Origin of the sequence: Kitasatospora phosalacinea, assembly GCF_000716545.1 — a bacterium.
GTDB lineage: Bacteria > Actinomycetota > Actinomycetes > Streptomycetales > Streptomycetaceae > Kitasatospora > Kitasatospora phosalacinea.
The window spans coordinates 113590-226641 of record NZ_JNWZ01000001.1; the positions used below are offsets into that span (position 1 = coordinate 113590).

Here is a 113052-nt window from a genome sequence, read left to right on the forward strand (position 1 = left end):
GGAGCTGGTGCGCCGGCTCACCGGCCGGGGCACCGAGCCGCAGGACGTGATCGACGAGCGGCTGGCGGTGGCGAAGGTCGAGCTGGCCGCCGAGGCGGAGTTCGACACGACCCTTGTCAACACCTCCGTCGAGCAGGTAGCGGCCGAACTGCTAGCCTTGCTCGGTGTAGCCTGACCGGATCGGCTGCATCCAGCCGGTCCTGACAAAACCACTTCGGAAGGTTCAGCGTGTCCTCTTCGATGACCGCGCCCGAGGGCATCATCAACCCGCCGATCGACGAGCTGCTCGAGGCCACCGACTCCAAGTACAGCCTGGTGATCTACGCGGCCAAGCGTGCCCGCCAGATCAACGCGTACTACTCGCAGCTGGGCGAGGGCCTGCTGGAGTACGTCGGCCCGCTGGTCGACACCCACGTGCACGAGAAGCCGCTGTCGATCGCGCTGCGCGAGATCAACGCCGGCCTGCTCACCGCCGAGGCGGTCGAGGGCGCCTGAGCCCCGAGAGCCCCGCAGGGCCCGTTCCGCCGCCGCGAGGCGGCGGGGCGGGCCCTGTCGTCGTGCGCCGCGGTGTGCGCCCCGACACGTCGCAGGGGCGCGCCGAGGGGTCGTAAGGTGGGCGCGGGCCCGTCGCAGCGGGTGTCGCAGCGTCGCAGCAAGGAGAGCCGACCGTCATGAACGCGTCCCGTGTGGTCCTCGGGGTGAGCGGCGGGATCGCCGCCTACAAGGCCTGTGAGCTGCTGCGGAGGTTCAGCGAGTCCGGGCACGAGGTGACGGTGGTGCCGACCGCGGCGGCGCTGCACTTCGTCGGCGAGGCGACCTGGGCGGCGCTGTCCGGGCGGCCGGCGGCCACCGCGACCTGGGAGCGGGTGCACGAGGTCCCGCACGTGCGGATCGGGCAGCAGGCGGACCTGGTGGTGGTCGCCCCGGCGACCGCGGACCTGCTGGCGAAGGCCGCCCACGGCCTGGCCGACGACCTGCTGACCAACACCCTGCTGACGGCGCGCTGCCCGGTGGTGTTCGCGCCCGCGATGCACACCGAGATGTGGGAGCACCCCGCCACCCAGGAGAACGTCGCCACGCTGCGGCGGCGCGGCGCGATCGTGATCGAGCCCGCGGTGGGCCGGCTCACCGGCGTCGACACCGGCAAGGGCCGGCTGCCCGACCCGGCCGAGATCTTCGCGGTCTGCCGCCGGGTGCTGGTGCGCGGCTCCCTGGAGCGGGACCTGACCGGCCGTCACGTGGTCGTCTCGGCCGGCGGCACCCGCGAGCCGCTCGACCCGGTGCGCTTCCTCGGCAACCGCTCCTCCGGCAAGCAGGGCTACGCGCTGGCCGCCACCGCGGTGGCCCGCGGCGCCCGGGTCACCCTGGTCGCCGCGAACACCGCGCTGCCCGACCCGGCCGGGGCGGACGTGGTCCGGGTCGGCACCGCGACGCAGCTGCGCGAGGCGGTGCTGCGGGCCGCCGAGGACGCCGACGCGGTGGTGATGGCCGCCGCGGTCGCCGACTTCCGGCCCGCCGAGTACGCCACCGGCAAGATCAAGAAGGTGGACGGGGTCGAGCCCGCGCCGGTCGCGCTGGTCCGCAACCCGGACGTGCTGGCCGAGGTCTCGGCCGACCGGGCCCGCGAGGGGCAGGTGGTGGTCGGCTTCGCCGCCGAGACCGACGACGTGCTGGCGCACGGCCGGGCCAAGCTCGCCCGCAAGGGCTGCGACCTGCTGGTGGTCAACGAGGTCGGCGACGGCAAGGCGTTCGGCCAGGACACCAACAGCGCCGTCCTGCTGGGCGCGGACGGCTCCGAGGTCCACATCGCGGACAGCCCGAAGGAGATCCTGGCCGACGCGATCTGGGACCAGGTCGCCGCCCGGCTGCCCCGCGCCGAGCCGGAGGCCGGACGCTAGCGGGGCAACGTCCCTGGTCGTCCCGGTAGTTGGATCCCCGGGGCCGGTCCGTTCGGCTGCGACCCGTCCTGACCGGCGGAGATCCTTCCGGTGTGATTCGCGCCCCGGACACGACGGACCTTCGCAGGGAGCCCCCACGATCGGTAGCCGACCGTTACACTCCACTCCAGGAATCAAGTCTTTCCGGATGCCTCGGGACTTCCGAACGCATTCAGTCAGCAGCCGCTGCAACCCCAGGGAGCGCTGTGTCTCGCCGCCTGTTCACCTCGGAGTCCGTCACCGAGGGACACCCCGACAAGATCGCTGACCAGATCAGCGACACCATCCTGGACGCCCTCCTCAAGGACGACCCGACCTCTCGCGTCGCCGTGGAGACCCTGATCACCACCGGCCTGGTGCACATCGCCGGCGAGGTCACCACCAAGGCGTACGCGCCGATCGCGCAGCTGGTCCGGGAGAAGATCCTGGAGATCGGCTACGACTCGTCCAAGAAGGGCTTCGACGGCGCCTCCTGCGGCGTCTCGGTGTCGATCGGCGCGCAGTCGCCCGACATCGCCCAGGGCGTGGACACCGCGCACGAGCACCGGGTCGAGGGCGACGTCGAGGACGAGCTGGACCGGCAGGGCGCCGGCGACCAGGGCCTGATGTTCGGTTACGCCTGCGACGACACCCCCGAGCTGATGCCGCTGCCGATCACGCTGGCGCACCGGCTCTCGCGCCGCCTGACCGAGGTCCGCAAGAACGGCACCATCCCCTACCTGCGGCCCGACGGCAAGACCCAGGTCACCATCGAGTACGACGGCGACCGCGCCGTGCGCCTGGACACCGTGGTGGTCTCCTCGCAGCACGCCAGCGACATCGACCTGGAGTCGCTGCTCACCCCGGACATCCGCGAGTTCGTGGTCGAGCCCGAGCTCAAGGCGCTCGCCGACCAGGGCATCAAGCTGGTCACCGAGGGCTACCGGCTGCTGGTCAACCCGACCGGGCGGTTCGAGATCGGCGGCCCGATGGGCGACGCCGGCCTGACCGGTCGCAAGATCATCATCGACACCTACGGCGGCATGGCCCGCCACGGTGGCGGCGCCTTCTCCGGCAAGGACCCGTCCAAGGTCGACCGCTCGGCCGCGTACGCGATGCGCTGGGTGGCCAAGAACATCGTCGCCGCGGGCCTGGCCCGCCGCGCCGAGGTGCAGGTCGCGTACGCGATCGGCAAGGCCGAGCCGGTCGGCCTGTTCGTCGAGACCTTCGGCACCGAGACCGTCCCGGTCACCAAGATCCAGGAAGCCGTCACCCAGGTCTTCGACCTGCGCCCGGCCGCCATCATCCGCGACCTGGACCTGCTGCGCCCGATCTACCAGCAGACCGCCGCGTACGGCCACTTCGGCCGTGAGCTGCCGGACTTCACCTGGGAGCGCACCGACCGCGTCGACGCGCTGAAGGCCGCCGCCACCGGCTGAACGCCGTAGCCGCTTCGGAGCCGCCCGCCGGGAACCTCCCCGGCGGGCGGCTCCGTCGTGCCGCCGGTGTTGTCGGAGGGTTCCGCTAGGTTGGGGGCGTGAGCAGCGCGGACGGCACCGGGGAGCAGTTGGCGTTCATCCGGGAGACGGTGCGCCGGGCGAAGCCGCGGGCCGCGCGCGGGGTGGTGCTCGCCGAGCGCAAGCCGGTGGCCCGGGTGCTGGTCGACAAGGGCGTGCTGAGCCTCGACCAGTACTTCGACTACGCGGTGCCCGAGGCGATGTCCGAGGACGCCCGGCCCGGCGTCCGGGTCCGGGTCCGCTTCGGCGGGCGGGTCGGCGCGCACGGGCGGCGCGAGGGCGGCGCGCTGCACGACGGCTTCGTCGTCGAACGGCGGGACGACTCCGACTACGCGGGCCCGCTGGCCCCGCTGGCCCGCGTGCTGTCGCCCGAGCGGGTGCTCTCCCCGGCGCTGCTGCGGCTGTGCCGCGCCGTCGCCGACCGCTACGCCGGCACCCTGGCGGACGTGCTGCGACTGGCCCTCCCGCCGCGGCACGCCGGGGCCGAGAGCGAGCCGTCGCCGCCCCCGCTGCCGCCGCCGTCCGCCCCTCCGGCGCCGGGGAGTTGGGAGCGGTACGTGCACGGGCCGGAGTTCCTCGCCTCGCTGGCCGGCGGGCACGCGCCGCGCGCGGTGTGGACGGCGCTGCCCGGCCCCGAGTGGCCCGCCGAGATCGCCCGGGCGGTCGCGGCGACGCTGGCCGCCGGGCGCGGCGCGCTGGTGGTGCTGCCGGACGGGCGCGCGGTCGCCCGGGTCGACGCCGAGCTGCGGGCCGTCCTGGGGGAGGGGCGGCACGTGGTGCTGGCCGCCGAGGCGGGCCCGCAGGAGCGCTACCGGCGCTGGCTGTCGGTCAGCCGGGGCTCGGTGCGCGCCGCGGTCGGCACCCGGGCGGCGGTCTTCGCGCCGGTGCGCGACCTCGGCCTGGTGGTGGTCTGGTCGGACGGCGACGGCAGCCACAGCGACCCGAACGCCCCGTACCCGCACGTGCGGGAGGTGGCGCTGCTGCGGGCCGCCGAGGAGGGCACGGCGGTGCTGCTCGGCGGCGTGTCGATGACGGTCGAGGCCGCGCAGCTGCTGCGCTCCGGCTGGGCACGCCCGCTGGCCGCGCCGCGGGAGACGGTCCGTCAGGTCGCTCCCAGGGTGCGCACCGTCACCGAGCAGGACCAGGCGCGGGACGGCGCGGCGCAGGCGGCCCGGCTGCCGTCGGTCGCCTGGGAGACCGCGCACGAGGCGCTGACCCGGGGCCCGGTGCTGATCCAGGTCCCCCGGCGGGGGTACGCGCCCCGGCTGGCCTGCGCCCGCTGCCGGGAGACGGCCCGCTGCCGGGCCTGCGGCGGGCCGCTGGAGTCGCCGGCGGCGGGTGCCGCGCTGGTGTGCGCCTGGTGCGGCACCGAGGAGCACGACTGGCACTGCGTCGAGTGCGGGTCGTTCCGGCTGCGGGCCGCGGTGGTGGGCGTGCGGCGGACGGCGGAGGAGCTCGGCAAGGCGTTCCCGCGGATCCCCGTGCGCACCTCCGGGCGGGACGCGGTGCTGGCGACGGTGCCGGACACGCCCGCGCTGGTGCTGGCCACCCCCGGCGCCGAGCCGGTCGCCGAGGGCCCGGGCTACGCGGCGGCGCTGCTCCTCGACGGCTGGGCGCTGCTCAACCGGCCCGACCTGCGGGCCGGCGAGGAGGCGGTGCGGCGCTGGCTGACCGCCGCCGCGCTGGTGCGCCCGGCGGGCGAGGGCGGCACCGTCGTGGTGGTCGCGGAGGCGGCGGCGCGGGCGGTGCAGGCCCTGGTGCGGTGGGACCCGGCGGGGCACGCGGGGACGGAACTCGACGAGCGGGAGGAGCTGCGCTTCCCGCCGGTCTCCCGGATGGCCTCGGTGACGGGCCCGCCGCAGGCGGTCGCGGACCTGCTGGGGCTGCTGCGGCTCCCGGAGGGGGCGGACGTGCTGGGGCCGGTGCCGGTCTTCGGCGGCGCCGGGAGCGGTGCCGGCGGTGCCGCAGGCGGGGGAGGCGCGCAGGGGGCGCGGGAGGACGGGGCGGAGCGCGCGCTGGTGCGGGTCGCGCCGGGGCGGGGGGCCGCGCTGGCGTCCGCGCTGAAGGCGGCGCAGATCGCGCGGCTGGCGCTGCGGGGGGCGGAGACGGTGCGGATCCGGGTGGACCCGACGGACATCGGGTGAGTCGGCGGGACGGCGCGAAAGCGGGGGCGCGGGGAACCGCGCGCCGCGCGAGGAGCACGCCGCCGGGGCGCGGGACAGTGCGGGTGGTCGCCCTGTGCCGCGATCCGGCTGGGTGTGCTCGGTCGGCCGTGCGGTTCCCCGCGCCCCCGGACGTGCTCGCGCCGAGGACTCAGCGGGTGCGCTGGGGCATCAGCGGGCTGGCCTGACGGGCCTGCGGGATCGGCGGGCGGGCGGGCGCCGCGGTGGCGGTGGCCGTGGCCGTGGCCGTGGCTGTGGTGGCTGTGGTGGCCGTCGGGACGGTGGCGGGGACGGTCGCGGTGGAAGCGGCGGGGACGGGCGGCGGGGCCGCGGGGGCGTCGGTCTCGCGGGGGGAGGGCAGCAGTTCGCCGGTCGGGCGGCGCATGCCGTAGCGGCGGTGCACGGCCTGCTTGGTGACGCCGAGCGCGGAGCCGACGGAGTCCCAGGAGAAGCCGAGGGCCCGGTCGAACTCGACGGCGGCGGCGACCAGGGTCTCGACGCTCTCGCGCAGTTCCTGGGCGAGGCGGACGGTCGGGGCGGGTGCGCGGCCGTAGACCACGAAGCCGGCGGAGGTGCTGGGGCGGCGGGGGCGGTAGACGTTGCCCAGTTGGGCGGTGAGCGTGCGCAGGGCGTCGACCTGGCGGCGGACCCGCTCGATGTCCCGCACCAGCAGGTGCAGGGACGCCCGGGCCCGGGCGTCGTGGTTGATCTGCTCGGCCATGGCCTCGTTGCCACCTCTCGGTCGGGTCGCGTGCTCGGGGCGCTCGCGCGTCCCGGTCAATTCGCATTGACCAACGCCCGTCGGGTCGTTGGGTAACGCGTGGAGTGCGACTCGGGATATGCCAGTGGCCGCTCCGAACGGGCGGCGGGGATTGCATAGACTTCCCGGAGGCCGTCGTTTCCCGGCGGCCGCGTCGGGTGCAGAGGGAGTCGCAGTCTTGGCAGTTCAGCCGATCCGGATCTTCGGCGACCCGGTGCTGCGGGCGACCGCGAAGCCGGTGACAGTCTTCGACAAGGAGCTGCGGAGACTGGTGAAGGACCTCACCGACACCATGCTGGAGGCCCCCGGGGCCGGGCTGGCGGCGCCGCAACTGGGCGTCTCGCTGCGGGTGTTCACGTACAACGTGGACGGTGTGGTGGGCCACCTGATCAACCCGGACCTGTCGCTCAGCGAGGAGGAGCAGGACGGCCCCGAGGGCTGCCTGTCGCTGCCGGGCCTGCGCTTCGACACCAAGCGGGCGTACGGCGTCGTCGCCAGGGGCGTCAACATGCACGGGGACCCGGTGACGGTGGAGGGCACCCGGCTGATGGCGCGGTGCATCCAGCACGAGACGGACCACCTGGACGGGATCATCTTCATCGACCGGCTGGACCGGGAGACCCGGAAGGCGGCGATGAAGGCGATCCGGGAGGCGGACTGGGGCGGCGGCCCCGCGCCGACGGTGCGGGTCTCGCCGCACTCCACCTTCGGGCCGATCCGCTGACGGCTCCGCCGCCCGCCCTCCGGTCGTACGAGGTTGCGACCGTCCGACGTTCCGACCGCTCGAACCCAGTGAAAGGCCCCAGCCCGTGCGTCTCGTCTTCGCCGGCACCCCCGAGGTCGCCGTTCCCGCCCTGGACGCCCTGCTGGCCTCCCGGCACGAGGTGGTCGCCGTGGTGACCCGCCCCGACGCGCCGGCCGGGCGCGGGCGCAAGCTGGTGGCCAGCCCGGTCGCGCAGCGCGCCGAGGAGGCGGGCATCGAGGTGCTCAAGCCCGCCCGGCCGAGCGAGCCGGAGTTCATGGCCCGGCTGGCCGAGATCGCCCCGGACTGCTGCCCCGTGGTGGCGTACGGCGCGCTGATCCGGCCCGGGGCGCTGGAGATCCCGGTGCACGGCTGGGTCAACCTGCACTTCTCGCTGCTGCCCGCGTGGCGCGGCGCCGCGCCCGTGCAGCACGCGGTGATGGCGGGCGACGAGGTGACCGGCGCGTCGACCTTCCGGATCGAGGAGGGCCTGGACTCCGGGCCGGTGTTCGGCGTCCTCACCGAGACCGTCAAGCCCACCGACACCAGCGGTGACCTGCTCGGCCGGCTCGCGCACGCGGGCGCCGAACTGCTGGTGCGCACCATGGACGCGATCGAGGACGGGCAGGCCCGCCCCGAGCCGCAGCCGCTCACCGGGGTCTCGCTGGCGCCCAAGCTGACCGTCGAGGACGCCCGGATCGAGTGGACCCACCCCGCGCTGCGGGTCGACCGGGTGGTGCGCGGCTGCGCGCCCGCGCCCGGCGCCTGGACCACCTTCCGCGGCGAGCGGCTCAAGGTCACCGGCCCCGTCCGCCTGCTGCCGGGCGAAACCGCCCTGGCGCCGGGCGAGTTGGCGGTCGCCAAGAACAGCGTCCGGGTCGGCACCGGCAGCCACGAGGTGGAGCTCGGCGAAGTCCGCCCGCAGGGCAAGAAGGCGATGCCGGCCGCGGACTGGGCGCGCGGCGCCCGGATCGAGTCCGGGGAGCGCTTCGAGGGCTGAGGGCCGCCGCGGGCGGGCGCGCGGGGGGTTCGGCCTAGACTTGGGGGAGACCCCTCGTCGGGTCGGACCTGATCCGCAGCACCTTTGGTTTCGAGGCACCCGTTTTGAGCACCCCCGCCGGCGCGAAGCGCGCCCCCCGCCCGCACCGCCGCCCCAAGAAGGACCCGGCCCGGATCGTCGCGTTCCGCGCGCTGCGCGCCGTCGACGAGCGCGACGCGTACGCCAACCTGATCCTGCCGTCGCTGCTGCGCGAGGCCGAGCGCAAGGGGATGGAGCGCCGCGACGCCGCGCTCGCCACCGAGCTGGTGTACGGCACGCTGCGCGGCCAGGGCACCTACGACGCGGTCATCGCCGCCTGCGTGGACCGCCCGCTGCGCGAGGTCGACCCGCCGGTGCTGGACGTCCTCTCGCTGGGCGCGCACCAGCTGCTCGGCACCCGCATCCCCAGCCACGCCGCGGTCTCCGCGACCGTCGAACTGGCCCGGGCGGTGCTCGGCGACGGCCGCGCCAAGTTCGTCAACGCGGTGCTGCGCAAGATCAGCGCCCAGGACCTGGAGGGCTGGCTCGCCCAGGTCGCCCCGCCGTACGAGGACGACGCCGAGGACCACCTGGCCGTCGTCCACTCGCACCCGCGCTGGGTGGTCTCCTCGCTCTGGGACGCGCTGGGCCGCTGGCAGCCGGAGGCGAGCGGGCGGCAGGCGATGGAGCGGCTGCTGGAGGCCGACAACGCCCGCCCCGAGGTGACGCTGGTGGCCCGGCCGGGGCGCTCCTCGGTCGCCGAGCTGCGCGAGGCGCTGCCCGAGGTCGAGGACGGCCGCTGGTCGCCGTACGCGCTGCGGCTCACCGACGGCGGCGACCCGGCCGGGGTGGACGCGGTGCGGGAGAACCGGGCCGGCGTGCAGGACGAGGGCAGCCAGCTGGTCGCGCTGGCCCTCGCCAACGCGCCGCTGGACGGCCCCGACCGGCTCTGGCTGGACGGCTGCGCCGGCCCCGGCGGCAAGGCCGCGCTGCTGGGCGCGGTCGCCGCGGAGCGCGGCGCGGCGCTGGTCGCCTCCGAGAAGCAGCAGCACCGGGCCCGGCTGGTGGCCCGCGCGCTGGACGGCAACCCCGGCCCGTACGCCGTCATCACCGCCGACGGGACGCGCGGCGCCTGGGAGAACGGGGCGTTCGACCGCGTGCTGGTCGACGTGCCGTGCTCGGGCCTGGGCGCGCTGCGCCGCCGCCCGGAGGCGCGGTGGCGCCGGCGCCCCGAGGACATCGCCGGATTCGGGCCGCTGCAGCGGGAGTTGCTCCGTTCGGCGCTGGACGCGGCGCGGATCGGCGGCGTGGTCGGCTACGCGACCTGCTCGCCGCACCTGGCGGAGACCCGGGCCGTGGTCGACGACGTGCTGCGCGGCCGGGAGGACGTGGAGTGGGTCGACGCCCGCCCGCTGCTGCCCGGCGTCCCCGACCTCGGCGAGGGGCCGGACGTCCAGCTGTGGCCGCACCTGCACGGGACGGACGCGATGTACCTGGCGCTGCTGCGGCGGACCGCCTGACGGTACGGGGACCGGGGGACCGGGGGGACCGGGGGCGGGCAGGTGTCGGAGGAGCCGGAGTCCACGGTGGTGGTCACCGCGGTCGGCGAGCGCCGGATCGAGGTGTACCGGGTGGTGCGGAGCGCCGTTCCGTGGAGCCTGTGGGAGTCGAGTCGGCGGCTCGCGGAGCTGCCGGCCGACCTGCCGGGGCGGTGGCCGTTCCACGAGGCCGGGCGGACGGTGTCGCGGCTGCGGGCTGCGGGCTGCGGGGGCGCGGGCCGCGCTGCGGTGCGGCTGGTGCGCGCGGGCGGTGGACCCGCGGGTGCCGGTGGATCCCGCCGTCTGCGAGCGGCAGCGGTGGTTGAGCGCGCCCTGTCCCGCGTCCGGCCGACGCTCCGTCGGTTCGCTTCGGCGGGTGCGGTGGTCAGGCGCTGCGGGCCGCGTTCGAAGGCGGCGCCCGGGACGGCGGCTGTTCGGCAACCGGTCGGCGCCCGGCGGCGCCCGGCCCGCGCAGCACCCGGTGGCCGCCGTCCCGGGCCGGCGCGCCCTGCCGGTCGCGCTCGCCGAGCCGCGTGCCGTACGGAAGTTCGCCCGCTCGGGGCGGTGGGGCGGCGGGAGCCCGACGGGCGGACCGGTACTGGACAAGCGGGCCGGTGCGGCAGAAGGTGGGATCCATGGAGTACACCCACCTCGGCCGCACCGGCCTGTCCGTCTCCCCGCTCTGCCTGGGCACCATGAACTTCGGCCCGCACACCGTGGAGGCCGACGCGCACCGGATCATGGACGCCGCGCACGAGCACGGCATCAACTTCTTCGACACCGCCAACGTCTACGGCTGGGGCGAGAACAGGGGCCTCACCGAGAGCATCATCGGCAACTGGTTCGCCAAGGGCGGCGGTCGGCGCGAGAAGACCGTGATCGCCACCAAGCTGTACGGGGACATGGGCGACTGGCCCAACGAGGGCAAGCTCTCCGCGCTCAACATCCGCCGCGCCGTGGACGCCAGCCTGCACCGCCTGCAGACCGACCACATCGACCTGTACCAGATGCACCACGTCGACCGGGACACCCCCTGGGACGAGATCTGGCAGGCCATGGAGGTGCTCACCCTCCAGGGCAAGATCATCTACGTCGGCTCCTCCAACTTCGCCGGCTGGCACCTCGCCCAGGCCCAGGAGACCGCCAAGGCGCGCAACTTCCTCGGCCTGACCAGCGAGCAGTCGCTGTACAACCTGATCGAGCGCAGCGTCGAGCTGGAGGTGGTCCCCGCCGCCCAGCACTACGGCCTCGGCCTGATCCCGTGGTCCCCGCTGCACGGCGGCCTGCTCGGCGGCGTCCTGCGCAAGGAGCGCGAGGGCGTCCGCCGCGCGTCGGGCCGCGCGCTGGAGACCCTGAACGAGCGCCGCGAGCAGATCCAGGCGTACGAGGACCTGTGCGAGGAGCTCGGCCACGAGCCCGGCGACGTCGCGCTCGCCTGGCTGCGCACCCGCCCGGCCGTCACCGCCCCGATCATCGGCCCCCGCACCGAGGAGCAACTCACCGCCGCCGTCCGGTCGTTGGACGTGCAGTTGGACGCCAAGGCGCTGGAGCGGCTGGACGAGATCTTCCCCGGCTACCGCACCGCGCCGGAGCACTACGCCTGGTGAGACCGCCTTCGGGCGGGCCGTCCCCCGGGTCTTCCCGGCCGGACGGCCCGCCCGCGGGTCGGGGCGACGGGATACTGCTGCCATGTCAGATCATCGGACCGCCGCTCCGGTCGGGCCCGCCCCGTTCGAGTCCCCCGCCCCGCCGGAGTCCCCCGCCCCGCCGGAGTCCCCGGCCCAGCCGCCGGGCCGGCCCTCGCTGCGCAGGGACGCCTCGCTGCCCGCCCTGCTGGCCGGCCTGGTGTGCATCGCCGTCTCCTTCTCCGGTCCGCTGGTCGTCGTGCTCGCCGCGGCCGCCGCCGGGCACCTGGACGAGGCGCACACCGCCTCCTGGATCTGGGCGGTGTCGATCGGCAGCGGACTGACCTGCCTGCTGCTGAGCTGGTGGACCCGCACCCCCGTGATCACCGCCTGGTCGACCCCGGGCGCGGCGCTGCTGATCGGCAGCCTCGGCGCCCACCCCTACCCGGAGGCGGTCGGGGCGTTCCTGCTCAGCTCGGCCGCCGTCGCGCTGTTCGGCGTGACCGGCCTGTTCGGACGGCTGATCAGGGCGGTCCCGACCGGCATCGTCAACGCCATGCTGGCCGGCATCCTGTTCGCCTTCGGCGCGGGCATCTTCGCCGAACTGCGCGCCGCCCCCGCCCTGGTGCTGGGCAGCTTCACCGTCTTCCTGCTGGCCAAGCGCCTGCTGCCGCGCTACGCCGTCCCGCTGGCACTGCTCGCGGGCGCGCTGCTGGCCGCCGCCACCGTCGGACTCCCGCTGCACCTCGGCTCCGGCGGCCCCACCCACCCCGTCTGGACCACCCCCGCGTTCTCCTGGCCCGCCGCCGTCGGCCTGGCGCTGCCGCTCACCATCGTCGCGCTGGCCTCGCAGAACGCCCCCGGCCTCGGCATCATGCGGGCCTCCGGCTACGAGCCCGACGACCGGCTGCTGGTCGGCGCCACCGGCGGCCTGTCGGTGCTGCTCGCCCCGTTCGGCTCGCCGGGCGTCAACCTGGCGGCGATCACCGCCGCGATCTGCACCAGCCCCGAGAGCCACCCCGACCCCCGCCGGCGGTACGTGGCCGGCATGTCCGCGGGCGTGCTCTACCTGCTGGTCGGCAGCTTCGGCGGCGTCCTGGTCAGCCTGTTCACCGGCCTGCCGCACGCCCTGATCGCGGTGATCGCCGGCGTCGCCCTGCTGGCCTCCTTCCAGGGCAGCCTGGCCGCCGCGGTCGCGGAGGAGCGGGGCCGCGACGGGGCGGTGGTCACCTTCCTGGCCACCGCCTCCGGCATGACCCTGTTCGGCATCGGCGCCCCGTTCTGGGGCCTCCTGCTGGGCCTGGCCACCCATGCCGTCCTGACGCACCGCCACCGCCGCTGACCCGTCCGGCCGTTGGCGCCCGCCCGCCCGCCCGCCCGCCCGCCCGGTCCCGTCCGGCCGGCACCGGGCTCCGGGCGCCTCCGTCTCGCCCGCTCGTCGACTTTCCGCGGCCGGGAGGAGCACTCGGCCCGAAGCGGGGCAGACACATGTCGACGGGACCGGCAGGAACGCTGGAAGAGGTGGACGAATGGGTGAGGGGACGAGCGCGCTGCTGTGGACCGCTGCCGCGGTGTTCTTGGTGGCGACGCTGGCCGCGGCGGTCGTGCTGGTGGTCAAACTGGTGCGCACCAGGCGGCTGTTGGCCGACACGGGCATCCCGATGTCGAAGAAGGCGCTGTTCTGGGCGGCGATCGTCTACCTGGTCTTCCCGGTGGACCTGCTGCCCGATCCGGTCCTGCTCGACGACCTCGGCGTCCTGCTGCTGGCCCTGCGCTCGCTCAACAAGGCCGTCCCGAAGGGAGTCGCCCACCGCGCGGCCCGCCGTGACCGCCGGGTGTGACCGGGGCCGCCGGGGCGAGGCCGGCGAGGGCGGAGCGGACCTCGTGGCGGAACCAGTGCTGGGCCGGGTCGTTGTCGTGGCGGGGGTGCCAGCCCATGGAGATGTCGATGGGGGGCAGGGGCAGCGGGATCGGCAGCACGGTCAGGCCGAGGGCGGCGACCAGGGGTGCGCCGGTGCGGGCCGGGACCTGGCTCACCAGGTCGGAGCCGACGACGAGTTGGAGCGCGGCGGCGAAGCCCGGCATCGCCGCCACCACCCGGCGCCGCAGCCCGACGGCCTCCAGCGCGTCGTCGAGCGGGCCCCGCAGGCGGCCGCGCCGGGACGGGACCACGTGCAGCGCGCCCGCGAGCGCGGCCGGGGTGAGGGGGCCGCGGGTGAGCGGGTGCCCGGGCCGGACGGCGGTGGCCATCTCGTCGACCAGCAGCGGCTCGACGCGGGTCTCCGGCGCGGGGGAGGTGATCACCCGGACCTCCAGGTCGGCCTTCCCCTCGCGCAGGACCGACTCGTCGGGGTACGGGCCCTCGGAGAGCAGGACGACGGTCACTTCCGGCGCGCTCCGGCGCAGGCGCGGCAGGAGGCGGTCGGCGAGGGCGCCGGCGAGCAGGTCGTTGGCGACGACGGTGAACGTCCGCTCCAGCCGGGCCGGGTCCACCGGGCGGTCCCGGGCGAACAGCGCGCGCGAGCGCTCCAGGACGGCCTTCACCTCCGCGTGCACCGCCTCGGCGCGCGGGGTCGGCACCATCGACTGCCCGGAACGGACCAGGATCGGATCGGCGAACGCGGTGCGGATCCGGGCCAGCGTCCGGCTCATCGCGGGCGCGGAGAGACCGAGCCGGTCGGCGGCGGCCGAGACCGAGCACTCGTCGAGCAGGACGTCGAGCGCGGTGAGCAGGTTCAAGTCGACGTCCCGGGCCGTGGCACCCATGGAACCCCTTCCCAGCTGGAGAATTGCGTCCGGCGCACTCTACTCGTGCAGGAGGTGCATTTGTCGTCATGAGCGTCCGCTCCTAGCGTCTCTCCCGGATGAGGTCCACGACCTGGAGGGGACACGATGAAGACCCAGCACCCACCCGCCGAGCACGCCGGGAACGCAGAACACGCAGAACACGCCGAGCACGCCGAACGGGCGGCCGCGAGGCCGCCGCGACCCGGGGCGACCGTCGCCCTGATGTCCCTGTGCGCGGGAACGCTGCAGGCCATGGCCGCCGCGATGAACCTCGCGGTGCCCTCGATCGCGCGCAGCGGCCTGCACCCCGGCCCGACCGCGCTGGTGTGGATCGTGGACGCGTACCTGGTCGCCTTCGCCTGCCTGCTCGTTCCCGGCGGAGCACTGGCCGACCGGCTCGGGCGCAAGGGCGTCCTGCTGGCGGGGCTGGGCCTGTTCGCCGGCGGCAACCTGCTTGCGGCCTGCGCCGGGAGCGTACCGCTGCTGATCGCCGGCCGGCTGGCCGCCGGTGTGGGCGCCGCCCTCGCCCTGCCCGTCACCCTCGGGCTGCTGATGCTCGTCGTCCCGCGGGCCGGCCGCCCGGCGGCCGTCGCGACCTGGACGGCGTCGCTCGCCGTCGGCGGCATCCTCGGCAACGTGGTCGGCGGCGTCGTGCTCGGACTCCTGCCCTGGCAGGGGCTGTTCCTGGTGTTCGGCACGGCCGGGGCGCTGCTCCTGCCGGTCTCCGCGCTGCGTGTGCCCCGGACGCCCCGACGCGCCGTTCCGCTGGACGCGCCCGGCTCGGTGCTGCTGGCCGCGGCGATCGTCGCCCTGGTCCACGGTCTGATCGAGGGCCGCGAACGCGGCTGGACCTCCGCCTGGGTGCTCGGCTCCTTCGCCGCCGCGGCGGTGATCACGGCGGTGTACGTCCGGGTGGCGCTGCGCCGCGAACACCCGCTCCTGGACCCGCGGGTGTTCGCCCTCCGCCCGGTACGGGCCGGCACGATCGGGGTGGCGGTGGCCTTCGCCGGGGCGTTCGCCATGTTCTACGTCAACGCCCAGTACCTGACGCTCGCCCACGGCTACTCCCTCGCCCTGGCGGGCTGCGCCATCGCGCCGATCGCCGTCGCCATGGCGCTGGCCTCGCGGTCCTCCGGTCGGCTGGTGGAGCGCTGGGGCGCGAAGCGGGTGGTCGCACTCGGCTTCGCCGGGCTGGTGGGCGGCCTCGGTGCCTTCTCCCTCGTCGACGCCCGCACCCCCTACGTCCTGTACGTCCTCTGCCCGGCGCTCGCCCTGGCCGGCGTCGGCCTGGCGCTTCCCCCGCTGTCCGGCGGCATCATGGCCGCGCTGCCCGCCGACCGGGCCGGTACCGGTTCCGGCCTCAACGGCGCCGCCCGCGAAGTGGGCAGCGCCGTCGGTGTCGCGGCGATGGGCACCGCGCTCGGCGCCCACGCCGTCGGCTCCGGTGCCTCGGCCGCGGCCCTCAGCGCCGCGATGGACTCCGGCTTCCGGGTGGTGGCCGTCGCGGTCGCGCTGGCCGCCGCCCTCGTCGTGCGCTGGACCGACTGAGCGGGCTCGGGCCCGCCCGCGCCTCGGTCGGTCGGCTCCTAGAAGTACACGGCGCAGCCGCGCCGTTCGAGGACGTCGACCAGGTGCCGGGCGGGCGGTTCCGGGGTCCAGCGCAGGTCCAGCTTCTCCAGGGACGGGAGTTCGGCCAGCCAGGTCGGCACTTCCGCCAACGGGTTGCCGCGCAGGTCGAGTTCACGCAGCAGCGGCAGCGCGGCCAGGGGGCGGGGCAGGCGTTCCAGCCGGTTGCCGCGCAGTTCCAGGCAGCGCAGTTCGCGCAGGCCGGTCAGCGAATCGGGCAGTTCGGACAGGGAGTTGCCGCGCAGCCGCAGCTCGCGCAGCCGGGACAGGCCGCCGATCCGGTGCGGGAGGCGGGCCAACCGGCAGCCCTGTGCGCGCAGTTCGAGCAGGCCGGTCAAGTCGCAGATGGTATCCGGTAGTTCGGTGAGCGGGTTGTCGCCGACGTTGAGGTAGCGCAGCCGGTGCAGGCGGCCGAGGGCGGCGGGCAGCGCGGTCAGCCGGTTGTCGTGCAGGTAGAGGAAGTCGGACAGGCCGGTCAGGTCGCCGATCCGGTCGGGGACGGCGGTGAGCGCGTTGTGCCCCAGGTCGAGCGTCCGCAGCCGGGTGAAGTCGCCGATGGCGTCCGGGACCTCGGCCAACCGGTTGTCCGCCAGGATCAGCACCTCGGCGTCCGTGCGGCCCCACACCTCCGCCGGTACGACGTCCAGGCCCGCCCGCCACAGGTTCACCACCGGCCCCGTCACCGCGCCTTCTCCTGCCGGTGCGGGGGCTTCGGCGAGTTCGGCCACGGTGTCCAGCCGCAGCCGGGTGTCCGACGGCTCGACGGGTTCGGGACGGACGGCGGCCAAGGCTGCTCTCCATTCGCGGGGCGCGGGGCGCGGGGTGCGGGGTGCGGGTACGGACGATACTGCGGGAACGGGTCGGCGGCGATCACCGGCGGACCAGTGGGCGGCGGCTCCCGGGCGGCGGCTCCCGGGCGGCGGCTCCCGGGCGGCGGCTCCCGGTGTCGTGGACGGGGCTCCGGGGGATCCGGGCGAAAGTGCGTCAGGATGACCGGGTGAAGCCGATCAGCCATCAGGTGCCCTACTACTCCCAGTGGGAGTCGCCCGAACTCGTGCCCGACATCCTGGACGGCACGCTGCGGGCCGCCGACGACCCGCTGTGGGAGCGCTCCGGCGCCGCCGACGAGGACGAGTACGAGTACTGGTCGTGGCGGCTGTGCGGGATGGCCTGCCTGCGGATGGTGCTCGACCACTGGTGGGGTGTCGCCCCCGCGGCCGTCCGCCTCGCCGAGGAGTGCCAGCAGGCAGGGGCGTACGTCCGGCACCCCGACGGGCGGCTCGACGGCCTGATCCACGCCCCGTTCGCCGCGTACGCCCGCACCCGCTGGGGCCTGCACGCCGAGGCGGTCGCCCAGCTGCCCGCCGAGCGGATCGCCGCCGAACTCGCCGAGGGGCGGCTCCCGATGCTCTCGGTGCACCCCGGCATCCGCACCCTCGCCCCCGAAGTCCCACGCACCGGAGGGCACTTGGTGCTGGCCGTCGGCGCCGACGACGAGGCGCTGCGGATCCACAACCCGTCCGGCTTCCCCGACGGCTCCCAGCGCGCCGCCCGCGTCCCCTGGGTCGACCTCGACCGTTTCTACTCCGGCCGCGGCGTCGTCCTCGGCCCGCCTCCGTACTGACGCCGTACGGGGGTCGCCCCGTCCGGCCGGGAACGGGAGGCGGCCGGGAACGGAAGGCGGCCGGCCTCCGGGGGTGTCACTCCCGCGGTGGTCGGCCGCGCTGCGCGGGCGGGGTGTCAGGCCGCGTTGGGGAGGCCGATCGGGGTGCTCGGGGGGAGGTCGGCGCGGCAGGCGTCGGAGATCGGGCGCAGGGCGGTGAGGAGTTCGTCCAGCTCGGAGCGGTGGAAGTGGGTCCAGACCCGGGAGGCGGCGAGGTCGGTGGCGGACTCCAGGGCGAGGTGGCGGCGGCGGCCCTGGAGGGTCAGCGAGCCGTCCGGGGCGAGCCACTGGCGGTCGATCAGGCGGGCGGTGGCCTCGTCCCACTCGGTGTCGCTCCAGCCGCGGTGCGGCTGCAGCGTCTCGCGGCGGATGTCGAGGGCGCAGCGGACCACGAGGGCCTCGCAGCCGTCGAGGCCCTCGGCGACCAGGGCGGCGACGTGGCCGTCGCCCCGGTGCTCGCGCAGCACGGTGGTGGCCTGCCACAGGCGGGCCAGGCGGTCGTCCGGGCGGGGGAGGTCGGCGTTCGCGGCGGCCAGCACGCGCCCACAACAGTCCAGCCCGTCGACGGCCCGTTCCAGCAACTCCACCGAGCGGTCGATCAGGTCCGGCTTCACGTCCGCCAGGACGCGCCGCAGCGCGCCCGTCGCACCCGCGACCCGGGCTTCCAGCGCCTGCTCCGGGCTCACCAGGGTCCAGACCTCCGGCAGCGCCCGTTCGACCATCTGCGGCGCGAAGTTGAAGAACGCGGCCACCACCGGCGCCGAGTCCACCGCCCCCAGCGGCGCCGAACGCCCGCCGAAGTAGCCGCGCCAGTACCCGCGCAGCCCCGCCGCCTCGTACGCGGCGCGGGCCTCGGGGGAGAAGTAGGTGAGTGCGTGGACGGGTTCGAAGAGCCACCAGAGGGCACGCGCGGGGTGGACGACCTGAGTCATCGGGACGCCTTTCGGTGAGGGTCGAGCAGCGTGGTTCCGCTTGCTCTGGGAGCCTGCCAGAGCGGGACGACGCCGGGAAGGGCAAGTGTTTCGGGCGTGTGAACTCTTCCGTTGAACGGAACCGAACGGCACCGAACGGCACCGAACGGCCGGGCGACCCGGCCCGGCGGACCGGCCGGCGACCCGACGGGCAGGGGGTCGGAAGGGGCGCCGGGGCCACGGGGGATGATGGTCGACAGCGGTCGCACCGGCCGCCCGCACCGAGTCGTGAAGGTACCCTCGCCATGGCGCAGATCAACCCCAGCATCCTGTCCGCTGACTTCGCCCGCCTCGCCGACGAGGCCGAGGCGGTGCGCGGCGCGGACTGGCTGCACGTCGACGTGATGGACAACCACTTCGTCCCCAACCTCACGCTGGGCGTGCCGATCGTCGAGTCACTGGCCCGCGCCAGCGACACCCCCCTCGACTGCCACCTGATGATCGAACAGCCCGACCGCTGGGCCCCGCAGTACGTCGAGGCCGGCGCCGGCTCCGTCACCTTCCACGTCGAGGCCGCCGCCGCCCCCGTCCGCCTCGCCCGGGAGATCCGCGCCAAGGGCGCCCGCGCCTCGATGGCGCTGCGCCCCGCCACCCCGATCGAGCCGTACGAGGACCTGCTGCCCGAGCTCGACATGGTGCTGATCATGACGGTCGAACCCGGCTTCGGCGGCCAGGCGTTCCTCGACATCATGCTCCCCAAGATCCGCCGCACCCGGCAGCTGATCGACAAGCACGGCCTCGACCTGTGGCTCCAGGTGGACGGCGGCGTCGCCTCCGCCACCATCGAGGCCTGCGCCGAGGCCGGCGCGGACGTGTTCGTGGCCGGCTCGGCAGTGTACGGCGCGGCCGACCCGGTGGAGGCCGTCCGGGCGCTGCGGGCCCAGGCGGAGGCGGCGAGCGCCGAAGCCTGGTGGGCGTGCAAGCACTGAGGGCGGGCGGGACGGGGTGGGGCGGGGGCCGACGGGACGGGGGGCGGGGCGGGGTTCCGGGCGACGCGCGGTTCGTCGCAGCGCGGGGCGGCGGCCGGTCCGGCCGATACTGGCGGCCATGAGCAACCTCGACCGGAAACCCGCCCCGGCCGTCTGCGGACGCCAGGCCGCCACCGGCCCCGTCAAGGACCTGCTGCCGGGACGGCACGTCCCGCTCGGCGAATCCACCGTGGTCCGGCGGCTGCTGCCCAACCTCGGCCGCCGGATGGTCGGCGCCTGGTGCTTCGTCGACCACTACGGTCCCGACGACATCGCCGACGAACCGGGCATGCAGGTCCCGCCGCACCCCCACATGGGCCTGCAGACCGTCAGTTGGCTGCACGAGGGGAGCGTCCTGCACCGGGACAGCCTCGGCAGCCTGCAGACCGTGCGCCCCCGCGAACTCGGCCTGATGACCTCCGGCCGGGCCATCTCCCACTCCGAGGAATCCCCGCGCGAGCACGCGCCGCTGTTGCACGGCGCCCAGCTCTGGGTCGCGCTCCCCGATGCCCACCGGCACGCCGTGCCCGCCTTCGAGTACCACCCCGAGCTGCCCGTCGTCACCGCCGACGGCCTGCACGCCCACCTCATCCTCGGCACCCTCGACGGCGCCACCTCGCCCGGCACCACCCACACCGCCCTCACCGGCGCCGACCTCACCCTGCGCGAGGGCGCCGCCCACCGCCTCCCCCTCGACCCGGACTTCGAGTACGCCGTCCTCGCCATGAGCGGCGCCGTCGACGTCGACGGCGTCCTGGTCGAACCCGGCTCGCTCCTCCACCTCGGCTGCGGCCGCCGCGAACTCCCGCTCCGCGCCCGCACCGACGCCGCCCTGCTGCTCCTGGGCGGCGAGCCCTTCGAGGAACGCCTCGTCATGTGGTGGAACTTCATCGGCCGCTCCCACGAGGAGATCGCCCGGGCCCGCGCCGACTGGGAGGAGGGGGAGCGGTTCGGCGAGGTGCACGGCTACGACGGCCCCCGGCTGTCCGCCCCGCCGCTGCCCGCCACACCGCTGAAACCGCGCGGGCGGGCCCGCTGAGCTGCGGTGATAGTTACTTTCTGCCCTCTCGCCGCTTTGGTGTGGATCTTCCCGCCCGTTACTCCCTGACGGGTTCTCAACCTTGATCGAGAGGGATGGTGGGGGTTGCCGCGAGCGGCGCTGCCGGTGGTTCGGGCTCTCATGTGCGTGCGGCTGTGGCAGGTCCAGTAGTACAGGATGGACAACCAGCGGGGCCCTTCGGCAACCGGGTTGAGACGTCAGACGTCTCGGTCGGCCGCCGGAGGGCCCCGCCCGTCGCGCCGCCTGCCGATGCCACCCGGTCGGCGTCCGTGCTGGAAACGCTCATTCCGTCCGGATGCCGTCGGTGCTCACCCAGGACAGGCCGCCTAGCAGGTGGGTGCGGAAGGCGGCGTCGCTGTACGAGGAGGCGCAGTGGCCGAGCGCCGTGTAGAAGACCCTGCCGCGTTCCTGGTCCCGGCACCAGGCCAGCGGATGGTCCGGGCCCATCGCGCCGCCCGTGTAGCTGTTCTCGTCGGCGGAGGCCAGCACCCGCACGCCCGGGCGCGGGTTGCTGCGGAAGTCGTACCACTCGTCCTGCCACGCCCAGCGGCTGCCGAGGTGTGCCGTGCTGGGATGGGCGGCGTCCTCCACGACCACCACGCCGGTTTGCACCGGCGGGTGTCCCGCGAAGCGCGCACCGATCAACTCCCCGTAGTACGGCCAGCCGTACTCCGTGCAGGCCGCCGAGTGCACGCCCATGAAACCGCCGCCCGCGTCCACCCAGTGCCGCAGGGCGTTCCGGCCGGCGTCGGTGAGCACCTCGCCGCTGGTGGACAGGAACACCACCGCGCTGCGCCCGTTCAGCGACGCCGGGGTGAACACCGACGGGTCCTCGCTCGGCTCGATCGTGAAGCCGTGTTCCTCGCCCAGCTCGCGCATCGCCGCCACACCTGCGGGGATGGAGTCGTGGCGGTAGGCCGTGGTGCGGGTGTAGACCAGCACGTCGCCGAGTCGGCTGCCGTCCGGTGCGGGTTGCATGAATCCTCCGATCCCGTGGGCCGGTACGTCGGCCCGTGACGTCACCGCTCCCAGCGCACGGCGAAGGCGCCGGTGGCATCCGGGTGGGTGAGAGTGAGGGTGAGCCGGACCACCCGGTCGCCCCAACTGCGTTGCAGAAGCGGGTCGTTCAGTGTGCGGTACTCGACTGCGGCGGTGGCCAGGGTCCGATCCCAGCGCATCCGGAGGGTCCCGCCGCGGGCGGTCGTGACGGTCGCCAGGCCCTCGCCGCACTCGACCTGTCCGTGCAGCACGTGGCGCAGCAGCACCGGGACCGTGCAGTCCTCCCAGCGCTCCTCGACGACGACGTGGGCGGCCCGGCCTCCGGCGGCCCGTTCCAGGCGTACGGTGCGGACCCAGCGCCCCACGGTCCCCGCGGGGTAGGCGCCGGCGAGGTCGGCCCGCAACGCCGTGCCGTCAACGGCCACAGCCCGGGCGCGGTACTCGCCCCCGGGCTGCTGGCCGGGACCGAGGTCGGGCAGGTTGTGCCAGGAGCTGCGCAGCGGCCAGGCTTCGTAGCGCCGGGGGCCGAAGCTGTGGGCGGTGTACGTGGGTTGGCCCAGGTCGACGACCACGGGGATTCCGTCGAGCGCTACCCAGTAGCTGCCGACGTCCAGGTGGTTGTGGTGCTCCCCGTTGCTGCCGGCCTTCACCGCCACGGTCAGGCCATCGGTGCTCCCGGTGTTCTCCCGCGCGACCATGACCTGCGTCCTGGGCAGCCAACTCGCCGACGACAGCCACGGCTTGGGGCCGGCGGGCTCCGGGTCGGCGGTGGCGGCAGCCAGCCACGCGGGGTCGGCGAGCGAGGCCAGGGCCCGCCCCAGGCCGGCGGCCGGCACGACGGCCGCGGCGCCGTGCCGGGCGCGGTCGAGGGCGAACGCGGCGCTGTCGGGTCGGTCGAGCCGCCGGGCCCAGCGGAACAGGACGTGCCACGGCTGGTCCGACGGCAGGCGGGCGGAGGCGTCACCGGTGTTGACGAACCACCGGTCGCCGAGGTGCATGCGCTGCGGGTACGCGAGGAGAGCGGGGAGGACCGGCAGGTCGGCGGCGTCGAGGGCGCTGCCGCCGGCCTGCGCCAGCAGGTCCAGCGCCTCCAGGAACCGGGCCGCGCCGTGCCACCAGTAGGCGACGCCCTCGTCGATGCCCCCGTCGTCCGGCAGCGACGCGAGATAGCGGTCCAGACCGGCGGCGACCGAGCGGACGATGCCGGCGCGCCGGTGCTCGTCGTCCTCGAAGAGCAGGGCACAGGTCAGCACCGCTCCGTGGATCCACGGGTTCCAGTTGTCCGCCCTGGTGTCGAGGGCGAGCCACCACCAGTCGCGGCGCCGCAGGAACGGGGAGAGGACCCGCCGGTCGACTTCGTCCCGCAGGCGGCGCCGCAGGCCGGGCATCCGCAGGTCGAGGTGCGGGCCGAGGGCGTGGTCGGCCCAGGCGTACAGCAGCGCCGTCTCGGCGGCGCCCAGGTCGAGGAACGGTTCGCCGGGATCGCCGATCACCTCGCCCCGCTGCTGCGCCCCGCGGTCGTGCGGCGCCCAGCACCAGGTGGTGGTCTCGGCGAGCAGCACCAGTCCGTCGCACGCGGCGTCCAGGTGCGGGCAGGCGTCGGTGGGTTCGTGCGCGGGCGCGCTCTCGCCGGTCAGGACGGCCGCGAGCGCCAGCACGGTGGTGCGTTCGCGCAGCCGTCGGGCCCCGTCCTCGTACGCGGTGCGGACGCCGTCGCGGAACGAGCGCGCCCACTGGGAGGCGAGCAACCGGGGTGCGGGACGGCCGAGTTCGGCGGCGGCCGCGGCGAGCAGCGGCAAGCGAACCTTGTCGGGGACGCGGTCCCAGACGTCTCTGTCCGTCACGTCGGGGACGTCCAGGCGCCCTGCGGTGCCGCGCAGCAGCGCTGCCAGCGCGTCCGGGGCCGGGGCGGCGGCATCCAGCAGGGCTGCGAGGCCGCGGATCGGGGGCTCGCCGGGCGCTGCCCGTCGCTGCTCCATGGTGTTCCCCTCCTGCGATCGGTCGTGGGGGAAGGGGCGGGTCATGGTGCGACGGGCAGGGTGAGTTCCGTCGAGAGGCCGTCGGCCCAGACGACGGTGGTGCGCTGGTGCCCCTGTGCGGGGGGCAGGACCTCCAGCCGGGGTAGGGCCTGGTCGCCGCCCCGGTCGAGGACGACCACGGCGGCCAGGAGTTCGCCGACCGGCGCGGGGGAGGCGGTGGCCAGCCAGGGGACGGCGACCTGTTCGCCCAGCGGGCTGGTGCCCTGCTCGGCGTGCACGCCGGCCCGGACGAAACCGTGCAGGCCCCACAGGCGCGAGTGCAGTCGCGGCGCGGCGGCCTCGGCGTGCTGGGTGGCATCGGTGCGGGTGGCGGGGGCCCGGTCGCCGGCGATCGGCCAGCCGCCCAGGCGCACCGCGTGCCAGTCCGGGTCGGGGGCGTCGACGCCGGGCGGCAGGTCGAGGCGGGCGAGTCGTACCTCGACGCCCCCGCGCACGATCGACGCCACGGTCAGGACGGGACCCGGGCGGACGGGGCCGCGGCGGCCGGAGCCGTGGTCGGGCGAGGTGTCCTGGGAGGTGTCGACCCAGCGGACCCGGCCGCGGGAGGCCGCGGCGAGCACACCGTGCGGCAGGTCCTGGGTGAACAGGGTGGTGAAACCGGTGCGGTGGGTGGCCCGGTCGTCGGCGTCGAGCACCACGACGCTGTTGTCGACCGGGTCGGAGACGGTGGCGCCGGTCAGCGGCGGGAGGGTGGCGGTGGAGTAGCCGAGCCGGGCGTACAAAGGGGAGTCCGCGCTCGTGTCGCCGGGCAGGGCGTGGTCGGTGCCGTGGTTGAGGACCACCGCGATGCCGTCGGCCGGGCGGGAGGACAGCAGCCAGCCGGGGGCGGCGATCACGCGGGCCACCGGGGCGCGCTCGCCGGGAAGCGGTTCCTCGACGGCCGTCCACACCGGGTGCTCGGCGGGGAGCAGCAGGCCGAGCAGGCCCTTGGACGCCCAGTACGGCGACCCGGACCCGGAGTAGGACTGCCGGATGGCGGGCCACGGCCGGTGCCAGCCCAGGGTGAGCAGCCCGTCGGGTTCGAAGGCGCCCCGGTCGGTGAAGTGCCGCACCATGCCGCCGGCGGCGCGTCGGATCAGGCCGGGGGAGAGGCTGCCGGCGCCGGCCAGCGCGCCCGTCCAGAACGGGGCGGCCGCGGCGAAGCGGTAGGTCAGGCTGCGGCCCTGCAGCAGCGGGGAGCCGTTCGATCCGATCAGGCGGACGGCGTCGTCCAGGTACTGCCCGAGGTCCTGGCGCCACCGCTCGCGCACCGGCCCGGGGCACAGGTCCTCGGGGACGTCGAAGACCGAGGTCCACAGCAGCGGGTACAGGTGCAACGCCCAGCCGGTGTAGTGGTCGTAGGAGCGCTCCGCGCCGTCGCTGAGCCAGCCGCCGGGGCGGTGGAACGTGGCGTGCACCGCGAGGTCGCCCCGGAGGTCGGCGGTCGAGTACGGACCGCCGACCTCGCGCAGGAAGGACTCGACGACGATGCGGAACCACACCCAGTTGATCGGCGGGTACTGCTGGCCGATCACCGAGGCGAGCCAGTCGACGGTGCGCTCCCGGACGCCGTCGTCGAGCCGGTCCCACAGCCAGGGGCGGGTGAGCTGCAGGGCCAGGGCGATCGAGGCGGCCTCGACCTTGGCCTGGTCGAGCTCGTCGGGCCGCGGCCAGGCGTCCGGGGAACGCCGGTCGGTGCCGGCGGCCAGGCCCCGGGCGAACGGCTCCATGATCCGCTCGGCCCCGGCGCCGCGGTTGCCCGCCACCAGGAAACCGGCCGTCAGGAAGGTGCGCGCGAAACCCTCCAGGCCGTCCGAGGTGCGGCCGTAGCGGCTGGCCGGCCCCGGTAGGGCGATCAGCGCCCCGCCCGGGGAGCGGTGCGGGGCGAGGGCGCCGAGCAGGCGTTCCGCGAGGGCCACCCAGTGGTCGCGCGTCCAGCCGGTGAAGGGGGAGCGGTCCCGGTCCTCCGGCGGCAGGGCAAGAGGCATGTGCGCACTCCGGCGTTCGGCAGCGGGGCGCGTCCCGGGGCGGGGCGCGGGAAGGCCACTCAAACGGTCCGGCCGGCGCAGGGTCAACCATCACGACCGGAAAAGAACAGAAGAGTTCACAATCGTTCACGGGAGTTCGAGGGACGGAGTCGCCGCTCCCCGGTGCTCCGGCTGCTTGACCGAGGAGCCGCGGATGAACAGCTCCGGGAGGATCAGCACCCGGCGGGGCGGGCGCCGCCGGCCCTCCACGATCCTGGCCACCAGCATCTCGACCGCCTCCCGGCCCACCCGGGCCTTGGGCGGCCGCACCGCGGTGATGGCGGGGTGCGCGAGGTGCGCCACCTCGTCGTCGTAGGAGACCAGGGCGACGTCGTCCGGCACGGACACCCCCACCTCGGCGAAGTACTGGGCGATGGCGATGGCGGACGGGTCGCTGTGCACGATCAGCGCGGTGACGCCCCGCTCGCGGGCGCCCCCGAGCAGCCGCTCGATGCTCTCCCGGTGGCCCGGCTGTTCGAGCGTGACGTTGTCGCGGACCACGAAGTCGTCCGGCAGCCCCAGGTCCGCGCAGGTCCGCTCCCAGCCGTGGGCCAGATGGGCCGAGGTCGGGCTGCCCTTGGACAGGACCAGGCCGATCCGGCGGTGCCCGTGCTCGTGCAGGTGCCGCAGGGCCATCTCCAGGCCGAGCGCGTGGTCGCTGCGCACCCACTCCAACTGCTGCGGGGTGGGCGTCCAGTGGGGTGTCTGACGCTCCACCAGGACGACCGGGACGGGGAGCTTCCCGATCCAGTCGATCATCTCCTCCACGCCCTCGCCGTCCAGGTTCGGCGCCAGCAGCAGTCCCTGGACCTGCTGCGCGGCCACCAGCCGGGTGATCTGCCGGCGGTCTTCGTCCACGTCGTAGCTCGAACCGCGCAGTTGCAGCTGCACCCCGAGCGCCGCCGCCGCCGTTCTCGCGCCGCCGACGACCTGGGGCCAGTAGTAGTCCAGCGAGGGCACCACCATGCCGATCACGTACGGGGTGCCCGCCGGGACGGGGCGCTGCCGCCTGGCGGGCACCGCCCCGTTCTCGACCGGCAGGACCGCCCCGCCGTGCACCTGGGTGAGCAGTGCGCGCGCGGCGAGGGCGGCCAGGTCCCGACGCACGGTCAGTTCGCTCACGCCCAGGAGCTGCGCCAACTCGCGCACCCGGACCGCGCCGTGGCGGCGCAGTTCGTCCATGACCCGCTCCTGGCGCTGGGCGGCGAACTGTCTGCGCTCCGTCATGACGGCGACTCCACTCGGTATCGAATCCGGATGATTGCGAATGCTTGTGTTCCAGAGCTGGTGCGGTGGCTCCATACACCACTATTCCTGTTCCAACGTGTTCGGCAGGTAACGCTCCGGATTCCTGGGCGGTGACATGCTGGAGGAAGGAACCCGCTCATGCCAAGCAGGCCCCGCGCGATGGTCGTGATGGACCGCCGGAGCTTCGACGCCCACTTCGACGCAAAGCGGATGAAGCGCCTGGCCGACCTGGCCGACATCCACTTCCCGGTGTGGACCGACGAACTCGACCAGCCCGAGACCCGGGCCCGGCTCCGGGACACCGAGGTCCTCCTGACCTCCTGGGGCGCGCCGGCGCTCACCGAGGAGCGCCTCGCGCACGCACCCCGCCTGCGAGCCGTCTTCCACTGCGCCGGCAGTGTCCGCGGGCTGGTCAGCGACGGAGTGTGGCGCCGCCGCATCCGCATCACCAGCGCGGCCGACGCCAACGCCATCCCGGTCGCCGAGTACACGCTGGCCGCCACCATCTTCGCCGGCAAGAAGGCGCCGTTCCTCGCGTCCGACGACCAGCGGGCCTACGAGGGGTGGGGCACGGTGATCGGCTACGGCGACCTGTCCAACTTCGAACGGACCGTCGGCGTCGTCGGATTCTCCCGGATCGGCCGCCGCGTCGTCGACCTGCTGCGGATCCTGGACGGCACCCGGGTCCTCGTGGCCGACCCCTACGCCGACCCGGCGGAGGTCGCCCGCAGTGGCGCCACCCTGGTGACCCTGGACGAGCTGCTGCCCCAGGTTGACGTCCTGTCCCTGCACGCTCCGGCACTGGAGGAGACGCGCCACCTGATCGGAGCGGCGCAGCTGAGCGCCCTGCCCGACTACGCCACCGTCATCAACACCGCCCGCGGCAGCCTGGTCGACCAGGACGCGCTGGCTGCCGAATGCGCGGCCGGACGCTTGTTCGCGATCCTCGACGTCGTCGATCCCGAGCCGCTGCCGGCCGCCTCGCCCCTGCGCAACCAGACCCATGTGATGATCACGCCGCACATTGCCGGCTCCCTGGGGACCGAGATCGGCCGTCTCACCGACCACGCCCTGGACGAGCTCGCCCGCTGGACCGCCGACCAACCACTCCACGCCGAAATCACCGCCGCGCACTGGGCGCTCGACCGCATCGCCTGACCGGCCCCCACCCCCCACCGCTCGCAGAAAACCCCACCCCCAAGGAGCCGTACCGTGACCAGGAACCCCGGTAGAACCACGTCCTTGCTGGCCGCTGCCGTGGCACTGCTGTCCGTGGCCGGGTGCAGCAGCGCCGGCTCCGGCGCCTCCACCGACGGAAAGACCACCATCAAGATCGCGGTGTGGAACTACGCCAGCACCCCGGAGTTCAAGGCCCTGATCGACGGCTTCGAAGCCACCCACCCCGACATCCAGGTCGAGCCGGTCGACATCCTCGCCGACAAGTACCCCGACAAGCTCACCACCATGCTGGCCGGCGGCGACACCACCGACGTCCTCACCATGAAGAACGTCATCGACTACTCCCGCTACGCCAGCCGGGGACAGTTGGCCCCGCTCACCGACTACGTCGCCCAGCTCGACAGGCCCTCCTACAAGAACCTCACCGCGTACGACATCAACGGTGAGTACTACGCGCTCCCGTACCGCAACGACTTCTGGGTGCTGTTCTACAACAAGGCGATGACCGGCAACGCAGACCTGTCCCACCTCACCTGGTCAGGCTTCTCCTCGCTGGCCAAGCAGCTCACCAGCGGCGACGGCGCGAACAAGGTCTACGGAACCTACCTGCACACCTGGCGCTCCGTGGAGCAGGCGCTGGCCGCCGCGCAGACCGACGGGAACCTGCTGGGTGGCGACTACGGGTTCTTCAAGAAGCAGTACGAGCTCGCCCTCGACCTGCAGAAGTCCGGTGCGGCCCTGCCCTACTCCACGGCGACCAGCCAGAAGGTCACCTACGACTCGCAGCTGACCACCCACAAGGCCGCCACCGTCCCGATGGGCACCTGGTGGGCGGCCGCCCTCCTCGCGGAGAAGGCCAAGGGCACCAACGACGTGGACTGGGGCATGGCACCCGTCCCGCAGACCACCGACGGCGGGAAGACCACCACTTTCGGCTCGCCCACCGCCTTCGCCATCAACAAGAAGGCCCGACACGCCGACGCGGCCAAGCAGTTCGTCCAGTGGGCCTCCGGACCCGAGGGCGCCGCCGCCATAGCCAAGATCGGCATCGTCCCCTCCTACAGCGACAGCACCATCATGAAGGCGTTCTTCAGCGTCCCCGGCATGCCGAACGACGAACTCTCCCGCAAGGCCATGCAGCCCGACACGGTGGTCCTGGAGATGCCCGTCAGCGAGAGGTCCTCCGACGTCGACCAGATCCTCACCGAGGAGCACCAACTGGTGATGTCGGGTCAGAAGTCCGTCGACCAGGGCATCCAGGAGATGAACAAGCGCGTCACGAACGAGGTCAAGTGACCACCGGCACCGTCTCCTCGGCACACCGGGCCGATGCCGCCGCTTCCGTCGCCGCCCGGCGGCGCAAGCGGCGGGGCGTCCTCGTCGGCTGGAGCTTCGTCCTCCCCAACTTCCTCGGTTTCGCCGCCTTCACCCTGGTCCCGCTGCTCGGCGCCCTCCTGGTCTCCTTCACCGACTGGAACTCCTACTCCCCGCCCAACTGGGTCGGCCTCGCCAACTTCCGCCGGCTGTGGCAGGACGACAACTTCCACACCGCACTCGCCAACACCTGCTGGTACGCGGCGGGACACATCCCACTCACCCTGGCCGCCTCGCTCGGCCTGGCCGTCCTGCTCAACCAGAAGCTGCGCGGCGCGGGCATCCTGCGTACCGCGTTCTTCTTCCCCTACGTCACCTCGCTGGTCGCGGTGGCCGTGGTGTGGAACATGCTCTTCAGCCCCGACGTCGGTCCGATCAACCAGCTCCTGCACGGCTTCGGGGTGGCGAACCCGCCCCGCTGGACCTCCTCCACCGACTGGGCGATGCCCGCGCTGGTCATCGCCAGCGTGTGGCGCGACATGGGCTACTACATGGTCCTCTACCTGGCTGGCCTGCAGGCTGTTCCGGCCGAGCTCTACGAGGCCGCCCGGGTCGACGGAGCCGGACCCTGGCAGCGCTTCTGGCACATCACCGTGCCCGCGCTGCGGCCCACCACCTTCTTCGTCGTGGTGATGCTGACCATCTCCAGCTTCAAGGTCTTCGACCTGGTCCAGATCATGACCGAGGGCGGCCCCGGCCGCTCCACCCTCGTGCTCTCCCAGCTGATCTTCCGCGAAGGCATCACCCGGGGCCGCTTCGGCTACGCCTCGGCGATCTCCCTGGCGCTCTTCCTGATCTGCATGGTGATCACGGCGATCCAGTTCCAGGCGCAGCGCAGGAGTGAGCGATGAACCCGACCCTGCTCCAGGAGGACCGTGCCGTGCACCGTCCACTCCCACAGCCCGACACCATATCCACACGGGCCCGCAGGAACCGGGCCGCCCGACACGCCGCGGGCCGGGTCCTGCTCTACCTGGCGCTCGTCACGCTCGCCGCTGCGATCCTGCTGCCGTTCGTCTGGATGCTGTCCGCGTCACTGAAGACCGACCAGGACGTCTTCTCCGTGCCCGTCCGTTGGATCCCGGACGGCTTCCACTGGAACAACTTCACTGACATCTGGTCCCAGATCCCCCTGCTCACCTACGTCGGCAACTCGCTGTTCCTCAGCGTGGTGATCACCCTGCTGCAGGTCCTGACCGGCAGCTTCGCCGCCTACGGCTTCGCCAAGGTCAAGTTCCCGGGCCGCGACGCCCTGTTCCTCGGCTACATCGCCACCATCGCGGTGCCCTGGCAGGCGTACATGGTCCCGCAGTACATCCTGATGCAGAAGCTGGGCCTGGTGGACACCCGCACCTCGCTCGTCCTGCTCCAGGCATTCGGCGCGTTCGGCGTCTTCCTGATGCGCCAGTACTACCTCACCATCCCCGACGAACTCGGCGAGGCCGCCCGCCTCGACGGACTGACCGAATACGGTATCTGGGCTCGGGTCGTGCTGCCGCTGTCGAAGCCGGCCCTGGCCGGCCTCGCCCTGCTGACCTTCGTCAACACCTGGAACGACTACATGGGCCCGTTCATCTACCTCACCTCGAACGACCTGTGGACCATCCAGATCGGACTGAAGTCGTTCGTCGGCATGTACGACGCCCAGTACGCCATGATCATGGCCGGATCGGTGATCTCGGTCGTGCCCATCCTGGTGATCTTCCTGCTGGGCCAGCGGTACTTCGTGCGCGGCGTCGCGACCTCGGGCATGAAGTGAGGCGGCGGCGATGAGCGAGCACGTCCGGGGTCGGGGCATCCGGCTCAACACCAGCCACAGCTCCTGGACGGCGCTGTGGGACCACGTCCACCGCGTCCTGGTGGTCAACGCCGGGCTCGCCCTCACCAACCTGCCGCTCCTGCTGGCGCTGCAGATCGAGCGACGCCCCTGGCAGCACCCGGTCCTCTTCACCGTCCTGGTCGCAGCCGCCGGCCCGTCCCTGACGGCGGCCTTCGGCTACCTGCGCCTCGCCGACGACGAGGACCGGCCCCGGATGCGCGAATTCTTCCGCGCCTACCGCCGACTGGCCCGGCGCGGCCTCGCCCTGTGGACACCCCTGGTCGTGCTCGCCGCAGTCTGCACGGCGGACGCCGTCTTCCTGCGCCACCGCAGCGGCCTCGCCCCGGCGCTGCTGCCGCTGCACGCCGTCCTGGTCCTGGTCGCCGCCGGCACCGGCCTCACCGCGACGGCGTTCGCCGCCGACCCCTCCGACCGACGCGCCCGGACCACCCTGCTGGCGGCCGCCTACGGGCTGCTGCTGCGCCCGGCCCCGGCCGCCGTCAACCTGCTGCTCGCCGCGGTCTGCCTGGTCGTGGTCAGCCAGGTCCCCCTCTACGGCCTGGCCGTCGCCCCCGGGTGCGCGCTGTTCGTCATCTGGCGCAACTCCCGCCCGATGGAAGCCGCGGTGCACCGCGCGCGGACCCGCGACCACCCCACCTGACACCCCGTCGCCACCTCTCCGTCCCACGCCGGCCGTTCTCGCCGCCACGCCCCTACCCCGGCATGCCCGCGCACGGGCCGCACGCGCCGGCACCCCCCACGCCACCGGCCCCGGACGACGGGCCGGCATCACCCACCAGAAGGGAACACCCGTGACCAGACCGAGCCGTACCCTCCATGCGGCGCCCCACCTCGTCCTGCTCCGCCTGCTGATGGCCCTGTTCCTGGCCGCGTCCGGACTTCTCGCCGTCGGCTCGCACAGTGCCCACGCCGGCACCTCCACCAGCGGCTTCCGGGGCGTCAACTGGGCCGACAAGCGCGACAACTTCGTCAACGGCGTGCTGTACCCCTCCGGCCTGACCTCCTCGGACACCCACGCCACGGCCGCCGTCGTCGCCGAGCGGGTGGTGGGGCAACTCCACGGCCTCACCGGCTCGAACACCGTCCGCATGCCCGTCAACGAGCCGACCGTCAACACCTGGTGGGGCCCCTACAGCGGCGCCATCGACGGCGCGCTCGGCAAGGGCAAGGTGATCCTGTCCTACTGGGCCTACAGCGGCGGGAAGCCGGCCGGCACCACCGCGTTCTACCAGATGTGGGACACCGTCGTCGAGACCTACGGAGCCGACCCCGACGTCTACTTCGAGGTCATCAACGAGCCCTACGGCTACAGCACCACCGACCTGAACAACCTCTACCACGACTGGCTGAACCGCTACCCGGCCGTTCCCCGCGACCGCGTCATCCTGGACGGCGCCGGCCTCGCCACCAACGTCGCCGCCGTCGGCGGCGACACCAGGCTGGACGGCACCCTCCTCGCCGTCCACTACTACACGTTCTTCGTCGGTGATCCGTACGAGAGCGAGAACGAGTGGGCCAACGGCATCGCCTCGCTCATCGGCAACTACGCCGACCGCACCATCGCCACCGAGTGGGGCGGGCCGATGGGCCCCGGGAGCAAGAACGGCGTCTCCTACGACTCCGTCGACTACAGCGTTCCCAGCGGCTCCTTCTGGGCCGACTACCTCCGCGGCGTCAGCAGCAAGCTGCGCGCCCTCGGCGTCGGCAGCGTGTACTGGCCCGGTCTGCGCGACGGCGACTGGTACAGCCTCACCACCCGTACCGGCGAGGGCTCGGCGATCACCCTGTCCGTGGTCAACCCCTCCGGGCTGGCCAGGCTGCAGTACGCCTGGGGGACCGGCACCGCGGGCAGCACGACGACCCAACTGCGCAACGTCGACACCGGCCTCGACGTGGACGGCATGGGCCGCACCGCCAGCGGCTCCGCCACCGGGCAGTGGAAGCCCAGCGGCAGCGCCAACCAGCAGTGGATCGTGGAGAACTACGGCGCCTACGTGCGACTCAAGAACGGGAAGACCGGCCTCTACCTCGACAGCGCGGGTCTCACCACCAACGGATCGCAGGTGAGGCAGTACGCCGACACCGGCAGCACCGGCCAGCAGTGGTCCGTCACCACTTACGGCAACACCGTCCTGATCAAGAACCGCGCCACCGGGATGTACCTCGACGGCATGGGACGCACCACCAACGGCGCCGACCTGGGCCAGTGGGCGTACAGCAAGAGCACCGCCCAGCAGTGGCGGATCCTCCCGGCGTCCTGACCGGAGCCGCCGTCCTGACCCCGCCGGGTCAGGACGGCGGCTCGCCCGTGCCGGCCCGCACCACGGGCCGGTGCCCCGGCCCGTAGTGCGGGTGTGGACCTGTTCCGGTACACCCGCCAACGGCCGCCGACCGCGATGGGCACCCGCCCGCCGGCCCGACCGTCCACCAGCCACGGAGCACCGCACTATGCCCGTCCTGCAGACCGAGGACGACACCTTCACCCTCGACGGCCAACCGTTCCGGATTATCTCCGGCGGACTCCACTACTTCCGCATCCACCCCGAGCACTGGGCTGACCGCCTGCGCAAGGCCCGCCTCATGGGCCTCAACACGGTGGAGACGTACGTCCCCTGGAACCTCCACCAGCCCCGCCCCGACACCTTTCGGCTCGACGCCGAACTCGACCTGCCCGCTTTCCTCGCACTCGCCGCCAACGAGGGACTGCACGTCCTGCTCCGCCCCGGCCCCTACATCTGCGCCGAATGGGACGGCGGCGGCCTGCCGTCCTGGCTGCTCGCGGACCCTGACGTCCGCCTACGCAGCCAGGACCCCCGCTACCTGCACGCCGTCGAGTCCTACTTCGCCCGACTGCTCCCCCCTCTGCTCGGCAGCCTCGCCACTCGCGGCGGTCCCGTCATCGCCGTCCAGGTGGAGAACGAGTACGGTGCCTACGGCGACGACACCGCCCACCTCGCCCACCTCGCTCACCTGCTGCGTTCCGGCGGCATTGACATCCCGCTGTTCACCTGCGACCAGCCTGCTGACCTCGCTCGTGGTGCCCTGCCCGGCGCCCTGGCCACCGTCAACCTCGGCAGCCGCGCGCGCCAGGGCCTGGCCGTGCTGCGTGCCCACCAGCCCACTGGACCCCTGATGTGCACCGAGTTCTGGATCGGCTGGTTCGACCGCTGGGGCGGCCGCCACGTCGTGCGCGACTCCGAGGACACCGCCAGGGAGCTGGACGACCTGCTCGCCGCCGGAGCCTCCGTCAACCTCTACATGTTTCACGGCGGTACCAACTACGGCTTTACCAACGGTGCCAACGGCAAGCACACCTATCGGCCCACCGTCACTTCCTACGACTACGACTCGCCCCTCGACGAGGCAGGCGATCCGACCGCCAAATACCGCGCCCTGCGCACCGTTATCGCCCGACACGCGCCCGTCCCCGACGAACCACTGCCCGGGCCCACCCCGAAACTCACCCGTTCCGGCATCCGCCTCACCCACACCGCGCCGCTACTCACCCAGCTACCCGCCCTCGGTACCGCTGTCATCGCCGCGCAACCCCTGACGATGGAGGAACTGGGCCAGGATTTCGGTCTGGTGCATTACCGCACCACCCTGCCCGCTCCCGGCCCTGTGCTGCTCGAACTCGAAGGTGTCCACGACCGCGCCCAAATCTTCCTCGACGGGAACCCGGTCGGCGTTGTCGAACGCGAGAACCACGAGCACGCGCTCGCCCTCTCCGTGTCGAGCCCGAGCAGTGTTCTCGACGTCCTGGTCGAGAACCAGGGGCGAGTCAACTACGGAGCCGGCCTGAACGACCGCAAGGGCCTCACCGGACCGGTCCGGGTCAACGGCACCATCCACACAGGCTGGGCCAATACCCCACTGCCGCTCACCGCCCTGGACGGGCTCGACTTCACCCCTACCGTGGGCCCACCGGCCGGTCCGGCCTTCCACCGCGGTACCTTCCGTCTCGATGAAACCGCCGACACCTTCCTGTATCTGCCGGGCTGGGCCAAAGGCACGGCCTGGATCAACGGGTTCCACCTCGGCCGTTACTGGTCCCGGGGTCCGCAACGCTCGCTCTACGTCCCAGGGCCGGTCCTACGCCGGGGAGTGAACGAGCTCACCGTGTTGGAGCTGCACGCCGCACCCTTCCAACGCACCGCGGACCTGCGCACGGCACCAGACCTCGGCCCCACTGAGGAGTGAACCGCCCCTGGTGACCGTGGTCCGCCAATCGGTGGTGACGCTGTTTCATGATCCGCTAGGTCCAGGTGTTGACGTCTTCGGTGCGGCCGTTGCTGTAGGGGGAGGACGAGGCGGCATCGACGGCGGCGCGGGCGAACTCGCTTGTGAGAATCGCGAGTTCGGTTGTCTCGGGGCAGGTCCGGGTGAGTTCTCGCAGGAGCGCGGTGTCCGTGTCTCAGAGGTTCTCGGGGCGGGTGAGCAGCAGGAGGCGGGCGAAGTGCTTCGGGGTGGTGACGGACCTGTCGCCCTCGGCGCGGCCCTGGACTCGCTGGAGCACCTGGGACCGCTGCCCGACGACATCACCGTGCACCTGGACGCCGGCTACGACTCGGACAAGACCCGCACCGAACTCGCTGCCCGCAACCCGCACGGCCGCACCGCGCACAAGGGCGAGAAGGCGCCGATCCAGGCCGGCCAGCGGTGGCACGTCGAGCGCACCCGCGCCTGGCAGAACGCCTTTCACCGCCTTGCCCGCTGCTACGAGCGCCGTGCGACCGTCGCCAGCGCCTTCTTCGACCTCGCGGACACGATCATCACCGTCCGTAGCCTGATCCGCCGAGCCCGGACCACCCACCGCTGGGACGACCGCCCCAGGCGACGCCCTTGAGCCCCGTCCATCTGCCCGGCCTCTTGCCCGCAGACCGTTCGGCGCTGATGAGCAACCCTGGTGTGGTTCAGTTCAGGCGACGCGGGTGTCGTAGGTCTCGCGGTTGGCAAGCACATCGTCCATGTGCGTCTCGGCCCAGGCCTTGATGCCCCGCATCATCTCGTACAGCGACAGGCCGAGATCGGTCAGCTCGTAGGAGACCGTGACCGGCACGGTCGGCACCACAGTGCGGGACACCAGGCCGTCGCGCTCCAGGGAGCGCAGCGTCTGGGTGAGCATCTTCTGGCTGACGCCGGCCAGCAGGCGCTGCAACTCCGAGTAGCGCATCACCCGGGGCCCGCCGGCGCAGTCGGCGCCGGGCCGATGCGCGCTGTCGCTGCCGAGCGCGGCCAGGATCAGCGTGACCCATTTGTTGGAGATCCGGTCGAGCAGCTTGCGGCTGGGGCAGGCCGCCACGAAGGCGTCGTACTCCACCTTGGCCTGTGCCCTTTGCTGGGCTGCCGTCATCGTCGCCATGGACCGTTCCTCTCATCCGTAGGTGCCTTACGCACTTCGAAGTGCCTGCTTCCCGACAAGGAGCTACGCACCAATAGTGGTGCAAGGCGCCGTCAGGCACCACTCCCTGGCTTAACACGAAAGGCACACCATGGGCACCCCCTCCGTCTCGCTTCCCGGCGGCACCTGGACCCTGGGCGACCTGACCGTCACCCGGTTCGGCTACGGCGCCATGCAGCTCGCCGGCCCCTGGGTCATGGGTCCGCCTGCCGACCGCGAGGGCGCACTCGCCGTTCTCCGCGAGGCCGTCGGCCTCGGCATCACCCACATCGACACCGCCGACGCCTACGGGCCGCACATCACCAACCAGCTGATCCGTGAGGCGCTGCACCCGTACTCCGACTCGCTGCACATCGTGACCAAGGTCGGGGCGACCCGCGACGAGGAGGGAGGCTGGCCCCCGGCACGCAAGCCTGAAGAGCTGCGCCGGGCCGTCGCCGAGAACCTGGAGAACCTCGGCCTCGACACGCTGGACGTGGTCAACCTCCGGCTCGGCGACGCCCAGGGCCCCGTGCCCGGTTCGCTCGCGGAGGCGTTCGGGGCGCTCGTCGACCTCCAGCGGCAGGGCCTCGTCCGGCACCTCGGCGTGAGCAACGCGACGGCGGAACAGGTCGCCGAGGCACGCTCGATCGCGCCGATCGTGTGCGTGCAGAACATGTACAACCTCGCCCACCGCCACGACGACGACCTGATCGACGAGCTCGCAGAGCAGGGCATCGCCTACGTGCCCTTCTTCCCCCTCGGCGGCTTCAGCCCGCTGCAGTCCTCGGCACTCACGGCCGTAGCCACCCGGTTGGACGCGACGCCCATGTCGGTCGCCCTGGCCTGGCTCCTGCAGCGGTCGCCGAACATCCTGCTGATCCCCGGCACCTCGTCGGTGGCACACCTGCGCGAGAACGCCGCCGGCGCGGGACTCCCGCTGTCCGACGACGATCTCGCCGAGCTCGACAAGATCGGCCGCTAACCCCACGGCGCTCACCAGCGGCTGGGCCGGATCGACCGCGGGACGCTCGGGCAGCAGCGCCGCGAATTGATCCGCGGGTCGGTCGGCTTGCCGGAAGAACGGGCACAGGTCTCCCCAGTGATCACAGAGCGCCGCAACTCCATGATCGGGGACACCTGGCTCGCCTCACCGCCCGGGTGCCCCACCCGCCGATCTGCGCGAGCTCTTGCGCCGGCCGGTGTCGGCGCAATGGGCCGCATCGGCGCCTTGGGGTTTTGCCCGCTTAGAGGGTGTTTGCATCGCTTCTGGTGGATTTTCGGGTGTTTTGCGCCTCGGATTGGACGGGGCCGCTGATACTCAAGAGTCTGGCGATGCTGGAGAGACGCCAAGGCCGTGGTCTTGTCCGTCATCCTCCTGTTTCATCCCAAGGCGCCGGTTGTGTGCCGCGTGCTTCGGGCGCCGGTGAGCGCGCCTGGCCTGGGCGGGTACTCCCGAATCACGCCCGAACGGCGCGGATACCCGAGCGACCTGTCCGACGCCCGCTGGGCGCTGGTCGAGCCGACCCTGGCCACCTGGCGCCAGGAGCGCACCGCGCGCCACCTCCCGCACGACCACCCGCCCTGGGAGACGGTCTACGCCTACTTCGCCAAGTGGCAGCGCGACGGAGCGTTCCACAGCTCAACGGACTCCTGCGGCGCTTGCTCCGGGCCGCCGAGGGCCGTGATCCGGAGCCGTCGGCCTGCCTCGTCGACTCGCAGAGCGTGAAGACCTCCACGAACGTCCCCGCCTCGACCCAGGGCCCCGATGCTGCTGAACGGCGGTCGGGCGCGCGGGACGGCCGTGGGCCTGCCGGGACGGTAGCGCCGCCCGCCCGGGCGGGGTGGCGACTGCCTGCCGCAGCCGTGGCGACAGATGCCGCGCCCGGGCCTTTGCCATCGCCGGGCACGTGGCCGTTCAGGGGGAAAGGAACCCCCGGACCGGCCGGCGACCTCCTCCGGTCGGCACCGGCACCAATGACGGCCGTCAAAGCGGAGCAAGCGGCCTGCCCGCCCCGTGCGCTCCCCTCCGCCCCGTCAGCGGCCGACCGACGCGTCGTGCCGGCCAGCCAGGACGGCCCCGGCCCGGTGCAGCCAGTGGGCGGGTTCCCGACAGGCCTCGGCCGGGGAACCGGCCAGGGCGGAGAGCGTCAGTACCTCCGGGGCGTCCGCCACACCGGCCACCACCGCCGACCGGACACCGGCCTCCCCGGCGAGGCGGACCACCTCGCCGACCGCCTTCCCCCGCAGGCTGGTCCCGTCGAAGCGGCCCTCTCCGGTGATCACCAGGTCGGCGGAGGCCACCATCGCGGGCAGGCCCAGCAACCGGGCCACCGCCGCCGCCCCGGGTTCGACCACCGCGCCCCAGCCGGCGACCAGGCCGTAACCGGTGCCACCGGCCGCGCCCGCGCCGGGAACGGACGGGTCGCCGCCCAGCAACTCGGCCAGCCGCGTCAACCTCCGCTCCAGCAGGGCGACTTTCCGCTCGTCGGCACCCTTCTGCGGGCCGTACACGGCCGCGGCACCGTCCTCGCCCAGCAAGGGGTTGGTCACATCGGTGAGCAGGACGACCCCGCCGGCCGGCGCCGCGTGCAGGCAGGAGCGGTCGAAGGTCCGCGCCGCGCTCAGGGCACGGTCGAGGTCCGTCGGGCGGTCGTCGAGGCGTCGGCCCGAGCTGGCCCGCAGGCACGCGCCGAGGACCGCCAGCAACCCGTAGCCGCCGTCGGTGGACGCCGATCCGCCGAGGCCGATGACCAGCCTCCGGGCACCTGCGCCCAGGGCGGCCGCGATGATCTCCCCGGTGCCACGGGTGGTGGCCGTCATCGGACGCAACCCGCCGTTCAGCAGGGGCAGTCCGCTCGCCACCGCGAGTTCCACCACCGCCGTCCCGTCCGGCAGCAGGGCGTACCGCCCCCGCACCGGCCGCCCGTCCGGCCCGCTCACGCCCGGCACGTCCACCAGCCGAACACCTTCGCCCGCCGAGACGACCGCGGCGAGCGTGCCCTCGCCCCCGTCCGCCATCGGCACGCACCGCACCTCGTCCGACCCGCGCACCGAACGCCACCCGGCGGCCAGCGCGTCGGCGGCTTCCGCCGCGTCGATCGTCCCCTTGAACGAATCCGGCGCCACCACGACCCGCATCGACCCGCCTCCATCGCACTCGATCCCGCCACTCCCACGCCCCGCCTTCGCCCGCGGCTGCGTCGCGTCCCCGCCAACGGGCCGACGGGGACGCGACCGCCGTTCAGCACCTGGCGACGTGCGCCCGGTGGCGTTCCTTCAACGTCGCCAGGGTCTGCGCGCCGGGGGTGTTCCACACCGGCTCGTTGAACAGCTCGACCTCGATCCAACCGGTGTACCCGGCCTCCGTCACCCGGTCGGTCAGCCACCCGAAGTCGATGTGGCCGTCACCGACGTGCCCGCGGCCCAACAGCGCGTCCGCCGGCAGCGGCAGCGTCCAGTCGCACACCTGGTACGCGGCGATCCGTCCACCAGCCCCGGCCCGCGCCACCTGGCGCTCCAACTCCGGGTCCCACCACACGTGGTAGCTGTCCACGACGACACCGACCCGGTCCGCCGGGTGCGCCTCGGCCAGGTCGAGTGCCTGGCCGAGCGTGGAGACCACCGCGCGGTCCGCGCAGAACATCGGGTGCAGCGGCTCGATCGCCAGCCGGACGCCGAAATCGCCGGCATGCGGCGCGAGTTCACCGATCAGGTCGGCGACCTGGCGCCGCGCGCCCACCAGGTCCCTGCTGCCGGGCGGCAGGCCGCCCACCACCAGGACCAGCGTGTCGGTGCCGAGTTCGGCGGCCCCCTCGATCGCGGCCAGGTTGTCCGCGAACGCCGCACGCCGCGCCGTCTCGTCGCCCGCCGTCAGGAACCCGCCCCGGCACAGGCTGCTCACGGCCAGCCCGGCGTTGCGGCACAGCCGGGCCGCACGGGCGACGCCGATCTCGGCGACCTTGTCCCGCCACAGGCCGATCGCCGGGATCCCGGCCGCCACGCAGCCGCGCACCGCCTCCTCCAGCGTCCACCCCTTGGTGGTGATCTGGTTCAGCGACAGCCGCTCGCAGCCCTCGGCCGCCTTCACTCCCCGCTCCGCGTTCACGCCCGCACCCCCGCCAGCGCCAGGAACTCCCGCATCCGGCCCGCGGCCAGCTCCGGATCGCCCAACACCCCGGCGGCGTCCGCGAGTCGGAACAGCTCCACCAGGTGGCTCACCGACCGCCCGCTCTGCGCGCCCGCGACCATCGTGAAGTGCTCCTGATGCCCGCACAGCCAGGCCAGGAACACGATGCCCGTCTTGTAGTGGAACGTGGGCGTCGCGAACAGGTGCCGCGCCAGCGGCACCGTCGGCGCGAACAGCGCGTCGTAGCGCGCCACGTCACCGGCGTCCAGTGCGTGCAGCGCGGCTGCGGCGACCTGCGCGATCGGGTCGAAGACGCCCAGCAACGCGTGGCTGAACCCGAGTTCGTCCCCCTTGACCAAGTCCGGGTAGTGGAAGTCGTCGCCCGTGTACATCCGAACCCCGGGCGGCAGTTCGCGCCGCAGCGCGACCTCCCGGTCCGCGTCCAACAGCGACACCTTGATGCCGTCGATCCGCCCCGGGTGGCTGCGGATCAGCTCCAGCACCGTCGCCGCCGCCGCGTCGAGATCGCCCGCACCCCAGTAGCCGGACAGCGCCGGGTCGAACATCTCGCCCAACCAGTGCAGGATCACCGGCCGCTCCGCCTGCTCCACCAGCCGCCCGTACACCTCCAGGTAGTCCTCCGGCCCGCGCGCCGACGCCGCCAGCGCCCGGCTCGCCATCAGGATCGGCTGCGCACCGGCCTCCTCCACCACCGCCAACTGCTCCTCGTACGCGGCCAGCACCGCCTTCAACGAGAGGTCGGAGCCGGACAGCTGGTCGGTGCCCGCGCCGCAGGCCAGCCGCCCGCCGACCGAGCGGGCCGCCGCGCCCGAGCGGCGGATCAGCTCCCGGGTCGCCGCCCAGTCCAGACCCATCCCGCGCTGCGCGGTGTCCATCGCGTCGGCCACTCCCAGGCCCAGCGACCACAGCCGGTGGCGGAACGCGAGCGTGGCCTCCCAGTCCACGGCGGCCGGTGCGCCCGGGGCGTTGCCGCCCAGCGGATCGGCCACCACGTGGGCGGCGGCGAACGCCACCCGGGAGGCGGCCGGCCCCGGCGGAACACCGTCCAGCGGCTGCGGATCGCGCAGGCGGTACCGGCCGGTACCGGGTAGATCGAGATGCGTCATGGTGTCAGACCTCGTTGGTCGGGCGGTCCCGCACGGGCGGGACCGGGGGAGGGGGACGGGAGGGGCGGCGCGCTGGTGTGCGCAGGTCAGAGGCTGAGTCCGGGCACGGCGAGGCGGCGGCCCTCGCGGGCGGAGCGCAGGCCCAGCTCGGCCAGCTGCACGCCCTTCGCACCCTCCAGCAGGTCCCAGTGGTACGGCGCACCGGTCACCACGTGCTTGAGGAACAGCTCCCACTGCGCCTTGAAACCGTTGTCGAACTCGTCGTTGTCCGGCACCTGCTGCCACTGCGCGCGGAAGGGCTCGGTGACCGGCAGGTCCGGGTTCCACACCGGCTTGGGCGTGGCGGCGCGGTGCTGGAAGCGGCAGTTGCGCAGTCCGGCGACGGCGCTGCCCTCGGTGCCGTCCACCTGGAACTCCACCAGCTCGTCGCGGTCCACGCGCACCGCCCAGGAGGAGTTGACCTGCGCGACGATGCCCCCCTCCAGCTCGAAGACGCCGTACGCGGCGTCGTCCGCCGTCGCCGCGTACGGCCGGCCCTGCTCGTCGACCCGCTGCGGGATGTGGGTGGCGGTGTGCGCGTACACCGAGCGGACCGGGGCGATCACGTGGTCCAGCACGTACCGCCAGTGCGGGAACATGTCGAGGATCATGCCGCCGCCGTCCTCGGCCCGGTAGTTCCACGACGGGCGCTGCGCGCTCTGCCAGTCGCCCTCGAACACCCAGTAGCCGAACTCGCCGCGCACCGACAGGACGCGGCCGAAGAACCCGCTGTCCACCAGCCGCTTGAGCTTCAGCAGGCCCGGCAGGAACAGCTTGTCCTGCACCGCGCCGTTGCACACCCCGGCCTCCTGCGCCAGCCGCGCCAACTCCAGTGCGGCGTCCAGCGACTCGGCGGTCGGCTTCTCGGTGTAGACGTGCTTGCCGGCGGCGATCGCCGCCTTGATCGCCGGCTCCCGGGCCTGGGTGACCTGGGCGTCGAAGTAGATCTCCGCCAGCGGGTGGGCCAGCGCCTCGTCCAACGAGGTGGTCCAGTGCTCCAGCCCGTGCCGGGCTGCCAGCTCCTCCAGCTTGGCGGCGCTACGCCCGACCAGGATCGGTTCGGGCCACAGCACCTCGCCGTCGCCGAGCGGCAGGCCGCCCTGCTCGCGGATGGCCAGGATCGAGCGCACCAGGTGCTGGCGGTAGCCCATCCGGCCGGTGACGCCGTTCATGACGATGCCGATGGTCCTGCGGGACATGAGGATTTCCTTGTCTGGACGGTGACGGTCGGTCAGGGGTGACGAGGCGGCCCGCTGCGGCCGCGAGACGCCTTTCGGGTCGGCCAGCAGCCGGAAAGCGTTCTCCAGGAAGCCTGTGGACTGGGCTGGGAGGACGTACGGGTAGCTGTCGAAAGTCTTGCGGAAAGCGCTTTCCAAGGTGGCCCTCGAAGGTTCTGGAAAGCGCTTTCCAGGGCTGAGGCTAGGGGGCCGGGACACCCCGGTCAAGGTGGTACCGGCAGGAGATAACCTGATCTCCGGCCGTCGAGGGCCGGAGCGAGGAAGCGAGGAGCGCCGGTGGCAGTCACTCTCGGGGACGTGGCGCGGCACGCCGGCGTCTCGCTCGCCACCGCCTCGCGAGTCCTGAACGGCTCGGCCCGCTCGGTGACGGAGGAGCTGTCGGCGAGGGTCCGGGCCAGTGCCGAGGCGCTGGGCTACCTCGCCAACGCGCCCGCCCAGGCGCTGGCCCGTTCCTCCGGCACGACGATCGGGGTGCTGCTGCACGACGTCGCCGACCCGTACTTCGGCGGCATCGCCCGGGGCGTGGGGGACGCCGCCGCGCGGGCCGGGCTGCTGACGCTGGTCACCAGCACGGACGGCGACCCCCGGCGGGAGCTGGAGGCGATCCGGATGCTGCACGCGCACCGGGCGCGGGCGATCGTGCTCGCCGGATCGGCGTACACCGACGTCGCCGCGGTCCAGCGGCTGGACGAGGCGCTGACGGCATACCGGGCGCAGGGCGGACGGGTGGTGGCGATCAGCGACCACGGCCCGCTGTACGACACCGTGCACGTCCACAACCGGGAGGGCGCCGCCTCACTGGCCCGCGCCCTGCTCCACCTGGGACACCGCCGCTTCGCGGTGATCACCGGGCCGCGGCGGCTGCGGGTGGCTGACGACCGGCTGGACGGCGTCCTGGAGACCCTGAGCGGAAGCGGTCTGGCACTTCCCGAAGGGATGCTCCAGCGCGCGGAGTTCACCCGCGAGGGCGGGCGGGCGGCGACGGCGCGCATCCTGGACGCCACCCGGGACGGCGGCGCCGCCCTCCCCACCGCGGTGATCGCCCTCTCCGACATCTGCGCCGCCGGAGCCCTCGCCGAACTCCATGCCCGGGGCGTCTCCGTCCCCGGTGAGGTCTCCGTCGCCGGCTTCGACGACATCCCACTGGCCACCGACCTGGCCCCGGCGCTGAGCACCGTCAGGCTGCCGCTGACCGGGATGGGCGAGTCGGCCGTCCGCCTCGCCCTGCGCGAGAGCAGTCCGGAGGCACAGCAGGCCGAAGCATTCGCCGAGGTGGTGCTGCGCGACAGCACGGTGGCTCCTGTGGCGGGATGACTGCCCGTCACTTGCAAGGAACGACGGCTGACAGCGGTGGTGGGAGCCGCGCGGCCAGCGGCCAAGTGCTCCTCCCCGCGCGTATGTGCTGACCGTCCGGAGGGGCGGGTGGGCGAGTGACCTCCGGCAGCGCCGTCAGACGATGTCGTCCGGTTGCCGGCCGGGTGGGAGCTTCGGGAGTCCGATCAGGGCGTCGATGCCGAGGTGCTCGAGGAGCAGGGACTTCAGGTTGCGGCCGTCGATCAGGTCCAGGCGCTGGCCGTTGCGGTGCGCGGTCTCCCAACTGGACTTGCCGTACCAGGAGGTGGTGACGAGGACGCCGCGGGCGGCCTGCTTGTCCTGGAGGGTGCCGAGCAGGGCCCCGACGACTTCGGGGCTGACGACGTTCTTGGTGCGTTTGGCCTGGACGGCGATCACGGTGACGCCCACCGGGACCGGGTCGCGCCGGACGGCGACGGCGTCGAGGCCGTCGTCGCGGGAGTTCCGGGTGCGCCAGGTCTCGTAGCCCATGGCGGTGAAGAGTTCGCGCACCAGGCGCTCGAACGCGAGCGGGTCCATCCGCAGCAGGTCCGGGCGGCTGTCGAGTGGGCCGGCGGCGGCGGTGTCCGCAGTGATCTTGAACCGGGCCGGGTCGAAATCGACGATCGGCGGCACGGGCTCCAGGTCGTGCGGATGCCGGGAGACCACCGCGCCCGGGGTGCGCAGGCAGAGCTGCGGGTCCGACCTCGGCTCGTCCAGGACGAGTTCGGCGAAGTCCGCGCGCCTGACCACCATGCTCACCACGCACGGGCGAACCGCCCGCCCGCTCGGGTGGGATCGGTCGTGGCGACGTGCCCATTGAGGGCCACCGTGCCCATTGGCAGTTTCGTTTGGATCTTCTGCTGGTCCCGGCGGGTTCGAACGGGTCGGCGGCCTAGACGAGAGGGCTGGCGCGGCGGGGTCCGGGAGCCGGGTCCGGGGTCCGGAACTCCCGGGCCCGGAGCGGACGTTTCCGCGGGGAGGGGCCGGAAGGCCCGCTGCCCGGACGAGGAGCTGGAGTTGAGCGACAGCATCGAGCACGGCCAGGTCGAGGTGAACGGGGTGCGGCTGCACCTGGCGGAGCAGGGCGAAGGACCGCTGGTCCTGCTGCTGCACGGGTTCCCGGAGAGCTGGTACTCGTGGCGGCACCAGTTCGGCCCGCTGGCCGCAGCCGGATACCGGGTGGTCGCGCCGGACCAGCGCGGGTACGCCCGCAGCTCACGGCCGGAGGCGGTCGACGCGTACACCCTGCTGCACCTGGTGGGCGACGTGACGGCGCTGATCGGGGAGCTGGGCGCGCGACGGGCGGTGGTGGTCGGGCACGACTGGGGCGCTCTGGTCGCCTGGGCCACGGCGGCGCTGCGGCCGGACCTGGTGCGCGGGGTGGCCGGGCTGAGCGTGCCGCCGCTGCCGATGAGCGGGCCGCCGCCGCTGCGGTCGCTGCGGGAGACGTACGGGGAGGGCTTCTACCAGGTCTACTTCCAGGAACCGGGCCGGGCCGACGCCGAGTTGGCTGCGGACGTCCGGACGAGCCTGCGACGCGTCCTGTGCGGCGTGCAGCCCGACGGGGTGCCGCGGCCGTGGGTCGTCCCCGAGGGCGGCAAGCTCCTCGACACCCTCCCCGAGCCCGAGCGGCTACCGCACTGGCTCACCGAGGCCGACCTCGACGCCTTCACCGCCGACTACGTCCCGCACGGCGAGCACGCGTTCACCGGCGGGCTCAACTGGTACCGCAACCTGGACCGGAACGCCGAACTCCTGGCTCCTTTCGCGGACCTGACGATCGACGTCCCGGCGCTGTACGCCGCGGGCGAGCAGGACCTGGTCAACGCGCTGGTCCCGCCGGAGGCACTGGCCCACCTGCTGGGCCGACTGCCCCGACTGCACGGCCACCTCCGCCTCCCGGAGACCGGCCACTGGACCCAGCAGGAACGCCCCGCCGAGGTGAACGCGGCCCTGCTGGACTTCCTCGCCCATCTGGACGGCTAGGTTCTGTCCAGTGGAGTCTCAATGACCGAGTCAAGAGCCTGACCCGTTCTTGGTTGTCATGCGGGCGGCGAGCCGCCAGGGTGGTGTCCATGCCTGGTCAGAGGAAGCGGAAGCAACGGGAGCAGGAAGCCCGCCGACGTCATGCCGCTGCGTACGCCGAGGCGCGCTGGGAGGTGATCTACGAGACCCAGGATTACAGCGAGTGGCAGGCGTATCTCCGTCGCCTGCGTGCTGAGCGCATGTACGACGAGTCGAGCCTGCGGTTCGACACGCTCTGCGGACGTCTGGAACATCCGACGACGTACCGCCTGAGCGCACCTGTGCCTGCCGGATCGTCCGTGACTTCTTCACCGGGCACGTGAGTCACGCAAGCGTGCGCCCTGATGGCGGGTCAGCCGGTTGGTGCGGTCGGCTGGGCGGGGGTGGACTCCCGTCCGTCACGGAGTAGTGCCCACAGCACGTTGACTCGGCGACGTGCCAGAGCGATGAGGGCCTGGACGTGCCCGCAGCCCTCGGCTCCGGCGTCACGCCGGCCGGGCGGGGCAACGTGACCTCCCTGCACGCCCGCCGCCCTCTGCCCGCCGACACCCGGCCGCTGCCTTCGCTCGCGTAGTACTGTCCCGCGTCAAGCAGTTGGCAGGTTTCCGGGTTCGGGAAAGTTGGGGACGAGCGGGTCCTGCCCTGCGAAGGAGTCTGATCGACCATGGTGAGGCCGCCGGTGTTGCCGCCGGAGGAGAAGGCCCGGATCGTGCTGTCGATCCTGGCCGGTGAGATGACCGTTGCCGAGGCCGCGTGGTGGGTGAAGGTGTCCGAGCAGTCGATTCGAGGCGGGCATGCCGACCGCGAGGTTCTGCCGTCTGATCGGCGTGCCCGAGCGGACCTGGCGCCGTCACCGGGCCCGCGCCCGCCGGGGCGTCCCGGCTCGCGGACCGTGGCCGCGCCCGGCCCGCGAGAGCGTCCGGGAGACCGCCCGCCGGCACACACTCGCGCACCCGGCCCGGGGCCACCGCAAGGTGTGGGCGATGTGCCGGTGGGACGGCCACCTCGTCTCGCAGGCCACCGTGCTGCGGCTGCTGCGCGACGAGGGCCTGCTGCTGGAGGCCGGTTACCAGCGTGAACGCCGACAGCTCGCCGCCCGCCGCAAGGCCGCCTTCGCGACCGATCCGACCGGCCACGATCGCGCGGTGTTCACCGCGGCCGGAGGCTCAGGAGCCGGCCGCGTTCGTGGGCGCGGTCCAGCCGGTGGCTCGGATCCACTCGACCAGGTCCAGGGCGGCCGGCTCGATCGAGCGCACCACCGCGAGGTCCGCAGGGTGTTCCGCCGCCATCGCGAACTCGCGGAACATCATCCTGTCGAGGTCGTTGGGAAGCACGCTCAACGGGAGGACCTCGTACCGTGCCGGGAGCCCGGCGCGCGCGCCGAACACCGCGGCGATCCGGGGGCCTGTCAGCTCGTCGCCGACCAGCTCGACGACTCCGCCGGGCGCCTCCGCGATGTCGAGCAGGAGTGCGGCGGCGACCCGGCCGATGTCCCTGACCGAGATCATCTTCAGGGCGACGTCCTCCGGCAGCGGCATCCTCAGCACGATCTCCCCGTGCTCCAGGCTCGGTGCCATCACGCTCGCGAAGTTCTCCATGAAGGCGGTCGCGCGAACCATCGTGGCCCTGAGGCCGGACCTCCTCAGGTGCTCCTCGATCGAGTGCTTCGAGTCGTGGTGCGGCACACCCCGCTCCCGGTCCGCTCCGAAGACCGAGTTGAACACGACGTGCGGGACGCCCGCCTCGGCCGCCGCGTCGACGAGCGCGGTACCGATGCGGATCTCCGCCTCGACCTCTTCGAGGCTGTTCGCCTCCGGGGTCATGAAGTAGAACCCCTCGACCGTCGCCAGCGCGGCGGCCAGCGACGCCGGGTCGTCGGTCCGGACGGCCGCCAGCTCGACGCCGCGGGCGGCCAGCGCCTGAGCCCGGTCGGTCTGCGGGTTGCGGACCAGAGCCCGCACCCGCGCCTTGTGGTCCAGCAGCGCGTCGACCACCGCCCCGCCCTGTTGCCCCGTCGCGCCGAAGACCGCGATCGTTCCGGTCGTGCGTGTGCTCATCACTGCCACCCTTCGCTAGTTCATGCCGTGAACCAAATTAGTTCACGGCATGAACTTCGTCAAGGTGTGGGTTCAGCGGGGCCTCACGGCGTGACGGATTGGTTCGAGGTGGGCGAAGAGAGGTCCGAGGTGTCCACGATGGCGGTGGCCACGCGCTCGAATTCGCGCTGGTCGTCGGCGTCGAGGTTCCTCGCGATCTCGGGCAGGCGCTTGGCGACCTCGGCGTAAACGGCCTCGGCGAGCACCTTCCCCGTGGGCGTCACGCTGAGCATGACGACCCGTCGGTCCTGCGTCGAGCTTGCCCGGTCGACCAGCTCGCGCCGCGCGGTGCGGTCGACCAGCTGGCTCAACGCGTTCTTGGTCATGCCCAACGACGCGGCGAGGTCGGCCATCTGCCGCGGCTCGTCCCTGACTGCGCAGAGCAGCGTGGCCTGCGAGGGGGTCAGGTCGAACTCGGCGCAGATCTGCGCGTACTTGCGTTGAATCACGACCGAGAGCCAGAAGAGCTTGTCGCCATAGTCCACGCTGACCTCCCTGGTCCGATGACGACCAGCCTACTGGTCGCGGGCCGGCTGACCGCGCCGCTCACCAGGAGGCGCACACCTCTGCGAGACCGGCCTGGCGCTCCCGCTCCAGCCGCTTTGATCGACTCGAGTGCTCCGGCTTCGGAGTCCACCGGGGTGCCGGGGCCACCCGTGCCGGCGGCGCGTCGCAGGACGCGCCCGGCCGGTCGAGCGGACCACGGGGCGCTGGACGCGGACCAGGGGGGTTCCGCCGGCAGGACCCGGTTCTGCCGGTCGCGCGGCGGGCGGAGGTGTCCGAGCAGTCGGGCGGGGCCTGGAAGCGGCATTCCTGGAGTCCGGCCGGTCCGGCCGCGCGGGCAAGTCCGGTCCCGGCAGCCGGGAGCAGCAACTCGAGTTCCAGGCGGCCTACTTGGCCCGGACGCCGGGTGCGGCCCCGGTCACCATCGTCACCGACGGTGACGGACCGTTCCGCTCGTTCCGCCTCGGGGTGTTCGCCGCCACCCGACGCGGGCTTCGGCGCGTCCGCACCCGGGCCCGCACGGACCGGTCGCCGCGCGGGTGCTCGTCATCGGGCCGAACCGGGCCCCGGGAGGAGGTCGATGTCGTCGGCGTGCATGGGCTCGCCGCAGTGACTGCAGCGCGGGTCCACGGTGGCGATCCGGCCACAGGCGTGGTGGCGGTAGAGGACGGGGGGCCCGGCCTCGCCGGCGAGCCAGCGGTCGCCCCAGCGCGCCATGACCATGAGCATCTCCACGAGATCGGTGCCCTTCTCGGTGAGGTGGTACTCGAAGCGTGGGCGCGCGTCGTACGGCCGGCGGTCGAGCACGCCTTGCTCGACCAGGTGATTGAGCCGTTCGGTGAGCACCTTGCGGGAGACGCCGAGGTCGGCCTGGATCCGGTCGAAACGGTTCATGCCGGCCCAGACGTCGCGCAGGATCAGTGGCGACCAGGGTTCGCCGATCACGTCCAGCGTGCGGGCGATCGAACACGCCATCCCGCCGAATTGTGTGCGCTGCATGGCGCCACGCTACCACTTGGGGTTCCCTCAGGGAACGCAGAATGCTACGATCCGTTCACCGGGTCTCTTCAAGGAACTCCAATGGGAAGTGCCATGAGCAAGGCGGCCGAGTACGCCGGCCCCCCGCGTCAGGTCTTCGCCGACTCGATCCAGGGCGCGATCAGCCGGGCTCGAGCCCTGGCGGGCCACGGGGACGTGGCGATCCGGGGCGGTGCCACCTTGACCGCGGCCGTCGAAGCGGGCCTGGCCGACACCGCCCCCGGTGCCGGCGTCGTTCACCCCCCACTACCGGATCCACTACTGAGGAGCGCCACCGTGCTCAGCGACAACGTACGTGCCGTCCTGGACGGAACCCCGATCGCCCACCTGGCGACGACTCTGCCCGACGGGTCCCCGCACTCGGTCCCGCTGTGGATCGGGACCGTCGGCGACCGGGTCGCGTTCCTGACCGGACCGGCCTCCCGCAAGGCGCGCAACCTGCGCCGCGATCCCAGGGTCGCCATCTCGCTCACCCCGCCTGACAACCCGTTCCTGCCCGTCATGCTGCGCGGACGGGTCGTCAAGTGGCTCGACGGCGAGGAGGGGTGGAAGGTGGTCGACGAGATCGCCGCCAAGTACATCGGCGCGCCCTACGGCCGGGACCAGGAGCGAGTCGTGGGCCTGATCGAGGTCGACTACCAGAAGACGGGGATGTGATGCGGGTGAGCGCGCACGTGACCGACGAACAGATCCAGGAGCTGGCGGCGACCGCGAGGCCCTTCAGCCTGGCGGAACTTCGCTGGGGCCCGGCGCGGCACCAGGAGGGGGCCGAGGCGATCGAGCTCGAACACCAACGGCGCATGGTGTCCATGCGCGCCGATGGCGTGATCGCGATCCTGTGCCCGGTCGCCTCGGACACCGTCGCAGGCTTGGCCATCATGACCGTGCCAACCGATGAGGCCGAAGAGATCATGGCCGCGGACCCCTGTGTACAGGCCGGAATGATGACCTGTGACGTCCTTCCGTGTTTCGGCTTTCCCGGCGATTCCCTGCCTGGATAAGACCGACCGGCAACGGGCGGCCGCTGTAGGTCCAGCAGGCGGAGCCGCTGCGGTGCGAGCGCGGATCAACGTGATCCGAGCCTTCCCCCGGGATGTGGACACCGGGGTTCCGTGCGGCGGGATGATCCTGCGAGCCTGTTGACGCGATCACTGGCCGTGGGTGTCGAGGCGACGCCGGCAGACGGGTGCGCAGGCGAGGTAGGTCTCCCTGCGCCTCGACCTGGTCGGCCGGCGCGCGGTGCGGGTGGCGGAGGGCGCCGCCACCTCGGACGGGCGCGGCGCCGAACGGATACAGCTCACCGGCAGCCTCTACGAGGGCGTGCTGCGCGCCCAGAAGCTGGTCCGCGCCCCGGAGGACGGGCACGGGCCCCGCGTGATCGCCCCCGTCGGCCTGGCCGCCGGGATCCAACGCCGGCTCCTGCGGATCTTCCCGGAGGGGAGCGGGGCGCAACCCGTGAGGCTCCAGGACGACGCCACCGTGATGTGCCCCTGGACGGGCGCGGCCCCGCCGCCGGGGGCCGCCACGCCCGCGCCGGTGCCAACACCTGAAGAGGCGCCCGGCCGTGGAGGGGGAGTTGCCGGGACGTCAGGGGCGGCGGGTGGCGAGGAGGGTGGACAGGTCGGGGGCGAGGCGGACCTCGGTGGTGAGCAGCTCCGGGTGGTCGTACCAGACGGTGCGGCCGGTGTCGGGGGCGCCCCGGTAGGTCGGTGGCCAGGTGGTGAGGGGGGTGAGGTCGTCGACCACCAGGGTGCCGCCGGGGGTGAGCAGGCGCCGCGGGTCGGCGGCGGCGGTCTGCTTGCCGTTGCCGCCGCCGTCCAGCGCCAGCAGGTCGAACGGGCCGTGCCGGTGGATCGCCGTCCAGTCGCCGTGCACCACTTCGAGGTCGGGCACGTCGGCGAACAACTCCCGTACCGCGTGCACGAGTTCCGCTTCGCGTTCGACGCTCACCACCCGGACGCCCGGGCGGCGGCCGGCCAGCAGCCAGCCCAGGCCGACGCCGCAGCCGGTGCCGGTCTCGCCGATGCCCCCGGCCGGGGTCGCGCCCGCCGCGAGGGCCTGCAGCAGCCGTCCGTGCTCCGGTCGGCAGGACCGGGCGAAGCCCAGCCGGGCCGCCGACTCGACGGCCCGGGCGACGGGTTCGGGCAGCGCGGCGGGGTCGGCGTAGGAGGAGGTGCCGAGTGTCGACATGGCGTCACCCTAGCGTGGCGCAGGGTGACGGTGCGGGGCGGAGGCGAAGTCCGCCACGTCGGTGTCGGGCACCGTCGTGGTGGAGTGCGCGGTGCCGTACGCGCCGTGGTGCGCCGACAGGCCGATCGCCGGGACGTCGTGGTCGGTGGGCTGCGCCGGCGTCGCGCTCGCCAAGCCCCCCGGCGCGGCGGACGCGGAGCGCGCGGAGGGCAGTAGGGCGGCCGCCGCGACGGCGCCGGCGGTGGCGCGTACCCGGCGCGGCGCGCCCGCCGCCGCCCGGGGGCGGAGCGGGCCGGGGCCGGACGGCGCGCCGGGTTCGTGTGCGACACTTCTGGGCGTTCCGGACGCGCCGCCCGACATCCGGCGGCGGCGCGACCGGGCGCCAGCACGGGAGCCGCGAGCACGGGAGACGGGCGTGGACCAGCAGGACTCCGGGGCCCCGGGCGCGCGCAGCCGCGTCCTGGCCGCCCTCGCCGAACGGCGGCGCACCGGCAGCCGCCCCGGCGAACGCACCGACGGCCTGCGGATCGCACTCGCCGTCGAGGGCGGCGGCATGCGGGGCATCATCTCCGGCGGCATGGCACTCGCCCTGCACGAGGCCGGGCTCACCGGCGCGTTCGACGCCGTCTACGGCGCCTCCGCCGGGGCGCTCACCGGGGCGTGGCTGCTCAGCGGTGACGCCGGACAACTGGCCGGCTGGGCCGACCCCGAGTACGCCAGGGCGATGGTCCGCCCCGGCAACCCGCTGCGCGGCCGCCCCGTCGTCGACCTGCACCACCTGGTCGAGCACCTCTACGCGCACGTCGCCCGGATGGACTTCGACGCCATCCTCGCCAACCCCACCACCCTGCACCCGCTCGCCACCCACACCGGCACCGGCGCCTCCACCGACCTCCATCCGCTGCTCACCGACCCGGCCCGGCTGCGCCTCGCCCTGCGCGCCAGCGCCGCCCTGCCCCTGCTCGCCGGGCCGCCGGTCGAACTGGCCGGCAGCCACTACTACGACGCCGGGCTCGCCGAGTCCATCCCGTTCCGCACGGCGCTCGCCCAGGGCGCCACGCACGTCCTGGTGCTGCGCTCGCGCGGCCCGCTCGCGCAGCCGGCGGCGGGAGCGGTGGGGGCGGCGGAGGTGGTGGGGGCGGCAGCGGCGGCAGCGGTGGCGGCCGGGCCTTCGCGGGGCTCCCGGATGATCGCCCGGACGGTGCTGCGCCGCTACCCCGCGCCACTGCGCGACTCCTACCTGGGGCGGGCCGAACGGCTGCGCGCGGACGAGGAGTTGCTCGGCCGCCACGACCTCGACCCGCTCGCCGAGGGGCCCGCCGTGCTCTCCCTCCGCCCGGGCCCGGACGCGCCGAGGGTCGGTCGGCTGGCCCGGGACACCGTGCTGCTGCGGGCCGCGCTGGAGGCCGGGCGGACGGCCATGGACGAGTTGATCGCCGGCTGCCCCGAGCTGCGAGGGGCGCCCGGCTGACCCGACCCCCGGGGACCGGCCCGGACTCCGGGGTGCGGGCCGGCTCAGCCGGCCCGGCGCAGCAGGACGCCGCGGCTGCCCGGGGCCGAGCTCCGCTGCGCGGGGCGCGGGGCGGCCAGGTCGATCTCCTCCACCAGCAGCCAGCCCTGCTGCGCGGACAGCCACGGGCGCAGCCGCCCGTCCAGCGCGGACGGGGGCAGGGCGACGAACAGCAGGTCGGTGGGGAGGGCGTGCAGCAGTTCCAGGTCCTGGCCGGCCTGCAGGGTGTCGATCAGCAGCACCGCGCCGAAGCGGCGGCGCACCGGCGGCGGGTCCGCGAGGTCGGCCCCGCTCAGCCGCAGCCTGGCCCGGCCGCGCAGCCGGTTCCACAGCCGGGCCCGCAGCGCCGGGTCGGGCTCGGCGGCGTGCACCGTGTATCCGGCCCGCAGCAGCCGTCCGGTCAGCGCGCCGTCGCCGGCGCCGAGTTCGGCCAGTGCCCCGCTGCCGGGCGGGCGGTGCCGGGTGACCCAGGCGGCGGTGGCGTCCAGTCGCTCGGCCTCGTACTCGGGGGCCAGCAGGGTCTCGGCCACGGTTACGTCCCGTCGCAGGTGTCCGAACGGCCGCGAACGCGAGCCGTTACGACCCTAGCCACCTGCTTCGTTCGTGGTCCATACCACCGCCGGGAAAAGTTTACGGTTCACGGTCAATTCACAGAGCGGGACCGCCCGGCGGCCGCCGGCGGGCGGCGGCCGTCACCGGGGGCGGGGGTCACTCCGCGGCTTCGAAGCCGTTGACGCCGTCCATGTCCTCGATGCCGTCGAGGTCGAGGTCGAAGTCGTCGTCGTAGCGGTCGTCGTGGTGGCCGTCGTGCTCCTCGGACGGCGGTTGGCGGTGGGGGGAGACCCGGCCGAGCTGGAGGGCCGGGTACATGGCGGCCGGGTCGTCGGCGATGAGGCCGCTGCCGCCCTGGGCGGTGTCGTCCGGGCCCTCGCCGGTGGCGGCGCGGGCACCGCGCCGCTGGGCGCCGCGCAGGGCGGAGCCGCCGACCGGGCCGTAACCGCCGTGGCCCATCGCCATGGCGCCCATCATGCCGCCCGGGGGCACCGCCCGGTTGACCGAGTTGGTCGCGGTGGAGGGTGAAGATCCGCTGCCGGAACCGGAGTTGGCGCTGCCCTCGGCGGACTTCTGGGTCTCGATGCGGGTGCTGCTGCGGGAGCCGCCGAGGCTGCCGGCCGGCACGCCGAGCCGGGTGGAGAAGCCGACGCCGCCGGCCTGGCCGCCCGGGCCGCCGGTGCCGCCGCCGGACCCCGAACCGGACCCGGACCCGGCGCCGCCGCCGCCGGACCCGCCGCCGTGCGAACCGCCGGGCAGCAGCGGCTCCTTGAGGCCGAGCGTGTTGACGCCCGCGCCGCCGCCGGACCCGCCGCCGAGCCGGGAGCCGACCGGGCCGAGCTTGGGCATCAGCGCGGCGAACGCGGCCAGCCCGGCGTCCCCGCCGCCCAGCCGCGGGCCGTTCAGCGAGGAGGAGGCGGTGGCGGAGAGCGTGCCGGTGGACGGCGTGCCGGGGCTGAGCGGGTTGGCCGCGAAGGAGGTGAGGCTGTTCAGCGTCGTGCGGTTGCTGTCCTCGTTCTCGTTGAGGTTGCCCGCCATCTTGTCCATCTTGTCGGCGGTGTCGCGGAACGAGGCGAGGATCCGCTTGAGCACGTCCTCGGCGATGGTCTGCAGCACCTTCTCGGCCGCCTCGATCACCAGCTTGCCGAACTTGTCGCCGGATTCGCCCATCTTCAGGCTCTGCACGATCCGCTTGAAGCTGAGGCCGTGCGACTCGATGTCGTCCGCGCCGTGGCGCAGTCCGGCCGCGCACTCGGCGAGCTGGGCGAGGTCGATGGAGAAGCCCTGACCGTTGGAGCCGGTGGCCGGGGTGGGCGCGATCTTCTGCGCGGCCTTCACGATCATGTCCTCGATCGGCCGGGCGATGGTCTGCGCGAGCCTGCCGACCGCCGCCTCCAGCAGCTGGTTCATGATCTCGCGGCCCATCCGCAGCACCGCCGCCGCGCTCCACGGGCCGGTGGACGAGGCGGCGGCCAACTGGGCCTGGATGGAGAAGAGCTGGGTGATCGACTGGGTCTTGGCCAGTTCCACCACCACGGCCGCGGCGCGCAGCACCTTGGCCACCGTGTGGCAGATCTCGGTGACGGTCTTGGAGTACTTGGTGATGGTGCTCCACAGCTCGGACAGCCGGTCCGCCGAATCGCCCTGGTAGACCTCGTGCAGCGCGGCGAGCGCCTTGTCCGCCGTCATCTGGGCGCTGTCCAGCGCTCCGGCGAACTTCTCCAACTGGTCGGCCAGTTGGTTGAGCTCGTCCTCGTTCGCCCCGGGGAAGCGCACCCCGAGCAGGCCGATGAGGTGGTTGAGCCCCGATGGTAGTTGCACCGCCATTGCCGCCCCCCAGCTGCCGCCTGCGGTAGGTCTCCGTAAGTCCCTGGTCGCGCAGTGCGACGATACACATAGCGGACGACAACGACCACCGGGCGGAGCGCCTCGTAGCCACATTGTGGGCGAACCCGCACAACGTTACGGTGTGCGCCATGGCATGGGGATCTTGGTGGCGCGGCCGGTCCGGAACCGGCCCGGACGCGCCCGGCGGAAGCACGCAACGGCCTTCCGCGCAGGCGGTGTTGGGTGCGGTGGCGGACGAACTGTCCGCGCTGCACGGGGAGCAGTGGCAGGTCGAGGGCGAAGAGGTGCGCGGGCCCGGCGCGCTGGCGGTGCGGCTGGGCGGACCGCCGGACGGCGACCCGCACCGGCTCGACCTGGTGTTCCTGGTCGACCGGGACCGCCCGGAGACCGCCGTGCCGGACCGGGTCACCGGAATCGACGGCGGCCCGGCGGGCGGCTCCGCGGGCGGCCCGGCGGGCGGGGACCAGGACCCGGTGCGCCGGGGCATCGAGGTGTGGGCGTCCACCGCGGGCGCCGCGCTGATCGAACTCGTCGCCCACAACGGCAGGTTCGCCGGCCACCTGGACCCGTCCGACCCGGACGGCATGCCCGGCTGGCACGCCGTCCACGGCGGCGTGGTCGGCTGGGGCACCGGCAAGCGCTTCCACGACGTGCAGGACTGGCTGGTCCGCAACCCCGTGCTGCCCGCGCTCGCCCCCGCCCTCGGCGAGGACCTCGGGCGGGACCAACTCGTCGGCGTGCACGTGTCGTTCGGCGGCGGCGCGGACGGGCAGCGCGCCGAGGTGCTGGTGCACGGCCGGCCGCACGCCGCCGCCTCCGCGGCGCTCGCCGCGCTGGGCTGGCCGCGGGTCGCCGAGGGCGACTCGTACGCCCGGACCTTCGTCCTGCTGGTGCGCCGGGCCGGCACCCGGCCCCCGGCCGGCACCGGGCTCCGGGTCGCCGGGCGGGAGTAGGACCGGCCCCCCGCCCGGCCGGTCGCGGGCCGGGCGGGGCCGTTCGGTCAGTGCACCGTCGAGGTGTCCAGTTCGACGTTGTAGTCGGCGAGTTGGCCGATCTTCGCCTCGCTCAGCGCGCCCTGCAAGACCCAGATGTCGTCCAACTCGCCCTCGAAGTACTCCGTCCAGGCGCCGTCCGACCGGGCCCGGCCGATCTGCAGGCCGCCGGTGGCGTCGTACGCCGGAGCGGCGGCGGAGGTGGAGACGTAGTCGCGGCAGTCGGTGGCGTCGTCCGCGCAGACCTGGCGCTCCAGGTTCCCGTCGACGTAGAGCGTGAACCGGCTCTCGGCGGCGTCGTAGGTGACGGCGAGGTGCGTCCAGCGCTCCATGACGGAGCGCCAGTCGGAGTGGTCGACCCGGGTGGTGACGCTCCCGGTGCCGTCGGCGTCGCGCAGTTCGGCCTGCCACTCGCCGATCGGGCCCGCGACGGGGTCGGTCCACAGGTAGTGCCAGCGGACGGTGACCGCGCTGTCGTCGGCGCCGGCGAAGGAGAAGACCGTCATCTCCCTGGTCGGGTCGCCGACGGGGTTGGCCCAGCCGGCCAGCGTGAAGCTCTGGTCGGTGTGCAGCGACAGGCCGGTGGCCTCCGCGTAGCCGTCGACGCCGTCCAGCCGCATGACGCCGGGGGTGGGGAGCAGGTGCTCGGTGCCGTCGATCGAGGCCCCGCCGCCGAGCCGGAGCCCCACTCCGCCGGGCCCCTCACCGGGGCTGACCTGCGGCGTGCCGGTAGCGGTGGCGAGCTTCCAGCGGGCGACGACCTGCGGCGCCTCCCCGGCTGCCGCTGCCTGGCCGGGCACGGCCAGCGCACCCGCGGCCACGGCGGCGAGCACCGCGACGGCCTTCCACCCCCGCGCCCGACCGCGCCGAACCGCTGTTCCGTGCATGCTGTACCTCGTCTCCCCGGAGGTCAGGACCACTGGGCCCGGATCTTCGCGAAACCCCAAAAGTCTGTCAACGGAGTTTCAGGGACGGGCAAAGGCCGACCGGTCACCGGGGCGGCCCGGGTGGACGCCGCCGGGCGGAGCGCACCGGAAGCCCCCCCACCGGGGGGCGACGGGCCGTCAGGAAGTCTGCGGGGGTGCCGGGTAGTGCCAGGTGCCGCCGAGGGCGCGGTAGTCCGGGAGCCAGGCCGCCAGGACCTGTGCGGAGGGGTAGAACATCGGCTCGGGGAGCGCGTCCACCGCGACGCGCTCCCAGCCGGCGCAGGCGTGCGGTTCGGTGACCAGGGCCTCGGCCAGGCTCGGCGGGGCCAGTACCGCCGCCGTCACCCGGGTACGGCCCAGCTCGTGGTCGAGCAGCACCGCCAGCACCCGCATCTCCTCGGCGGGCAGCAGGATGCCGGTCTCCTCGGCCAACTCCCGGGCGGCGGCCGCCTCGAAGGACTCCCCGGGGTGGTCGACCTTGCCGCCGGGCAGGCTCCAGGTCGGCGGTTCGCCGGCGGTGGTGCGCCGCCCGATCAGCACCCGCCCGTCCCCGGTCGGCACGATCACGCCCGCGCCGACCAGCGGCGGCAACGGGTGGGTGCCGGAAGGGGGCCGAGCGTCGAAGTGCCGGACGTCCGTCACCACTTGCCCTTCTGGTAGTCCTTCAGGAAGCAACCGTACAGGTCCTCGCCCAGCTCGCCGCGGACGATCGGGTCGTAGACCCGGGCCGCGCCGTCCACCAGGTCGAGCGGGGCGTGGAAGCCCTCCTCGTGCAGGCGCATCTTCTCCGGGTGCGGGCGCTCGTCGGTGATCCAGCCGGTGTCCACCGCGGTCATCAGGATGCCGTCGGTCTCGAACATCTCCTGCGCGCTGGTGCGGGTCAGCATGTTCAGCGCGGCCTTCGCCATGTTGGTGTGCGGGTGGCCCGAGCCCTTGTAGCCGCGGTCGAAGACGCCCTCCATCGCCGAGACGTTGACCACGTACTTGCGGCGCGCCGGGGACGCGGCGAGCGCCGGGCGCAGCTGCGAGATCAGGATGAACGGGGCGGTGGAGTTGCACAGTTGCACCTCCAGCAGCTCGATCGGGCCGACCTCGGAGACGGTCTGCACCCAGCTGTTGGTGGGCGCCAGGTCCGGTACCAGGCCGCCCGCGTCGATCGCGGTGCCGGCCGCGATCCGCTCCGGCGAGGCCGAACCCGTCACCAGGGCCAGCGAGGTGACCTCCTCGGCGCTCACCGACGGCTGCTCGCCGTGGCGCTGCCCCGGCAGCGCCGGCACGTCCACCGCGCCGGAGCCGAACCGGCCGATCACCGTGGAGGCGGGCAGCGCCCCGGCCGGCAGCGGCGCCGACTCGGCCGCCACCAGCTCGCGGTACGCCTCGGGGGAGCGGCGCACGGTCTGCGCCGCGTTGTTGATCAGGATGTCCAGCGGGCCGTCCGCGGCGACCTCGTCCGCCAGCGCCATCACCTGGGCCGGGTCGCGCAGGTCGATGCCGACGATCTTGAGGCGGTGGATCCACTCGGCGCTGTCCGGCATCGCGGTGAAGCGGCGGATCGCGTCGTTCGGGAAGCGGGTGGTGATGGTGGTGTGCGCGCCGTCGCGCAGCAGGCACAGCGCGATGTACATGCCGATCTTGGCGCGGCCGCCGGTCAGCAGCGCCCGCTTGCCGGTCAGGTCGGCGCGGGCGTGCCGGCGCGAGCGGTTGAGCGCCGCGCAGTCGCGGCACAGCTGGTGGTAGAACGCGTCCACCTCGACGTACCGCTGCTTGCAGGTGTAGCAGGAGCGCGGGCGCTCCAGGATGCCGGCCAGCTCGGTGGTGGTCTCGGTGCTCAGCCCGAACGCGCCCGCCGTCTCGTCGTCGATCCGGCCCGGCGCGCCCGTCGCGGTCTTCGCGGTCACCGCCCGGTCGTTGGCGGTCTTGCGGGCCCGGGTCTCCTGGCGGCGGCGCTGCTTGAGGGTGCGGAAGAGGCCGCCGACCGCCATCCGGACCCGGATCGCGTCCGGGTGGTCGACGTGGATCTCGTCCAGCTCGGCGAGCACGCTCAGGCAGAGCTCCAGGCGGTCGGGGTCGATGCCCTTGCCGTAGTCGGTGTCGTCCTCGACCGGGGCGCTGCCCGGGCCGCTCTGCTGGTTCGTCACTGCCGATGCTTCCTCGATCGCCCCATCCGTACCGCCGAACTCTACGGGAGCGGCCCCCGCCGGGGCGAAGCCTGTGACCTGCCGCACTCCCGGCCGCTCCGGTCAACCGCCGCCCAGCGACCAGGCGATGACCGAGAGCGTCAGCATCGACAGCACCGTCGAGACCAGCACCGCCGAGCGGGCCAGCACCGGCGCCGCCCCGTACAGCCGCGCGTACACGTAGACGTTCTGCGCGGTCGGCAGGGCCGACATCAGCACCGCCGCCCGCAGCTGCGGCCCGCGCAGGTGCAGCAGCAGGGCGCCGACGGCCAGCGCGGCCAGCGGCTGCCCGACCGCCTTGACCAGCACCGTGACGGCCAGCTCGCCCCGGTCCGGACGCTGCGGCGCCGTGTCGGGCGGGGTGTGCAGCGACAGGCCGAGGGTGACCAGGGCGGCCGGGACGGCGGCCGCGCCCAGCAGGTCGGCCGAGTGCGCCAGCGGACCGGGCAGGCGCCAGCCGGTCGCCGAGAACAGCGCGCCCAGGCCCGCGCCGAGGATCACCGGGTTGCGCAGCGGCAGCCGCGCCAGGCGCCGCAGCCGCTCGACGGGGGAGGGCGGGGCGGTGCCGGTGGCGGTGTCCAGCACGGCCAGCATCACCGGGGTGACCAGCAGCACCTGGAACAGCAGCACCGGCGCGGCGAACGAGGTGTCGCCGAGCACCTGGGCCGCGACCGGGATGCCGAGGTTGCCGGAGTTCACGTAGCCCGCCGCCATCACCGCGACCGTCCGCCCGGCGGTGGTCCGCTCCGCGCCCCGTCCGGCCAGCAGGCCCAGCAGGGACGCGACCGCCGTCCCGGCGGCGAACGCCAGCACCCAGGTGTCGGCGAAGGACGCCAGGTCGGTGCGCGCCACCACGGTGAACAGCGCGGCCGGCATCGCCACGTGGAACACGAACCGCCCGAGCACCGCCTCGGCGTCCGACCCCAGCAGCCCCGTCCGCCCGGCCAGCCAGCCGACCGCGGTCAGCACCCAGATCGGCGCGAACGCCGCCACCAACGCCTCCACCCCGGCCTCCCCTTCCACCGCCCGCCGCCCGCCGCCCGCCGCAGTCAATCAGGCGCCCTCGGCCGCCCGCCGGGCGGCCGCCCTCCCCGGACCGGGGCGGGCGGATCCGCGGCCGGGGCGGGCGACGGGCTGACGGGGAGTGAGCCGGGTCACGAGGGGTGCGTGAGCCGGGTCACGGGCGGGGCGGTCCGGGTGGTCGGGCGGGTGCGGTGCGTGGTCGGGGGGAGAGCGGCGTCACAGCGGCGGGGCGGTGGCCGGGGTCACACGGGGGTGGCGGCGCGGAGGGCGGGCGAGCGGGCCGGGGCCTTGGCGGGACTGGCCTCGGGCCCAAGGACCCCGTGACGGGGGGAGGTTGGGCGCCCCTGTGGCCTTCTTCACAGCCGGGTCGGAATACGGGGCATCGCGAGGGGTGAACTCCCTTGCGGCGCAAGGGGATCCGGGATGTGAAGGAGTTGTGCAGAGCCCATTTCAAGACATTTGCCGCGCCGTTGGGGCTCCGGCAGTCTCGTGGTTGTGCCCCGAGCCGTTCCGAGTGCTCACGGGGCTGACATGGCGCAGCGGACCGCGAGACCAGCGCGGCGCACGCGTCCCCCGGTGAGCAAGAGCCGCCGGGCCGGCCGACCCGGGCCGAGGAACCCCGCAACGAGCGGGGGTCCCGCATGTCCACCCGGGCCCGGCGTGACCTGGAACGACTCTCGGAGGTACTCGACATGCGACGCATCAAGCACAATCTCGGCCGACTTCCCCAGGTGCGGATGGGCCACCACCGAATGCCCGACGCGGTCCTCGGCATCGGCCTGGCCGGCGCCATCGCCGTGGGCACCCTGCTGCCCGTCTCCCAGGCGATCGCCTCCCCCTCGTCGCACCGCGCCGACGCCTCGGTGACCGCCGCCGGCGCCCAGGACGCGGGCCGCGACGGCGACCAGGCCGCCTCCCGCAGCGAGGACCGCGAGCCCGTCCAGCAGGACCAGGGCCAGCAGCAGCCGCAGGACCAGGGCCAGCCGCAGAACCAGGACCAGGCCCAGCAGGACCAGGCCCAGCGGGACCAGCAGGCGGAGCAGGAGAAGCAGGCCGCCGAGCAGAAGGCCCAGGAAGAGAAGCAGGCGGCCGAGCAGAAGGCCGAGCAGGAGAAGCAGGCGGCCGAGCAGAAGGCGAAGGACGAGCAGGCCGCCGCCGCGAAGAAGACCTACCCGAACAACCTGGACGGCTGGATCGCGGAGGCCCGCGACGTGCTGGCCGCCAACGGGCAGCACGTCCCGTCCGCGAAGGCGATGCGGGCCGCCGCGATCGCCGAGTCCTCCGGCAACCCGAACGCCCAGAACAACTGGGACTCGAACGCCAAGAAGGGCACCCCGTCGATCGGCCTGACCCAGGTGATCATGCCGACCTTCAAGGCGTACGCGCTGCCCGGTCACACGGACATCCGCAACCCCGTCGACAACCTGGTCGCCAGCTCGCGCTACTGCGACGCCCGCTACGGCAACATGGACAACATGGCCGCCGCCCGCGGCTACGGCTCCCACTGGCGCGGCTACTAAAGCGGCCCGTCCTCGGAGGAACCGCCTTCTCGGCCCCCTCGGCACACCCGTGCCGCAGGGGGCCGCGGCGCGTCCGGAAGCGGGCGCGGAGGAGATCGGGCGCGGAGGAGAGTGGACGGGGCGCGGATTTGGAGGTTCGTACAGTTCGGTGGCGGGATCGGCCCCGTCCGGTTGTGTTGATCTGCAGGATTCCGGCGTGAGCTGGCCCGGAGCGGGGGATTCAACGAGAATCGAACGTTGGGTGTGTGCGGCTCGGCCGCGTCGCGCCGTAACGTTTCTCCCCAGCCAGAGAGCCCCTACATGCGCTTCCTGAACGACCTCAAGCCCGCGTACGACCTCACGTACGACGACGTCTTCATGGTCCCCAGCCGTTCCGCGGTGGGCTCCCGGCAGGGTGTCGATCTGTCCTCCAACGACGGGACGGGCACCACCATCCCGCTGGTCGTGGCGAACATGACCGCCATCGCGGGGCGGCGGATGGCCGAGACGGTGGCCCGGCGCGGCGGACTGGTCGCGATCCCGCAGGACATCCCGATCGAGGTCGTCTCCGAGGTCATCGGCTGGGTCAAGCAGCGCCACCTGGTGCACGACACCGCGCTGACCCTCAGCCCCGGCGACACCGTCGCGGACGCGCTCTCGCTGCTGCCCAAGCGCGCGCACGGCGCGCTGGTCGTGGTCGAGGGCGGCAAGCCCGTCGGCGTGGTCACCGAGGGTGACTGCCAGGGCGTGGACCGGTTCACCAGCCTGTCCGAGGTGATGTCGCGCGACCTGCTGCTGCTCGACGAGGGCATCGACCCGCGCACCGCCTTCGACCGGCTCAACGAGGCGCACCGCAAGCTCGCCCCGGTGGTCGCCGCCGACGGCACCCTGGTCGGCATCCTGACCAGGAAGAACGCGCTGCGCGCCACCCTCTACACCCCCGCCGTCGACGCCGCGGGCCGCCTGCGGATCGCCGCCACCGTCGGCATCAACGGCGACGTGGCCGGCCGCGCCAAGTCGCTGCTGGAGGCCGGGGCGGACGTGCTGGTGGTGGACACCGCGCACGGCCACCAGGAGTCGATGATCAGCGCGCTGCGCGCGGTGCGCGGCCTCGACCCGCAGGTGCCGATCGTCGCGGGCAACGTGGTCTCCGCGGCCGGCGTGCGCGACCTGGTCGAGGCGGGCGCGGACATCCTCAAGGTCGGCGTCGGCCCCGGCGCGATGTGCACCACCCGGATGATGACCGGCGTCGGCCGCCCGCAGTTCTCCGCCGTGCTGGAGTGCGCCGCCGAGGCGCGCCGGCTCGGCAAGCACGTCTGGGCCGACGGCGGCGTCCGCCACCCGCGCGACGTGGCGATGGCGCTGGCCGCCGGCGCCTCCAACGTGATGGTCGGCTCCTGGTTCGCCGGCACCCTGGAGTCCCCCGGCGACCTGCAGACCACCGCCGACGGCCGCCAGTACAAGGAGAGCTTCGGCATGGCCTCGGCCCGCGCCGTGCGCAACCGCACCTCCGACGAGTCCGCCTACGACCGGGCCCGCAAGGGCCTGTTCGAAGAGGGCATCTCCACCTCGCGGATGTTCATCGACCCGGCCCGCCCCGGCGTCGAGGACCTGATCGACTCGATCGTCGCGGGCGTCCGCTCCTCCTGCACCTACGCGGGCGCGGCCAGCCTGGAGGAGTTCCACGACAAGGCGATCGTCGGCATCCAGAGCGCGGCCGGCTACGCCGAGGGCAAGCCGCTGCACTCCAGCTGGGCCTGACCGGCGGGACGAGGGGCCGGGCGCTTACGAGCGGGAGCGCCCGGCCCCTCGCGCGTGCCTACAGGGCGTAGCCGGCGTCCTCGTCCCACGGGACGTCCAGGTCGTCCAGGTGCACGTGCCACCGCGCCCCCGGCAGGGCGCGGCGCAGCTCCGTGACCGAGCCCAGCACGTGGACGATCACCGGCAGCGCCCGCTCGGGGTCGACCGGCATCTTGGTCGACCCGGCCAGCAGTCGGCCGGGCTCGTGGCCGCCCCCGTACAGGTGGAGGCACTCCTCGTCCCGGTACGGGAAGGACGCCAGGCCGGCGGCGACGACGCGCTCGACGGCGGCCGCTTCGGCCGCCGTCAACGGCAGCTCCCGGGCCGCGGAGTAGTAGAGGGAGACGCTCATGGCCCGAGCGTACGGACCCGGTCCGACAGCGCCCGGCCCGCGCGCGCCCGTCGGCCCGGTCAGCGGACGCGCGGGGGCTGCCGGGCGACGGTGACGGTGCTGACCGCGTGGCCGTCGGCGGCGTGGACGTGGATCCAGCCCTGCGTGAACTCCCGCAGGTCGTCGTGGTCGCCGCGCCGGTGGGGCACCCCGAACGGGACGTCCCCGCGGGCGGGCTCGGCCGGCATCCCGTCCACGAAGGCGGCGAAGCGTTCGGCCCGGTGGCCCCGGTCGCCGATCACGACCTCGGTGACCAGGCCGCGGCGGACCACCAGGCGCACCCCCGGCAGCGCGCCCGCGTGCGCGACCAGCGGGTGCGGCTCCGGGCGGCCCAGGACGTCCAGGAACAGGGTGAACTCGCCGGAACGCCAACGGTGGATGTCGGGCGAGACGCTCACCCCGCGCGGCATCGCCGTCACCGTGCGCGGCGCCGCGCCCGGCTGCGCGGAGTCGGAGCCGTACCCGACCAGCAGGTCGCGGGCGCCGTAGCGGTGCAGGTCGGTGCCCGCGCGGGTGTCCGACGGCGCGCCGAGCACCCGGTGGACCTCCGCGCGGGAGCCCGGGAGCAGACCGGACAGGGCGGCGGGCGAGGGGACGCGGACGCTCAGCACCCGCCCGTCCTCGGTCTGCACCTCCGGGCCGGCGTCGAACGCCAGCAGCCGCCGGGAGAACCCGGACGAGACCGCCCAGCGCCGGTGCGCCCCGCCGGCCAGGCGGGCCACCCCCCGGAAGGCCGGGCCGCCCTCGGGCTCGCCGAGCGCGGTGAGGAGCGTACGGACCGGTCCCTCCGGCAGCGGTCGCGGGGCCGGGCGCTCCAGGGCGATCGTGGCCAGGCCGCCGCCGGCGTACCCCAGCCGCACCCGGTCGCCCTCGACGGCGTACACGTCGCCGCCCTCCTCGACCGGCTCGCCCAGCACCGCCCGGGCCCGCGCGCGGTCGCTGCCCGGGCCCAGGCCGCCGATCAGCGCGGCGGGCCGGGGGTAGGCGCCGTCGCCGGTCAGCCGGAACACCGCGCGGTCCGCTCCGGCGGCCAGACTGCGGGCGGGTGCGGTCCGTCCGTCGTCGGGTTCGCCCGACGCGTCGACGTGCCACCAGAGTTCGCCCTCGAAGCGGGGCGGCAGCATCCGCGCCCGGGCCGGGAACCACCGCTCCGGGTACCAGGAGCCGCCGGCCGGGTGGAACAGCAGCAGGTCGTCGTGCTCGCCCCGCCAGCACTCGCCCTCGAACGACCCCAGCCCCTCGCCGGCCAGTGCCGCCGCGTACTGCTGCTCGGTCAGCGCGAACAGCGCGTCCGCGGAACCGTGGCCCACCTGCTGGTCGACGCCCACCCACGCCCGGCCGGTCGACACCTCGACGCCGACGCTCGGCCGCCGGACCACCTGCACGAAGCCCCGCACGTCCGGCTCGCGGTCCCCGCCACCCTTCTTGCGCCTCGCCACGGCCGCCCCGTCCTGTGCCCGCCCGGTGCCGGTGCACCGGTGGCCCCCATCATCGGGCACCGGTCCGCCAGGCAGCGCCGCCCGTGCCTGCGGGGGGCGTCAGTTCGGGCTGAACGGGGTGAGCAGGGCGCGGCTGACCATGCCGACCGAGCCGGAGAGGGCGTCGGCGACCATCGCGCGGGCGGGCGGCAGGCGGCGCAGCTCCCACAGGGCGAGGACGGAGGCCCAGGCGGCGTCGCGGGCCCGGTCGATGCTCCAGACCGAGAGCACGTGCAGCAGCGGGCCGGCGGCCGGGACGGGCAGCAGGGACTCGCGGACCTGGGCCTCGACCCGGGCGAGCAGGGTGTTGACGCGCAGGTAGTCGGCGTGCAGCCGGTCCGGGGTGCGGCCGGTGCGGCGGCAGGTGTCCAGGACGGCGAGCGGGAGGTCGTTCTCGATGTGGGCGTTCATCCCGGCCAGGGCGAACTGGAGCGGGTGGACGCCCGGGGCGGCGCGCAGTTCGAACAGCGGGCGCCAGCAGGCGGCGGGGCGGCGCCCGGCGCGGTCGTCGTCCACGGCGGCCAGGTAGCGGGCGGCGAAGACGGAGTCGAGTTCGGTCATGGCGGCCGGGTCGTCGAAGTACCCGGCGGCGAGGTGGTCGCGGACCAGGCGGGTGACGGCCAGGTACATCGCGTTGAACACGGCGACGCCGTCACCGGGCGGGAGTTCGGCGGCCAACTGCGTCATCCGGTCGACCACCTGGTCGACCGTCAGCACCGGTGCGGTCATGCGCGCCCTCCAGGGGGATGGTCGGACGGAGGGATGGTCGGCTGATACTTCCGACACCTTCGCAGGCGCGGTCGCCGCTGCCAAGGCGCACACGTGGTGCGGGCGGGTGGAAAAGGCGGGCGGAAAGGCGGGAGGGCGAGGAGGGGAGGGCGGGGGGAGGGGCGGGAAAACCGGGTGCGCGGGCTGGGGCGGTGGGGCAGCATGGGCGGCGACGGCGCTGCCGGGCGCACCTCGCGCTCCCGCCGTTCCCCGTCCCCGGAGGCTCGCGTGGTGAAGCGATATTAGTGGCGGTGCACACCGCCCTCCGGCCTGCCCCTCCTCGTGGGCGGCCGAGCCTCCCGGTCCTTTCCCGGACGACCCTGCCGACGTGCTGACGCGCCCGTGTGCCGTGCCGTACGGGTGCGCTGTCCGCCGCCGCGTGCCGGTGCGGGCGCCGGCACCCGCCGCGAGCCGTGGGCGGCCGTCCCTTCGCGGGCCGGCCGGCAGCCCTTGCCGTCCGGCCTCCTCCGAGCCCCGACTTCCCCGTCCGCGCCGGCCCGCGCGCCTGCCGCCGTGCGCCGACGCCCCCGAGAGGACCGCCATGACCGCCGTGACCACCACCGCATTCGACCGCAGCACCGCACGGATCCGCGAACTGATCGAGGACGAGGGGGAGTTGCGGGAGGGCCCGGAGCTGGGCCGGCTGCTCCGGCAGCTGGCGGAGCGCCGCCGTGCCGACCTGTCCGGCCTGCCGCCCGGGCAGCAGGCCGAACTGCTCGGCGCGCGGGCCGCGCAGGTGCTGCCCGGCGGCGACCGGCTCGCCGAACTGCTGCGCGAGGGAAGGCCGTTGACGGTGAAGTTCGGCATCGACCCGACCGGCGCCGAGGTGCACCTCGGGCACGCCGTACCGATGATCCTGGCCAGCCGGCTGCAACGGATGGGCCACCGGGTGGTGTTCCTGGTCGGCGACATCACCGCCCGGATCGGCGACCCGTCCGGCCGCAGCGCCGAACGCCCGCCCCTCACCGAGGAGGACGTGCGGCGGCACGTGGCCACCTACCGGCGGCAGGTCGAGCCGTTCTTCGACTTCACCCGGGCGGAGTTCAGGTTCAACAGCGAGTGGCTGGAGCCGATGACGCTGCCGCGCTTCCTGGCGGTGCTGGCCGAACTGCCCGCCTCCGCCGCGCTGCAGCGCGAGGACTTCCGCACCCGGCTCGCCGAGGGCAGCGGGCTGACGCTCGCCGAACTGGTCTACTCCGTGGTCATGGCGATGGACTCGGTCGAGCTGGCCGCCGACGTCGAACTCGGCGGCCTCGACCAGCTGCTCAACCTGCAGATGTGCCGCCGGGTGATGGGCGCGGTCGGGCAGCGGCCCGAAGTGGTGCTGGCCACCGGCCTGATCGAGGGCACCGACGGCACCGGCGCCAAGATGAGCAAGTCCAGGAACAACTACGTCGGGCTGGGCTTCCCCGCCGAGGAGATGTTCGGCCGGCTGATGGCCTGCGCGGACCGGCTGCTGCCCGGGTACCTCCGCGCCCTCACCGAACTCCTCGACGAGGAGATCGAGTTGCTGCTCGCCCAGGTCGGCGACGGGCGCCGGCACCCGATGGCGGTCAAGACGCTGCTGGCCGCCGCCGTCACCGCCACCGTGCACGGGACGGACGCCGCCCTCGCGGCGCGGGACGCCTTCCGGGCCCGGTACTCGGTGCGCCGCTACTCCCAGGCGGGGCCGCTGCCCGCCGTCGACCCGGCCGCGCACGGCGCGACGACGATCGGCGAGCTGCTGGTCAAGGTCAGCGGCGAACTGCCCAGCCTCAACCAGGTCCGCCGGGTCGCCGAGGCGGGCGGCCTCAAGCTCGTCGTCGAGCACACCGACGGCACCCGGCGCACCGTCCCGCTCGGCCGGGACGAGGCGGACGAGCGGCTGCTCGTCGTGCTCGGCGCGCACGAGCTGGCGCGGCCGGGGGCGAACCGGCGGGTGTTCCTGCGGTGCGGGCGGAAGGTGGTGGAGCTGACCTGACGGGGGAGCCGCGCATGCAGGGGCCCGGGAACGGCGGGGCCGTGGCCGCTGCGGGTGCACTGCTGCTGCGCGGCATCGGCTTCGGGTTCTGTTCCCGGCCCGAAGCGGCACGGACACACCGGCGGGCTCCGGCCGTCAGCAGCTCGGACCCGCCGTTCCCCGGGCCCCCTGCGGGGCTCTCCGCACTGCGCGTGCAGGGTGATCGGGCTGGTGAGGACGGCCATCGGCCCCAGGGGGGCGGGCCCCATGGAGTTGCCCTTGCCGGGGGCGCCGTCGGGCTTGGGGCGGCGGAGGTCGAACGGGCGGTCGCCGGATCCGGTCGTGGGGCTCGGAAGGGGGCGACCCGCCGGAGGGTGGAGCGGGCTGCCGGGGAAGCCGCCGACGCGGCTCTAGCACCATCGGTCGTGGACGGTCGGAGGTTTGCCGGAACTGCCGCTCGTCCGGGTGAATCGGGCGCTCGGGGCTACTGCGGGGGCGCGTGGTGAGACAAGCCTATGAGTCGGGCGCGGGGCGGTTCGCTCCGCTCCGCCGGGCCTCGCGCGAGCCCTCTACCAGGACAACTCTCCTGGGGGAAAAGAACACTGACGGACCGTCATATGCCTCGCGCACCGGCTATGCTGCTTCGCGCCCCGGGCCGCCGCACCGCCCGGCCCCGCCCGCCACCCGTCCCCCCGAGCGTATGAGGATGCTGATGCTTCGAGCCGGATCGTCACCAGACGGATCGTCTTCAGGAGGGCGGCTACCCGCGGCCGTGCTCGTCGGCCTGCTGCCCGCGGTGGTGATCGGCGCGGCCGTCGGCCTCGCCGCCGCCGGGGGCCCGGGCACGGCGACCTCGGGGATCATCTGGTGCGGCCTGGTGGGCGCCGCGGCCGTGGCGGCGGCGGGATTCGAGGCGGTGCGCCGGGGCCGCGCACTGGAGTGGACCCGCGAGGAGGCCGCCCGGCAGGACGCCGAGCACCGCCACCGCCTGGCCCGGCAGCAGGCCGGCATGCTCGAACTCGCCAGGAACGACCTCCCGCAGGCCGTCGCCCGGATGCAGGGCGGCGAGTTCATCACCGACGTGCTCCGCTCCTACGAGCGGCAGCACGTCAACAACGCCGGCGACGAGTTCCACGACTTCCGCCACGCCGTGCTGCGCGCCGTCCTGGACGCCGTCGACAACGAGGAGGCGATGCGCGAGTCCGCGCAGCGCGCCTTCGTCAACATCGCCCGCCGCGTCCAGGCCATCGTCCACCGCCAGGCCATCGACCTGCGCAAGATGGAGGACCGGCACGGCGACGACCCCGCCGTCTTCGACGACCTGCTGGTCATCGACCACGGCAACGCCCTGATCGGCCGCCTCGCCGACTCCATCGCGGTGCTCGGCGGCGCCCGCCCCGGCCGCCAGTGGAACAACCCCGTCCCGCTGTACAGCGTGCTGCGCGGCGGCATGTCCCGGATCCTCGACTTCCGCCGGGTCGAACTCCACCCGGTCTCCGAGGTCGCCGTCGTCGGCCCCGCCGTCGAACCGCTGATCCACGCGCTCGCCGAACTCCTCGACAACGCCACCCGCTACTCGCCGCCGCAGACCAGCGTCCACCTCACCGCCGTCGAGGTGCAGACCGGCATCGCCATCGAGATCGAGGACGGCGGCCTCAGCCTCGGCGAGGAGGGCCGCGCCCGGGCCGAGCGGATGCTCGCCGAGGCCGAGTCCGGCATCGACCTCAACGGCCTCGGCGAGACCCCCCGGCTCGGCCTCGCCGTGGTCGGCCGGCTCGCCCGCGCCTACGGGTTCCAGGTCTCGCTGCGCCCCTCCGCGTACGGCGGCGTGCGCGCCGTGCTGATCGTCCCCGACGTGTACATCACCACCGCGCCCGCTCCCAGCCGCGCCCACGGCATCGGCCGGATCGCCACCACCACCCCGCTGGCCTTCCCCTCGCACCCCGGGCAGCCCGACAGCGAGGCGTACCCGAGCGGCGCCGGCGGCTTCGCGGACACCCCGCCGCGCCCCCACCCCGCCACCGCGACGCACACCCCCGCCGGGGGCTTCGCGGCCGCCTCGGCCTTCCCGCGCGCCGTGCCCAACCACGCCCCCGCACCCGTCGGGCCCGGGCTCGCCGCCGTCCCGTACGAGGACGAGCCGCCCGTGGTCCTGGAGCGCACCGCGAACGGCCTGCCCCAGCGCCGCCGCCACGCCGCCCCGTCCCGCTTCGGCGCGGCCGCCCCCCGCACCCCTCAGCCGGCTCCGGAGCCGGCCCCGGCCCCGGTGGCGCAGGCCGCCCCGGTGCCGCAGACACCCGCCCCCGAGCCGGTCCAACCCGGCCTGTGGCTGGCCGCCTTCACCAACGGCGTCAACGGCACCGCGCCGTCCGCCGGGCAGGGCGGCCCCGGCCACGCCAGTGACGAAGCAGCAGGGAAAGGCGACAAGTGATTCAGCAACGGACCAACATGGACTGGATGCTCAGGGACCTCGCTGAGACGGTCCCGTGCATCCGGCACGTCATCGTCCTGTCGGCCGACGGCCTGCGGCTGGCCCAGCACGGCACCGACCCCGACACCGCGGACCGGCTGGCCGCCGCCTGCGCCGGACTGCAGAGCCTGGCCAACGCGGTCGGCCACGAGTTCCCGCACGGCGACGGGCGGATGCGGCTGGTGGTGATCGAGGTCGGCGGCGGGTTCTTCTACCTGATGGCGGCCGGCTCCCGGGCCTACCTGGCCGTCCTCGCCGACGAGGGCGTGGACGCCGGACTGGTCGGCCAGCGGATGCGCGACCTGGTCGCCCGGATCGGCGAGCACCTGACCACCCCCGTCCGCGGCAGCGAGCAGATCGCGTGATCCGCCCCGCCGCCGACCGGGCCGACCGCCGGGCCGCGTTACCCGCCGGCCGCGCGGGCACGCCCGTCCGCCCCGGGCGCGCCACGGCGACCGGCAGTGCCCGGGCGGCAGCGACCGCGGGAGAGGCCGCGGGAGAGACCGGAACGACCCGGGCGGTTCCGACGGCAGCGGCCGCCGGGGCGACCGGAACACCGCCGGCGCGCCGACCGGCCGCCGGCCACACCGAGGTGCGGGGATGAGCAACCAGGACTGGGCGAACGCCAACCCGGAGCGGCTGTACGTGATCAGCGGGGGGCGCGACCGCAAGTCCGCCACCGCCGGGTTCGACCTGGTCACGCTGGTCGTCGCCCGCGCCCGGCCCGAGCCCACCATGCAGCCCGAGCACGCCGCGATCCTGCGGATCTGCGGCTCCCCGCTGTCGGTCGCCGAGATCTCCGCCTACCTGCGGCTGCCGAACAGCCTGGTGACCGTCCTGCTGGCGGACCTGCTCGCCGAACGCCGGATCGAGGTCCGCGCCCCCGTCCCGCCGGCCGCCCTTCCCGACCTTTCCCTGCTGGAGGCAGTGATCCATGGACTTCAACGGCTCTGAGCCGCGCGGGCCGCGCGAGGCCGAGCTGCTCCCGGCGACCGTGGCCACCGCCGTCAAGGTCGTCGTCGTCGGCGGCTTCGGGGTCGGCAAGACCACCCTGGTCGGCGCGGTCAGCGAGATCCGCCCGCTGACCACCGAGGAGACCATGACCGAGGCCGGCGTCGGCATCGACGACCTGGCCGGGGTGGAGCGCAAGAACTCCACCACCGTCGCGATGGACTTCGGCCGGATCACCATCAGCGACGAACTGGTGCTGTACGTCTTCGGCACGCCCGGCCAGGAGCGCTTCTGGTTCCTGTGGAACGGCCTGTTCGAGGGCGCGCTCGGCGCGGTCGTGCTGGTCGACACCCGCCGCCTGGAGGTCTCCTTCGACGTGCTGGGCCGGCTGGAGGACCGGGGCGTGCCGTTCGTGGTCGCGCTCAACGCCTTCCCCGAGTCGCCCCGCTACCCCGTCGAGGAACTGCGCGCCGCGCTCGACCTGCCGCACCACGTGCCGATCGTGCACTGCGACGCCCGCTCCCGGGAGTCCAGCCGGGACGTGCTGATGGCCCTGATGCGCTACCTGTACGACCTCGCCGCCCAGCCCGCCGCGGCCGCCCAGCCGGTCGGCTGACGCACCGTCAATCCACCCCTTCGCCAACGGAGTCACCCGTGACGTACGAAGAGCACGCGTACCGGGGCGGGACCGTCCCGCCGCCCGGCTGCCCCGCCCACCGCACCGGCGGCGGGCCGCAGGGCGGCGAACTGCTGCGGCTGTTCGGCCCCGAGGCCGAGGCCGACCCGGCCGGCTTCTACGAGAAGCTGCGCGCCGAGCACGGCGAGGTGGCCCCCGTGCTGCTGCACGGCGACCTGCCCGCCTGGCTGGTGCTCGGCTACTCGGCCAACCTGACCGCGATGCGCACCCCGTCCAGGTTCTCCCGGGACTCGCGCCGCTGGACCGAGTTCCGGCAGGGCCGGGTCGCCCCCGACTCGCCGGTGCTGCCGGTGATCGCCTGGCAGCCGACCTGCTCCTTCGTCGACGGCGAGGAGCACCGCCGGCTGCGCACCGCCGTCACCGACGGCCTGGACCGCTTCGACCGGCGCGGCATGCGACGCTTCGTCACCCGGTTCTCCGACCAGCTGATCGCCGAGTTCGGCGACACCGGCCGGGCCGACCTGGTCTCCCAGTTCGCCGAGCACCTGCCGATGCTGGTGATGACCCAGCTCCTCGGCATGCCCGAGGAGTACGGCCCGCGGCTGGTCGAGGCCGCCCGCGACCTGGTCAAGGGCACCGAGACGGCCGTCGCCAGCAACGAGTACGTGGTCGAGTCGCTGCGCCGCACCGTGGAGCGCAAGCGCAGCGAACCCGGGCAGGACCTGGTGACCTGGCTGCTGCAGCACCCCTCCGGGCTGAACGACGAGGAGGTGCTGGAGCACCTGCGCTCGGTGCTGCTCGCCGCCAACGAGACCACCATCAACCTGATCTCCGAGACGCTGAAGATGGTCCTCACCGACAGCCGGTTCCGCGCCCACCTGTCCGGCGGCCAGATGACGCTGCCGGACGCGCTCGACCAAGTCCTGTGGGACTCGCCGCCGTTCATGCTGGTGCCGGGCCGCTGGGCGACCGGCGACACCGAGCTGGGCGGACGCGCGATCAAGGCCGGCGACATGCTGCTGCTCGGCGTCGCGGCGGGCAACGCCGACCCGGTGGTCCGGCCCGACCTGGACACCCCGCTGTTCGGCAACCGCTCGCACCTGGCGTTCGGCAGCGGCCCGCACGAGTGCCCCGGGCAGGAGATCGGCCGGGCGATCGCCGAGTCCGGCATCGACATCCTGCTGACCAGGCTGCCGGACATCCAACTCGCGGTTGAAGAGCACGAGTTGGTGTGGCGCGGGAACTGGATGTCGCGGCACCTGACCGAGCTGCCGGTCCGCTTCACCCCGCGCTCCGAGCTCCACCCGCAGCAGTCGGCCACGGCGGCGGCCGCGCCGTCGGTGCCCGCCGCGCCCTCGGTGCCGTCCGTGTCGTCCGGGCCGTCCGTGTCGTCCGGGCCGTCGAGGCCGACCGTGCCCGGCCCGCGGTCCGGGGCGCCCGCTCAGGTGCGGACGTCCGCCGCGCTGCCGGTCGCGTCGTTCGCGCCGTCGCCCCCGCCGCCGTCCGCGCCGCCCGCGGTGCCCCCGCAGCGGCGCGGGTGGTGGAGTTCGCTGCTGGCCCGGCTGCGGGGCTGAGAGCGCGCGGCGGGGCCTGCGTCCGTCGGGCTCCCGCCCGTCCCGTCAGACCTCCGCCCGGCCGGCTCCGGCGAGTCGGGTTCCGGCGTGGCGGGCGGCGGCGTGGCGGGCGGCCGCCCGGGCGAAGGCCCGGACGAACGGGTGCGGGCCCTCGTGCCCGGGGGACAGCTCGGGCTGGAACAGCGTCGCCAACCAGAAGGGGTGGGACGGCAGTTCGGCGACCCGGACCTCACCGTCCAGGTCGTGCCCGGTGAACCGCATCCCGTGCGCCCGCAGCGCCTCCAGGTACCCGGGGGCCAGCGTGTAGCCGCAGTTGTAGCGGGCGGTGGCCCGCTCCGCGCCCAGCAGCCGGTGCGCGGCCGAACCGGGCACCAGCCGGATCCCGCCCTCCTGCCGGTACAGCGAGCAGGACAGCGGGACGATCACCAACTCGTCCGCCCCGGGCTGCTGTTCGGCGTGCGCCGCTCCGGCGATGCCGCACGCGTGCCGGGCGAACTCCAGCACCGCGTGCTGGAACCCGCCGCACGTCCCCAGGAACGGCAGCCCCCGCTCCCGGGCGGTCCGGGCCGCCGTCACCGCCCCGGCCTCGCTCCGGTACGGGCTGCCCGGCACCAGCCACACCCCGTCGAACTCCGCCAACTCCTCGGCGTCCACCTCCGCCGTCCCCACCCAGTACGGCTCGACGGCGGGTCCGCCCGCCTCCAGCAGCGCGGCCAGCATCCGCGGCCCCCGCCGGTGCGCCGGGACGTGCGGGGAACGGTCGCCCACCAGGGCGACGCGGACGGTGCGGGTGGTGCTCTCTCCGGTCTCCATGACCGGCCATCCTGTCGGCGCCCCGCCCGGCCGGTCCAACGCGTGTTCCTGCTGGCCCATCAGCGCCCCTGATCGCCCCCTCCGGGGATGCGCGCACACTGGGGGCGTGGACTCGCACCTGCTCAAGACGCTCGTCACGGTGGCCAGGCTCGGCTCGTTCTCGGCCGCCGCCCTGGAACTCGGCTACACCCAGTCCGCGGTCTCGCAGCAGATCGCCGCGCTGGAGGGCGAGTTGGGTGCCCCGCTGCTGCACCGGCGGCCGGTCGCGCCGACCGCCGCCGGGGAGCGCATGGTCGAGCACGCCCGGCTGCTGCTGGAACGGATGGACGCGGCGCGGGCCGACGTGCGCCGGCTCTCCCTGCCCGAGCGGCCCGAACTCCTGGTCGCGCTCTCCCCGTTGGGCATGGACCCGGCCGTCGCCCGGGCCCTCGCCCGAGTGCGCGGGGCCGACCCGAGGGTGCGGATCAGGGTCCGGGTGCTGTCCCGGCGGGCGGTGGCCGCCGAAGTCGCCGCGGGCGGCTGCGCGATCGGCGTCACCGACGGGTACGCGGCCCCCGGCGGGCCGCTGGCGCTCGGCGACCTCGGCCCGGTCCGGCAGGCCGGGCTGGGCGAGCAGCCCTGCGCGGTGCTCGGCCCGGCCGGGCACCCGCTGCGCCGCCGCACCGCCGTCGACCTGGGCGAACTCTCCGACGCGAACTGGCTGGACGCGCCCGCCGTCGCCGCCCCGCTCACCGACCTGCGGGCGGTGGCCGGCGGCGCCTTCCCGACCGTCGCGGAGTACGAGGGCCACGACCCGGCCGCCCTGCTCACCCTCTGCGCGGCCGGCCACGGTCTGGCGGTACTGCCCCGGCCGCTGGCCGAGAGCACCGGCGCGACCGCCCTGCCCGTCCGCGCGCCCAGGTTGGCCCACCGCCGCGAGGTGCTCTTCCCCCCGACGCTGGACGCCCCGGCCCGGGCCTTCCTGGACGCGCTGCCGCGCGGGGCGTGAGCCGGGTGGTCCGGGCGGCGGCGCGGTGGCGCGGCGGCGCGGCGGCCACCGGCGACGGCGACGACGGGGAGGCACGGGCGCCGGAGTGTTCTCCGAGCCGCCCCCGGCGTCCCGCGGCTGGGTACGATCGATCCGAATCGCACGTCCGAAGCCGGACGTGCTCTTGCGAACACCGGGGGGTCCCGTGCCGAAGGGCTACTGGGTCAGCGTCTACCGCACCGTTTCGGACCCCGAGAAGCTGGCCGCCTACGACAGGCTGGCCGGTCCGGCCGTCCGGGCCGGTGGCGGCCGGGTCCTCGTCCGTGGCGGTCGGGTGGCCGTGCACGACGCCGGAATCGCCGAGCGCACCATCCTGGTCGAGTTCGACAGCTTCGAACAGGCCGTCGCGGCCCGCGAGAGCGCCGCCTACCAGGAGGCGCTGGCCGTGCTCTCCGACGGCGTCGAGCGCGACTTCCGCATCGTCGAAGGCACCGACTGACGGTCGGCGACCCGTCCGGCGGCCGGGAACGCGGGAGCCCCCGGCCACCGCCGTCGGGCGGGGCCGGTGGCGGTGGTCGGGGGCCCGGTGCGTTCCGGTGGCCGGGCCGGACGGCCCTCCCCCACAGGGGACCGTCGGCCGGTCAGCCGGGTCGCGGGGTGCCTGGTGGCTCGTCAGCAGGCGCCGAGGTCGTCCCAGACGCCCCACTGGCCGGTGGAGCCGGGCTGCTCGCCTTGGGTCCACCACTTGGAACGCCAGTTGTGGCCGCCGTAGGAGACGGTGGTGCCGCTGTTGTAGGTCGCGGTCGAGCTCCAGGGGGTAGCGGTGCAGGTACCGGTGCCGCCGGTGCCGCCGGTGGTGCCACCCGTGGTCCCGCCGGTCGTGCCACCGGTCGTGCCGCCCGTGGTCCCGCCGGTCGTGCCACCGGTCGTGCCGCCCGTGGTCCCGCCGGTGCCGCCGATGTTGACGTCGATGCAGGAGTAGAACGCGTTCGCGGTGTCCGAGACGTTCCACACCGCGAGGACCTTCTGGCGGCCGGTGAAGCTGCCGAAGTTGACGGTCTGGCTGAGGTCGGCCGGCGGCTGGGCGTTGTTGCCCGGGAACGTGGCGATCAGCTTGCTGCCGATGTAGTACTGCCAGTTCGAGGTGGAGTGCCGGGCGGTGAAGTGCCAGGTGAAGGTCTGGACGGAGGACACGTTGGTGACCTTCCAGCCCAGGTTGTCGTTGTCCAGCTCGGCGTACTCGGCGTGGCCGCCGGAGCAGCTGGTCAGGCCCTTCGGGCCCTCGACGCTCTGCGGCTCGTACTTGATCTGGCCGCAGCTGACCACGTTGTTGGCGCACTGGTCCTGACGGCTCGCCGGGTTGGTGACCCAGCCGTGGGCACTGGCGGTGCCCGCGGTCATGGTCATGCCGAGCAGCGGGGCGACCAGCGCGCCGACGACGGCGGTCACCTTTCTCTTGGTCTGCATGTGGGGTGCCTTCCTGATGTGGGGGTTCAGGTCCGCCCGGGGCCGCCGGGGTACGTCGGAGGCCGCCGTGGCGCGGTGGGGCGGACACGGGCGGTACTTCCTCGGTACGACCGGTACGACAGGTCGGGAGACGGCCATAGGTCTAGACCGGATACTACTGAGGGAGACGATAGCGACGTACGGGGCGCGGTCAAGTGGTTGAGCGAAATGTCCGTCTCCGGTGAGCGCGGTCCACCGGAGATCTGACCGAACGTCACCGGGGCCGTGCCGGAACGCGCGTGGGAACGAGCGCGTCGGCGAACCCGACACCAGGTGGACACCGTGACCACCATGCGGACCTTCCCTGACCCCGGCCGACCGGAACGTGGTAGCTTCCGGCGCATGTCGCAGCGCGTATTCCTCACCACCCGGGGTCACATCGACCTGCTCAGGGTGTGTTCCGCTGCCTGTCGCCGCGCCTGAGCGCCGCGACCCCCCGGCCCCGCCCGTACACCACCGCGCTCCCGCGTCCGCGCTCCCTCGTCCGCACACCCGCCCGCCCGTCCGTCCGCGTGCGGTGCCGCCGGTGCGCCCCCCGTCGCGGACGGGCTCCGCCCGCTGCCCTGGCCACCTCCGGAGAAGAGGACCCCCGTGTCTGCCGGCACCCCCGTGTTCCACTGGTTCCTGCCCACCGGCGGCGACGGCCGCGACCCCGGCGGCGTCACCGCCGTGCAGGGCCGCACCGGCGCCGCGACCCGCCGGCCCGCCGACGTCGGCTACCTGGCGCAGGTCGCCCGGGCCGCCGAGCAGGCCGGGTTCACCGCGCTGCTCGCGCCCGTCGGCCTCGGCTGCGTCGACCCGTGGATCCTGGCCACCGCGCTCACCCAGCACACCGGCCGGATCGGCTTCCTGGTCGCCTTCCGGGCCGGCTTCGCCAGCCCCACCCTGCTCGCCCAACAGGCCGACTCCTTCCGCCGGTTGGCCGGCGGCCGGCTCCGGCTGAACGTGGTCACCGGCGGCGACCCGGCCGAACAGCGGGCCTACGGCGACCACCTGGCCCACGACGAGCGCTACGCCCGCACCGACGAGGTGATGGCCGCGCTGCGCGACCTGCTGGACGGCAAGCGCGTCGACCGGCACGGCGAGCACCTGCACCTGACGGACGCCCGGCTCGTCGACCCCGCCGTCGAGCACCCCGTCCCGCTGTACTTCGGCGGCGCCTCGCCCGCCGCCGAACAGGTCGCCGCCCGCCGCGCCGACGTCCAACTGCTGTGGGGCGAACCGCCGGCGGCGATCGCCGAACGCATCACCCGGCTGCGCGCGATCGCCGCCGGACTGGGCCGCACCCTGCGCTACGGGCTGCGGCTGCACGTGATCAGCCGGGACACCGCCGAGCAGGCCTGGGCCGAGGCCGACCGGATCCTGTCCGGCATCGACCCGGCGGCCGTCCGCGCCAGCCAGGACCGGTTCGCCGCCATGGACTCCACCGGCCAGGCCCGGATGACCGCCCTGCACGGCGGCGGCACCGCCACCGCCCGCGACCTGCTGGTCGCCCCCAACCTGTGGGCCGGCATCGGCCTGGTCCGGGAGGGCGCCGGCACCGCCCTGGTCGGCTCGCACGACGAGGTCGCCGCCCGGCTCGCCGAGTACCGGGCCCTGGGCATCGACGAGTTCGTCCTCTCCGGCTACCCGCACCTGGAGGAGGCGTACCGGGTCGGCGAGGAGGTCGTCCCCCGGGTGCGCGCCCTGCTCGCCGAACGGGACGCGGCGTGAGCGCGACGAGCCCGGCCGCGGGCCCCCGGCAGCGCCTCGCCGAGGCGCTGCGCTGGACGGCGCTGCGCACCCTGCCGCCGCCGGCCTACCTGAGCCTGCTGGTGATCTGGTTCGGCATCGACGAGTCGCCCAAGGTCTGGCTGCTGCTGATCGCCGCCCTGCCGCCGGTCGCCGCCGCCACCGCCGCCGCCGTCCGCGGGGTGCCCGGCGACCTGCCCCGGGACGCCGCCACCGACCCGGCCGCGCTGCGCGGCACCCCCGAGTTCGCCCGGTTGCGCGGCGAGCTGTCCCGCACCCTGCGGGAGGCCGCCGCGTCCGGCTGACGGCCCGTCACGGCACGCTCCCGCCCGACGTTCCCCGCCGCCCGTCCCGGGGGCCCGTGAGGCTTGCCGGGCGGGCGCGGCGGGAAGGACACGGCCGGGGGCCTGCGGGAGCGGGCCGGGGGAGGGGAACGGGGATGGCGCGCACACGGGTCCGCGGAGTGTGGCGGAACGCACTGCTGGGGCTGGCCGTCTGGTGGCTGTGGCTGCCGCTGCTGGCCTTCCTGGTGTGGTTCGTCAAGCACGTCGTGTTCGGCGGCTTCGGCCAGCAGGACCAGAGCTACCGGCTGCTGATCGAGCGCCAGTTCTTCCCGCGCGGCGGCCCGCTGGACGCCGCGCCGCTGTTCTGGATCTGCGTGGCGGTCGGCTTCGCGGTCAGCACCGTCGCGGTCCGGTACGTCGCGGAGGAGTCCGGGACGGGGCACGGCCGCTGGCGGGCGCGGCTGGCGACGGCCCTGGTGGTGCTGGCCGTGCTCGGCTCGCTGCTGCGGGCCGGCGCCGGCCTGTGGGACGACGACAAGGACGCGGGCCGGTTCTACGCCCGCTCCACCGTGCTGGACGTTCCGGCCGGCGGCGCGGCCACCCCGCGCTCGGTGCTGCCCGTCACCGAGCACGGCCGCCCCGGCGACGGGCAGCGCTGCGACCTGGTCGGCACCTCGGACGTCCCCGCCTGCGTCAAGACCGCCCCGATGCCGGACTTCGACTTCGAGGCCCGCACCGCCTCGTACGCCGCCGCCGCCAAGGCGCTCACCGACAGCGCCGGCCTCACCTCCGGCGTCCACCTGCTCGGCCACAGCCTGCACTACCTGCCCGGCGCCGCCGACGGCGCCGGCTCCTGGACGGCCGTGCTGGACGGCTCCGGCGAGCAGCCGATGGAGGGCGTCGCGGTCTGGGACGGCAGCTCCAACGCGGTGGCCTCCTGCGGTTTCCACGGCGACCACGCCTTCGGGCGGGCGTTCGACGGCACCGGCGCGGTCAGCCTGCGCAACCTGCTCGCCGAGCGCTACCCCGGTCTGGTCTACAGCGACCAGGACGTCTGGGGCTACTGCGACGGCCCCGACGTCCGCACCGCGCAGCCCGTCGTCGTCATCTCGGTGGCCAGGCAGACCGGTTGGAAGCAGCGCACCGTCCTCGCCCCGGCCGGCGTCCTGGTGCTCAAGGGCTCCGCCGACGGCCGCCCCGACATCGCCTACCGGCCCACCGCGGCCCCCGGCGACCTGCCCGGCGCGGTCTACCCGGCCTCGGTGGTCCGCTCCCAGATCCACGAGGTGCAGTGGCTCGGCGGGCGCGGCGCCAAGGACGACCGGAACTTCGGCTACGACCACACCTCGGCCGCCGCCAACGCCACCAACCCGGGCGAGTTCCTGCTCCGCTCCAAGGCCGACGGCCACCTGTACTACGTGACGCCGCTGGTGCCCCGGGAGAGCTCCTCCCAACTGGTGGTCGCCTTCGCCGTCCTGCAGGCCGACCGGGTCGGCGACGGCCTCAACGACCTGCACGTGTACGTCCGCGCCGACGACGCGCCCGCCGTCAACCTGGACGTGCTGGCCAGCCGGATGGTCTCCTACATGGCCCAGCAGACCTCGATCACCATCAGCGTCGGCGAGAACGGCGCGCTCCAGGAGATCATCCCGTTCGGGCACGACAGGTGGCGCGGCTTCGTCGACTTCAACGGCCAGACCCAGGACTACATCGACCTCTCGGGGGACGCCACCGTCACCCCCAACCTGGTCTCCCTGCGCGGCCCGATCACCCCGCCGGGCGGCCAACCGCAGACCTCCCCCGACCCGCGGCCCACCGCGACGCCCACCGTCCCGGCCGCCCCCGCCACCGGCTGCGGCGGCGACCCGGCGCAGCTGAGCGACCGCCAACTCGCGGACTGCATCGCCGAGTTGTCCCGCACCCTGCAGGGCCGGCTGCCGGACCGGGCCGCGCCGTCGGGGGAGGCCCGGTAGCGCCGGGGAGCGCGTCCGCGCCCGGGCGGGCCGCCGGTCCTCCGGCACCGGGGCCGACCCGCTACCCGCTCATCCGCCGGCGCCGGCACCGAGCCCGGCCGCCTCGCCCTGCTGCGCGCCCACGAACAGCGCGTCCTCGGCCAACTCGCCGAACTGCGGCGCTCCTTGGACATCATCCGGCACAAGGTCGCGGTGTACGAGGACTACCTCGACGGCCTGGCGGACTGAACCCGCTACCCCCGGTCGTCGTCGTAGGCGCTGGTGCCCTCGTCCAGCAGCGGGCCGTCCGCGGCCGGATCCGACTTCAGGTGGGCGGGGGCCAGCGCGCGCAGGCCGTGGTAGCCGAGCAGGACGACCAGGGTGCCCAGCGCGATGCCGCCGAGCTCGAAGTCGTCGGTGAACTTCAGCGTCACGTTGCCGATGCCGATGATCACGCCCGCCGCGACCGGCACCAGGTGCAGCGGGTTGGTCAGGTCCACCCGGTTGTGGATCCAGATCTGCGCGCCCAGCAGGCCGATCATGCCGTACAGGACGACGGTGATGCCGCCCAGCACCCCGCCCGGGATCGCCGCGACCACCGCGCCGAACTTCGGGCACAGGCCGAACAGGACGGCGAAGCCGGCCGCGCACCAGTACGCCGCCGTCGAGTACACCCGGGTCGCCGCCATCACGCCGATGTTCTCCGCGTACGTGGTCGTCGCCGGACCGCCCACCGCCGTGGACAGCACCGTCGCCGCGCCGTCCGCCATGATCGCGGTGCCCATCCGGTCGTCCAGCGGGTCACCCGTCATCTGCGAGACCGCCTTCACGTGCCCGGCGTTCTCCGCGATCAGCGCCACCACCACCGGCAGCGCCACCAGGACCGCCGAGGCCGAGAAGCTCGGCGCGTGCAGCGAGGGCAGGCCGATCCAGTCCGCCTTGCCGACGCCCGACAGGTCCAGGCGCCAGTGCTCGGTGGCCGGGCCGCCGCCCACCGAGGAATCGATCTTCCCGAAGACCCGGTCGAACAGCCAGGAGACCGCGTACCCGAACACCAGCCCCAGGAAGATCGCGATCCGCGACCAGAACCCGCGCAGCACGACGAGGGCGAGGGCCGTGAACGCCATCACCAGCAGCGCCGTCCACTGGTCCTGCGGCCAGTACGTCCCCGCCGTCACCGGCGCCAGGTTGAACCCGATCAGCATCACCACCGCGCCGGTGACCACCGGCGGCAGCACCGCGTGGATCACCCGCGCCCCGAACCCCTGCACCACCGCCCCGCACGCCGCCAGCACCGCGCCCACCACCAGCAGCGCGCCCGTCAGCGTCGCCGCGTCCCCGCCCTGGCTCCTGATCACCGCCGCCACACCCACGAACGACAGGCTGGAGCCCAGGTAGGAGGGGATCCGGCCCCGCGTCACCAGCAGGAAGAACACCGTCGCCACACCCGACACCATCACCGCGAGGTTCGGATCCAGCCCCATCAGGACGGGCGCCACGAACGTGGCCCCGAACATCGCCACCACGTGCTGCGCCCCGAGCCCGACCGTCCGCCCCCAGGACAGCCGCTCGTCCGGCCGCACCACCGCCCCGGGCCGCGGCGAGCGCCCGTCCCCGTGCAGCTTCCACCCGAACCCGACCTTCATGCCGTTCCCTGTTCCACTCGACCGGACCGCCCCCGAAGCGGACTCCGGGACCACGCGCTGACCGCACCATGATCCCCCGGCCGCGGGGCAGGAGGTTCGAGGGGAGCCGGTGTCGGTTCCCGCGGTCTCCCGCTCCGGGTCAGGCCCCCGAGGCGCCGATCTTCTCGTTGGCGAGGCGGACGAGGTCCCCCGCGAAGGCGTCCCGGACCCGGCCGAAGAGGTCGGTCACGATCACGCCGTCCGCGCGGAGGTAGCACTGACACACGCCGAGCCGTCCGGCCAACCGGCGCCAGGAGAAGGCGATGCCGTAGATCACCAGCGGGATCCCCACCACGATCGCGGCCTTCACCAGGGCGTTGTCCGGCCGCATCACCACCAGCCCGACGAGCAGCACCACGCAGAACACCAGGACGAACCGTCGCCCGAGCTGCCAGAGCACCCCCGGGATGCCGATGACGGAAGAACTCCGGTGGAGCGCACCGAAATCGGGCCCCCGAACCTGCCGTGCCATGCCGAACCCCCACCCTGGCCGCAGAGCCGACCGGCGCGACCGCCGGGCCCCGGCGCCCACTATTCAAGGAGCGTCGGACAGTTGGCAAGACTCCCCGTGGCGACGTCCCGCGAACCGGGCCCGGCCGCCGGCCGGTAACTGGGCTCGGCCCACCGCCCGGGACACGTCCGCGGGCGTCTCGTACTCGAGGTGGCCGGCCACTTCCGCCGAGAGGCCGTCGGAGCCGGGCCGGGGGCCGGAACCTTCCGGCCGCTGGGCGTCCGGTGCGTCAGGCGGGGGAGTCGGTGGGGGAGAGGACGTGGTGCGCGGGGATCTCGCGGTTGACGAGCTTCCCGGCGAGGAGGCTGAGCCCGCCGTCGCCGTTGTTCCGGGAGTGGCTGCGCAGCAGCAGGTCGGCCTGGTCCATGGTCAGGCCGCCGCTCTCGGCCAGGATGCCCTTGGCCCGTTCGATGAGGGAGCGGGTCCGCAGGGTGTGGGCGATCCCCTCCCTGACCCGCGACGGCGCGTTTCCGGCACCGTGCTGGAGCAGGGCGATCACGGCGAGGTCGGCGAGGGTCTGCGCCCTGAGCATGTCGGCTCCCGGCGCGCCGCCGACCTCGGTGTCGAACAGGTTGAGGGTGCCCACCACGGTGCTGCCGGCGCGCAGCGGGAGCGCCCGGACGGAGGCGTAGCCCGCCTGCCGCGCGGCGGGGGCGAAACGCGGCCACCGGTCGTCCGCGGCGCCGAGCTCGACGCCCGCGACGGCCCGACCGGTGCGGGCGCAGTCCACGCAGGGACCTTCGTCCAGGCTCGTCTGGAAGGACTCCAGCCGGCGGACGGCGTCGCTGGAATAGGCGACGTCGCGCAGGGAACCGTCCGCGTCCACGACCACGATGCCCGCCCCGGCGGCCGAGCACAGGGTGACGCAGTACTCCGTGACCCGGGTCAGGACCTCGGCGAGGTCGAAGTCGGTGACCAGCGACTCGGTGAGGCCGGCGAACGCCTCGTCCTGGCGCCTCTCCGGTTCCATGGCCACCTCCGCTTTCCCTGCCAACGCTACGCCCCTTCTACGGCTGTCGGTCATTGTCCGTCCGGTCGTCGGTGAAGCGCAGCCGCCGGGCGACGACCTCGCGCGCGAGGTCCCCCACCGACGCGCCCTCGGTGAACGCCTTCGCCCGGAGACGGGCCAGGGCGGTGTCGGCCGGGGCGTCGAGCTGCACCATGATCATGCCGACGGCCTGGTCCACCTCCACGCCGTCCGCCCCCGGCCGGTCGAGCCACGAGGGGAGCCCGGGGGCCTCCTCGAAGGCGGCGATCAGGGCGAGGGTGCTGGTGTCGACCGCGATCCGGACGGCGGCCAGGTCCTCCTGGCGGAACGGCGCCCCGTGGTGGCGGTGGAGGCTGAGCACGCCGAACGGGCTGCCGTGCAGTCGCAGGGGGGAGGCGAGGATCGTGGCGATGCGGGGCGGGGCGCTCGGCAGGGTGGAGGCGAGGACGGGCCAGCGGTCGCCGCCCGGCCCCGCGAGGTCGTAGGCCAGGACCGGCCGCCCCGTGCGGAGGGCCTCGACGGAGGGGCCCTCGCCCAGGGTGAACTGGAGTTCCTCCGCGGAGGCGGCCGCGCCGTCGCTGGCGAACAGGGCGTGCGGCGGGGCGTCGTGGTCGCCGGTCAGGGCGATGGCGGCGCCTGCGACGGGCAGCGCCTCGACGCAGGCGGCGCACAGGCGGTCGGGGAGGGGCGTGCCGTCCTCGCGGGCGACGGCGTCCGCCAGGATGCGACCCGTACGGGCCTGCTCACTCATGCCACCACCCTGATCGCGTCCTCCGGCCCGCCCGGCCCCGGAACGACCCGGTCGCCGCCGTCCGGTACCGATGGTACGGGCGCCCCGTGCCCGGGGCGCGCACCTCCCGCCAGGCCGCGCCCCCGCACCGGGGCCCTCCCGGACGGGCGGGCCGGAGGGCTGGGCCCGCGGCGCGCCGGGTCGGGGACGCCCCGTTCCGGCGACGGCCGCGTGCGGGCGGGCGGCGGTCCGGCCCCGCCGTCCCTCTCCACGTCACGCTCTCCGTCTCCCCGCGACGGCCGGCGGTCCGGAGCCCGTGACGGCGGTGAGCCCGCCGACGATCTCCCGGGCCACCTGGGCCTCGCTCCGCCCGGTGCGCCGCGCGCGGGCCGACAGCACGGCCCCGGCGACGTCCGGGCTCACGCCCGAGACCTCGGCGAGCACGCCCTTGGCCCGTTCGACCGCCGTGCGCGCGGCCGGCCGCCGGACGACGGCCGCGCCGTCGGCCCCGAGCGGGACGCGCACGGTCGTGCAGCCGACGGCGACGGCCCGCCGCCCGGTCGCCCCGACCCGTGCGCGGTGGCGCCGCAGGAGCTCCGCGCGGCCGCCCGCCCGGACGCGCCCGGGCCGGGGCGGGGCGGCCGGCCCCGAGCGGGCGGGCCGGGGCGGGAACAGGACGTCGAGCGTTCCGGTCAGGTCGAGCAGGCGGAGCACCGCCGGACTGCATCCGCTCACGGTCAGGCACCGGCCGGTGCTGCCCGCCCTGCGGCGGAGTTCGAGCAGGACGTTGAGACAGGCGCAGTCGCAGAAGGACACCCCGGACAGGTCCAGGGCCAGGGAGCGCCGACTCGCGCGCAGCCCCGACCGCAGCGCCCGGTGCAGCTCCGGCGCGCTGTCGGTGTCGACGGCCCCCCGGACCACGACACCGGTGGCGCCGGGACGGACGTGCCGCTCGACGACGAGCCGCGCACCGGCGCCGGAACCGGGGGACGCGTGGTTCCGCGCTCGTGGCCTCATGGCTGCTCCTTCCGGCAGCTGGTACCCCTTCCAGCATGGTTCGGCCCGTACGGCCGGTCAACGCCTGGCCCGGGCACGCCGCTCCCGGACTGCCGGGGCGGCCCTCCCCGGAGTAGCGTCGGTGGCGGAGCGGGCGCGGCGTGCCGGGCGGAGGTGGCCGGATGGATGTCGACGGGTCGGGCGCCGCCGGGCGGGCGCCGCACGGTGGTGGCGACGCGGTCCTGGGCGCGGTGCTCGCGGAGGTGCTGGCGGCCTCGCACCGGACCGCCCCGCAGGAGGTCCCCGCCCTGGTGGCGGGCGCGGCGCGGGCGCTCGGCCTGGGCGGTGCGGAGGTCTTCCTGGCCGACCTGCAGCAGCGGCTGCTGGTGCCGCTGCCCGATCCGGAACTGCGGCAGCCGCCGGACGCGCTGCACGTCGACGGCACGCTGGCGGGCCGCGCCTACCGCACCAGGCGGGTCGAGACGTCCGCCGGACCGCCGGGGACGGGGTGGGTGCCCCTGGCCGACGGGGTCGAGCAGATCGGCGTGCTGCGCGTCGGCGCGCACGTCCCGCCGGGGCCGCTGCTGGACCGCGCCCGCGCCCTGGCCTCCCTGGTGACCCTGCTCGTCGTGTCGAAGTCCGCCGTCGGCGACGTCCTGGTGCGCACCGTCCGGACCCGCCCGATGAGCCTGCAGTCGGAGCTGCTGTGGGCGTTCACGCCGCCCCGGACCATCGGCACCCGCAGCGTCACCTCCAGCGCCGCCCTGGAGCCCGCCTACGAGGTGGCCGGGGACGCCTTCGACCACAGCCTGGCCGGCGACCTCCTGCACCTGACCGTGGTCGACGCGATGGGGCACGACCTCGCGTCCGGCGGGGCGAGCGCCGTCGCCCTCGCCGCCTGCCGCGCCACCCGCCGCGCGGACGGCACGCTCGCCGACATCGCCGAAGCGATCGACACGACGCTGACCCGCTGGATCCCGGACCGGCTGCTGACCGCGGTGATCGCCGACCTCGACACCGCCACCGGGCACCTGTCCTGGGTCAACTGCGGCCACCCGCCGCCGCTGCTGATCCGCGCCGGCCGCATCGTCCCCGGCGCGCTGGAGCGGCGGGCGCACATTCCGCTCGGCATCGAGGAGCACCACCGGCCGGTGCCCGTCCACCACGCCCGCCTGCAGCCCGGTGACCGCCTCCTCGTTCACACCGACGGCGTCACCGAGGCCCGGTCCGCCGACGGCGACCTGTTCGGCGAGCAGCGCCTCGTCGACACCGTCGTCCGGGCCACCGCCACCGGCCACCCGGCACCCGAGGCCCTGCGCCGGCTCATGCACGCCCTCCTCGCCCACCGCGACCACGACCTGCGCGACGACGCCACGGTGATGCTCGTCGAATGGCACCCCGAACGGTGAGGACCGCCCGGGCCGCCCGTCCCCGGCCACCGGCCACCGGCCAGGAGTCGGGACACCGCACGCGGTCGCACGGGCGTCGGCGGGTACGCGCCGACCGGAGTGAACCGCTTCCGCCGGTCCGGGAGACACGATGCCGACCCGACGCGAACTGCTCGTCCCCCGACAGATCGAGGAAGACCTCGTCCGCGACCGCCACCCGGCCCGGGCGCCGGCCCGCCGCCGGCTCCTGGCCTGCCGGTGGTGGCGCCCCCGCTTCCTCGCGGCCCTGCTCGCGCTCCTCGTCCCGACCGGCAGGACCGCGGGGATCGCGGTGTGGGTGCTCCGCTGGGCCCTCGTCGTCCTGCTGCTGGTGCGCATCGCCGTACTGGACCGCTCCCGGGGCCGTCGCCGAGCCCCCGTGCCCCCGACCGTTCCGGCCCGGGCGGAGGACGGGACCCGGGCCGTGCCGGCGGTGTCAGGCGGGTTCGGCGCCTTGGACGCCCAGCGCCGCCAGGAGGGCGGTCCGGTGCAGGCCGGCGACGGCGTCGGTCAGGTCGGGGTGGCGCAGGAGGGCGGTGGCTCCGGCGCCGTGGGTGCCCGGGTCGGTGAGGCGGCGCAGGGCGCCGGTGCGGTGCTCGGTCGCGTCGAGGGCCCGGTGGGCGGTCCCGGCCAGGTCGGGGTCGGCCAGGAGGCAGGCGGCCCAGCTGACGACGGTCTCGTCGACCCAGGTCCGCCACGCGGTGTCGTCGGGCCGGGGATCGCAGCCGGTCAGCCCGTCCAGTCGGCCGGATCCGCCCGGGCCGAGGAGGTCCAGCAGTTGCCCGTCGATCGCGGTCGGGTAGCGCAGGGCCGCGGCGAGGGCGGCGGCCTGCCGGGCCTGGGCCTCGGCCAGGGCGCGGCTGAGCGCGCCCGGCGGCGGCGGGTAGGCGTTCAGGAGCCAGCGGGCGGACGCGGCTATGACGGGGGTGAGGTCGGCGGGCACGGCGTGAGTCCCTCGCGGAAGGCGCCCGCCGGTGCCCGGGACGGGCGGCGTGCGAGCTGTCGGCACGGGGCCGCGCTGCCCCGTTCGTGGCCGATCAGTGTAGGCCGCGGCCCCCGCCCCGCGGCATGACCTCCGTCACGGGCCGGGCCCGGACGGCTTCGGGGCCGCGCCGTGCGGCGCGGCCCCGAAGCCGGAGTGCCGCCGGTGGCGGTCCGGTTCAGGACTTGCCGCGGCCGGTGACGAAGTCGCGGGCCCGGTCGACCAGGCCCGCGCCCGGGCCCAGGAGCTTGCTGGCCGTGGGGGTGTTCGGCGTGGAGGGGTGCGGCCGGGTGGGTGCCACGGCCTTGGCCCGGCGGATCTTGTCCCCGAGGTCGTCGAGCGCCTCGGCGGAGCACGCCTGGCGCAGCATCGGGAAGAGGTTGTCCTCCTCGTCCCGGACGTGCTCGGTGACCTCGTCCATGAGCCGCTGCAGCAGCGGGCCCGTCCGCGGGTCGTCGGCGTCGGCCCCCTCCAACTCCTTGAGGATCTCCTCGACCCGGTCGTGATCCTGGATCTCCTTGTCCGCGAGCCGGTCGCCGCCCGGGACGTGCTCGCGCACCGCCGGGTAGAGGTACTGCTCCTCGGCCACCGAGTGCCGTACCAGCTCGATGGTGACCTCGTCGACCAGGTCGCGCAGCTCCCGGCCGCCGCCGGTGGTCGCCTTGATCCGGCCGAACATCTCCTCCACCTCGCGGTGGTCGGCCGTCAGTTCCTCGATCACGTTCCCGCCGTGCCCCATCGCACACCAGCCTCTCGTCGGTCGTCTCCGGGCCGGATCCGTCCCGCGCCCGGCCGGCAGTGATTCCCCCGGAGGGCGGGACGTGCGGGCGCGCCGCGCGCACATCACCCGATCGGAGAGGCGCGCGGACGCGTCGGCGAGCGGGTCCGGCGGTGGGTCCGGCACGGGGAACCGCCCGCCCGTCCCGGGGACGCCGCGGCGGTCCCGCTCCCCGGCTGCGGAGCGGGAACGCGCCCGGGGCTCAGGAGCCGGCGGCGGCGCTCGCCACCGCGGCCGACCCGGACAGGTCGGGGCGTCCGCCGAGGCGTTGGACGGTGGCACCGGCGGCGGCCGCGGCCAGCCGGCCCGCGGACACCGGGTCGGCGCGGCGCCGCAGCGCGGCGACCAGGCCCGCGACGAAGGCGTCCCCGGCGCCGGTCGGATCGGTCACGGGCACGTCCGCCAAGGGGAGGAGGTGCTCGCCGTCCGGCCACACCAGCAGGTCGCCCGCACCGGGAACGGCGAGGGCGACCAGGGCGGGACCGGCGCCGAGCAGGCGGCGGCCCAGCGCGCGGGCGTCCCGGACGGAGCCGACGGGCCGGTCCGCGAGCAGCTCCGCCTCGGTGGCGTCGGCACGCAACACGTCGACCAGGGACAGCAGTTCGTCGCGGACGGCCGGGTCGGGCGCGCCGTCCGCCACCACCCGCGCGCCGTGCTGCCGGGCGCGGCGGGCGGCGGCCAGGAGGGTGGCCGGGGGCTGCTGGAGTTGCAGGGAGACGGTGTCGGCGTCCGCGAAGGCCGGGCGGGCCCGTTCGAGGTCCGCGACGGTGACGAGGCCCTCCGGCGGGACGTCCTCCAGCAGCCGGCGGCTGCCCGGCGCGTCGACGAGGTCGACCAGCAGGGCGGTCCGCCCGCGCCGGGCGACCGAGGCGGTGCCGATGCCGTCCCGGCCGGCCTGCCGCAGCACCGCGGCGCCCGCGTCGTCCTCGCCCACCACGCCGACCAGGTGCACCGGCACGCCCAGCTGGGCCAGACCGACCGCCTGGTTGGCACCCTTGCCGCCCAACCCCTCCCACCGTTCCCCGACACCGGCCGACCCGCCGGCCTCCGGCAGCCCGTCCGCCCGCAGCACCAGGTCCCGTCCGACCTGCCCGACCACCACGACGCACGACCCGCGCTCCCGCCCGTCCACGGCGGCCGTCCTCAGCCCGCCGACCCGGCGGCGCCCGTGCCGGCGGTGGTGGCGGCGCCGGTGCCCGCGTTCCCGCCCAGGCCGGGGGCCACCGAGCCGGGGCCGCCGAGGCCCAGGGAGACCTTGGTCCAGCCGGGCTCGCGGCGGTCGAAGGACTCGTAGGCCGCGACGGCGTCCTGGACGTCCGCCCAGCGGGTGGTCAGCGGCGTCGGGTCCAGGGCGCCGGTGGCGACCAGGGACACCAGGTGCGGCAGGTAGCGGCGGTGGTGGCAGTTGCCGGTCCTCAGTGTGAGGTTCTTCATGAACGCCTCGCCGAACGGGTAGTGCTCCACCTGCGGCGGATAGACCCCGACCGTGCCGATCGTCCCGGCCTTGGCGACGGCCTGCACGGCCCAGCGCGCGGCCTGGGTCGGCGCGTCGCCGGGCACCCAGGTCCGCCCGTGCGGGTCGCGCTCCGGAGCGGCCTCGTCCCGCTCCCGGTCGAACCGCTCCCGCTCCTCGGCGCTCGGGGCGGCCGGGCCGCGCGCGGGCCGCTGGGCGTCCACGCCGACGGCGTCGACCACCCGGTCGACGCCGATGCCTCCGGTGAGTTCGCGGATCGCCTCCACCGGGTCCTCCGCGTTGAAGTCGACGGTCTCCGCGTGCTGGCGGCGGGCCAGCTCCAGCCGGTCGGCGATCCCGTCGACCACCAGGATCCGGCCCGCCCCGCGGAGACGGGCGCAGGCCACCGCGGCCTGGCCGATCGGTCCGGCACCGAACACCGCCACGGTGTCACCGGCGCCGACCTCGGCGAGCTCCGTCCCGAACCAGGCGGTGGGGTAGACGTCGGACAGCAGGATCGCCTGCCCGTCGTCGACGGTGTCGGGCAGCGGCACGAGGCCGACGTGCGCGAAGGGCACCCGCGCGTACTCGGCCTGCAGTCCGTCCAGTCCGCCGGCGGCCTCGGGGCCGCCGAAGAACACCGTCCCGGCCAACGGGCCGCCGGGGTTGGCCCGGTCGCACTGGGCGTAGGAGCCGGCCCGGCAGTAGCCGCAGGTACCGCACGCCACCGTGGAGGGGATGACGACGCGGTCGCCCGGCCGCAGGTTGCGCACCCCCGGGCCGACCTCCTCGACGACGCCCACCGCCTCGTGCCCCAGCACCCTGCCCTCCTTCATCCCGGGCATGGTGCCGCGGACGAAGTGCAGGTCCGTTCCGCAGATCGCGGACGTGGTGATCCGCACGATCGCGTCGTACGGGTCCCGGATCCCCGGCTCGGGCACGTCCTCCAGCCCGATGTCCCCGACGGCGCGCCACACGACGGCCTTCATGTCCTCGTCTCCTTTCGTCCGCCGCGATCGGGGGCCGCACGACGTCCGGCCCGGACCGCGCCTGCCCGACGCGTCGGACGGCGAAACGGCGGCTCCGTCGGGGCGGAAGCGGGAGACCCCGGCGGCCGGTCCCGACGCCGGAAAGAGCCGGGCGGCGGATGCATGACCGGGCGGCACCTGGGCAGCCGCCCGCCGAGGGGGGAGGTTCCGGAAACGAGGAGGAGGATCGAGATGACGACCGCTCGCGAGATCATGACCGAGGGCGCCGAGTGCGTCGGCGAGCAGGAGTCCGTCCTGGAGGCCGCGGAGAAGATGACCCGGCTGGGCGTGGGCGCGCTGCCGATCTGCGGCACCGACGACCGGCTCAAGGGCGTGCTGACCGACCGCGACATCGTGGTGAAGGTGCTCGGCGCGGGCAAGGACCCCGGGCAGGTGAAGGCCGGTGACCTCGCCCAGGGTGAGGCCGTCACCATCGGCGCCGACGACGAGGCGGGCGAGATCCTGCGCACCATGGGCTCCCACCAGGTGCGGCGCCTGCCCGTCATCGACGGGCACCGCCTGGTCGGCATCGTCGCCCTGGCCGACGTGGCCCGCGCGCTGCCCGACGCCAAGGTCGGCGACGTGCTGGAGGCCATCTCCGCCTGACCCCGGCCACCCCGGCCCCGGCCGGGCGACGACCACCGCCCGGCCGGGGCCGGACCCCGCACGGAAGCGTTCCGGCACCATGACGCCCTTCCCCCATCCCGACATCACCAGCCTGGACGAGCTCGCCGACCTCCTGCGCACGCACGGGGACGGACGGCTGTACGTGCGCTGGTCCCGCGGCCCCGAGGCCGACCTCGCGGACGGCACCGGCAGCCTGGACGAGCTGACGCCCTTCCCCCATCCCGACATCACCAGCCTGGACGAGCTCGCCGACCTCCTGCGCACGCACGGGGACGGACGGCTGTACGTGCGCGCCGCCTGTACGACTACTGCCACCTGCGGCGCGACAAAGCGCCCGGCGTCCACCCCTGGATCCTCACCGGCACCGAGACCGCCCGCGGCCCCGACAACGAGCCCCTCCTCACCGAGGTCCGCCCGCTGGCCCGCGTCAGCGAGGACGTCATCGCCGAGGCGCACCGCGAGATCACCCACCAGCCGGGCCGGTGGGGGCCCATGCGCCGCACCGCGGACGGGTGACCGGCGACGCGGGCCCGCCGCGCGGTTGCCGCCCCCGCGCCCGGGTACGCGCGGGCCGTGCTGACCATCGGTGTGGAAGAGGAGTACCTGCTCGTCGACCCCGTGACCGGAGTCCCGGTCACCCGGGCGGCCGCCGTGCGCGAAGCGGCCGGCCTGCACCCGGTGCTCGACGAGGGCGAGGTCCAACCGGAGCTGCTCCAGGCCCAGTTGGAGGTCGCGACCCCGGTCTGCCGGGAACTCGACGAGGTCGGGGGCCACCTGCTGCGGCTGCGGCACGCCCTCGCCGAAGCGGCGCAGCAGTGCGGGTGCCTGCCGGCCGCGTCCGGGACCGCGCCCTTCACCGACCGGGAACCGGTGCCGGTCACCCCGTCGCCCCGCTACCGGCAGATGCGGCAGGACGCCCCGGCGCTCATCGACGAACAGCTGATCAACGGCATGCACGTCCACGTCGGAGTGCCCGACCGGGAGGCCGGTGTCGTCGTGCTGAACCGGTTGCGGCCCTGGCTCCCGGTCCTGACCGCGCTCGCCGCGAACTCACCGCTGTGGCGGGGCGCCGACACCGGGTTCGCGAGCTGGCGGACGATCGTGTTCGGCCGCTGGCCGGTCAGCGGGTGCCCGCCGCCCTTCGCCGACGCCGCGGACTACGACCGCCGCATCCGCACGCTCGTCGACGGCCGCCTCGTCCGCGACACCGGCCAGCTCTACTGGCAAGCCCGCCTGTCCGAGCGCTACCCCACCGTCGAGGTGCGGGCGATGGACGTCCAGCTCAGGCCGGACGAAGCGGTGGTCCTGGCCGGGATCGTCCGCGGCCTGGCCGCCCGCGCCCTGCAGCCGGGGTCGGACGGCGGGTGCGCCGACCCGCTGCCCGAACTGCTGAGGAGCGCGGACTGGCACGCGGCGCGGTACGGCAGCACCGAGGAGCTCTTCGACCCCCTCGCCGGCCGGTTGCGCCGGGCCGAGGACACCGTCCGCGCGCTGCTCGGCCACGTGGAGGCGCAACTCGACCGGTCCGGGGACCGCCGCCTGGTCACCGCCGGCCTCGAACGCCTCTTCCGGCACGGCAACGGGGCGGTGCGCCAGCGTGCGGAACTGCGCCACGGCGGCCGCGCCGGACTGACCGGGATGATCACCGAGGAGACCGCCGGCAGGTGACGGCGCGGACCGGGGTCGGGGCGTCCCGACGCCACCCGGGTGGACCGGACGGCCGCCGGGCCTGGTGACCCGGCGGGCGGGGTACGCGTCGGCCATGCGCGCACTCATCGTCAACTGCACCCTCAAACCCTCGCCCGAACCGTCCAACACCGAGGCCCTCGCCTCCCACGTCGCCCGTGCCCTGGCCGAACGCGGGGTGGAGGTCGGCACCGTCCGGGTCGTCGACCTGGACATCCGGCCCGGCGTGAAGACCGACATGGGCGACGGCGACCAGTGGCCGGAGGTCCACGAGCGGTTGCTCGCCGCCGACATCCTGGTCGTCGCCTCGCCGACCTGGGTCGGCAGGCCGTCCTCGGTCGCGCAGCGCGTCCTGGAACGGATGGACGCGATGCTCTCCGAGACGGACGACGACGGCGTCCCCGTCGCGTACGGGAAGGTGGCCGGCGTGGTGGTGACCGGCAACGAGGACGGCGCCCACCACGTCATCAGCGAGATCTGCGGCGGCCTGGTCGACATCGGCTACACGATCCCCGCCCAGGCATGGACGTACTGGCACCTCGGCCCGGGGCCCGGCCCCGACTACCTGGACGACGAGAAGGGCCACGACTGGGCACACAGCACGGGCCGCACCATGGCCGCGCACCTGCACCACGTCGCCTCGGCGCTCGCCGCCCGCCCCTGGCCCGCCCCCGCGCAGTGACGACGGGCACCGCCGCCACCCGCCGCGCCCCGAGCCCGACCGTCCGCCCCCGGGGCAGCCGCCCGTCCGGCTCCACCGCCGCGGACCACCCGTGCCGCCGCCCGTCCGCCCGCGCGGACCGCCACCGCCCGGTACCCGGCGGGTTCTGGGCGCTGCCGGGGACGTGACATGCTCGACCCATGAATGGCCAAGCGGAATCGGAAGCACCGGAGTCGGGAAGCGGACCGGCGACGGAGCGCCCGGCTGCGGCGCTGGTCCGTGAGGTCCTGGCGGCCCTGCCCGGCTCGGTGGTCCTCCTCGAACCGGAGTACGGGCCGCACGGCGAGGTCGCGGACTTCCGGCTGGTGGCGGCCGCGCCCGGGACGGTCGACATCGCCGGGCGCGGCGGACCGGAACTGCTGGGGCGCAGCCTGCGGGGCGCGTACCCGGGCATCGAGGCCACCGACCTGTGGCACGGCTACCTCGGAGCGCTGGAGACCGGGACCGCCCACGAGGGGGAGCTGGAGTACCGGGAGCGCGCCGCCGGGATCCCGCACCGCTCCCGCTACCGGGTGCGCGCGGTGCGCTGCCAGGGCGGACTGGTCGTCTCCTGGGAGCGCCTGGACTCCGGCGAGCGCGAGCAGCGCCGCCTGGCGCTCATGCAGAGCCTGGGGCGGATGGGCTGGGTGGACCGCGATCTGGTCCGCGGGGAGGTCACCTGGTCCGACGAGGTCTACTCGATCTTCGAGCGGGACCGGTCGCTGGGCCCGATGACGCTGGAGGAGCTCTCCGCCCACGCCGAGGACGAGGACCGCCCCGCGGTGGAGAACGCGGTCCGGGGCCTCCTGAAGAGCGGCGAGCCGATGGACCGGGCCTTCCGCCTGCGCCTGCCCGGCCAGGAGGTCCGCCACGTACGGGTGGTCGCCGAGGCCGAGACGGACGTGCGGGGCCGGCCGGTGCGGGTGCACGGCCTCTTCCAGGACCTCACCGCCGCCAAGCACACCGAACGGCAACTGCTGGAGCAGCAGGAGGCCGCGCTCGCCCAGCAGGGCCAGCTGACCGCCGAACGCGCCCTCGCCGCCCGCCTCCAGGACACCCTCCTCCCGCTGCCCCAGCGGAAACTGGACCTGCCCGGCCTCACCGTCGACGTCGCCTACCGGCCGCTGCAGGAGGGGCTCGGCCTCGGCGGCGACTGGTACAGCGCCATCGAACTGCCCGACAGCAGCGCGCTGCTCGTCGTCGGCGACGTCGCCGGCCACGGCCTGGACGCGGTCGCCACCATGGCCCTGCTGCGCTTCACCGCCAAGGGCATGGCCATCACCGGCACCCCCCTGCCAGACGTGCTCACCAACCTGAACACCCTGCTGCTGCACACCCCCGAGCGCGACGGCGACACCGCCACCATGATCATGGCCCTCTACCGGCCCGAGACCTCCCACCTCACCTGGGTGCGGGCCGGACACCCGCCGCCCCTGCTGGTGCGCGACGGCCGGGCCCGCTTCCTGCCCTCCCCGCGCGGCATCCTGCTCGGCGCGACCGCCACGCCCCACTACGAGGCGTCCACCGTCGAACTGCTGCCCGGCGACCACCTGCTGCTCTACACCGACGGCCTGGTCGAGCAGCCGGGCGAATCCATCGACGAGGGCCTGGCCCGCCTGGCCGACACCGCCCTCGTCCACGCCGACAGCCCCCGCTTCCTGGACGACGTGGTGCGGGAACTCGTCGCCCCGCACAACCGCCGCGACGACATCTGCGCCCTGCACATCAGCCGCTGACGGGCCCGCCGGCCGCCGCCCGGACGGCCTCGCCCACCAGGCCCGGCGAGCCGCGCCAGGGGGCGCCGTGGCCGGGGAGCACCCAGGACGCGGACAGGCCGGCGATCCGGTCGAGGGAGGCGAGCGCCAGGGCCGGGTCGTCGGAGAAGGGCGCGGGCTGGAGTCCGGTGCGCCCGGTCAGGACGTGGCGGGTGGTCAGCGCGTCCCCGACGGCGACCGCGTCGGCGAGCGGGACGTGCACGGCCACGCTCCCCGGGGAGTGCCCCGGCATGCCCACGATCACCGGGCTGCCGGGCAGGTCCAGCACGTCGCCGTCGCCGACCTCGGTGACTTCGCGGACGTGGCGGGGGCGCAGCACGCCCTTCCGCAGGGAGTAGCCGAAGAAGCCGAGCGTCGGGCCCGGACGCAGGGGGCCGACCGCGACCCTGGGCTTCTCGCCGGTGCGGGCGCGGACGGCGTCGTCGGCGTGCACGAACACCGGTACGCCGTGGGCGGCGCGCAGGCGTTCGGCGAAACCGATGTGGTCGGGGTCGCCGTGGGTCACCACGATCCCGCGGACGTCGTCGACGGACTTGCCCAGGGCGTCGAGTTCGCGCCGCAGGTCCCGCCAGTGGCCGGGCAGTCCGGCGTCGATGAGCGTGATGCCCTCGGCGGTGTCGATGAGGTAGCAGGAGACGATGTCGTTCCCGAGGCGGTGCAGGTGGGGCGCGAGTTTCACGGGGGCTTCCTTCGGGGGACCGGGACCGGGGGCGGAGGCGGGACGGGGGCTAGGCCAGCAGGCCATGCAGCGCGGTGATGACCTCGCGACCGGTGGGGTCGGTGAAATCGCGCACCATGCTCGTGACGAAGGCCGGCACCGAGGTCACGGTGCCGCCGGCCGCCCGGATCTGGTCGAAGGCCGCGTTCTCCGTGCGCTCCGACATGCCGCCGCTCGCGTCGACCAGGACGAGCACCCGGTGGCCGTCGGCCAGGGCGTCGAGCGCGGTGTGCAGGACCACGATCTCCGAGGCCACGCCGCACAGGGCCAGGGTCGTGCGGCCGTTGGCGGCGATTTCGCGCCGCCAGGCCGCGTCGTCCCAGCAGGACGGCCCGCCGCGCACGAACGGTGCGGCGTCGGGGAGTTCGGTGATGACGCCGGGCCCGCCGGGCCGGGGGGCGGCCGACACGGTGAACGGTATCTCCAGCGCCCGCGCGATCTCGCCGAGCACTCCGGCGGAGCGCCTGATGGTCTCGGGGCTGTTCGTGCGGCTCAGGGCCACGATGCTGTCCTGCAGGTCGGCGAAGACGAGCTGCACGGTGCGGGGATCGAGCATGATTCTCCCTATGAATCGTTCAGGGTTAGAACGGTTCTGGGAAGGTAGCATGCCTCTCATGAACGACGTCAAGTGGGTCGACACCCTCAGCTTCCGGCTCGGCGTCCTGGGCGCCCTGGTCGCCGACCGGTACGCGGCAGACCTGACCGCCCACGACCTGAAGCCCAAGCACGTCGGTCTGCTGAGCGCCCTCGACGTGGCGCCGGGCGCCTCGCAGCTGGAGATCGCCAAGTTGATGCGGGTGGCGCCCAGCCTCGTGGTGACCCTGGCCGACCACCTGGAGTCCACCGGGGCGGTCGAGCGGCTGCGCGACCCGGCCGACCGCCGCCGCCAGCTCCTGTACCTCACCGACCGGGGGCGCGAGCTGCTCGCCTGGTGCACGGACCGGGCGCTCGTCCTCGACGCGGAACTCACCGCCGGCCTCACCCCCGACCAGGCGGCCGCCCTCGGCGCGGCGTTCGACCGCCTGGCGGCCGCCCACGGCCTCCCGGTGCGCGGGAGGACGCGGCGCGACCCGACCTGACGGCGCCGCCCGGCCCCGGGGAGGGGCGGAGCGGCGCCGGGCGGTACGGGTCGTGCGGGTGCTCGGGCCTGCTGCGGGTGCTCAGGCCCCCTGCGGCAGCCGGACGGTGAACGGCGCCCCGGTGCGTTCGCGCAGCTCCTCGACGCCGGTGCCGGGGGCGAGCCGGATCAGGGCCAGCCCCCGCGGGGTGACGTCGAAGACGGCCAGGTCGGTGATGACGCGCTGCACGACGCCGACGCCGGTCAGCGGCAGCGTGCAGCGCTCGACGACCTTGGGACTGCCGTCCTTGGCGTTGTGCTCGGTCAGCACGATCACCCGCGGGGTGCCCGCGACCAGGTCCATCGCCCCGCCCATCCCCTTGACCAGCTTGCCGGGGATGGTCCAGTTGGCCAGGTCGCCGTTGGCGGCGACCTGGAGCGCGCCGAGGACGGCGGTCTGCACCTTTCCGGCGCGGATCATCGCGAACGAGGTGGACGAGTCGAAGACGCTCGCCCCCGGCCGCAGCGTCACGGTCTGCTTGCCGGCGTTGATCAGGTCCGCGTCCTCCTCGCCCTCGTACGGGAACGGGCCCGTGCCCAGGATCCCGTTCTCGCTCTGCAGCGTCACCCGCACCCCGGGCGGCAGGTGGTTGGCCACCAGCGTGGGGATGCCGATCCCGAGGTTCACGTACTGGCCGTCCTGGAGCTCCTCGGCGGCGATCGCCGCCATCCGCTCGCGGGTCCACGGCATTTCAGGCCTCCTTGACTCGTACGGTGAGCTGCTCGATGTCCTTCACCCGGGGCCGCGCGGCCACCACCCGGTGCACGAACACCCCCGGCGTGACCACCAGGTCCGGGTCCAGGTACCCGTCCTCCACGACCTCCTCCGCGTCGGCCACGGTGACCGTCCCGGCGGTGGCCACCACGGGGTTGAAGTTGCGGGCCGTGAGCCGGTACGCCAGGTTGCCCTCCGCGTCGGCGCGGTGAGCGTGGACGAGCGCCAGGTCGGGCACGACGGCCCGTTCCAGCAGGTAGGTCCGCCCGTCGAACCGGGCGGTGGGCTTGCCCTCCGCGACCGGGGTGCCGACGCCGGTTGCGGTGTAGAAGGCCGGGATGCCCGCCCCGCCCGCCCGCAGGCGCTCCGCGAGGGTGCCCTGGGGCGTGAACTCCACCTCCAGCGTGCCGTCCAGGTACTGCGAGGCGAACAGCTTGTTCTCCCCCACGTAGCTGCCCACCACCTTGCGGACCTGCCGGCGCTCCAGCAGCAGGCCCAGGCCCTTGCCGTCCACGCCCATGTTGTTCGACACGATCGTCAGCCCCTGCACGCCCGAGTCGCGGACCGCCTCGATGAGGTCCAGCGGATTGCCGCTCAGGCCGAACCCGCCGACCGCGATGGTCAGGTCGTCGCGGAGCAGCCCCTCCAGTGCCGAGGACGCACTGGCGAACACTTTCGACATGCCCACTCCTTGTTCTGCCGTCCATGACGTGGACGCTCCGCAGCACCGTAGGAAGGGAGCCGTCTACCGGCAACGACCTGCGGGGAAATACCCTGTCGAGCGGCGGAACCGCTCCGATGGTGAGCGGACGCCGCGATCCTGTCCACGATGTGGAGGCCCCCATGGAAGGCGCCCAGGCGATCAGCAGGGCCGCGACACTGCTGCGCGTCGTCAGCGCGGCGGCGGACGGCGTGACCACCGCGCAGGCCGCGCAGCGGGCCGGGACGGCCCGGACCACGGCCCACCGGATCCTGTCCTCGCTGCAGGAGGCCGGACTGCTGGACCGGGACCGGGCCACCGGCACCTGGCACCCGGGCCCCGAGATGTTCCTGATGGGCACGCTGGCCGCCCGCCGCTACGACTTCGTCGAGACCGCCCGGCCCGCCGTCCGGGCCCTGGCCGACGAGACCGGGGAGAGCGCGTTCCTCTCGCTGCGCCGGGGGGACGAGAGCGTCTGCGTCCTGCGGGAGGAGGGCAGCTTCCCGCTGCGCTCCTTCGTGCTCCAGGAAGGCACCCGCTTCCCGCTCGGCGTCGCCTCCGGCGGGCTCGCCCTGCTCTCCTTCCTCCCGGACCAGGAGGCCGAGGACTACCTCGCGCGCGCCGACCTCGTCCCGCAGTGGGGCGAGGCGCACAGCGCCGAACGCGTCCGCGAGCGCGTCCGGCTGACCCGCACCGCCGGCTACGCGACGAACCCGGCCCTCGTCCTGGAAGGCAGTTGGGGGATGGCCGCCACCGTCTTCGACCAGCACGGCCGACCGGCGTGGGCCGTCAGCATCACCGGCGTCGAGACCCGCTTCCGCCCCGAACGGCGGCCCCAAATGGGGCAGTTGCTGCTCAGGACGGCCCACCGGCTCAGCACCCGCAACCGGCTCCCGCAGCACGGCGGGGGCCGGCCCGTCCCGGGAACGGGGTGAACGGCGCCGCGCTCCGGGAGGCGACGGGCCCCGCCGCTACCCGGGCGGTCAGTCGGAGGCGGTCAGTTCGGCGCGGAGTACGTGCTCGGTGACCTTCCCCGAGGGGGTGCGCGGCAGTTCGGGGCGCAGGGCCGGTTCGCGCGGGATCCCGTAGCGGGCGATCCGGGGTTCCAGCCAGGCGCGGAGGCCCGCCAGGTCGAACGCGGAGCCCTCGCGGGCGACCACGACGGCGACCACCGTCTCGCCCCACTGCGGGTGCGGGCGGCCGACGACGGCGACGTCCAGGACGTCCGGGTGTCCGCGCAGGGCGCCCTCGACCTCCGGGGAGGAGACGTTCCCGCCGCCGGCGACGATCACGTCCTTGATCCGGTCGACGACGGTGACGAAGCCGTCCGCGTCGATCCGGCCGAGGTCGCCGCTGCGGTACCAGTCGCCCGCGAAGACCTCGGCGGCGGCCGCCTCGTCGTCCAGGCAGTCGACCATCCGGGTGTCCGAGCGCAGCCAGATCTCGCCGCTCTCCCCGGCCGGGGCGTCGGTGCCGTGTGCCGATCTCGGCGTCGACGACGGCCGTCCCGGCCCCGCGGTGGGCGAGTGGGCGGGCCATCTCGGCGGTCCGCAGCCCGTGGTTGACCGGCACCAGCACCGCCCCCGCGTACCAGGCCCCGAACTCGCCGTACCTCCAGCGTTGTTCGCGGTGGACGACGGCCTCCTCGTCGCCGGCCGAGCGAACCGCGCCGTCCAGCAGGGCGCTGGGGTGCGTCACGTCCTCCTGACGTGCCGGACCCGTGGGGAGGCCCCGCGAGGTCCTTGGCGGGAAGCTGTGAATGATGCTTCACTTCTTCCATGGCCTACCGCAAGACCCCAGCCGAAATCCGCCGGCTCACCACCGCCAAGGAGCGCCTGGTGGCCCGCGCCACCGAGGTCGTCGCGGAAGTGGGTTGGTCACAGGCGTCGGTGACGGCCGTCGCCGACGCCGCCGGGATCGCCGCCGGCTCGGTGTACCAGCACTTCCCGTCCAAGGCGGCGCTCGCCGTCGAGGTGTTCCGGCGCGCCGCCGGACGCGAGGTGGAGGTGCTCGGCGAGGTGCTGCACGGCCCCGGCGGGCCGGTGGAGCGGCTGAGCCGGGGCGTCGAGGTGTTCGCCCGCCGGGCCCTGGAGAACCGCGGCCTGGCCTACGCCCTGCTCGCCGCCCCCGCCGAACCCGCCGTCGGTGCCGAACGGCTCGCCTTCCGCCGCCGCTACCGCGCCCTGTTCGCCGAGGTGGTGCGCGAGGGCGTCGAGTCGGGCGCGCTGCCCGCGCAGAACGGCGAGATCACCGCCGCCGCGCTCACCGGGGCGATCGGCGAAGTCCTGGTCGACCCGCTCGGCGGCCCCGAGGACGGCGCCGCCGAGGCCCTGCTCGCCGACCTCACCGCCATGGCACTGCGCTGCGCGGGCGCCCCGACCGCCTGAGCGCCGACCGCCCGAGCGCCGACCGCCCGAGCCCCCGTCCCCGATTCCGCCGGACACCCCCACCCCCTGGAGCCTCCGTGACCGTCAGCCACCCCACCGCCGTCACCCACCGAGTCACCAACCAGGCACCGCCGTTGACCGGCCACGACGTCGCCGAGGACGTCGTCCTGCTGGAGGGCCTCGACCGCGAGGGCGCCGGCTGGCACCGCGAGGAACTGCACCGGCTCGGCCGCCTGGCCGGCAGCGAGCAGGCCCAGCGGTGGGCCGACCAGGCCAACCGGCACGAACCCGAGCTGCGCACCCACGACCGCTTCGGCAACCGGATCGACGAGGTCGAGTTCCACCCCGCCTACCACCACCTGATGGACCTCTCGGTCGGCGCGGGCCTGGCCGGCGCCGCCTGGGCCGACCCCCGTCCCGGCGCCCACGTCGCCCGGGCCGCCGGCTTCATGGTCGCCACCACCCTGGAGCCCGGACACCTCTGCCCGGTCTCCATGACGTACGCCGTCGTCCCGGCGCTGCGGCACGCCCCCGAGCTGGCCGCCGCGTACGAGCCGCTGCTCACCAGCCGCGCCTACGACCCCGGCCTGCGCGCCCCGGCGGGCAAGCGCGGCCTGCTGGCCGGCATGGGGATGACCGAGAAGCAGGGCGGCAGCGACGTCCGCGCCAACACCACCACGGCGGCCCGGCAGCCGGACGGCAGCTGGCGGTTGCGCGGCCACAAGTGGTTCACCAGCGCGCCGATGAACGACCTGTTCCTGGTCCTCGCCCAGGCGCCCGGCGGCCTGTCCTGCTTCCTCGTGCCGCGGGTGCTGCCCGACGGCAGCCGCAACACCTTCCGGATCCAGCGCCTCAAGGACAAGCTCGGCAACCGCGCCAACGCCAGCAGTGAACCCGAGTTCGACGACACGGTGGCCTGGCTGGTCGGCCCCGAGGGCAAGGGCGTGCGCACCATCATCGAGATGGTCACCATGACCCGGCTGGACTGCGTCCTGGGCTCCGCCGCCGGCACCCGCGCCGCGCTCGCCCAGGCCGCCCACCACGCCCGCCACCGCGCCGCCTTCGGCGCGCTGCTGATCGACCAGCCGCTGATGCGCAACGTCCTCGCCGACCTGGCGCTCGAATCGGAGGCCGCCACCACCGTCGCCCTGCGGCTGGCGGGCGCCGCCGACCGCGCCCGGCACGGCGACCCGGGCGAACGGGCCTTCCTGCGGATCGCCACCGCCGTCGCCAAGTACTGGGTGTGCAAGCGCCAGCCCGCCGCCGTCGCCGAAGCGCTGGAGTGCCTCGGCGGCAACGGCTACGACGAGGCCTCCGGCCTGCCCCGGCTCTACCGCGAGGCCCCGCTCAACAGCATCTGGGAGGGCTCCGGCAACGTCACCGCCCTCGACCTGCAGCGCGCCCTGGCCCGCGAACCCGAGGCGCTGGACGCCTTCGCCGCCGAGATCGACCTCGCCGCGGGCGCCGACGCGCGCCTCGACGCCGCCTGGCGCGAACTGCGCGCGGAACTGCGCCCCACCGAGGACGCCCAGCTGCGTGCCCGCCGGGTCGTCGAACGCGCCGCGCTCGTCCTCCAGGGCTCGCTGCTGGTCCGGCACGCCCCCGCCGCCGTCGCCGACGCGTTCTGCGCCTCCCGGCTGGCCGGTGACCGGGGCCTGGCCTTCGGCACCCTGGCCCCGGCCACCGACTTCGCCGCGCTGCTCGACCGCCTGCCGGGGGCCTGAGGCCACCTATCTCCCGGCCGGGCCGTCCCCCGCCGGGCCGTCTCCGGCCGGGCCGTCCCCCGCCAGGCCGTAGACCCGGGCCGCGGTGCCGCCGAACACGGCGCCGCGCTCGGGGCCGGACAGCCCGGCGGTGAGCTCCTCGGCGGCGGACACCACCTCGGCGTAGTCGGCGGCCAGCAGGCACACCGGCCAGTCCGAGCCGAACATCAGGCGCTCGGGGCCGAAGCACTCAAGGGCGGCCTCCGCGCAGGGCCGCAGGTCCGCGGTCGTCCAGCCGCGCCGGTCGGCCTCGGTGACCAGGCCGGAGAGCTTGCCGCGGGTGTTGGGCCGGGCGGCGAACGCGCGCAGCGACCCGGCCCACGCCGCCAGGCCGCCGACGGCGATCGGCGGCTTGCCCAAGTGGTCGAGGACGAAGGTCAGTTGGGGCAGCCGGGCGGCGGCCCCGGTGGCGGCGGCCAGCTGGTGCGGCCGGACGACCAGGTCGTAGGCGAGGCCCGCGTCGGCGACCGCCGCCAGGCCGCGCAGCACGTCGGGACGGAGCAGCCACTGCGGGTCGGGCTCCGACTGCACCTGGTGGCGGACGCCCACCAGCCGCTCCCCGCCCGGGAGTTCACGCAGCTCGGCGAGCGCGTCGGCGACACCGGGCGAGGTCAGGTCGGTCCAGCCGACCACGCCCCGCACCAGCGGATCGGCCGCCGCGACGGCGAGCAGTTCGGGCGTCTCGTCGGCCACGGTGACGGTCTGCACCAGCACCGTGCCGGCGATCCCGGCCGCCGCGGCCTGCGGGCGCAGCTCGTCGACGGTGAACGGCCGCCGCAGCGGGGCGAGTTCGGGCTCGTCCAGCCAGTCGTGGGCGCGGGCGGCCGGGTCCCACAGGTGGTGGTGGGCGTCGATGCGCGGCGCCGCCGCCAACGCACCGCCGGCGGAGGGCGGTTCGGTCGTCGGGTCGGTCGTCGGGTCGGTCATCGCGGTGGACTCCCGGTGGGGTTGGGCGTCAAGTACCGGCACTGCCAGGGGTGTCGGACGCGGCGGGGCGGGCCAGGGCGGCGCCCGCGTCGCCCAGGGTGTCGCGCAGCCACCGTTCGACGCCGCAGACGTGCACCAGGGCCAGCGCCCGGGCGAGTTCGGCGTCCCGGTGGGCGAGCGCGGAGTGGATCGCCCGGTGCTGCTCGCGGGTGCGGGCGACGGCGCCCTCCTCGGTCAGGCCGCGCCAGATCCGGGCCCGGGTGGTGGGCGCGGAGATCCCGTCGAGCAGCGAGACCAGCACGGGGTTGCCGGAGCCGACGGCGATCAGGCGGTGGAACTCCAGGTCGTTGGCCAGGAGTTCGTCCAGGGTGGCGTCGTCGGGCAGCGCGGCGAGCAGCTCGCCGAGGGCGGCGACCTGGGCGTCGGGCATGGCGCGCGCGGCCAGCGCGGTGGCCCCGGGTTCGAGGATCCGGCGCACCTCCAGGAAGTGCAGGACGGTGTCGTCGCGGTGGAAGTCGACCACGAACGCCAGGGTGTCCAGCAGGAGTTCGGGCTCCAGGCTGGTGACGTAGGTGCCGTCGCCCTGGCGGACGTCCAGCACCCGGATCAGCGACAGCGCCTTGACCGCCTCGCGCAGCGAGTTGCGGGACAGGCCCAGGCGCTCGGCCAGGTCCGCCTCCTTCGGCAGCCTGGCGCCGGGGGCGAGCTCGCCGCCGAGGATCATCTCCTTGATCCGCACGATGGCCTCGTCGGTGACTGGCACTGGTCCGCAGCTCCTCGGGGTGATCGGATCTCTCAGGATAGTCAGCCGGGGGCCGGAGCCGCGGACGTCGGCGCGGGGGCCGGGGGAGCGGGCGTCGGCGCGGCCTCGGGGAGCAGGCCGCGCCCCTTCAGCTCCGCCCACAACCCGGCCGGCACCGACCGGGCGGCCCACTCGGCGGCGTCCCGGGCCTGTTCGGGGCTGCGGACGCCGACCAGGACGGAGACCACGGCCGGGTGGGCGGACGGGAACTGCAGGGCGGCGGCCCGCAGCGGGACGCCGTGGCGCTCGCACACCTCCCGCAGGGCCAGGGCGCGGGCGAGGAGCTCGGGCGGCGCGGGGGCGTAGTCGTAGGGCGCGCCGGGCCGCGGGTCGGCCAGCAGGCCGGAGTTGAAGACGCCCGCGTTGATGACGGCCACGCCGCGCTCGTGGGCGAGCGGCAGCAGCTCGTCCAGGCCGGACCGGTCGAGCAGGGTGTAGCGGCCGGCCAGCAGCACGGCGTCGATGTCGGTGTCGCGGACGAACCGGGCGGGCAGGGCGGCCTGGTTCATGCCGATGCCGATGGCGCCGATCACCCCCTCGGCGCGCAGCCGCTCCAGCGCCGGGTACGCCTGGCCGAGGGCCTGGTCGGCGTGGTCGTCGGGGTCGTGCAGGTGGACGAGGTCGATCCGGTCCGCACCGAGGCGCTCCAGGCTGGCTTCGAGCGAGCGGCGCACCCCGTCGGCGGTGAAGTCCCAGACCCGGCGGTGAGTGGCGGGAACGGCGAACTCCCGGTCGCTGCCCGGCCGTTCGTCGGGAACGAGCAGGCGGCCGACCTTGGTGGCGAGGGTGTAGGCGGCGCGCGGGTAGGAACGCAGGGCGGCGCCCAGGCGGCGCTCGGACAGGCCGAGGCCGTAGTGCGGCGCGGTGTCGAAGTGCCGGTAGCCGCACTCCCAGGCGGCGTGCACGGTGGCTTCGGCCCGGGCGTCGGTGACGGCGGTGAACAGGTTGCCGAGGCCCGCCGCGCCGAAGGACAGCGGGCTGACGGGCACGCCGGAGCGGCCCAGGGTGCGGCTCACGCGGCGGCCTCCGGAAGGGGGCGCGGCCGCAGGCCCTGCATGCCGCCGTCGACGGCCAGCGCGGTGCCGGTGGTGGAGGCGGCGGCGGGCGAGGCCAGGTAGGCGACGGCGGCGGCGACCTCCTCGGCGGACACCAGGCGCCCGGTGGGCTGGCGGGCGCTGAGCGCGGCGCGTTCGGCGGCCGGGTCGTCGGCGGCGTCCAGCAGCCGGCCGACCCAGGGGGTGTCCACCGTGCCGGGGTTGACGCAGTTGACCCGGATGCCCTCGCGGACGTGGTCGGCGGCCATGGCGAGGGTCAGCGAGAGCACCGCGCCCTTGCTCGCCGCGTACAGGGCGCGCTGCGGCAGCCCGGCGGTGGCGGCGATCGAGCAGGTGTTGACGACCGCCGCGCACCCGGAGCGGCGCAGGTGCGGGAGGGCGGCGCGGGTGGTGCGGACGATGCCGAGCACGTTGACGTCCAGCACCCGGTGCCACTGCTCGTCGTCGTTGTCGGCGACGGTGCCGGCCGCGCCGATCCCGGCGTTGTTGACCAGCACGTCGATCCCGCCGAGCGCCTCGGCGGCGGCGCCGACGGCCGCGCGGACGGAGGCGTCGTCGGCGACGTCGGCGGTGAACCCCCTGAGCGGGGACGGGAGTCCGCCGGGGCGCAGGTCGAGGACGGCGACGTCGGCCCCGCGCCCGGCGAGCAGCCGGGCGGTGGCCAGCCCGATGCCGGAGGCACCGCCGGTGACGACGGCGCGCAGCCCCTGGAAGTCCGTCATGCGGCCGGCTCCTTCGCCCAGTAGGTCCCGTGGGGGTAGCGGTAGGTGTCGATCGAGGCCCGGTGCATGGCGGCGGAGAAGCCGGGCGCGGTGGGCGCCGCGTAGTGGCCGCCCGCGACCACCACCGGGTCGGTGAAGTGCTGGTGCAGGTGGTCGACGTACTCGATGGCGCGGTCCTCGACCGTCCCCGACAGCGCGACGTAGTCGAACATCGAGAGGTGCTGGACGAGTTCGCACAGGCCCACGCCGCCCGCGTGCGGGCAGACCGGGACGCCGAACTCGGCCGCCAGCAGCAGGATCGCCAGGTTCTCGTTGACGCCGCCGACCCGGGCCGCGTCCAGTTGCAGCACGTCGATCGCCCCGGCCTGGAGCAGCTGCTTGAACACGATCCGGTTCTGCACGTGCTCGCCGGTGGCGACCTTCACCGGCGCGACGGCCCGGCGCACGGCCGCGTGGCCCAGCACGTCGTCCGGGCTGGTGGGCTCCTCGATCCAGTACGGGTCGAAGGCGGCCAGCGCGTTGGTCCACTCGATCGCCTCGGCCACGTCCCAGCGCTGATTGGCGTCGATCGCGATCCGGACGCGGGGGCCGACGGCGGCACGGGCGGTGCGGCAGCGGCGGACGTCGTCGGCGAGGTCCGCGCCGACCTTCAGCTTGATCTGGGTGAAGCCGTCCGCGACGGCCGCCTTCGCCAGCCGGGTCAGCTTCGCGTCGTCGTAGCCGAGCCAGCCCGGCGAGGTGGTGTACGCCGGATAGCCGCGCCTGAGCAGCTCCGCCGTCCGCCCGGCCGCGCCCCGGCGGCCCGCGCGCAGCAGTTCCAGCGCCCGTCCGGGGGTGAGTGCGTCGGTCAGGTAGCGGAAGTCGACCTGGGAGACCAGCCATTCGGGGTCGGCGTCCGCCAGCAGGCGCCACAGCGGCTTGCCCTCGCGCTTGGCCGCCAAGTCCCACACCGCGTTCAGGACGGCGCCGATCGCCATGTGCATCACGCCCTTCTCCGGGCCCAGCCAGCGCAGTTGGCTGTCGCCGACCAGGATCCGGGAGAGCGCGCCGGGGTCGGCGCACAGCTCGGCGACCGGCCGTCCGAGCACGTGCGCGCGCAGCGCGTCGATCGCGGCGACCTGCACGTCGTTGCCGCGCCCGATGGTGAAGGTGAACCCGTGGCCCTCCAGGCCGTCCCCGGCGTCGGTGCGCAGCACCAGGTAGGCCGCCGAGTAGTCCGGGTCGGGGTTCATCGCGTCCGAGCCGTCCAGCTCGCGCGAGGTCGGGAAGCGCACGTCGTAGGTGTCGAGCGCGGTGATCCGCGCCGCGGCGGCGTTCACGCGTCGACGAAGGTCTGGCGCTGGGTGCCCAGGCCGTCGACGGACAGCTCGACCACGTCCCCCGCCCGCAGGTACGGCGCGTCCGGCAGGCCGAGCGCGACACCCGCCGGGGTGCCGGTGTTGATCACGTCACCGGGGTTGAGCACCATGTACTGGCTCAGGTACCGGACGAGGTACGGCACGTCGAAGACCATCTCCTTGGTGTCGCCGTCCTGCCGCAGTTCGCCGTTGACCGACAGCCGCAGCCCGAGCGCCTGCGGGTCGCCGACCTCCTCCGGCGTCACCAGCCACGGCCCCAGCGGGTTGAAGGTCTCGCAGGACTTGCCGAGGTCCCACTGCGCGGAGAACTCCAACTGGAACTCCCGCTCCGAGACGTCGTTGCTGATCGCGTACCCGGCCACGCAGGCCGCCGCCTGCTCCGGCGTCTCCAGGTAGCGGGCCCGCCGCCCGATCACCACCGCCAACTCCACCTCCCAGTCGGTCTTCACCGAACCGCGCGGGATCAGCACCTCGTCGTACGGGCCGACCACCGTGGCCGGGTCCTTCATGAACACCACCGGCCGGGTCGGGATCGCCGCGCCCGTCTCCGCCGCGTGGTCGCGGTAGTTGAGCCCGATGCACACCACCTTCCCCGGCCGCGCCACCGGCGCCCCGACCCGCACCCCGGCCACGTCCACCGGCGGCAGCGACCCCTCGGCCAGCGCCGCGCGCACCCGCTCGACGCCGCCGCCGGCCAGGAACGCCCCGTCGATGTCGCCGGTCAGGCCGGTCAGCAGGCGGGCGGTGCCGTCCTCGGCGAGCACCGCCGGCACCTCCTCGCCGGGCGCGCCGATGCGCAGCAGCTTCATGGGTCCTCCTGTGACTGGGGTCGCCGGGCCGTGGTCGGGCCTGGAACGGGGGCGGGACGAGACTAGGCCGCCGCCCCCGATCCGGGCAAGGAGTCATCCGATGTATTTCTCGAACGGCGGGCTAGATTGGCTGGTTGTGGCGCAACCCCCTGATCCCCTGTGATCAGTCATCGGATGGATTGGGGTCGGTGGTGCGGCGCGGGGTGGTCAGTACCAGCAGGCCGCCGAGGACGGCGAGGGCAGCGAGGACGGCGGCGAAGACCGTGGTGCCGGTGGGCAGGCCCGCCGCGTCGCTGAGGTAGCCGGCGGAGACCGGGAGCAGGCCAGCCGGGACGTAGCCGCCGACGTTGAGGGCGGCGTTGGCCTCGGCCAGGCGCTGCGGGGCGATGGTCGAGTTGAGCAGGGACAGGCCGCCGAGCTGGCCCAGCCCCTGGCCCACGCCGGCCAGCAGGGCGGCGGCGAGCAGGGCGGCGGCCGACCCGGAGTGCACGGCGGCGGCCAGCGCGAGCATGCTCAGGGCGGTGCCCGTCGCGCCGGCCGCCAGGACGGTCCGGCGCGCCAGCCGCCGGACGGCGAACTGCACGCCGGTGGCGGTGAGGAACATCGCGAAGGCCATCGCGCCCGCCACGATCCGGCTGGTGGTGCCGAGCAGGCCGGACAGCAGCGACGGACCGAGCGAGAGCACGAACGAGGTGGCGGTGATGCCGGGCGCGAACACCGCGACGCCCAGGGCGAGTTGACGCCCGCGCCCGCTCGGGACGCCCGGCACCCGGACCCAGCCGCCGCGCCCGTCGTGCCCGTCGCGTTCGCCGTGTTCGCCGCGTTCACCCGGCCTGCCGCCGCTGCCGCCGCTGTCGCTGCCCCCGTCGCCACCCCCGGGGCGCGGCAGCGGCATCCGCAGCACCGCCGACACGGCCAGGGCCAGCAGCACGGCCTCGACGGCGAACACGGTGGCCGTCGGCCCCGGGGCCAGTTCGGAGAGCACCCCGGCCAGCAGCGGGCCGAGCCCGGCACCGAAGACCATCGCGCAGGAGGCCAGCAGCGCGGCCGTCCGCCTGCGTTCCGGCCCGGCCACGTCGGTGACCGCCGCCATGCCGGCCGAGACCACCGCACCCACCGCGACGCCGGTGAACAGCCGTGCCACGATCAGCGCGGCCACGCTGCCCGCCGTCCCGAACACCAGGCAGGCGGCCAGCGCCAGCCCCAGTGCCGGGAGCAGCACCGGCTTGCGGCCGATCCGGTCGGAGAGCGCGCCGGAGACCAGCAGTGAGCCGATCAGCCCGGCGATGTAGCAGGCGAACACCACCGTCAGGGTGCCCTTGGAGAAGCCGATGTCGCGCTGCCACAGCACGTACAGCGGCGTCGCCGCGTTCGACAGCACGAAGACGGCGGTGATCGGCCAGGCCGCCAGCCACACCCACCGCAGCGGGACGGCGTCCGCCCCGGGACCGGTGCCGGGCCTGCCCCCGGTCCTGCGCGGAGCGCTGCACGGAGCCCTGCGTGGAGCCCCGTCGACGGCCCTGCTCGCGGAGCTGGTTCCGGTTCCGGACATGGGAGTCCCCCTGATCTGCCAGTCGGCTCTCGTCAGTACGAGTCGAGTCGAACTTAGCATCCAGTACGATTCGATTCGTACTGAACGGGACGCAGTGCACGAGGAGACGAGGAAACGCCCATGCCCGCCGCCGTCAAGGTCCTTCCGGAACCGCCCGGCCTGCCCGAGCCGCTCCCCGAACCGTCCGTCGAGGAGCTGCGGCTGGAGGAGGTGATGGGCGCGCTCAGCTCCTCGCTGCGGCTGACCATCGTCCGCAAACTCCTGCTGGAGTCCGAGGAGTTCGACCACCCCTGCCAGTGGTTCGGGCTGGGGCGGCCCAAGTCCTCGCTCACCCACCACTTCAAGGCGCTGCGCGAGGCCGGCGTGACCCGCCAGCGGCAGTACGGCCTCGAACGCCGCAGCCAGGTCCGGGTCGAGGACCTGAACGCGCGCTTCCCCGGCCTGCTCGACCTCGTCGCCGCCTGGAGCCCAGAGGTCTGAGCCCCGAGGTCTGAGCCCCGAGGTCTGAGCCCCGAAGCGTGCGGCCCCGGCGTCTGAGCCCCGGAGTCTGAGCCCCGGAGTCTGGGGTCGGGCCGGTCGGGGAGTCGGCCGGGCCGAAGGATCCCGACGTGCGCGAACGTTCGGGACGGGGCAGAGGCATAACCGGCCGCACCGGACGGACACGGGGCCCGGCCAGGAGGATGCCCCCTCCTGGCCGGACCCCGTGCCCGCCCGGTGCGGTGGTCGGTCAGCTGATGGTGCGGCAGACCGTCCCGTTCAGGCGGAAGACCGTGGGGGACGGGTTGGCGCCGTTGTTGTTGCCGACGAACCCGAAGTCGGCCGAGTTGCCGCCGTTCGGCACCAGGTGGCCGTTGTACTCGCCGTTGGTGACCCGGACGTGCTGCCCGCTCGCGTCGACGTTCGCGTTCCACCACGAGCCGACGGACTGCCCGGTGGAGGGCCAGTCGAAGTCCAGCGTCCAGCCGTCGAGGTTCGCCGGGCCGAGGTTGCTCACGACCACGCTGGCGACGAAGCCGTTGCCCCAGCCCGCCGTGACCTGGTACGAGACGGTGCAGGTGCTGTCACCGGGGGTGCCGGTGGTGAAGGTCAGCGGGGCGGACGGGCGGGAGAGGTGCCCGGCCTGGTCGCGGGCCA

The 113052-nt window shown here is 74.5% G+C and carries 104 protein-coding genes and 5 pseudogenes (2 of these 109 cut by a window edge); 57 read left to right on the forward strand and 52 right to left on the reverse strand.

Going from position 1 to position 113052, the window contains the following annotated elements; all coding sequences use genetic code 11:
* From gmk to OO48_RS00580, 5 genes are all read left to right on the forward strand, one after another.
* Positions 1 to 175, forward strand: the end of a protein-coding gene (gmk, locus tag OO48_RS00560) for a guanylate kinase (protein WP_081951827.1). The gene continues 383 nt to the left of window position 1, outside the view; 175 of the gene's 558 nt are visible here — the last part of the coding sequence; the start codon falls outside the window, past its left edge; it ends in the stop codon at positions 173 to 175.
* A gap of 53 nt (positions 176 to 228) precedes the next feature.
* The gene (gene rpoZ, locus OO48_RS00565) at positions 229 to 495 is read left to right on the forward strand and encodes a DNA-directed RNA polymerase subunit omega (protein ID WP_030459184.1); all 267 of its coding nucleotides are present in this window, start codon (positions 229 to 231) and stop codon (positions 493 to 495) included.
* Positions 496 to 671: 176 nt separating this feature from the next.
* The gene (gene coaBC, locus OO48_RS00570) at positions 672 to 1898 is read left to right on the forward strand and encodes a bifunctional phosphopantothenoylcysteine decarboxylase/phosphopantothenate--cysteine ligase CoaBC (protein ID WP_033211664.1); all 1227 of its coding nucleotides are present in this window, start codon (positions 672 to 674) and stop codon (positions 1896 to 1898) included.
* A 245-nt stretch (positions 1899 to 2143) separates the two neighbouring features.
* Positions 2144 to 3355, forward strand: coding sequence for a methionine adenosyltransferase (gene metK, locus OO48_RS00575; RefSeq protein WP_033211665.1), 1212 nt, complete (start codon positions 2144 to 2146; stop codon positions 3353 to 3355).
* A gap of 98 nt (positions 3356 to 3453) precedes the next feature.
* On the forward strand, positions 3454 to 5577 hold the full coding sequence (locus OO48_RS00580) for a primosomal protein N' (protein WP_033211666.1): 2124 nt from the start codon (positions 3454 to 3456) through the stop codon (positions 5575 to 5577).
* Between the two features lie 169 nt (positions 5578 to 5746).
* Here the strand turns inward: OO48_RS00580 and OO48_RS00585 are convergent, their stop codons facing one another.
* A complete protein-coding gene (locus OO48_RS00585) occupies positions 5747 to 6316 on the reverse strand; it encodes a hypothetical protein (protein WP_063830588.1) in 570 nt (189 codons plus the stop codon).
* A 217-nt stretch (positions 6317 to 6533) separates the two neighbouring features.
* Here OO48_RS00585 and def point away from each other — a divergent pair, with 217 nt between their 5' ends.
* The 6 genes from def (at position 6534) to OO48_RS00615 (ending at position 13119) form a co-directional block, all read left to right on the forward strand.
* On the forward strand, positions 6534 to 7079 hold the full coding sequence (gene def, locus OO48_RS00590) for a peptide deformylase (RefSeq protein ID WP_033211667.1): 546 nt from the start codon (positions 6534 to 6536) through the stop codon (positions 7077 to 7079).
* 85 nt (positions 7080 to 7164) lie between these two features.
* Complete coding sequence (gene fmt, locus OO48_RS00595) at positions 7165 to 8097, forward strand: methionyl-tRNA formyltransferase (RefSeq protein ID WP_033211668.1); 933 nt, start codon at positions 7165 to 7167, stop codon at positions 8095 to 8097.
* Positions 8098 to 8201: 104 nt separating this feature from the next.
* Complete coding sequence (locus tag OO48_RS00600; RefSeq protein ID WP_033211669.1) at positions 8202 to 9635, forward strand: RsmB/NOP family class I SAM-dependent RNA methyltransferase; 1434 nt, start codon at positions 8202 to 8204, stop codon at positions 9633 to 9635.
* Positions 9636 to 10288: 653 nt separating this feature from the next.
* Positions 10289 to 11260: an aldo/keto reductase gene (locus OO48_RS00605; RefSeq protein WP_033211671.1), complete on the forward strand. Its 972-nt coding sequence runs from the start codon at positions 10289 to 10291 to the stop codon at positions 11258 to 11260.
* A gap of 82 nt (positions 11261 to 11342) precedes the next feature.
* On the forward strand, positions 11343 to 12620 hold the full coding sequence (locus OO48_RS00610; RefSeq protein WP_081951828.1) for a benzoate/H(+) symporter BenE family transporter: 1278 nt from the start codon (positions 11343 to 11345) through the stop codon (positions 12618 to 12620).
* Between the two features lie 187 nt (positions 12621 to 12807).
* A complete protein-coding gene (locus tag OO48_RS00615; RefSeq protein ID WP_033211674.1) occupies positions 12808 to 13119 on the forward strand; it encodes a DUF1232 domain-containing protein in 312 nt (103 codons plus the stop codon).
* Here the strand turns inward: OO48_RS00615 and OO48_RS00620 are convergent.
* The gene (locus OO48_RS00620) at positions 13058 to 14044 is read right to left on the reverse strand and encodes a LysR family transcriptional regulator (protein ID WP_033211676.1); all 987 of its coding nucleotides are present in this window, start codon (positions 14042 to 14044) and stop codon (positions 13058 to 13060) included. The genes OO48_RS00615 and OO48_RS00620 overlap by 62 nt on opposite strands.
* A gap of 126 nt (positions 14045 to 14170) precedes the next feature.
* Between OO48_RS00620 and OO48_RS00625 the strand changes: the two genes are divergently transcribed.
* A complete protein-coding gene (locus OO48_RS00625) occupies positions 14171 to 15613 on the forward strand; it encodes an MFS transporter (RefSeq protein WP_081951829.1) in 1443 nt (480 codons plus the stop codon).
* A 38-nt stretch (positions 15614 to 15651) separates the two neighbouring features.
* Here the strand turns inward: OO48_RS00625 and OO48_RS00630 are convergent, their stop codons facing one another.
* Positions 15652 to 16359 (reverse strand): leucine-rich repeat domain-containing protein, encoded by a 708-nt coding sequence (locus tag OO48_RS00630; RefSeq protein ID WP_033211836.1) that lies wholly within the window; start codon positions 16357 to 16359, stop codon positions 15652 to 15654.
* A gap of 329 nt (positions 16360 to 16688) precedes the next feature.
* Here OO48_RS00630 and OO48_RS00635 point away from each other — a divergent pair, with 329 nt between their 5' ends.
* Positions 16689 to 17315, forward strand: a complete 627-nt coding sequence (locus OO48_RS00635; protein WP_245194462.1) for a C39 family peptidase — start codon at positions 16689 to 16691, stop codon at positions 17313 to 17315.
* Between the two features lie 116 nt (positions 17316 to 17431).
* Here OO48_RS00635 and OO48_RS00640 read toward each other — a convergent pair whose 3' ends face one another.
* Positions 17432 to 18286 (reverse strand): SCO6745 family protein, encoded by an 855-nt coding sequence (locus tag OO48_RS00640; RefSeq protein WP_033211838.1) that lies wholly within the window; start codon positions 18284 to 18286, stop codon positions 17432 to 17434.
* 284 nt (positions 18287 to 18570) lie between these two features.
* Here OO48_RS00640 and rpe point away from each other — a divergent pair, with 284 nt between their 5' ends.
* Positions 18571 to 19254, forward strand: coding sequence for a ribulose-phosphate 3-epimerase (rpe, locus tag OO48_RS00645; RefSeq protein WP_033211680.1), 684 nt, complete (start codon positions 18571 to 18573; stop codon positions 19252 to 19254).
* A gap of 118 nt (positions 19255 to 19372) precedes the next feature.
* Entirely contained in the window at positions 19373 to 20332 is a 960-nt protein-coding gene (locus OO48_RS00650; protein ID WP_033211682.1) for a pirin family protein, read from the forward strand.
* A 303-nt stretch (positions 20333 to 20635) separates the two neighbouring features.
* Here the strand turns inward: OO48_RS00650 and OO48_RS00655 are convergent, their stop codons facing one another.
* From OO48_RS00655 to OO48_RS00670, 4 genes are all read right to left on the reverse strand, one after another.
* Positions 20636 to 21331, reverse strand: a complete 696-nt coding sequence (locus tag OO48_RS00655) for a ThuA domain-containing protein (protein WP_033211684.1) — start codon at positions 21329 to 21331, stop codon at positions 20636 to 20638.
* A 41-nt stretch (positions 21332 to 21372) separates the two neighbouring features.
* Positions 21373 to 23331, reverse strand: coding sequence for a heparinase (locus OO48_RS00660; protein ID WP_209439407.1), 1959 nt, complete (start codon positions 23329 to 23331; stop codon positions 21373 to 21375).
* A gap of 41 nt (positions 23332 to 23372) precedes the next feature.
* Complete coding sequence (locus OO48_RS00665) at positions 23373 to 25358, reverse strand: DUF2264 domain-containing protein (RefSeq protein ID WP_033211686.1); 1986 nt, start codon at positions 25356 to 25358, stop codon at positions 23373 to 23375.
* A 126-nt stretch (positions 25359 to 25484) separates the two neighbouring features.
* Positions 25485 to 26624, reverse strand: coding sequence for a substrate-binding domain-containing protein (locus OO48_RS00670; RefSeq protein WP_033211687.1), 1140 nt, complete (start codon positions 26622 to 26624; stop codon positions 25485 to 25487).
* A 159-nt stretch (positions 26625 to 26783) separates the two neighbouring features.
* On the opposite strand from OO48_RS00670, the gene OO48_RS00675 reads away from it, so the two are divergent.
* The 8 genes and pseudogenes from OO48_RS00675 to OO48_RS00710 form a co-directional block, all read left to right on the forward strand.
* Complete coding sequence (locus OO48_RS00675; RefSeq protein ID WP_033211688.1) at positions 26784 to 27803, forward strand: hydroxyacid dehydrogenase; 1020 nt, start codon at positions 26784 to 26786, stop codon at positions 27801 to 27803.
* Positions 27804 to 27887: 84 nt separating this feature from the next.
* The gene (locus OO48_RS00680; protein WP_033211689.1) at positions 27888 to 29120 is read left to right on the forward strand and encodes an ABC transporter substrate-binding protein; all 1233 of its coding nucleotides are present in this window, start codon (positions 27888 to 27890) and stop codon (positions 29118 to 29120) included.
* Complete coding sequence (locus OO48_RS00685) at positions 29117 to 30049, forward strand: carbohydrate ABC transporter permease (RefSeq protein ID WP_033211691.1); 933 nt, start codon at positions 29117 to 29119, stop codon at positions 30047 to 30049. Before OO48_RS00680 ends, OO48_RS00685 begins: the two co-directional genes overlap by 4 nt.
* Positions 30046 to 30957 carry a carbohydrate ABC transporter permease gene (locus OO48_RS00690; RefSeq protein ID WP_033211693.1) on the forward strand — a complete coding sequence of 304 codons (912 nt, stop codon included), beginning with the start codon at positions 30046 to 30048 and terminating at the stop codon, positions 30955 to 30957. The genes OO48_RS00685 and OO48_RS00690 overlap by 4 nt, the downstream gene beginning before the upstream one ends.
* A gap of 10 nt (positions 30958 to 30967) precedes the next feature.
* On the forward strand, positions 30968 to 31678 hold the full coding sequence (locus OO48_RS00695) for a YesL family protein (RefSeq protein WP_051731564.1): 711 nt from the start codon (positions 30968 to 30970) through the stop codon (positions 31676 to 31678).
* Positions 31679 to 31829: 151 nt separating this feature from the next.
* Positions 31830 to 33299, forward strand: a complete 1470-nt coding sequence (locus tag OO48_RS00700) for an RICIN domain-containing protein (RefSeq protein WP_245194463.1) — start codon at positions 31830 to 31832, stop codon at positions 33297 to 33299.
* A 187-nt stretch (positions 33300 to 33486) separates the two neighbouring features.
* Positions 33487 to 35238 (forward strand): glycoside hydrolase family 35 protein, encoded by a 1752-nt coding sequence (locus OO48_RS00705; protein WP_033211695.1) that lies wholly within the window; start codon positions 33487 to 33489, stop codon positions 35236 to 35238.
* Positions 35239 to 35488: 250 nt separating this feature from the next.
* Positions 35489 to 35884: pseudogene (locus tag OO48_RS00710) on the forward strand (transposase); the annotation flags it as partial.
* 72 nt (positions 35885 to 35956) lie between these two features.
* Here OO48_RS00710 and OO48_RS00715 read toward each other — a convergent pair.
* Positions 35957 to 36400 carry a winged helix-turn-helix transcriptional regulator gene (locus OO48_RS00715; protein ID WP_033211696.1) on the reverse strand — a complete coding sequence of 148 codons (444 nt, stop codon included), beginning with the start codon at positions 36398 to 36400 and terminating at the stop codon, positions 35957 to 35959.
* Between the two features lie 130 nt (positions 36401 to 36530).
* Here OO48_RS00715 and OO48_RS00720 point away from each other — a divergent pair, with 130 nt between their 5' ends.
* Together OO48_RS00720 and OO48_RS39460 are read left to right on the forward strand one after the other, a co-directional pair.
* The gene (locus OO48_RS00720; protein WP_033211701.1) at positions 36531 to 37403 is read left to right on the forward strand and encodes an aldo/keto reductase family oxidoreductase; all 873 of its coding nucleotides are present in this window, start codon (positions 36531 to 36533) and stop codon (positions 37401 to 37403) included.
* Positions 37404 to 37877: 474 nt separating this feature from the next.
* Positions 37878 to 38215 (forward strand): annotated as a pseudogene (locus tag OO48_RS39460) (transposase); the annotation flags it as partial.
* A gap of 240 nt (positions 38216 to 38455) precedes the next feature.
* Here the strand turns inward: OO48_RS39460 and OO48_RS00730 are convergent.
* From OO48_RS00730 to OO48_RS00745, 4 genes are all read right to left on the reverse strand, one after another.
* The gene (locus OO48_RS00730; RefSeq protein WP_033211703.1) at positions 38456 to 39559 is read right to left on the reverse strand and encodes a glycerate kinase; all 1104 of its coding nucleotides are present in this window, start codon (positions 39557 to 39559) and stop codon (positions 38456 to 38458) included.
* 103 nt (positions 39560 to 39662) lie between these two features.
* Entirely contained in the window at positions 39663 to 40526 is an 864-nt protein-coding gene (locus tag OO48_RS00735) for a sugar phosphate isomerase/epimerase family protein (RefSeq protein ID WP_245194465.1), read from the reverse strand.
* Complete coding sequence (locus tag OO48_RS00740; protein ID WP_033211707.1) at positions 40523 to 41674, reverse strand: dihydrodipicolinate synthase family protein; 1152 nt, start codon at positions 41672 to 41674, stop codon at positions 40523 to 40525. The genes OO48_RS00735 and OO48_RS00740 overlap by 4 nt, the downstream gene beginning before the upstream one ends.
* An 86-nt stretch (positions 41675 to 41760) precedes the next feature.
* Positions 41761 to 42912, reverse strand: coding sequence for a Gfo/Idh/MocA family protein (locus OO48_RS00745; protein WP_033211709.1), 1152 nt, complete (start codon positions 42910 to 42912; stop codon positions 41761 to 41763).
* 315 nt (positions 42913 to 43227) lie between these two features.
* Between OO48_RS00745 and OO48_RS00750 the strand changes: the two genes are divergently transcribed.
* Positions 43228 to 44265, forward strand: coding sequence for a LacI family DNA-binding transcriptional regulator (locus OO48_RS00750; RefSeq protein WP_033211710.1), 1038 nt, complete (start codon positions 43228 to 43230; stop codon positions 44263 to 44265).
* A gap of 135 nt (positions 44266 to 44400) precedes the next feature.
* Here OO48_RS00750 and OO48_RS00755 read toward each other — a convergent pair whose 3' ends face one another.
* Positions 44401 to 45039 (reverse strand): restriction endonuclease, encoded by a 639-nt coding sequence (locus tag OO48_RS00755; RefSeq protein WP_051731566.1) that lies wholly within the window; start codon positions 45037 to 45039, stop codon positions 44401 to 44403.
* Positions 45040 to 45303: 264 nt separating this feature from the next.
* Between OO48_RS00755 and OO48_RS00760 the strand changes: the two genes are divergently transcribed.
* Complete coding sequence (locus OO48_RS00760) at positions 45304 to 46272, forward strand: alpha/beta fold hydrolase (protein ID WP_033211711.1); 969 nt, start codon at positions 45304 to 45306, stop codon at positions 46270 to 46272.
* Positions 46273 to 46445: 173 nt separating this feature from the next.
* The gene (locus tag OO48_RS35850) at positions 46446 to 46634 is read left to right on the forward strand and encodes a hypothetical protein (protein WP_245194467.1); all 189 of its coding nucleotides are present in this window, start codon (positions 46446 to 46448) and stop codon (positions 46632 to 46634) included.
* A gap of 843 nt (positions 46635 to 47477) precedes the next feature.
* On the opposite strand, the gene OO48_RS00765 is transcribed toward OO48_RS35850, so the two are convergent.
* The 3 genes from OO48_RS00765 to OO48_RS00775 form a co-directional block, all read right to left on the reverse strand.
* Positions 47478 to 48368, reverse strand: a complete 891-nt coding sequence (locus OO48_RS00765) for an NmrA family NAD(P)-binding protein (RefSeq protein WP_033211712.1) — start codon at positions 48366 to 48368, stop codon at positions 47478 to 47480.
* An 83-nt stretch (positions 48369 to 48451) separates the two neighbouring features.
* Complete coding sequence (locus OO48_RS00770; protein WP_033211713.1) at positions 48452 to 48892, reverse strand: MarR family winged helix-turn-helix transcriptional regulator; 441 nt, start codon at positions 48890 to 48892, stop codon at positions 48452 to 48454.
* Between the two features lie 565 nt (positions 48893 to 49457).
* Positions 49458 to 49910, reverse strand: coding sequence for a winged helix-turn-helix transcriptional regulator (locus OO48_RS00775; RefSeq protein ID WP_033211715.1), 453 nt, complete (start codon positions 49908 to 49910; stop codon positions 49458 to 49460).
* Between the two features lie 81 nt (positions 49911 to 49991).
* Between OO48_RS00775 and OO48_RS39465 the strand changes: the two genes are divergently transcribed.
* Both OO48_RS39465 and OO48_RS00785 read left to right on the forward strand, forming a co-directional pair.
* Positions 49992 to 50606, forward strand: coding sequence for a pyridoxamine 5'-phosphate oxidase family protein (locus OO48_RS39465; RefSeq protein ID WP_245194468.1), 615 nt, complete (start codon positions 49992 to 49994; stop codon positions 50604 to 50606).
* Between the two features lie 5 nt (positions 50607 to 50611).
* A complete protein-coding gene (locus OO48_RS00785; protein ID WP_051731585.1) occupies positions 50612 to 50950 on the forward strand; it encodes a YciI family protein in 339 nt (112 codons plus the stop codon).
* A gap of 586 nt (positions 50951 to 51536) precedes the next feature.
* On the opposite strand, the gene OO48_RS00790 is transcribed toward OO48_RS00785, so the two are convergent.
* Both OO48_RS00790 and OO48_RS38010 read right to left on the reverse strand, forming a co-directional pair.
* Positions 51537 to 52139 (reverse strand): O-methyltransferase, encoded by a 603-nt coding sequence (locus OO48_RS00790; protein WP_033211717.1) that lies wholly within the window; start codon positions 52137 to 52139, stop codon positions 51537 to 51539.
* Between the two features lie 9 nt (positions 52140 to 52148).
* Positions 52149 to 52313, reverse strand: coding sequence for a hypothetical protein (locus OO48_RS38010; protein WP_157845356.1), 165 nt, complete (start codon positions 52311 to 52313; stop codon positions 52149 to 52151).
* A 241-nt stretch (positions 52314 to 52554) separates the two neighbouring features.
* Here OO48_RS38010 and OO48_RS00800 point away from each other — a divergent pair, with 241 nt between their 5' ends.
* Positions 52555 to 53610: a patatin-like phospholipase family protein gene (locus OO48_RS00800; RefSeq protein ID WP_051731567.1), complete on the forward strand. Its 1056-nt coding sequence runs from the start codon at positions 52555 to 52557 to the stop codon at positions 53608 to 53610.
* A 44-nt stretch (positions 53611 to 53654) separates the two neighbouring features.
* Here OO48_RS00800 and OO48_RS00805 read toward each other — a convergent pair whose 3' ends face one another.
* Together OO48_RS00805 and OO48_RS38015 are read right to left on the reverse strand one after the other, a co-directional pair.
* Complete coding sequence (locus tag OO48_RS00805; protein ID WP_051731568.1) at positions 53655 to 54179, reverse strand: class I SAM-dependent methyltransferase; 525 nt, start codon at positions 54177 to 54179, stop codon at positions 53655 to 53657.
* Positions 54180 to 54357: 178 nt separating this feature from the next.
* Positions 54358 to 56022: a WXG100-like domain-containing protein gene (locus OO48_RS38015; protein ID WP_157845357.1), complete on the reverse strand. Its 1665-nt coding sequence runs from the start codon at positions 56020 to 56022 to the stop codon at positions 54358 to 54360.
* A gap of 254 nt (positions 56023 to 56276) precedes the next feature.
* On the opposite strand from OO48_RS38015, the gene OO48_RS00815 reads away from it, so the two are divergent.
* On the forward strand, positions 56277 to 57002 hold the full coding sequence (locus tag OO48_RS00815) for a DUF6348 family protein (RefSeq protein WP_033211723.1): 726 nt from the start codon (positions 56277 to 56279) through the stop codon (positions 57000 to 57002).
* A gap of 47 nt (positions 57003 to 57049) precedes the next feature.
* Here OO48_RS00815 and OO48_RS00820 read toward each other — a convergent pair whose 3' ends face one another.
* From OO48_RS00820 to OO48_RS00835, 4 genes are all read right to left on the reverse strand, one after another.
* Positions 57050 to 57874, reverse strand: coding sequence for a LamG domain-containing protein (locus tag OO48_RS00820; protein WP_033211725.1), 825 nt, complete (start codon positions 57872 to 57874; stop codon positions 57050 to 57052).
* A 231-nt stretch (positions 57875 to 58105) separates the two neighbouring features.
* Positions 58106 to 58609 (reverse strand): nucleotide triphosphate diphosphatase NUDT15, encoded by a 504-nt coding sequence (locus OO48_RS00825; protein ID WP_051731586.1) that lies wholly within the window; start codon positions 58607 to 58609, stop codon positions 58106 to 58108.
* Positions 58606 to 60105, reverse strand: coding sequence for an SDR family NAD(P)-dependent oxidoreductase (locus tag OO48_RS00830; protein ID WP_033211726.1), 1500 nt, complete (start codon positions 60103 to 60105; stop codon positions 58606 to 58608). The genes OO48_RS00825 and OO48_RS00830 overlap by 4 nt, the downstream gene beginning before the upstream one ends.
* Positions 60106 to 60207: 102 nt before the next feature.
* The gene (locus OO48_RS00835) at positions 60208 to 61149 is read right to left on the reverse strand and encodes an AEC family transporter (RefSeq protein WP_245194470.1); all 942 of its coding nucleotides are present in this window, start codon (positions 61147 to 61149) and stop codon (positions 60208 to 60210) included.
* 710 nt (positions 61150 to 61859) lie between these two features.
* Here OO48_RS00835 and OO48_RS00840 point away from each other — a divergent pair.
* Both OO48_RS00840 and OO48_RS00845 read left to right on the forward strand, forming a co-directional pair.
* Positions 61860 to 62687 carry a lytic transglycosylase domain-containing protein gene (locus tag OO48_RS00840; protein WP_157845358.1) on the forward strand — a complete coding sequence of 276 codons (828 nt, stop codon included), beginning with the start codon at positions 61860 to 61862 and terminating at the stop codon, positions 62685 to 62687.
* A gap of 300 nt (positions 62688 to 62987) precedes the next feature.
* Positions 62988 to 64427 carry a GuaB1 family IMP dehydrogenase-related protein gene (locus OO48_RS00845; RefSeq protein ID WP_033211727.1) on the forward strand — a complete coding sequence of 480 codons (1440 nt, stop codon included), beginning with the start codon at positions 62988 to 62990 and terminating at the stop codon, positions 64425 to 64427.
* A gap of 58 nt (positions 64428 to 64485) precedes the next feature.
* Here OO48_RS00845 and OO48_RS00850 read toward each other — a convergent pair whose 3' ends face one another.
* The 3 genes from OO48_RS00850 to OO48_RS00860 all read right to left on the reverse strand — a co-directional run bounded on the left by OO48_RS00850 (position 64486) and on the right by OO48_RS00860 (position 67064).
* The gene (locus OO48_RS00850; protein ID WP_033211728.1) at positions 64486 to 64818 is read right to left on the reverse strand and encodes a hypothetical protein; all 333 of its coding nucleotides are present in this window, start codon (positions 64816 to 64818) and stop codon (positions 64486 to 64488) included.
* A 59-nt stretch (positions 64819 to 64877) separates the two neighbouring features.
* Positions 64878 to 66296, reverse strand: coding sequence for a hypothetical protein (locus tag OO48_RS00855; RefSeq protein WP_081951832.1), 1419 nt, complete (start codon positions 66294 to 66296; stop codon positions 64878 to 64880).
* A gap of 99 nt (positions 66297 to 66395) precedes the next feature.
* The gene (locus OO48_RS00860; protein WP_051731571.1) at positions 66396 to 67064 is read right to left on the reverse strand and encodes a DUF5995 family protein; all 669 of its coding nucleotides are present in this window, start codon (positions 67062 to 67064) and stop codon (positions 66396 to 66398) included.
* 580 nt (positions 67065 to 67644) lie between these two features.
* Between OO48_RS00860 and tyrS the strand changes: the two genes are divergently transcribed.
* The 6 genes from tyrS (at position 67645) to OO48_RS00890 (ending at position 74674) form a co-directional block, all read left to right on the forward strand.
* On the forward strand, positions 67645 to 69063 hold the full coding sequence (gene tyrS / locus OO48_RS00865; protein ID WP_033211729.1) for a tyrosine--tRNA ligase: 1419 nt from the start codon (positions 67645 to 67647) through the stop codon (positions 69061 to 69063).
* Between the two features lie 685 nt (positions 69064 to 69748).
* The gene (locus OO48_RS00870) at positions 69749 to 71473 is read left to right on the forward strand and encodes a sensor histidine kinase (RefSeq protein ID WP_425338500.1); all 1725 of its coding nucleotides are present in this window, start codon (positions 69749 to 69751) and stop codon (positions 71471 to 71473) included.
* Positions 71470 to 71877: a roadblock/LC7 domain-containing protein gene (locus OO48_RS00875; RefSeq protein WP_081951833.1), complete on the forward strand. Its 408-nt coding sequence runs from the start codon at positions 71470 to 71472 to the stop codon at positions 71875 to 71877. Before OO48_RS00870 ends, OO48_RS00875 begins: the two co-directional genes overlap by 4 nt.
* A 235-nt stretch (positions 71878 to 72112) precedes the next feature.
* Positions 72113 to 72466 (forward strand): DUF742 domain-containing protein, encoded by a 354-nt coding sequence (locus OO48_RS00880; RefSeq protein ID WP_033211732.1) that lies wholly within the window; start codon positions 72113 to 72115, stop codon positions 72464 to 72466.
* A complete protein-coding gene (locus tag OO48_RS00885; RefSeq protein WP_033211734.1) occupies positions 72447 to 73079 on the forward strand; it encodes a GTP-binding protein in 633 nt (210 codons plus the stop codon). The genes OO48_RS00880 and OO48_RS00885 overlap by 20 nt, the downstream gene beginning before the upstream one ends.
* Before the next feature lie 38 nt (positions 73080 to 73117).
* Complete coding sequence (locus tag OO48_RS00890) at positions 73118 to 74674, forward strand: cytochrome P450 (RefSeq protein WP_033211736.1); 1557 nt, start codon at positions 73118 to 73120, stop codon at positions 74672 to 74674.
* A gap of 45 nt (positions 74675 to 74719) precedes the next feature.
* On the opposite strand, the gene OO48_RS00895 is transcribed toward OO48_RS00890, so the two are convergent.
* The gene (locus tag OO48_RS00895; protein WP_033211738.1) at positions 74720 to 75487 is read right to left on the reverse strand and encodes a CTP synthase C-terminal region-related (seleno)protein; all 768 of its coding nucleotides are present in this window, start codon (positions 75485 to 75487) and stop codon (positions 74720 to 74722) included.
* Positions 75488 to 75593: 106 nt separating this feature from the next.
* Between OO48_RS00895 and OO48_RS00900 the strand changes: the two genes are divergently transcribed.
* Together OO48_RS00900 and OO48_RS00905 are read left to right on the forward strand one after the other, a co-directional pair.
* Positions 75594 to 76475, forward strand: coding sequence for a LysR family transcriptional regulator (locus OO48_RS00900; protein ID WP_033211739.1), 882 nt, complete (start codon positions 75594 to 75596; stop codon positions 76473 to 76475).
* Positions 76476 to 76659: 184 nt separating this feature from the next.
* Positions 76660 to 76953, forward strand: a complete 294-nt coding sequence (locus OO48_RS00905) for a DUF1330 domain-containing protein (RefSeq protein ID WP_033211740.1) — start codon at positions 76660 to 76662, stop codon at positions 76951 to 76953.
* Positions 76954 to 77126: 173 nt separating this feature from the next.
* Here the strand turns inward: OO48_RS00905 and OO48_RS00910 are convergent, their stop codons facing one another.
* Positions 77127 to 77921 carry a lytic polysaccharide monooxygenase gene (locus OO48_RS00910; protein ID WP_033211741.1) on the reverse strand — a complete coding sequence of 265 codons (795 nt, stop codon included), beginning with the start codon at positions 77919 to 77921 and terminating at the stop codon, positions 77127 to 77129.
* A 630-nt stretch (positions 77922 to 78551) separates the two neighbouring features.
* Between OO48_RS00910 and OO48_RS00915 the strand changes: the two genes are divergently transcribed.
* The 3 genes and pseudogenes from OO48_RS00915 to OO48_RS00925 all read left to right on the forward strand — a co-directional run bounded on the left by OO48_RS00915 (position 78552) and on the right by OO48_RS00925 (position 81948).
* A complete protein-coding gene (locus OO48_RS00915; protein ID WP_033211742.1) occupies positions 78552 to 79673 on the forward strand; it encodes an LLM class flavin-dependent oxidoreductase in 1122 nt (373 codons plus the stop codon).
* A 62-nt stretch (positions 79674 to 79735) separates the two neighbouring features.
* Positions 79736 to 79996 (forward strand): annotated as a pseudogene (locus OO48_RS41110) (ABC transporter ATP-binding protein); the annotation flags it as partial.
* Between the two features lie 134 nt (positions 79997 to 80130).
* On the forward strand, positions 80131 to 81948 hold the full coding sequence (locus tag OO48_RS00925) for a hypothetical protein (protein WP_157845359.1): 1818 nt from the start codon (positions 80131 to 80133) through the stop codon (positions 81946 to 81948).
* Positions 81949 to 82181: 233 nt separating this feature from the next.
* Here OO48_RS00925 and OO48_RS00930 read toward each other — a convergent pair whose 3' ends face one another.
* The 5 genes from OO48_RS00930 to OO48_RS34785 form a co-directional block, all read right to left on the reverse strand.
* Entirely contained in the window at positions 82182 to 83573 is a 1392-nt protein-coding gene (locus tag OO48_RS00930; protein ID WP_033211746.1) for a uracil-xanthine permease family protein, read from the reverse strand.
* 139 nt (positions 83574 to 83712) lie between these two features.
* The gene (locus OO48_RS00935) at positions 83713 to 84012 is read right to left on the reverse strand and encodes a hypothetical protein (protein WP_051731572.1); all 300 of its coding nucleotides are present in this window, start codon (positions 84010 to 84012) and stop codon (positions 83713 to 83715) included.
* 340 nt (positions 84013 to 84352) lie between these two features.
* Positions 84353 to 85093 (reverse strand): GAF and ANTAR domain-containing protein, encoded by a 741-nt coding sequence (locus tag OO48_RS00940; RefSeq protein ID WP_033211748.1) that lies wholly within the window; start codon positions 85091 to 85093, stop codon positions 84353 to 84355.
* 37 nt (positions 85094 to 85130) lie between these two features.
* Positions 85131 to 85862, reverse strand: a complete 732-nt coding sequence (locus OO48_RS00945) for a GAF and ANTAR domain-containing protein (RefSeq protein WP_051731573.1) — start codon at positions 85860 to 85862, stop codon at positions 85131 to 85133.
* A 252-nt stretch (positions 85863 to 86114) separates the two neighbouring features.
* Complete coding sequence (locus OO48_RS34785; protein WP_051731574.1) at positions 86115 to 86858, reverse strand: STAS domain-containing protein; 744 nt, start codon at positions 86856 to 86858, stop codon at positions 86115 to 86117.
* Between the two features lie 161 nt (positions 86859 to 87019).
* On the opposite strand from OO48_RS34785, the gene OO48_RS00955 reads away from it, so the two are divergent.
* Positions 87020 to 88246, forward strand: coding sequence for a PP2C family protein-serine/threonine phosphatase (locus tag OO48_RS00955; RefSeq protein WP_051731575.1), 1227 nt, complete (start codon positions 87020 to 87022; stop codon positions 88244 to 88246).
* Between the two features lie 454 nt (positions 88247 to 88700).
* Here OO48_RS00955 and OO48_RS00960 read toward each other — a convergent pair whose 3' ends face one another.
* The 4 genes from OO48_RS00960 to OO48_RS00975 all read right to left on the reverse strand — a co-directional run bounded on the left by OO48_RS00960 (position 88701) and on the right by OO48_RS00975 (position 92466).
* A complete protein-coding gene (locus tag OO48_RS00960; RefSeq protein WP_033211750.1) occupies positions 88701 to 89207 on the reverse strand; it encodes a hypothetical protein in 507 nt (168 codons plus the stop codon).
* Positions 89208 to 89424: 217 nt separating this feature from the next.
* A complete protein-coding gene (locus OO48_RS00965) occupies positions 89425 to 89985 on the reverse strand; it encodes a hemerythrin domain-containing protein (RefSeq protein ID WP_033211752.1) in 561 nt (186 codons plus the stop codon).
* Positions 89986 to 90226: 241 nt separating this feature from the next.
* Positions 90227 to 91156, reverse strand: a complete 930-nt coding sequence (locus OO48_RS00970; protein ID WP_033211754.1) for a PfkB family carbohydrate kinase — start codon at positions 91154 to 91156, stop codon at positions 90227 to 90229.
* An 11-nt stretch (positions 91157 to 91167) separates the two neighbouring features.
* Positions 91168 to 92466, reverse strand: a complete 1299-nt coding sequence (locus OO48_RS00975) for a zinc-dependent alcohol dehydrogenase (protein ID WP_033211759.1) — start codon at positions 92464 to 92466, stop codon at positions 91168 to 91170.
* 231 nt (positions 92467 to 92697) lie between these two features.
* On the opposite strand from OO48_RS00975, the gene OO48_RS00980 reads away from it, so the two are divergent.
* From OO48_RS00980 to OO48_RS01000, 6 genes and pseudogenes are all read left to right on the forward strand, one after another.
* Positions 92698 to 93111: a CBS domain-containing protein gene (locus OO48_RS00980; protein ID WP_033211761.1), complete on the forward strand. Its 414-nt coding sequence runs from the start codon at positions 92698 to 92700 to the stop codon at positions 93109 to 93111.
* A 79-nt stretch (positions 93112 to 93190) separates the two neighbouring features.
* Positions 93191 to 93292, forward strand: a pseudogene (locus OO48_RS40530) (hypothetical protein); the annotation flags it as partial.
* 155 nt (positions 93293 to 93447) lie between these two features.
* The gene (locus tag OO48_RS40535; RefSeq protein WP_280842383.1) at positions 93448 to 93648 is read left to right on the forward strand and encodes a DUF6098 family protein; all 201 of its coding nucleotides are present in this window, start codon (positions 93448 to 93450) and stop codon (positions 93646 to 93648) included.
* 57 nt (positions 93649 to 93705) lie between these two features.
* On the forward strand, positions 93706 to 94800 hold the full coding sequence (locus OO48_RS00990; RefSeq protein WP_033211764.1) for a carboxylate-amine ligase: 1095 nt from the start codon (positions 93706 to 93708) through the stop codon (positions 94798 to 94800).
* A 94-nt stretch (positions 94801 to 94894) separates the two neighbouring features.
* Complete coding sequence (locus OO48_RS00995) at positions 94895 to 95500, forward strand: flavodoxin family protein (protein WP_033211766.1); 606 nt, start codon at positions 94895 to 94897, stop codon at positions 95498 to 95500.
* 179 nt (positions 95501 to 95679) lie between these two features.
* Positions 95680 to 97254 (forward strand): PP2C family protein-serine/threonine phosphatase, encoded by a 1575-nt coding sequence (locus tag OO48_RS01000; protein WP_081951835.1) that lies wholly within the window; start codon positions 95680 to 95682, stop codon positions 97252 to 97254.
* Here the strand turns inward: OO48_RS01000 and OO48_RS01005 are convergent.
* The gene (locus OO48_RS01005; RefSeq protein ID WP_033211767.1) at positions 97244 to 97972 is read right to left on the reverse strand and encodes an MBL fold metallo-hydrolase; all 729 of its coding nucleotides are present in this window, start codon (positions 97970 to 97972) and stop codon (positions 97244 to 97246) included. The two genes, OO48_RS01000 and OO48_RS01005, sit on opposite strands and share 11 nt — an antisense overlap.
* Before the next feature lie 49 nt (positions 97973 to 98021).
* Positions 98022 to 98567 (reverse strand): isochorismatase family protein, encoded by a 546-nt coding sequence (locus tag OO48_RS01010; protein ID WP_033211769.1) that lies wholly within the window; start codon positions 98565 to 98567, stop codon positions 98022 to 98024.
* Between the two features lie 58 nt (positions 98568 to 98625).
* On the opposite strand from OO48_RS01010, the gene OO48_RS01015 reads away from it, so the two are divergent.
* Positions 98626 to 99090 (forward strand): MarR family winged helix-turn-helix transcriptional regulator, encoded by a 465-nt coding sequence (locus OO48_RS01015; RefSeq protein WP_245194472.1) that lies wholly within the window; start codon positions 98626 to 98628, stop codon positions 99088 to 99090.
* 81 nt (positions 99091 to 99171) lie between these two features.
* On the opposite strand, the gene OO48_RS01020 is transcribed toward OO48_RS01015, so the two are convergent.
* Positions 99172 to 99819: a CoA transferase subunit B gene (locus OO48_RS01020; RefSeq protein ID WP_033211773.1), complete on the reverse strand. Its 648-nt coding sequence runs from the start codon at positions 99817 to 99819 to the stop codon at positions 99172 to 99174.
* 1 nt (position 99820) lies between these two features.
* Positions 99821 to 100525 (reverse strand): CoA transferase subunit A, encoded by a 705-nt coding sequence (locus OO48_RS01025; RefSeq protein WP_033211775.1) that lies wholly within the window; start codon positions 100523 to 100525, stop codon positions 99821 to 99823.
* A 161-nt stretch (positions 100526 to 100686) separates the two neighbouring features.
* Here OO48_RS01025 and OO48_RS01030 point away from each other — a divergent pair, with 161 nt between their 5' ends.
* Positions 100687 to 101478, forward strand: a complete 792-nt coding sequence (locus OO48_RS01030) for an IclR family transcriptional regulator (protein WP_033211777.1) — start codon at positions 100687 to 100689, stop codon at positions 101476 to 101478.
* 48 nt (positions 101479 to 101526) lie between these two features.
* On the opposite strand, the pseudogene OO48_RS01035 reads toward OO48_RS01030, so the two are convergent.
* Positions 101527 to 102018 (reverse strand): annotated as a pseudogene (locus tag OO48_RS01035) (AMP-binding enzyme); the annotation flags it as partial.
* Between the two features lie 303 nt (positions 102019 to 102321).
* Here OO48_RS01035 and OO48_RS01040 point away from each other — a divergent pair.
* Together OO48_RS01040 and OO48_RS01045 are read left to right on the forward strand one after the other, a co-directional pair.
* Positions 102322 to 102930 carry a TetR/AcrR family transcriptional regulator gene (locus tag OO48_RS01040; protein WP_033211778.1) on the forward strand — a complete coding sequence of 203 codons (609 nt, stop codon included), beginning with the start codon at positions 102322 to 102324 and terminating at the stop codon, positions 102928 to 102930.
* A 77-nt stretch (positions 102931 to 103007) separates the two neighbouring features.
* Positions 103008 to 104654: an acyl-CoA dehydrogenase family protein gene (locus tag OO48_RS01045; RefSeq protein ID WP_033211779.1), complete on the forward strand. Its 1647-nt coding sequence runs from the start codon at positions 103008 to 103010 to the stop codon at positions 104652 to 104654.
* Between the two features lie 6 nt (positions 104655 to 104660).
* On the opposite strand, the gene OO48_RS01050 is transcribed toward OO48_RS01045, so the two are convergent.
* The 7 genes from OO48_RS01050 to OO48_RS01080 all read right to left on the reverse strand — a co-directional run bounded on the left by OO48_RS01050 (position 104661) and on the right by OO48_RS01080 (position 111918).
* Positions 104661 to 105620: an amidohydrolase family protein gene (locus OO48_RS01050; RefSeq protein WP_081951836.1), complete on the reverse strand. Its 960-nt coding sequence runs from the start codon at positions 105618 to 105620 to the stop codon at positions 104661 to 104663.
* A gap of 28 nt (positions 105621 to 105648) precedes the next feature.
* A complete protein-coding gene (locus OO48_RS01055; RefSeq protein WP_033211780.1) occupies positions 105649 to 106383 on the reverse strand; it encodes a FadR/GntR family transcriptional regulator in 735 nt (244 codons plus the stop codon).
* Between the two features lie 41 nt (positions 106384 to 106424).
* The gene (locus OO48_RS01060) at positions 106425 to 107438 is read right to left on the reverse strand and encodes an aldo/keto reductase (protein ID WP_033211782.1); all 1014 of its coding nucleotides are present in this window, start codon (positions 107436 to 107438) and stop codon (positions 106425 to 106427) included.
* On the reverse strand, positions 107435 to 108199 hold the full coding sequence (locus tag OO48_RS01065) for an SDR family NAD(P)-dependent oxidoreductase (protein ID WP_033211784.1): 765 nt from the start codon (positions 108197 to 108199) through the stop codon (positions 107435 to 107437). The genes OO48_RS01060 and OO48_RS01065 overlap by 4 nt, the downstream gene beginning before the upstream one ends.
* A complete protein-coding gene (locus OO48_RS01070) occupies positions 108196 to 109518 on the reverse strand; it encodes an L-fuconate dehydratase (RefSeq protein ID WP_033211786.1) in 1323 nt (440 codons plus the stop codon). The genes OO48_RS01065 and OO48_RS01070 overlap by 4 nt, the downstream gene beginning before the upstream one ends.
* A complete protein-coding gene (locus tag OO48_RS01075; protein WP_033211788.1) occupies positions 109515 to 110366 on the reverse strand; it encodes a fumarylacetoacetate hydrolase family protein in 852 nt (283 codons plus the stop codon). The genes OO48_RS01070 and OO48_RS01075 overlap by 4 nt, the downstream gene beginning before the upstream one ends.
* A gap of 163 nt (positions 110367 to 110529) precedes the next feature.
* On the reverse strand, positions 110530 to 111918 hold the full coding sequence (locus OO48_RS01080; RefSeq protein WP_033211789.1) for an MFS transporter: 1389 nt from the start codon (positions 111916 to 111918) through the stop codon (positions 110530 to 110532).
* 120 nt (positions 111919 to 112038) lie between these two features.
* Here OO48_RS01080 and OO48_RS01085 point away from each other — a divergent pair, with 120 nt between their 5' ends.
* The gene (locus OO48_RS01085; protein ID WP_051731576.1) at positions 112039 to 112398 is read left to right on the forward strand and encodes an ArsR/SmtB family transcription factor; all 360 of its coding nucleotides are present in this window, start codon (positions 112039 to 112041) and stop codon (positions 112396 to 112398) included.
* A 247-nt stretch (positions 112399 to 112645) separates the two neighbouring features.
* Here the strand turns inward: OO48_RS01085 and OO48_RS01090 are convergent, their stop codons facing one another.
* Positions 112646 to 113052: the end of a cellulose binding domain-containing protein gene (locus OO48_RS01090; RefSeq protein WP_033211791.1), read on the reverse strand. It continues 1711 nt past the right edge of the window; only the last 407 of its 2118 coding nucleotides appear in the window; its start codon lies off the right edge, out of view — the gene reads right to left on this strand; its stop codon occupies positions 112646 to 112648.

Bases quoted from the DNA above. Each gene is read 5' to 3' on its own strand.
- coaBC (WP_033211664.1), top strand. From the start codon at position 672: ATGAACGCGTCCCGTGTGGTCCTCGGGGTGAGCGGCGGGATCGCCGCC.
- OO48_RS00585 (WP_063830588.1), bottom strand. From the start codon at position 6,316: ATGGCCGAGCAGATCAACCACGACGCCCGGGCCCGGGCGTCCCTGCAC.
- OO48_RS00605 (WP_033211671.1), top strand. From the start codon at position 10,289: ATGGAGTACACCCACCTCGGCCGCACCGGCCTGTCCGTCTCCCCGCTC.
- OO48_RS00610 (WP_081951828.1), top strand. From the start codon at position 11,343: ATGTCAGATCATCGGACCGCCGCTCCGGTCGGGCCCGCCCCGTTCGAG.
- OO48_RS00615 (WP_033211674.1), top strand. From the start codon at position 12,808: ATGGGTGAGGGGACGAGCGCGCTGCTGTGGACCGCTGCCGCGGTGTTC.
- OO48_RS00620 (WP_033211676.1), bottom strand. From the start codon at position 14,044: ATGGGTGCCACGGCCCGGGACGTCGACTTGAACCTGCTCACCGCGCTC.
- OO48_RS00625 (WP_081951829.1), top strand. From the start codon at position 14,171: ATGAAGACCCAGCACCCACCCGCCGAGCACGCCGGGAACGCAGAACAC.
- OO48_RS00640 (WP_033211838.1), bottom strand. From the start codon at position 18,286: ATGACTCAGGTCGTCCACCCCGCGCGTGCCCTCTGGTGGCTCTTCGAA.
- rpe (WP_033211680.1), top strand. From the start codon at position 18,571: ATGGCGCAGATCAACCCCAGCATCCTGTCCGCTGACTTCGCCCGCCTC.
- OO48_RS00650 (WP_033211682.1), top strand. From the start codon at position 19,373: ATGAGCAACCTCGACCGGAAACCCGCCCCGGCCGTCTGCGGACGCCAG.
- OO48_RS00655 (WP_033211684.1), bottom strand. From the start codon at position 21,331: ATGCAACCCGCACCGGACGGCAGCCGACTCGGCGACGTGCTGGTCTAC.
- OO48_RS00660 (WP_209439407.1), bottom strand. From the start codon at position 23,331: ATGGAGCAGCGACGGGCAGCGCCCGGCGAGCCCCCGATCCGCGGCCTC.
- OO48_RS00665 (WP_033211686.1), bottom strand. From the start codon at position 25,358: ATGCCTCTTGCCCTGCCGCCGGAGGACCGGGACCGCTCCCCCTTCACC.
- OO48_RS00670 (WP_033211687.1), bottom strand. From the start codon at position 26,624: ATGACGGAGCGCAGACAGTTCGCCGCCCAGCGCCAGGAGCGGGTCATG.
- OO48_RS00675 (WP_033211688.1), top strand. From the start codon at position 26,784: ATGCCAAGCAGGCCCCGCGCGATGGTCGTGATGGACCGCCGGAGCTTC.
- OO48_RS00690 (WP_033211693.1), top strand. From the start codon at position 30,046: ATGAACCCGACCCTGCTCCAGGAGGACCGTGCCGTGCACCGTCCACTC.
- OO48_RS00695 (WP_051731564.1), top strand. From the start codon at position 30,968: ATGAGCGAGCACGTCCGGGGTCGGGGCATCCGGCTCAACACCAGCCAC.
- OO48_RS00705 (WP_033211695.1), top strand. From the start codon at position 33,487: ATGCCCGTCCTGCAGACCGAGGACGACACCTTCACCCTCGACGGCCAA.
- OO48_RS00715 (WP_033211696.1), bottom strand. From the start codon at position 36,400: ATGGCGACGATGACGGCAGCCCAGCAAAGGGCACAGGCCAAGGTGGAG.
- OO48_RS00720 (WP_033211701.1), top strand. From the start codon at position 36,531: ATGGGCACCCCCTCCGTCTCGCTTCCCGGCGGCACCTGGACCCTGGGC.
- OO48_RS00730 (WP_033211703.1), bottom strand. From the start codon at position 39,559: ATGCGGGTCGTGGTGGCGCCGGATTCGTTCAAGGGGACGATCGACGCG.
- OO48_RS00740 (WP_033211707.1), bottom strand. From the start codon at position 41,674: ATGACGCATCTCGATCTACCCGGTACCGGCCGGTACCGCCTGCGCGAT.
- OO48_RS00745 (WP_033211709.1), bottom strand. From the start codon at position 42,912: ATGTCCCGCAGGACCATCGGCATCGTCATGAACGGCGTCACCGGCCGG.
- OO48_RS00755 (WP_051731566.1), bottom strand. From the start codon at position 45,039: ATGGTGGTCAGGCGCGCGGACTTCGCCGAACTCGTCCTGGACGAGCCG.
- OO48_RS00765 (WP_033211712.1), bottom strand. From the start codon at position 48,368: ATGAGCACACGCACGACCGGAACGATCGCGGTCTTCGGCGCGACGGGG.
- OO48_RS00775 (WP_033211715.1), bottom strand. From the start codon at position 49,910: ATGCAGCGCACACAATTCGGCGGGATGGCGTGTTCGATCGCCCGCACG.
- OO48_RS39465 (WP_245194468.1), top strand. From the start codon at position 49,992: ATGGGAAGTGCCATGAGCAAGGCGGCCGAGTACGCCGGCCCCCCGCGT.
- OO48_RS00790 (WP_033211717.1), bottom strand. From the start codon at position 52,139: ATGTCGACACTCGGCACCTCCTCCTACGCCGACCCCGCCGCGCTGCCC.
- OO48_RS00840 (WP_157845358.1), top strand. From the start codon at position 61,860: ATGCGACGCATCAAGCACAATCTCGGCCGACTTCCCCAGGTGCGGATG.
- OO48_RS00845 (WP_033211727.1), top strand. From the start codon at position 62,988: ATGCGCTTCCTGAACGACCTCAAGCCCGCGTACGACCTCACGTACGAC.
- OO48_RS00850 (WP_033211728.1), bottom strand. From the start codon at position 64,818: ATGAGCGTCTCCCTCTACTACTCCGCGGCCCGGGAGCTGCCGTTGACG.
- OO48_RS00860 (WP_051731571.1), bottom strand. From the start codon at position 67,064: ATGACCGCACCGGTGCTGACGGTCGACCAGGTGGTCGACCGGATGACG.
- tyrS (WP_033211729.1), top strand. From the start codon at position 67,645: ATGACCGCCGTGACCACCACCGCATTCGACCGCAGCACCGCACGGATC.
- OO48_RS00870 (WP_425338500.1), top strand. From the start codon at position 69,749: ATGCTGATGCTTCGAGCCGGATCGTCACCAGACGGATCGTCTTCAGGA.
- OO48_RS00880 (WP_033211732.1), top strand. From the start codon at position 72,113: ATGAGCAACCAGGACTGGGCGAACGCCAACCCGGAGCGGCTGTACGTG.
- OO48_RS00885 (WP_033211734.1), top strand. From the start codon at position 72,447: ATGGACTTCAACGGCTCTGAGCCGCGCGGGCCGCGCGAGGCCGAGCTG.
- OO48_RS00895 (WP_033211738.1), bottom strand. From the start codon at position 75,487: ATGGAGACCGGAGAGAGCACCACCCGCACCGTCCGCGTCGCCCTGGTG.
- OO48_RS00910 (WP_033211741.1), bottom strand. From the start codon at position 77,921: ATGCAGACCAAGAGAAAGGTGACCGCCGTCGTCGGCGCGCTGGTCGCC.
- OO48_RS00925 (WP_157845359.1), top strand. From the start codon at position 80,131: ATGGCGCGCACACGGGTCCGCGGAGTGTGGCGGAACGCACTGCTGGGG.
- OO48_RS00930 (WP_033211746.1), bottom strand. From the start codon at position 83,573: ATGAAGGTCGGGTTCGGGTGGAAGCTGCACGGGGACGGGCGCTCGCCG.
- OO48_RS00940 (WP_033211748.1), bottom strand. From the start codon at position 85,093: ATGGAACCGGAGAGGCGCCAGGACGAGGCGTTCGCCGGCCTCACCGAG.
- OO48_RS00945 (WP_051731573.1), bottom strand. From the start codon at position 85,862: ATGAGTGAGCAGGCCCGTACGGGTCGCATCCTGGCGGACGCCGTCGCC.
- OO48_RS34785 (WP_051731574.1), bottom strand. From the start codon at position 86,858: ATGAGGCCACGAGCGCGGAACCACGCGTCCCCCGGTTCCGGCGCCGGT.
- OO48_RS00955 (WP_051731575.1), top strand. From the start codon at position 87,020: ATGGATGTCGACGGGTCGGGCGCCGCCGGGCGGGCGCCGCACGGTGGT.
- OO48_RS00965 (WP_033211752.1), bottom strand. From the start codon at position 89,985: ATGGGGCACGGCGGGAACGTGATCGAGGAACTGACGGCCGACCACCGC.
- OO48_RS00975 (WP_033211759.1), bottom strand. From the start codon at position 92,466: ATGAAGGCCGTCGTGTGGCGCGCCGTCGGGGACATCGGGCTGGAGGAC.
- OO48_RS00980 (WP_033211761.1), top strand. From the start codon at position 92,698: ATGACGACCGCTCGCGAGATCATGACCGAGGGCGCCGAGTGCGTCGGC.
- OO48_RS00995 (WP_033211766.1), top strand. From the start codon at position 94,895: ATGCGCGCACTCATCGTCAACTGCACCCTCAAACCCTCGCCCGAACCG.
- OO48_RS01000 (WP_081951835.1), top strand. From the start codon at position 95,680: ATGAATGGCCAAGCGGAATCGGAAGCACCGGAGTCGGGAAGCGGACCG.
- OO48_RS01010 (WP_033211769.1), bottom strand. From the start codon at position 98,567: ATGCTCGATCCCCGCACCGTGCAGCTCGTCTTCGCCGACCTGCAGGAC.
- OO48_RS01015 (WP_245194472.1), top strand. From the start codon at position 98,626: ATGAACGACGTCAAGTGGGTCGACACCCTCAGCTTCCGGCTCGGCGTC.
- OO48_RS01020 (WP_033211773.1), bottom strand. From the start codon at position 99,819: ATGCCGTGGACCCGCGAGCGGATGGCGGCGATCGCCGCCGAGGAGCTC.
- OO48_RS01025 (WP_033211775.1), bottom strand. From the start codon at position 100,525: ATGTCGAAAGTGTTCGCCAGTGCGTCCTCGGCACTGGAGGGGCTGCTC.
- OO48_RS01030 (WP_033211777.1), top strand. From the start codon at position 100,687: ATGGAAGGCGCCCAGGCGATCAGCAGGGCCGCGACACTGCTGCGCGTC.
- OO48_RS01040 (WP_033211778.1), top strand. From the start codon at position 102,322: ATGGCCTACCGCAAGACCCCAGCCGAAATCCGCCGGCTCACCACCGCC.
- OO48_RS01050 (WP_081951836.1), bottom strand. From the start codon at position 105,620: ATGACCGACCCGACGACCGACCCGACGACCGAACCGCCCTCCGCCGGC.
- OO48_RS01065 (WP_033211784.1), bottom strand. From the start codon at position 108,199: ATGACGGACTTCCAGGGGCTGCGCGCCGTCGTCACCGGCGGTGCCTCC.
- OO48_RS01075 (WP_033211788.1), bottom strand. From the start codon at position 110,366: ATGAAGCTGCTGCGCATCGGCGCGCCCGGCGAGGAGGTGCCGGCGGTG.
- OO48_RS01080 (WP_033211789.1), bottom strand. From the start codon at position 111,918: ATGTCCGGAACCGGAACCAGCTCCGCGAGCAGGGCCGTCGACGGGGCT.
- OO48_RS01085 (WP_051731576.1), top strand. From the start codon at position 112,039: ATGCCCGCCGCCGTCAAGGTCCTTCCGGAACCGCCCGGCCTGCCCGAG.